Origin of the sequence: Chitinophaga solisilvae (genome assembly GCF_009928525.1) — a bacterium.
GTDB classification, from domain to species: domain Bacteria; phylum Bacteroidota; class Bacteroidia; order Chitinophagales; family Chitinophagaceae; genus Chitinophaga; species Chitinophaga solisilvae.
The window spans coordinates 634,385-749,727 of the sequence record NZ_JAABOK010000002.1 but is presented as its reverse complement, the minus strand read 5'-3'; the positions used below and the strand labels follow the sequence as shown (position 1 = coordinate 749,727).

98 protein-coding genes, 4 tRNA genes and 1 pseudogene (2 of these 103 running past the window's edge) are annotated in these 115,343 nt (G+C 47.9%); 47 read left to right on the top strand and 56 right to left on the bottom strand.

Annotation, left to right across the window (positions count from 1 at the left end):
- The 9 genes from GWG06_RS05865 to GWG06_RS05825 form a co-directional block, all read right to left on the bottom strand.
- A protein-coding gene (locus GWG06_RS05865) for a GNAT family N-acetyltransferase (RefSeq protein ID WP_127042146.1) crosses the window boundary here: on the bottom strand, positions 1 to 532 show its 5' portion. 50 nt of this gene lie to the left of the window's left edge; the window shows 532 of its 582 coding nt (coding positions 1-532); the start codon lies at positions 530 to 532; its stop codon lies off the left edge, out of view.
- 1 nt (position 533) lies between these two features.
- Positions 534 to 1,598, bottom strand: coding sequence for a M20 family metallo-hydrolase (locus GWG06_RS05860; RefSeq protein ID WP_160711930.1), 1,065 nt, complete (start codon positions 1,596 to 1,598; stop codon positions 534 to 536).
- Between the two features lie 2 nt (positions 1,599 to 1,600).
- Positions 1,601 to 2,389 (bottom strand): acetylglutamate kinase, encoded by a 789-nt coding sequence (gene argB / locus GWG06_RS05855; protein WP_127042142.1) that lies wholly within the window; start codon positions 2,387 to 2,389, stop codon positions 1,601 to 1,603.
- A 2-nt stretch (positions 2,390 to 2,391) separates the two neighbouring features.
- A complete protein-coding gene (locus tag GWG06_RS05850; RefSeq protein ID WP_160711928.1) occupies positions 2,392 to 3,342 on the bottom strand; it encodes an N-acetylornithine carbamoyltransferase in 951 nt (316 codons plus the stop codon).
- 111 nt (positions 3,343 to 3,453) lie between these two features.
- Positions 3,454 to 4,578, bottom strand: a complete 1,125-nt coding sequence (locus tag GWG06_RS05845; protein WP_160711926.1) for an aspartate aminotransferase family protein — start codon at positions 4,576 to 4,578, stop codon at positions 3,454 to 3,456.
- 33 nt (positions 4,579 to 4,611) lie between these two features.
- The gene (gene argC / locus GWG06_RS05840; RefSeq protein ID WP_160711924.1) at positions 4,612 to 5,595 is read right to left on the bottom strand and encodes an N-acetyl-gamma-glutamyl-phosphate reductase; all 984 of its coding nucleotides are present in this window, start codon (positions 5,593 to 5,595) and stop codon (positions 4,612 to 4,614) included.
- A gap of 17 nt (positions 5,596 to 5,612) precedes the next feature.
- On the bottom strand, positions 5,613 to 6,803 hold the full coding sequence (gene argG / locus GWG06_RS05835; RefSeq protein ID WP_127042134.1) for an argininosuccinate synthase: 1,191 nt from the start codon (positions 6,801 to 6,803) through the stop codon (positions 5,613 to 5,615).
- 43 nt (positions 6,804 to 6,846) lie between these two features.
- Positions 6,847 to 7,638 carry a GNAT family N-acetyltransferase gene (locus tag GWG06_RS05830; RefSeq protein ID WP_127042132.1) on the bottom strand — a complete coding sequence of 264 codons (792 nt, stop codon included), beginning with the start codon at positions 7,636 to 7,638 and terminating at the stop codon, positions 6,847 to 6,849.
- Between the two features lie 418 nt (positions 7,639 to 8,056).
- Complete coding sequence (locus tag GWG06_RS05825; protein WP_160711922.1) at positions 8,057 to 10,183, bottom strand: alpha-L-fucosidase; 2,127 nt, start codon at positions 10,181 to 10,183, stop codon at positions 8,057 to 8,059.
- A 236-nt stretch (positions 10,184 to 10,419) separates the two neighbouring features.
- Between GWG06_RS05825 and GWG06_RS05820 the strand changes: the two genes are divergently transcribed.
- Positions 10,420 to 11,814, top strand: coding sequence for a Gfo/Idh/MocA family protein (locus GWG06_RS05820; protein WP_127042128.1), 1,395 nt, complete (start codon positions 10,420 to 10,422; stop codon positions 11,812 to 11,814).
- A 152-nt stretch (positions 11,815 to 11,966) separates the two neighbouring features.
- Here GWG06_RS05820 and galK read toward each other — a convergent pair whose 3' ends face one another.
- Both galK and GWG06_RS05810 read right to left on the bottom strand, forming a co-directional pair.
- Positions 11,967 to 13,112, bottom strand: a complete 1,146-nt coding sequence (gene galK / locus GWG06_RS05815) for a galactokinase (protein WP_160711920.1) — start codon at positions 13,110 to 13,112, stop codon at positions 11,967 to 11,969.
- 180 nt (positions 13,113 to 13,292) lie between these two features.
- Positions 13,293 to 14,585: a sugar MFS transporter gene (locus GWG06_RS05810; protein WP_127044342.1), complete on the bottom strand. Its 1,293-nt coding sequence runs from the start codon at positions 14,583 to 14,585 to the stop codon at positions 13,293 to 13,295.
- A gap of 199 nt (positions 14,586 to 14,784) precedes the next feature.
- Between GWG06_RS05810 and GWG06_RS05800 the strand changes: the two genes are divergently transcribed.
- The 15 genes and pseudogenes from GWG06_RS05800 (at position 14,785) to GWG06_RS05730 (ending at position 32,269) form a co-directional block, all read left to right on the top strand.
- Positions 14,785 to 16,701 carry an MFS transporter gene (locus GWG06_RS05800; RefSeq protein WP_202182953.1) on the top strand — a complete coding sequence of 639 codons (1,917 nt, stop codon included), beginning with the start codon at positions 14,785 to 14,787 and terminating at the stop codon, positions 16,699 to 16,701.
- Complete coding sequence (locus GWG06_RS05795) at positions 16,673 to 17,638, top strand: ROK family protein (protein ID WP_127044343.1); 966 nt, start codon at positions 16,673 to 16,675, stop codon at positions 17,636 to 17,638. The genes GWG06_RS05800 and GWG06_RS05795 overlap by 29 nt, the downstream gene beginning before the upstream one ends.
- A gap of 31 nt (positions 17,639 to 17,669) precedes the next feature.
- Positions 17,670 to 18,725 carry a glycosylasparaginase gene (locus GWG06_RS05790; protein WP_127044344.1) on the top strand — a complete coding sequence of 352 codons (1,056 nt, stop codon included), beginning with the start codon at positions 17,670 to 17,672 and terminating at the stop codon, positions 18,723 to 18,725.
- A 219-nt stretch (positions 18,726 to 18,944) separates the two neighbouring features.
- Positions 18,945 to 19,712 carry a copper homeostasis protein CutC gene (locus tag GWG06_RS05785; RefSeq protein WP_160711918.1) on the top strand — a complete coding sequence of 256 codons (768 nt, stop codon included), beginning with the start codon at positions 18,945 to 18,947 and terminating at the stop codon, positions 19,710 to 19,712.
- Positions 19,713 to 19,785: 73 nt separating this feature from the next.
- Complete coding sequence (locus GWG06_RS05780; protein WP_127044570.1) at positions 19,786 to 20,670, top strand: alkaline phosphatase family protein; 885 nt, start codon at positions 19,786 to 19,788, stop codon at positions 20,668 to 20,670.
- Positions 20,671 to 20,698: 28 nt separating this feature from the next.
- Complete coding sequence (locus GWG06_RS05775; RefSeq protein ID WP_127044571.1) at positions 20,699 to 21,469, top strand: endonuclease/exonuclease/phosphatase family protein; 771 nt, start codon at positions 20,699 to 20,701, stop codon at positions 21,467 to 21,469.
- 143 nt (positions 21,470 to 21,612) lie between these two features.
- Complete coding sequence (locus GWG06_RS05770; protein ID WP_160711916.1) at positions 21,613 to 23,901, top strand: glycoside hydrolase family 20 protein; 2,289 nt, start codon at positions 21,613 to 21,615, stop codon at positions 23,899 to 23,901.
- A 342-nt stretch (positions 23,902 to 24,243) separates the two neighbouring features.
- A pseudogene (gene nagB, locus GWG06_RS05765) lies at positions 24,244 to 26,175 on the top strand (glucosamine-6-phosphate deaminase); the annotation flags it as partial.
- Positions 26,176 to 26,342: 167 nt separating this feature from the next.
- Positions 26,343 to 26,906 (top strand): hypothetical protein, encoded by a 564-nt coding sequence (locus GWG06_RS05760; RefSeq protein ID WP_160711912.1) that lies wholly within the window; start codon positions 26,343 to 26,345, stop codon positions 26,904 to 26,906.
- Between the two features lie 105 nt (positions 26,907 to 27,011).
- Complete coding sequence (locus GWG06_RS05755) at positions 27,012 to 27,389, top strand: hypothetical protein (protein WP_127042675.1); 378 nt, start codon at positions 27,012 to 27,014, stop codon at positions 27,387 to 27,389.
- Positions 27,390 to 27,482: 93 nt separating this feature from the next.
- Positions 27,483 to 28,316 carry a hypothetical protein gene (locus GWG06_RS05750; RefSeq protein WP_160711910.1) on the top strand — a complete coding sequence of 278 codons (834 nt, stop codon included), beginning with the start codon at positions 27,483 to 27,485 and terminating at the stop codon, positions 28,314 to 28,316.
- 98 nt (positions 28,317 to 28,414) lie between these two features.
- Positions 28,415 to 29,374 (top strand): YeiH family protein, encoded by a 960-nt coding sequence (locus tag GWG06_RS05745; protein ID WP_160711908.1) that lies wholly within the window; start codon positions 28,415 to 28,417, stop codon positions 29,372 to 29,374.
- A 135-nt stretch (positions 29,375 to 29,509) separates the two neighbouring features.
- Complete coding sequence (locus GWG06_RS05740; protein WP_127042681.1) at positions 29,510 to 30,403, top strand: class I SAM-dependent methyltransferase; 894 nt, start codon at positions 29,510 to 29,512, stop codon at positions 30,401 to 30,403.
- A 188-nt stretch (positions 30,404 to 30,591) separates the two neighbouring features.
- Positions 30,592 to 31,290, top strand: coding sequence for a glutamine amidotransferase-related protein (locus GWG06_RS05735; RefSeq protein ID WP_160711906.1), 699 nt, complete (start codon positions 30,592 to 30,594; stop codon positions 31,288 to 31,290).
- Between the two features lie 10 nt (positions 31,291 to 31,300).
- A complete protein-coding gene (locus GWG06_RS05730; protein ID WP_160711904.1) occupies positions 31,301 to 32,269 on the top strand; it encodes a YpdA family putative bacillithiol disulfide reductase in 969 nt (322 codons plus the stop codon).
- 149 nt (positions 32,270 to 32,418) lie between these two features.
- Here GWG06_RS05730 and murB read toward each other — a convergent pair whose 3' ends face one another.
- The gene (gene murB, locus GWG06_RS05725) at positions 32,419 to 33,432 is read right to left on the bottom strand and encodes a UDP-N-acetylmuramate dehydrogenase (RefSeq protein ID WP_235938160.1); all 1,014 of its coding nucleotides are present in this window, start codon (positions 33,430 to 33,432) and stop codon (positions 32,419 to 32,421) included.
- A gap of 65 nt (positions 33,433 to 33,497) precedes the next feature.
- On the opposite strand from murB, the gene GWG06_RS05720 reads away from it, so the two are divergent.
- Both GWG06_RS05720 and GWG06_RS05715 read left to right on the top strand, forming a co-directional pair.
- Positions 33,498 to 34,157, top strand: coding sequence for an NAD(P)H-binding protein (locus GWG06_RS05720; protein ID WP_160711902.1), 660 nt, complete (start codon positions 33,498 to 33,500; stop codon positions 34,155 to 34,157).
- Between the two features lie 14 nt (positions 34,158 to 34,171).
- Positions 34,172 to 36,136 (top strand): hypothetical protein, encoded by a 1,965-nt coding sequence (locus tag GWG06_RS05715; RefSeq protein ID WP_160711900.1) that lies wholly within the window; start codon positions 34,172 to 34,174, stop codon positions 36,134 to 36,136.
- A gap of 9 nt (positions 36,137 to 36,145) precedes the next feature.
- On the opposite strand, the gene priA is transcribed toward GWG06_RS05715, so the two are convergent.
- The 3 genes from priA to GWG06_RS05700 all read right to left on the bottom strand — a co-directional run bounded on the left by priA (position 36,146) and on the right by GWG06_RS05700 (position 39,969).
- Complete coding sequence (gene priA / locus GWG06_RS05710) at positions 36,146 to 38,587, bottom strand: replication restart helicase PriA (RefSeq protein WP_160711898.1); 2,442 nt, start codon at positions 38,585 to 38,587, stop codon at positions 36,146 to 36,148.
- Positions 38,584 to 39,351 (bottom strand): lysophospholipid acyltransferase family protein, encoded by a 768-nt coding sequence (locus GWG06_RS05705; protein ID WP_127042695.1) that lies wholly within the window; start codon positions 39,349 to 39,351, stop codon positions 38,584 to 38,586. The genes priA and GWG06_RS05705 overlap by 4 nt, the downstream gene beginning before the upstream one ends.
- A 171-nt stretch (positions 39,352 to 39,522) precedes the next feature.
- Positions 39,523 to 39,969: a DUF4258 domain-containing protein gene (locus tag GWG06_RS05700; RefSeq protein ID WP_127042697.1), complete on the bottom strand. Its 447-nt coding sequence runs from the start codon at positions 39,967 to 39,969 to the stop codon at positions 39,523 to 39,525.
- A 90-nt stretch (positions 39,970 to 40,059) separates the two neighbouring features.
- On the opposite strand from GWG06_RS05700, the gene mtaB reads away from it, so the two are divergent.
- A complete protein-coding gene (gene mtaB, locus GWG06_RS05695) occupies positions 40,060 to 41,337 on the top strand; it encodes a tRNA (N(6)-L-threonylcarbamoyladenosine(37)-C(2))-methylthiotransferase MtaB (protein WP_160711896.1) in 1,278 nt (425 codons plus the stop codon).
- Between the two features lie 127 nt (positions 41,338 to 41,464).
- Here the strand turns inward: mtaB and GWG06_RS05690 are convergent, their stop codons facing one another.
- From GWG06_RS05690 to GWG06_RS05680, 3 genes are read right to left on the bottom strand one after another with little or no spacing between them, the layout of a single operon-like run.
- Complete coding sequence (locus GWG06_RS05690) at positions 41,465 to 42,070, bottom strand: DinB family protein (protein WP_127042997.1); 606 nt, start codon at positions 42,068 to 42,070, stop codon at positions 41,465 to 41,467.
- A 47-nt stretch (positions 42,071 to 42,117) separates the two neighbouring features.
- Positions 42,118 to 42,756: a leucyl/phenylalanyl-tRNA--protein transferase gene (aat, locus tag GWG06_RS05685; protein WP_160711894.1), complete on the bottom strand. Its 639-nt coding sequence runs from the start codon at positions 42,754 to 42,756 to the stop codon at positions 42,118 to 42,120.
- Positions 42,757 to 42,774: 18 nt separating this feature from the next.
- The gene (locus GWG06_RS05680) at positions 42,775 to 43,083 is read right to left on the bottom strand and encodes an ATP-dependent Clp protease adaptor ClpS (RefSeq protein ID WP_127042993.1); all 309 of its coding nucleotides are present in this window, start codon (positions 43,081 to 43,083) and stop codon (positions 42,775 to 42,777) included.
- 242 nt (positions 43,084 to 43,325) lie between these two features.
- Between GWG06_RS05680 and GWG06_RS05675 the strand changes: the two genes are divergently transcribed.
- The 4 genes from GWG06_RS05675 (at position 43,326) to GWG06_RS05660 (ending at position 45,967) form a co-directional block, all read left to right on the top strand.
- On the top strand, positions 43,326 to 45,479 hold the full coding sequence (locus GWG06_RS05675; RefSeq protein WP_127042991.1) for a cation:proton antiporter: 2,154 nt from the start codon (positions 43,326 to 43,328) through the stop codon (positions 45,477 to 45,479).
- Between the two features lie 202 nt (positions 45,480 to 45,681).
- Positions 45,682 to 45,759, top strand: a tRNA-Val gene (locus GWG06_RS05670).
- Positions 45,760 to 45,787: 28 nt separating this feature from the next.
- Positions 45,788 to 45,862: transfer RNA gene (locus tag GWG06_RS05665), tRNA-Val, on the top strand.
- 30 nt (positions 45,863 to 45,892) lie between these two features.
- Positions 45,893 to 45,967, top strand: a tRNA-Val gene (locus GWG06_RS05660).
- A gap of 184 nt (positions 45,968 to 46,151) precedes the next feature.
- Here GWG06_RS05660 and GWG06_RS05655 read toward each other — a convergent pair.
- Complete coding sequence (locus GWG06_RS05655; protein WP_127042989.1) at positions 46,152 to 47,084, bottom strand: hypothetical protein; 933 nt, start codon at positions 47,082 to 47,084, stop codon at positions 46,152 to 46,154.
- A gap of 132 nt (positions 47,085 to 47,216) precedes the next feature.
- On the opposite strand from GWG06_RS05655, the gene GWG06_RS05650 reads away from it, so the two are divergent.
- The 3 genes from GWG06_RS05650 (at position 47,217) to GWG06_RS05640 (ending at position 50,311) form a co-directional block, all read left to right on the top strand.
- Positions 47,217 to 47,876 (top strand): metal-dependent transcriptional regulator, encoded by a 660-nt coding sequence (locus GWG06_RS05650; RefSeq protein ID WP_160711892.1) that lies wholly within the window; start codon positions 47,217 to 47,219, stop codon positions 47,874 to 47,876.
- Between the two features lie 166 nt (positions 47,877 to 48,042).
- Positions 48,043 to 49,914, top strand: coding sequence for an Nramp family divalent metal transporter (locus tag GWG06_RS05645; protein ID WP_160711890.1), 1,872 nt, complete (start codon positions 48,043 to 48,045; stop codon positions 49,912 to 49,914).
- Positions 49,915 to 49,921: 7 nt separating this feature from the next.
- Positions 49,922 to 50,311: a thioesterase family protein gene (locus GWG06_RS05640; protein ID WP_127042983.1), complete on the top strand. Its 390-nt coding sequence runs from the start codon at positions 49,922 to 49,924 to the stop codon at positions 50,309 to 50,311.
- Here GWG06_RS05640 and GWG06_RS05635 read toward each other — a convergent pair.
- The 4 genes from GWG06_RS05635 to GWG06_RS05620 all read right to left on the bottom strand — a co-directional run bounded on the left by GWG06_RS05635 (position 50,306) and on the right by GWG06_RS05620 (position 53,315).
- On the bottom strand, positions 50,306 to 51,043 hold the full coding sequence (locus GWG06_RS05635) for a LytR/AlgR family response regulator transcription factor (protein ID WP_127042981.1): 738 nt from the start codon (positions 51,041 to 51,043) through the stop codon (positions 50,306 to 50,308). The two genes, GWG06_RS05640 and GWG06_RS05635, sit on opposite strands and share 6 nt — an antisense overlap.
- Positions 51,021 to 52,085, bottom strand: a complete 1,065-nt coding sequence (locus GWG06_RS05630; RefSeq protein WP_235938159.1) for a sensor histidine kinase — start codon at positions 52,083 to 52,085, stop codon at positions 51,021 to 51,023. The genes GWG06_RS05635 and GWG06_RS05630 overlap by 23 nt, the downstream gene beginning before the upstream one ends.
- 16 nt (positions 52,086 to 52,101) lie before the next feature.
- Entirely contained in the window at positions 52,102 to 52,455 is a 354-nt protein-coding gene (locus GWG06_RS05625; protein WP_127042979.1) for a DUF4288 domain-containing protein, read from the bottom strand.
- Between the two features lie 62 nt (positions 52,456 to 52,517).
- Positions 52,518 to 53,315: a LiaF transmembrane domain-containing protein gene (locus GWG06_RS05620; protein ID WP_160711888.1), complete on the bottom strand. Its 798-nt coding sequence runs from the start codon at positions 53,313 to 53,315 to the stop codon at positions 52,518 to 52,520.
- 50 nt (positions 53,316 to 53,365) lie between these two features.
- Between GWG06_RS05620 and GWG06_RS05615 the strand changes: the two genes are divergently transcribed.
- Complete coding sequence (locus GWG06_RS05615) at positions 53,366 to 53,509, top strand: hypothetical protein (protein WP_160711886.1); 144 nt, start codon at positions 53,366 to 53,368, stop codon at positions 53,507 to 53,509.
- 4 nt (positions 53,510 to 53,513) lie between these two features.
- On the opposite strand, the gene GWG06_RS05610 is transcribed toward GWG06_RS05615, so the two are convergent.
- Positions 53,514 to 54,182: an FAD-binding oxidoreductase gene (locus tag GWG06_RS05610; protein WP_160711884.1), complete on the bottom strand. Its 669-nt coding sequence runs from the start codon at positions 54,180 to 54,182 to the stop codon at positions 53,514 to 53,516.
- Between the two features lie 42 nt (positions 54,183 to 54,224).
- The gene (locus tag GWG06_RS05605; RefSeq protein WP_235938157.1) at positions 54,225 to 54,896 is read right to left on the bottom strand and encodes an SGNH/GDSL hydrolase family protein; all 672 of its coding nucleotides are present in this window, start codon (positions 54,894 to 54,896) and stop codon (positions 54,225 to 54,227) included.
- 125 nt (positions 54,897 to 55,021) lie between these two features.
- Here GWG06_RS05605 and icd point away from each other — a divergent pair, with 125 nt between their 5' ends.
- Positions 55,022 to 56,290 (top strand): NADP-dependent isocitrate dehydrogenase, encoded by a 1,269-nt coding sequence (icd, locus tag GWG06_RS05600; protein WP_160711882.1) that lies wholly within the window; start codon positions 55,022 to 55,024, stop codon positions 56,288 to 56,290.
- Between the two features lie 304 nt (positions 56,291 to 56,594).
- Positions 56,595 to 57,821 carry an NADP-dependent isocitrate dehydrogenase gene (locus tag GWG06_RS05595; protein ID WP_160711880.1) on the top strand — a complete coding sequence of 409 codons (1,227 nt, stop codon included), beginning with the start codon at positions 56,595 to 56,597 and terminating at the stop codon, positions 57,819 to 57,821.
- Between the two features lie 118 nt (positions 57,822 to 57,939).
- On the opposite strand, the gene GWG06_RS05590 is transcribed toward GWG06_RS05595, so the two are convergent.
- From GWG06_RS05590 to GWG06_RS05560, 7 genes are all read right to left on the bottom strand, one after another.
- Positions 57,940 to 59,574: a L,D-transpeptidase family protein gene (locus GWG06_RS05590; protein WP_160711878.1), complete on the bottom strand. Its 1,635-nt coding sequence runs from the start codon at positions 59,572 to 59,574 to the stop codon at positions 57,940 to 57,942.
- Positions 59,575 to 59,939: 365 nt separating this feature from the next.
- Positions 59,940 to 60,512, bottom strand: coding sequence for an AraC family transcriptional regulator (locus GWG06_RS05585; RefSeq protein WP_235938155.1), 573 nt, complete (start codon positions 60,510 to 60,512; stop codon positions 59,940 to 59,942).
- Positions 60,513 to 60,517: 5 nt separating this feature from the next.
- Positions 60,518 to 61,390, bottom strand: coding sequence for a hypothetical protein (locus GWG06_RS05580; protein ID WP_160711876.1), 873 nt, complete (start codon positions 61,388 to 61,390; stop codon positions 60,518 to 60,520).
- A 12-nt stretch (positions 61,391 to 61,402) separates the two neighbouring features.
- A complete protein-coding gene (locus tag GWG06_RS05575; RefSeq protein WP_127044428.1) occupies positions 61,403 to 61,948 on the bottom strand; it encodes a heavy-metal-associated domain-containing protein in 546 nt (181 codons plus the stop codon).
- Positions 61,949 to 62,027: 79 nt separating this feature from the next.
- On the bottom strand, positions 62,028 to 62,417 hold the full coding sequence (locus GWG06_RS05570) for an HYC_CC_PP family protein (RefSeq protein WP_160711874.1): 390 nt from the start codon (positions 62,415 to 62,417) through the stop codon (positions 62,028 to 62,030).
- A 152-nt stretch (positions 62,418 to 62,569) separates the two neighbouring features.
- Positions 62,570 to 64,549, bottom strand: a complete 1,980-nt coding sequence (locus GWG06_RS05565; RefSeq protein WP_160711872.1) for a putative porin — start codon at positions 64,547 to 64,549, stop codon at positions 62,570 to 62,572.
- A gap of 18 nt (positions 64,550 to 64,567) precedes the next feature.
- Positions 64,568 to 65,389, bottom strand: a complete 822-nt coding sequence (locus GWG06_RS05560; RefSeq protein WP_127044460.1) for a purine-nucleoside phosphorylase — start codon at positions 65,387 to 65,389, stop codon at positions 64,568 to 64,570.
- A gap of 128 nt (positions 65,390 to 65,517) precedes the next feature.
- Here GWG06_RS05560 and sucC point away from each other — a divergent pair, with 128 nt between their 5' ends.
- Complete coding sequence (gene sucC / locus GWG06_RS05555) at positions 65,518 to 66,732, top strand: ADP-forming succinate--CoA ligase subunit beta (RefSeq protein WP_127044459.1); 1,215 nt, start codon at positions 65,518 to 65,520, stop codon at positions 66,730 to 66,732.
- Positions 66,733 to 66,844: 112 nt separating this feature from the next.
- Here sucC and GWG06_RS05550 read toward each other — a convergent pair whose 3' ends face one another.
- The 3 genes from GWG06_RS05550 to porW all read right to left on the bottom strand — a co-directional run bounded on the left by GWG06_RS05550 (position 66,845) and on the right by porW (position 73,766).
- Positions 66,845 to 68,002, bottom strand: coding sequence for a thioredoxin family protein (locus tag GWG06_RS05550; RefSeq protein WP_160711870.1), 1,158 nt, complete (start codon positions 68,000 to 68,002; stop codon positions 66,845 to 66,847).
- Between the two features lie 106 nt (positions 68,003 to 68,108).
- The gene (locus tag GWG06_RS05545; RefSeq protein WP_160711868.1) at positions 68,109 to 70,523 is read right to left on the bottom strand and encodes a transglycosylase domain-containing protein; all 2,415 of its coding nucleotides are present in this window, start codon (positions 70,521 to 70,523) and stop codon (positions 68,109 to 68,111) included.
- A gap of 237 nt (positions 70,524 to 70,760) precedes the next feature.
- The gene (gene porW / locus GWG06_RS05540; protein WP_160711866.1) at positions 70,761 to 73,766 is read right to left on the bottom strand and encodes a type IX secretion system periplasmic lipoprotein PorW/SprE; all 3,006 of its coding nucleotides are present in this window, start codon (positions 73,764 to 73,766) and stop codon (positions 70,761 to 70,763) included.
- A 220-nt stretch (positions 73,767 to 73,986) separates the two neighbouring features.
- Between porW and GWG06_RS05535 the strand changes: the two genes are divergently transcribed.
- The 5 genes from GWG06_RS05535 (at position 73,987) to GWG06_RS05515 (ending at position 76,200) form a co-directional block, all read left to right on the top strand.
- Positions 73,987 to 74,391: a hypothetical protein gene (locus tag GWG06_RS05535; RefSeq protein WP_160711864.1), complete on the top strand. Its 405-nt coding sequence runs from the start codon at positions 73,987 to 73,989 to the stop codon at positions 74,389 to 74,391.
- 229 nt (positions 74,392 to 74,620) lie between these two features.
- Positions 74,621 to 75,004 (top strand): bactofilin family protein, encoded by a 384-nt coding sequence (locus GWG06_RS05530; protein ID WP_235938153.1) that lies wholly within the window; start codon positions 74,621 to 74,623, stop codon positions 75,002 to 75,004.
- A complete protein-coding gene (locus GWG06_RS05525) occupies positions 74,970 to 75,191 on the top strand; it encodes an AtpZ/AtpI family protein (protein WP_160711860.1) in 222 nt (73 codons plus the stop codon). Before GWG06_RS05530 ends, GWG06_RS05525 begins: the two co-directional genes overlap by 35 nt.
- Positions 75,188 to 75,574: a hypothetical protein gene (locus GWG06_RS05520; protein ID WP_160711858.1), complete on the top strand. Its 387-nt coding sequence runs from the start codon at positions 75,188 to 75,190 to the stop codon at positions 75,572 to 75,574. The genes GWG06_RS05525 and GWG06_RS05520 overlap by 4 nt, the downstream gene beginning before the upstream one ends.
- 5 nt (positions 75,575 to 75,579) lie before the next feature.
- On the top strand, positions 75,580 to 76,200 hold the full coding sequence (locus tag GWG06_RS05515; protein WP_127043453.1) for a SprT-like domain-containing protein: 621 nt from the start codon (positions 75,580 to 75,582) through the stop codon (positions 76,198 to 76,200).
- A 2-nt stretch (positions 76,201 to 76,202) separates the two neighbouring features.
- On the opposite strand, the gene GWG06_RS05510 is transcribed toward GWG06_RS05515, so the two are convergent.
- The 3 genes from GWG06_RS05510 to GWG06_RS05500 form a co-directional block, all read right to left on the bottom strand.
- Complete coding sequence (locus GWG06_RS05510; protein WP_160711856.1) at positions 76,203 to 77,135, bottom strand: M20/M25/M40 family metallo-hydrolase; 933 nt, start codon at positions 77,133 to 77,135, stop codon at positions 76,203 to 76,205.
- A 70-nt stretch (positions 77,136 to 77,205) separates the two neighbouring features.
- Positions 77,206 to 79,068, bottom strand: a complete 1,863-nt coding sequence (gene yidC / locus GWG06_RS05505) for a membrane protein insertase YidC (RefSeq protein WP_127043455.1) — start codon at positions 79,066 to 79,068, stop codon at positions 77,206 to 77,208.
- Between the two features lie 127 nt (positions 79,069 to 79,195).
- Complete coding sequence (locus tag GWG06_RS05500) at positions 79,196 to 80,845, bottom strand: CTP synthase (RefSeq protein WP_127043456.1); 1,650 nt, start codon at positions 80,843 to 80,845, stop codon at positions 79,196 to 79,198.
- Between the two features lie 333 nt (positions 80,846 to 81,178).
- Here GWG06_RS05500 and GWG06_RS05495 point away from each other — a divergent pair, with 333 nt between their 5' ends.
- Positions 81,179 to 81,700, top strand: a complete 522-nt coding sequence (locus tag GWG06_RS05495; protein WP_160711854.1) for an acyl-CoA thioesterase — start codon at positions 81,179 to 81,181, stop codon at positions 81,698 to 81,700.
- Positions 81,701 to 81,822: 122 nt separating this feature from the next.
- Here the strand turns inward: GWG06_RS05495 and GWG06_RS05490 are convergent, their stop codons facing one another.
- Entirely contained in the window at positions 81,823 to 82,470 is a 648-nt protein-coding gene (locus tag GWG06_RS05490; RefSeq protein WP_160711852.1) for an HD domain-containing protein, read from the bottom strand.
- A 53-nt stretch (positions 82,471 to 82,523) separates the two neighbouring features.
- On the opposite strand from GWG06_RS05490, the gene GWG06_RS05485 reads away from it, so the two are divergent.
- The gene (locus GWG06_RS05485) at positions 82,524 to 82,865 is read left to right on the top strand and encodes a DUF488 domain-containing protein (protein ID WP_160711850.1); all 342 of its coding nucleotides are present in this window, start codon (positions 82,524 to 82,526) and stop codon (positions 82,863 to 82,865) included.
- Between the two features lies 1 nt (position 82,866).
- Here GWG06_RS05485 and GWG06_RS05480 read toward each other — a convergent pair whose 3' ends face one another.
- From GWG06_RS05480 to GWG06_RS05470, 3 genes are read right to left on the bottom strand one after another with little or no spacing between them, the layout of a single operon-like run.
- Positions 82,867 to 83,463 (bottom strand): precorrin-2 dehydrogenase/sirohydrochlorin ferrochelatase family protein, encoded by a 597-nt coding sequence (locus tag GWG06_RS05480; protein ID WP_127043459.1) that lies wholly within the window; start codon positions 83,461 to 83,463, stop codon positions 82,867 to 82,869.
- Complete coding sequence (gene cobA / locus GWG06_RS05475; protein WP_127043460.1) at positions 83,463 to 84,239, bottom strand: uroporphyrinogen-III C-methyltransferase; 777 nt, start codon at positions 84,237 to 84,239, stop codon at positions 83,463 to 83,465. The genes GWG06_RS05480 and cobA overlap by 1 nt, the downstream gene beginning before the upstream one ends.
- A 29-nt stretch (positions 84,240 to 84,268) precedes the next feature.
- A complete protein-coding gene (locus GWG06_RS05470) occupies positions 84,269 to 86,377 on the bottom strand; it encodes a nitrite reductase (protein ID WP_160711848.1) in 2,109 nt (702 codons plus the stop codon).
- Positions 86,378 to 86,885: 508 nt separating this feature from the next.
- On the opposite strand from GWG06_RS05470, the gene hxpB reads away from it, so the two are divergent.
- Positions 86,886 to 87,551, top strand: coding sequence for a hexitol phosphatase HxpB (hxpB, locus tag GWG06_RS05465; RefSeq protein WP_158631626.1), 666 nt, complete (start codon positions 86,886 to 86,888; stop codon positions 87,549 to 87,551).
- A gap of 14 nt (positions 87,552 to 87,565) precedes the next feature.
- Complete coding sequence (locus tag GWG06_RS05460; RefSeq protein WP_127043463.1) at positions 87,566 to 88,330, top strand: cyclase family protein; 765 nt, start codon at positions 87,566 to 87,568, stop codon at positions 88,328 to 88,330.
- Positions 88,331 to 88,514: 184 nt separating this feature from the next.
- Here GWG06_RS05460 and rpsA read toward each other — a convergent pair whose 3' ends face one another.
- Entirely contained in the window at positions 88,515 to 90,416 is a 1,902-nt protein-coding gene (gene rpsA, locus GWG06_RS05455) for a 30S ribosomal protein S1 (protein WP_127043408.1), read from the bottom strand.
- 396 nt (positions 90,417 to 90,812) lie between these two features.
- On the opposite strand from rpsA, the gene GWG06_RS05450 reads away from it, so the two are divergent.
- Both GWG06_RS05450 and GWG06_RS05445 read left to right on the top strand, forming a co-directional pair.
- Positions 90,813 to 91,691 carry a rhomboid family protein gene (locus tag GWG06_RS05450; RefSeq protein WP_160711846.1) on the top strand — a complete coding sequence of 293 codons (879 nt, stop codon included), beginning with the start codon at positions 90,813 to 90,815 and terminating at the stop codon, positions 91,689 to 91,691.
- A 34-nt stretch (positions 91,692 to 91,725) separates the two neighbouring features.
- The gene (locus GWG06_RS05445) at positions 91,726 to 92,949 is read left to right on the top strand and encodes a 4-hydroxy-3-methylbut-2-enyl diphosphate reductase (RefSeq protein WP_127043406.1); all 1,224 of its coding nucleotides are present in this window, start codon (positions 91,726 to 91,728) and stop codon (positions 92,947 to 92,949) included.
- Between the two features lie 239 nt (positions 92,950 to 93,188).
- Here the strand turns inward: GWG06_RS05445 and GWG06_RS05440 are convergent, their stop codons facing one another.
- From GWG06_RS05440 to GWG06_RS05410, 7 genes are all read right to left on the bottom strand, one after another.
- Positions 93,189 to 93,953: a LytR/AlgR family response regulator transcription factor gene (locus tag GWG06_RS05440; protein WP_127043405.1), complete on the bottom strand. Its 765-nt coding sequence runs from the start codon at positions 93,951 to 93,953 to the stop codon at positions 93,189 to 93,191.
- 40 nt (positions 93,954 to 93,993) lie between these two features.
- Positions 93,994 to 95,919 (bottom strand): tetratricopeptide repeat protein, encoded by a 1,926-nt coding sequence (locus tag GWG06_RS05435; RefSeq protein WP_160711844.1) that lies wholly within the window; start codon positions 95,917 to 95,919, stop codon positions 93,994 to 93,996.
- Positions 95,920 to 96,549: 630 nt separating this feature from the next.
- The gene (gene cmk, locus GWG06_RS05430) at positions 96,550 to 97,239 is read right to left on the bottom strand and encodes a (d)CMP kinase (protein WP_127043403.1); all 690 of its coding nucleotides are present in this window, start codon (positions 97,237 to 97,239) and stop codon (positions 96,550 to 96,552) included.
- Positions 97,240 to 97,322: 83 nt separating this feature from the next.
- Positions 97,323 to 98,915, bottom strand: a complete 1,593-nt coding sequence (locus tag GWG06_RS05425; protein ID WP_160711842.1) for a T9SS type A sorting domain-containing protein — start codon at positions 98,913 to 98,915, stop codon at positions 97,323 to 97,325.
- Between the two features lie 9 nt (positions 98,916 to 98,924).
- A complete protein-coding gene (locus GWG06_RS05420) occupies positions 98,925 to 100,916 on the bottom strand; it encodes a hypothetical protein (RefSeq protein ID WP_160711840.1) in 1,992 nt (663 codons plus the stop codon).
- Positions 100,917 to 100,987: 71 nt separating this feature from the next.
- Complete coding sequence (locus GWG06_RS05415; protein WP_160711838.1) at positions 100,988 to 102,703, bottom strand: hypothetical protein; 1,716 nt, start codon at positions 102,701 to 102,703, stop codon at positions 100,988 to 100,990.
- Between the two features lie 479 nt (positions 102,704 to 103,182).
- Complete coding sequence (locus tag GWG06_RS05410) at positions 103,183 to 105,720, bottom strand: ATP-dependent Clp protease ATP-binding subunit (RefSeq protein WP_127044561.1); 2,538 nt, start codon at positions 105,718 to 105,720, stop codon at positions 103,183 to 103,185.
- 302 nt (positions 105,721 to 106,022) lie between these two features.
- Here GWG06_RS05410 and GWG06_RS05405 point away from each other — a divergent pair, with 302 nt between their 5' ends.
- A complete protein-coding gene (locus GWG06_RS05405) occupies positions 106,023 to 106,397 on the top strand; it encodes an STAS domain-containing protein (protein WP_160711836.1) in 375 nt (124 codons plus the stop codon).
- Between the two features lie 57 nt (positions 106,398 to 106,454).
- Complete coding sequence (locus tag GWG06_RS05400) at positions 106,455 to 107,363, top strand: ribonuclease Z (RefSeq protein ID WP_160711834.1); 909 nt, start codon at positions 106,455 to 106,457, stop codon at positions 107,361 to 107,363.
- Between the two features lie 118 nt (positions 107,364 to 107,481).
- Here GWG06_RS05400 and dapA read toward each other — a convergent pair whose 3' ends face one another.
- Positions 107,482 to 108,357 (bottom strand): 4-hydroxy-tetrahydrodipicolinate synthase, encoded by an 876-nt coding sequence (gene dapA, locus GWG06_RS05395; protein ID WP_127042455.1) that lies wholly within the window; start codon positions 108,355 to 108,357, stop codon positions 107,482 to 107,484.
- Positions 108,358 to 108,438: 81 nt separating this feature from the next.
- A complete protein-coding gene (locus GWG06_RS05390; protein ID WP_173962804.1) occupies positions 108,439 to 109,392 on the bottom strand; it encodes an acetyl-CoA carboxylase carboxyltransferase subunit alpha in 954 nt (317 codons plus the stop codon).
- A 169-nt stretch (positions 109,393 to 109,561) separates the two neighbouring features.
- Between GWG06_RS05390 and GWG06_RS05385 the strand changes: the two genes are divergently transcribed.
- Positions 109,562 to 109,635: transfer RNA gene (locus GWG06_RS05385), tRNA-Asp, on the top strand.
- Positions 109,636 to 109,802: 167 nt separating this feature from the next.
- Here the strand turns inward: GWG06_RS05385 and GWG06_RS05380 are convergent.
- Positions 109,803 to 110,768 (bottom strand): hypothetical protein, encoded by a 966-nt coding sequence (locus tag GWG06_RS05380; RefSeq protein WP_160711832.1) that lies wholly within the window; start codon positions 110,766 to 110,768, stop codon positions 109,803 to 109,805.
- A gap of 76 nt (positions 110,769 to 110,844) precedes the next feature.
- Positions 110,845 to 111,429: a hypothetical protein gene (locus GWG06_RS05375; RefSeq protein WP_202182952.1), complete on the bottom strand. Its 585-nt coding sequence runs from the start codon at positions 111,427 to 111,429 to the stop codon at positions 110,845 to 110,847.
- Between the two features lie 557 nt (positions 111,430 to 111,986).
- Here GWG06_RS05375 and GWG06_RS05370 point away from each other — a divergent pair.
- A complete protein-coding gene (locus GWG06_RS05370; protein WP_160711830.1) occupies positions 111,987 to 112,538 on the top strand; it encodes a dihydrofolate reductase family protein in 552 nt (183 codons plus the stop codon).
- Positions 112,539 to 112,680: 142 nt separating this feature from the next.
- Here GWG06_RS05370 and GWG06_RS05365 read toward each other — a convergent pair whose 3' ends face one another.
- Positions 112,681 to 113,334, bottom strand: a complete 654-nt coding sequence (locus GWG06_RS05365) for an NADPH-dependent F420 reductase (protein ID WP_160711828.1) — start codon at positions 113,332 to 113,334, stop codon at positions 112,681 to 112,683.
- Positions 113,335 to 113,352: 18 nt separating this feature from the next.
- Positions 113,353 to 114,189: an MBL fold metallo-hydrolase gene (locus GWG06_RS05360; RefSeq protein ID WP_160711826.1), complete on the bottom strand. Its 837-nt coding sequence runs from the start codon at positions 114,187 to 114,189 to the stop codon at positions 113,353 to 113,355.
- A 187-nt stretch (positions 114,190 to 114,376) separates the two neighbouring features.
- Between GWG06_RS05360 and GWG06_RS05355 the strand changes: the two genes are divergently transcribed.
- Both GWG06_RS05355 and GWG06_RS05350 read left to right on the top strand, forming a co-directional pair.
- The gene (locus tag GWG06_RS05355) at positions 114,377 to 114,652 is read left to right on the top strand and encodes a winged helix-turn-helix transcriptional regulator (protein ID WP_235938151.1); all 276 of its coding nucleotides are present in this window, start codon (positions 114,377 to 114,379) and stop codon (positions 114,650 to 114,652) included.
- A 123-nt stretch (positions 114,653 to 114,775) separates the two neighbouring features.
- Positions 114,776 to 115,343: the 5' portion of an alpha/beta hydrolase family protein gene (locus GWG06_RS05350; RefSeq protein ID WP_160711824.1), read on the top strand. The gene runs 473 nt beyond the window's last position; the window shows 568 of its 1,041 coding nt (coding positions 1-568); it begins with the start codon at positions 114,776 to 114,778; its stop codon lies off the right edge, out of view.

Here is a 115,343-nt window from a genome sequence, read left to right as displayed (position 1 = left end):
CTTTCAGCATGCTGAAGTATACGGTATTCCGCACTCTTCCCTGGCTGGTAATCATATGACGACGCAAAATGCCTTCCTGTGTACAACCTATGCTCAGAATAGCATTGCGTGACTGCATATTGAGTTCGTCTGTCTTAAACTCCACCCGGTTCAGGTCCATGACCTCAAAGGCGTATTGCAGCATGGCATACTTCATGGCCTTATTCAGACCGGAACCTTGCAGCTCCGGGTTGATCCAGGTGTAACCTATCTCTGTTCGTTTATGCGGCAACGTTAGCCCGGCATAGCGGGTGCTGCCGGCAATCTGTTGTACCTGCCTATCATAGATCACAAAGGGGATGGCTGTTCCTGCATTACGCTCGGCGATGGCCGCACGGATATACTTTTCCAGGTCTTCCCGGCTGGCAATATGATTAGCCCCAACCGTCCACAGGGACGGCTCCAGCGCCAGCGGCAGCAGCACTTCCAGGTGGTCTTCCTGCAACGGCTCTAATCGTACACGTTTGTTTTCTATGACGGGTGAGAAGTTCATCTTACTGAATCATTTCAAGTAACCGGATATAACTGTCTATGCCATTCCTGATTTCTTCCAGGAAAATATATTCATCTGCAGTATGAGAGCGGGCAGAATCGCCGGGCCCCATCTTCACGGACGTGGCCGGAATCAGCGCCTGATCGGAGGTGGTAGGTGAACCGTAAGTGGTTTTACCTGCTGCCAGTCCGGCCTGTACAAAAGGATGCTCCATCGGGATAAATGACGGGCGCATGCGCATCGAGCGGGGCTTCACCTCGCAGCCCACATGGGTGCTGATGGTTTCCAGCAGCTCTTCCAGCGTATACTGGTCTGTAGCCCGTACATCCACCACAAAGGTGCAGTCTGCCGGTACTACGTTGTGCGCTTTGTTGGAAGTATTGATAACTGTGACACTCATCTTCACCGGACCTAATGTTTCCGATACTTTAGGGAAACGGTAGTCCCGGAACCAGGTGAGGTCAGGCAATGCCTTATACAGCGCATTTTCACCTTCTTCTCTGGCGGCATGGCCTGCTTTCCCTGTGCTGGTACAATCCAGCACCATCAGTCCTTTTTCGGCAATGGCCAGCTGCGTCTGCGTAGGCTCTCCCACAATGGCAAAATCAATCTGCGGCAGGCGGGACAGGATGCTTTCCACGCCGTTCACTCCGCTGATTTCTTCTTCTGCAGTAGCACTCAGAATGATGTTGTAAGACAGGTCCGTACGGTGATAAAAATGCAGGAAGGTAGCGATCAGGCTGACCAGACAGCCGCCGGCATCGTTGCTGCCAAGGCCGAACAGCTTTCCGTCTTCTACATCCGGACTAAACGGATCACGGGTGTATTGCGGATTAGGCTTTACGGTATCATGGTGGGAATTGAGCAGGATATTGCGTTTCGCGGGATTGTAGTGTTTGTTGAGCACCCATATATTGTTAAGGTGGCGTTCATGCGGGATGTCCATCGCAGTCAGGAAATCACCGATTACCTGCGCAGTGCCGTCTTCTTCGCGGCTGAGCGATGGCGTGGCTATCAGCTGTTTCAACAGCGCTACGGCCACATCATATAGTTTCTCGTTCCACATAGCTAGCATATTAAGGTGCCTGCTACGGTGCCGGTGGTATTACTCAATACATCGTCTGCATGGCCTATCAGCACTTCTTTCACCCCATTACCGATAGCTCCGAACGCATTCTGCAGTTTAGGCAGAATACCGTCGGACAACACTTTATTTTCCAGCAGTTGCTGGTAAATTTCTTTATTAATCAGATTAATAACGGCATTATCATCATTGGGATCGCTGAGTACGCCTTTCTTTTCGAAGCAGTAGATCAGTCGTACCTGGTAGCGGTCGGATAATGCAATAGCCAGGGAGGAGGCAATGGTATCTGCATTGGTGTTCAGCATCTGTCCGTTGCCATCGTGTGTAAGCGGCGCAAACACCGGTGTTACACCAGCTTCCAGCAATGCTTTCAGCGGGCCGGTCTGCAGCATGTCCGGCTGTACATCTCCCACAAAACCGTAATCAATTTCCTTTACCGGGCGTTTCTCTGCCGGAATAATGTTGGCATCCGCGCCGGTCAGGCCGATAGCATTACAGCTTCTGGCCTGCAGTTGCGCTACCAGCTGTTTATTTACCAGGCCGCCGTAGACCATGGTTACCAGATCAATCGTGGCCGCATCCGTAATACGGCGGCCATCTACATAATTCGATTTGATACCCAGCTGATCACCAATACGGGTAGCAATTTTACCGCCGCCGTGTATCAGTATCTTCTTACCGGGAATGGCTGCGAATTTATCTAAAAATGTCTGCAGCAATTCCGGATTATCGATAACGTTTCCGCCTACTTTGATGATAAAAAGATCTATCATAATTATCCTTTCAAGATTTCGCTCAATACTGCCTGTGCTGCCCATACACGGTTGCCTGCTTCCTGTATTACGATGGACTGCGGCCCGTCAAGTACTTCATCTGCTATCACGACATTTCTTCTTACAGGCAGACAGTGCATTATTTTGGCAGCATTGGTATGCTTCAGTTTTTCGTTGGTCACCATCCAGCTGCTGTCAGTATTAAGGATTTTTCCGTAATCGCGGTAGGAGGACCAGTTTTTTACGTATACGAAGTCAGCACCTTCCAGTGCTTTATCCTGATCGTATTCTATACGTGCGTTGCCGGAAAATTTCTCATCCAGCTCATAACCTTCCGGATGTGTAATGACAAAATCTGCTTCTCCCCAGGCATTCATCCATTGTGCGAAGGAGTTGGGAACAGCCTGCGGGAGTGCTCTTACATGCGGCGCCCAGGTCATCACCACCTTCGGCTTGCGCGGCTGCTGCCAGTTTTCCTTAATGGTGATAACATCTGTGAGGCTCTGCAAAGGATGCAGGGTAGCGCTTTCCAGGCTCACCACCGGAACTCCGGCGTACTTAATGAACTGGTTAATATATTTCTCTGTATAATCTTCTTCTTTATTTTTCAACCCCGGAAACGTACGGATGGCCAGTATATCGAAGTACTGTCCCATTACCGCGGCAGCTTCCTTCACATGTTCGCTGGTATTGCCATTCATCACTACGCCATCATTCATTTCCAGCTGCCATCCTTCCTTGTCGATGTTAAATACTACAGCCTCCATACCCAGGTTCTTCGCTGCCACCTGTGTACTCAGGCGTGTACGTAAACTGGGATTCAGAAATATCATACCCACGGTTTTGTGCTGTCCCAACGTATTATCCCTGAACGGATCTTTCTTGTAGTTTAATGCAATGTCCACCAACCGCGGGACACTAGGCACATCGTCTGTTGAAATAAATTGCTTCATTTTGATCGTTTTGAATTACGAATTACGAATTGCGAATTACGAATACTGTGCGAAGACGCTTCTTCATTCGCTCCTCATTCGTAATTCGCAATTCGTAATTCGTAATTATTTTTATTTTACTTCTTTTCCAAAAGCCTCCAAAAACCTGTCTGCATCTGCTTTTGTCAGCGCCAGGGAAGGCAGTAGGCGAATAACGTTTGGTTTTGCTTCACCGGTGAAGATGCGATGTTTTGCCAGCAGATTCTTCCTTACCTCCGCCAGTTCTTCCGGCATTTCGATACCGATCATCAGGCCACGGCCTCTTACCTCTTTCACCTGGCTGAATTTACGCAGTTCTTCCATGAGATAGGCCCCGATGGTGGCGGCGTTGCTGATAAGGTTTTCGCTTTGAATCACTTCCAGTACAGAAAGGGCTGCTACGCAGGCGAGATGGTTACCGCCGAAAGTGGTGCCCAACATACCATATACGGCCTGGAACTTTGGTGCGATGATGATACCACCGATCGGGAAACCATTACCCATACCTTTTGCCATGGTGTATATGTCAGCATTTACACCTGCAAAATCATGGGAGAAGAATTTACCGCTGCGGCCATAGCCACACTGCACGGAGTCAGCGATGAATACGGCATTATGCGCATCGCAGAGGCTCCTGATTTTCTGCAGGAAAGACTCCGGCGCCACGTTGATACCACCTACGCCCTGTATGCCTTCAATGATAACAGCAGACACTTCGTATTGTTTGAATGCAGCTTCCAGCGCGGCTTCATCGTTCCAGGGAAGAAATACTACGTTGTCTGTTTCATTTACCGGCGCTACAATTTTCGGATTGTCGGTAGCTGCTACTGCGAGAGATGTTCTGCCATGAAAAGCCTTGCGGAAAGCGATAATCTTTTTTCTTCCGTTGTAGAAAGAAGCGAGCTTCAATGCATTTTCATTGGCTTCCGCACCGGAGTTGCACAGGAACAGCTGATAGTCTTCCTTGCCGGAAACCTTGCCCAGCAAGGCAGCCAGCTCCTCCTGCAAAGGCATCTTTACGGAGTTGGAATAGAATCCGATCTTATGCAGCTGGTCAGTTAAACGCTTTACATAATGCGGATGGGTATGACCAATAGAGATCACGGCATGACCGCCGTAGAGATCCAGGTATTCCGTGCCTTTTTCGTCCCATACGGTAGAACCGGCAGCTTTATCTATAATGATGTCGTTTACGGGATAAACGTCAAAAAGTTTCATGTTGTCAGCGTAAATTAAAAATGATAAGAACAGTTAGAATACGATAGACTTCAGTCTGAGTCCGGCTGTTTCCTCCAGTCCGCACAGGAGGTTCATATTCTGTACGGCCTGTCCGGATGCGCCTTTCAGCAGGTTATCCTCAATACTGTGAATAATCAGTTTATCACCTGCTTTCTCCAGTTGAATCAGCACCTTATTGGTGTTGACCACCTGTTTGAGGTCTATCTGCCTGTCGCTCACATGTGTGAAGGGATGACCGGCGTAGTAATCTTTATACAGCTGTACAGCAGCTTCCAGCGACAAATCGCTCTGCAGATAGGAAGTTACCCATATGCCTCTGGGGAAATCTCCGCGTACCGGAACGAAGTTCACAGGCGCTGAAAAGCCCGGCTGCAGCAGCTGCAGGCTTCGTCGGATTTCCTTCAGGTGCTGGTGGTTCAGCACTTTATAGGTAGATATGTTGCTGGCTCTCCAGGTAAAATGAGAGGTAGCCTGCAGACTCTGACCGGCGCCGGTAGATCCGGTGATGCCGGTAGTATGCACTTCCTGCAGCAGGCCGGCTTTCGCCAGTGGCAGGAGCCCTAACTGAATAGCGGTAGCAAAGCAGCCGGGGTTGGCAATGTTCCTGGCTTCCCGGATCAGTTCCCGCTGCATTTCAGGCAGGCCATACACAAAAGTCCTGTCCTTAACGGTTTCGCCTAAACGAAAATCCTGACTCAGGTCTATCACCTTTACATGTGACGCTACCTCGGAGGCTTCCAGGAATTTCCTGGATTCGCCGTGTCCCAGGCAGAGGAACATGACATCTATATCGTTACTCAGTTCGCCGGTAAACAACAGGTCTGTTTCTCCCAACAGATCGGCATGTACGGCATGTAACGGGTTACCCGCGTTACTACGGCTATGCACAAACGAAATTGTTACATCGGGATGATTCAGCAGCAGCCGTATCATCTCTCCGCCGGTATAGCCGGCCCCGCCCACGATTCCTGCCTTTATCCTTTTAACATCTGCCATTGCGTATGCTGATTTGTTTAGATAGAATTTTTTACCTGGTGCCAGATCATTGTCTGGTTACCGAAAATTTTGCTGAAGCCTCTTACATCTTCTCCTGACCAGCCACTGTTCATTTCGCCGTATTTGCCGAATTTGCTGCTCATCAGGTCGTAAGGGGATTGAATACCTGTTACCTGGAAACGGTAAGGCATCAGGGTAACAAATACTTCTCCGGAAACATTTTCCTGGGTATGCTGCAGGAAGGCTTCAATGTCGCGCATAACAGGGTCCATGATCTGGCCTTCATGCATCCAGTTGCCGTAGAACTGCGCCAGCTGCTCTTTCCAGCTCAGCTGCCATTTGGTGAGCACATGTTTTTCCAATGCATGATGCGCTTTCAGAATAACCATCGGAGCGGCTGCTTCGAAGCCTACACGGCCTTTGATGCCGATGATGGTATCGCCTACGTGAATATCGCGGCCGATAGCATAAGCGCCGGCGATGGTCTGTAAATACTGGATGGCTTCTGTAGGATGACTGAATTTATTGTCATTCACCCCTATCAGTTCACCTTTTTCAAACGTCAGTTTCACCTGCTCCTCCCCCTGCCTGGTGAGCTGGGTAGGCCATGCTGCTTCAGGAAGCATGCCATTGGAAGTCAGTGTTTCCTTACCACCTACGGAAGTGCCCCACAGTCCTTTGTTGATGGAGTACATCGCTTTCTCGAAGTTTATTTCCACACCTTTTGACTGCAGGTAGGAAATTTCTTCTTCACGGCTCAGTTTCATATCACGGATCGGGGTGATGATTTCCACACCGGGGATCATAATATGGAAAACCATATCGAAACGCACCTGGTCGTTACCTGCGCCGGTGCTGCCGTGTGCTACTGCGTCAGCGCCTGTTTCCTTCACATATTCAGCGATGGCCAGCGCCTGGCTCATACGCTCTGCGCTTACGCTCAGCGGGTAGGTATTATTCTTCAGTACGTTACCGAAGATGAGATATTTGATAACGCCGTCATAATAAGAACGTATTGCATTAACTGTCTTGTGACTTTTAACGCCCAGGTTATAAGCGCGTTTCTCAATTTCCTGCAGTTCTTCTTCAGAAAAACCACCTGTGTTTACAATCACCGAATGTACTTCATAGCCTTTTTCTTCGGTCAGATATTTAACGCAGTAGGAAGTATCAAGTCCTCCGCTGAATCCCAGTACTACTTTTTTCATTTTATGACATCGTTTTTTATATTTCCAGAAACATTATGTAAGATCAGAACAGGAAGAAAAATTTCTTTTTCTGCCCGGTGGCGCCGCCTTCCTTTTTGCTGTTATTCAGCAAAACAAATCTTTTAAATCGCAGCCAGCGCTCATAGAGTTTTATATTTCCTTTAAATCTGCGGCGTTTCCTTTCGTGCTGGATGTTACCGGTAGCAGATACAGACAGCTGGTTGGCGATCTCCGCCAGTTCTTCTTCCTGTCTGGCTTTGTCTGCAGCAGCTTTGGCTTCTGCTTCCTTCAGCTTCTCTACAGGATCGTAGAGCATGGCAGTACAAAGGCAGTTTTTCCGTTGTTTGGAGGTAAGAATATCAAAGTTCACGCAGCTTCTGCAGCCCTTCCAAAATTCTTCATCGTCTGTCAGTTCAGAATAGGTCACAGGTTCATATCCCAGTTCGGAGTTAATTTTCATAACAGCGAGGCCGGTGGTCAGACCAAATATTTTTGAGTCGGGATATTTCTCCCTCGACAATTCGAATATCTTCTTCTTAATCGATTTAGCAACGCCGTGTCCTCTGAATGCCGGGTTAACGATCAGACCAGAGTTGGCAACAAATTTATCGTGGCCCCATGCCTCAATGTAGCAAAAGCCAACCCATTCGCCTTTATCCGTAACGGCAATTACCGCTTTTCCTTCCTGCATCTTCAGCTCCACATAGGCCGGGGAACGTTTGGCAATACCGGTTCCACGAGCCTTTGCAGACGATTCCATCTCATCAGTGATGGTATTTGAATAGTGTATATCGTCAGGAGTGGCTACCCTAACGATGATATGATGATTTTCCAACTTTTTAAATTGAAATCGTGAATCAATAAACTACATTGAATTTTTCCATACGGAAACTGTCACCGGAGGATTGGGGAATCACGGTGCGATAGCGGTTGTATGACAAGGCGCTATCAAATCCTGGGTCGTCGGGAAAGGAATCTAAAGACATTGAACCCAACAGAATATACCCCTTTGTATAAAGCGGGATGATATGCAGAGATGTTGGTATGAGTTGCGGTTTTTTCCAACTTCAGTTCAGCGTTAAATTGTTATAAATATTGTCTTTAGTTTAGAATATCCGCAAAGTTATAACAATATCTTTTTAATTAATCGAATTTTTTTTGGGGGATGTCATTTTTTTTCAAACCGTTAACAAAAAGGCGGCTGCGCCCAACATTTCGGGACACAGCCGCTTTATACGTTAGATAATTTCTTACTATCTGGTGATGATACCCAGCTCGGCAATTCCTGCCTTGTTATCTTTTTCGTATGCCGGCGCGGTAGCCACAAAACGGATATACCTGGCCTTCACCGGAGAGAATGTCACTTTCTGCAGTATTGGATTATTTTTAATATTTCCGAAGCTGCCGGAAGCGGCGGCCTTTCCCCAGTTCTTACCATCTGTGCTGACGTAAAGGGCATATCCGTAGATTACGCCGCCGGCGCCTGCCACAGGCAGATAGGTAAAGCCGCGTAGTGTCAGCTCTTCGCCGAGGTCTGCCACCAGCTCATGCGGATAGGCAGCGCTGCTGTTCTTATCGGTAATATAGAATGAATCCGGATTTCCGTCAATCGCTTTCTCCGCTGCATGATCCCTGGCTGCAGCCGGAGCGCTTACCACGGTCCACTTCGCCGGCGCTACATCAAAGTCTGCCACCACAGTCGGACCTGCGGTATTGGTTTTATGCAGGAATGCTTTTGCTTTCACGGTGCCACCTTTCGGCAGGTTAATGTCTCGGATAATTTTTCCGTCTTTCGCACCACGGATAACAGTCACCATATTATCTGAGGATTCCTGTGGTTGCAGATAAACCGGAGAAGCAGCAGTTGGTTCACTGCCATCAAGGGTTACGTGCACTACCTGGTCATCGGAGGCAGACCGGATGGTAACAGCTCCGTTCCTGTCTCTGCTGATTACCGGCGTAGCCAGTACGCCCGGTGCTTCAAACAGCTGCACTTCGCTGATGACCGGAGCAGCTTTTGCATCGGTTATATTAATATATACCTCGGTGGTGGTGTAGTCCGGCAAACGCAGGATACGCTTATGTCCTATGGTTGTTTCGCTGGCAATCTCCTTCTTCCTTCCGTTTTCGAGTATCTCTACGGTAAATGCCTTCACGCGTTGTCCCAGCGCGATGTATTCCTGCAGTACGAGGCGGTTGAAGGTCACCGGCTTTTTAAAGGACAGCGTGATGGCAGCTTTCGTTGCCTTATCGGTAGTTGCCCAGTAAGTAGCATTGGCGCCGTCGTTGAGATGCTTCACTTTCACAGCAGCGTTACCGGTACGTGTATCCGTTGCCGTTATTACGGCGTTTTTAGCAAGATTATTTTTGAAAGAAGCATCCAGCACTTTACGCAGTTCCATCAGGCGGGTGGAATCATTGGGATGGATAACGCCGTCGCGGTCGATGGGCACATTGAGAATGAGGTTCCCGTTGCGGCCCACGGAGCCGTAGTAGATGTCCAGCAGCTGGTTCACTGTTTTCACCTTATCATCGGTATCCGGACTGTAGAACCATCCTGGCCGGATAGAGACGTCGCACTCTGCCGGAATCCATTTCTCGCCGTCTTCATTTCCTTCGTTGAGGGATTTGGCAGGCGGGCCTGCTTCACCCGGCGCGAAGCCTGTAACGTTCAGTGTGCTCCAGTTGGTGGTGCCGGCAATACCGTTTTCATTGCCCACCCAGCGGCAGCCGGGGCCAACGTCACTGAAGATCACGGCGTTGGGCTGATTTTTATACACGACACTATGAAACAGGTTCCAGTCGTACGGCTGCTTTACATTGCCGCCGTTGGCGCCATCGAACCACTGTTCAAATACAGGGCCGTAGTTGGATAATACTTCATTCAGCGTATTGGCAAACACCTGGTTATAGGTAGGCGTGCCATACTCAGGATGGTTGCGGTCCCAGGGCGAGAGGTACACGCCGAATTTCAGGCCGTATTCCTTACAGGCGGAAGAGAGTTCGGCCAGCACATCGCCTTTACCGTTCTTCCATGCACTCTCCCGTACCGTGTGGGTGCTGTATTTGCTCGGCCACAGGCAAAAACCATCGTGATGCTTGGCAGTGATCACAATACCTTTCATACCGGCCAGCTTCGCGGTGCGCGCCCATTGCCGTGCGTCGAGGCGGGTTGGATTAAATACTTTCGGATCTTCGTCGCCATGGCCCCATTCCTTGTTGGTAAAAGTGTTCGGGCCGAAGTGAATGAACATGTAATACTCCATGTCATTCCAGGCCACCTGGGCTTTTGACGGCAATGCGCCGTAAGGCTTTATTGATTGTGCGAACGCCATATTGCCGCAGAGCAAACCGGCGAGGAGCAGATGTGTTCTTTTCATTTCACTGGAATAATAAGTCTTCCGGCGAAGATAACCATCTCCGGCTATCAGGGGTAATCGGGGATTATCATTTCATAATTGAATCTTCACTTTCCGTCAACATATTGTCTTCCAATTCTTTGCCGTTTATCATAAAAATGTAAGAAAACAGGCGTATATATTGGTTTTCACCCGTCATTTTTTATAAATTTAAACCCTTCATAACGTATCTTAATACGCGATTAAACAACTGAACAATGAATAAACAACCACTACATCGCAGAAGTTTTCTCAAAAACACGGCAGCCGCGGGGATCGGTCTTTCTATGCTGGGTTCCTCTGCCAAACTGTTTGCCAATGAAAAAAAGCCTAAGGTAAGAGTAGGCCTGATCGGCGTGGGAGCACGCGGCCTGGGCCACCTGAGCCTCTGCCTGCATCGGGAAGATGTGGACGTCATCGCTTTTGCAGATCCTGATACAGCTTACACGGTGCCAAAGGCAAGAGACATGATAACCAAGGTATACGGCGGCAAAAGAAAAGTAGCTGAATATACCAATGGTCCGGAAGATTTCCGCAATATGCTGAAGCGTGATGATATTGATGCGGTGATTATCGCTACACCATGGGAATGGCATTCCATCATGGCCGTTGCTGCCATGAAAGCCGGAAAAACCCCTGCTGTAGAGGTTTGTGGCGCATCCGACATCCAGGAGTGCTGGGAACTGGTGAACACCAGCGAAGCTACCGGCGTACCTGTATTTGGTATGGAAAACGTGTGCTACCGCAGAGATGTAATGGCAGTACTGAATATGGCCCGCCAGGGATTGTTCGGTGAAATCATTCACCTGCAGGGCGGCTACCAGCACGATCTGCGCGGCGTTAAATTCAACAACGGCAAGCAATATTACGGCGGTGGTGTAGAATTCGGCGAAAACGCCTTATCCGAAGCCAAATGGAGAACCAACCACTCCGTTCACCGCAATGGCGACCTGTATCCTTCACACGGCCTGGGACCTATCGGCAACGTTATCAACATGAACCGCGGAAACCGCCTGCTGTCCATCACTTCCGTGGCTACCAAATCCCGTGGTCTGCATAAATATATTGTGGATAACAGCAGCGAAAGCCATCCTAATGCGAAAGTAGAATTCAAACTGGGTGACATCGTTTCTTCCCTGATCAAAACCAACAACGGAGAAACTATCATGTTATCGCATGATACCAACTCCCCCCGTCCCTACTCCCTGAACTTCCGCGTACAGGGTACAAACGGCCTCTGGATGGATGATCAGGATTCCATATATGTAGAAAAGAAAAGTCCGCATGACCAGTGGGAATCTACCGGTAAGTTCGAAGATCCGAACACCTACTTCGGTAAATACGACCACCCGCTCTGGAAACGCTACGCCAACGACGCCAAAGGCGCAGGTCACGGTGGTATGGACTGGTACGTATTAAACTCCTTCATCGAAAGCATCAAGCGCGGCGCTCCATACGCCCTCGACGTTTACGATATGGCTACCTGGTACGCGATCACTCCTCTCAGCGAACAATCCGTTGCTGAAGGCGGCAGCGTACAATATATCCCTGATTTCACCCGCGGCCGCTGGATGAACAGGAAGCCGATATTTGCACTCGACGACCAATATTAACGGGAATTTCAAATTACGAATTGCGAATTACGAATGTAGTTCGAAGATAAAAGCGAAGACCGAAGCGATCATACTGTAAAGTATCCGCTTCGGTCTTCGCTTTTATCTTCGAACTACATTCGTAATTCGCAATTCGTAATTTGTAATTAACATTAATCTATCACACTAACTCCATCCTGAATCGTCGTCACATACACTTCCGGTTCCTTACCATACTGTTCCTGGTAGCGGGAACGGATAAACGAAATAAAATCATCTACCTGGTCCTGTTTTACGAGGTTGATGGTGCAGCCGCCGAAGCCACCGCCCATGACGCGTGCGCCGGCTACTTCAGGGCGTTCCTTTGCCAGGGAAACCAGGAAGTCCAGTTCAGGGCAGCTGACCTCGTAGAGGCGACTTAACCCTTCGTGGGTGGCGTACATCAGCTGACCAAACTGCTGCAGGTCGCCTTTCTTCAACAGGTGTGTGGCATCCTGTACGCGCTGAATTTCTTCAATGACGTATTTGCAGCGGTTGTAGACAATCTGCGATAACTGCGCGCGGACTTCCTCCAGCATAGCCGGAGTGGCGTCGCGGAGAGAGGCTACTTCCGGGTGCAGCGCGCTGATTGCGGCTACGCCCTCCTCGCATTGCTGACGGCGTACATTATATTCGGAGGATGCCAGCGAGTGATGTACCATGGAATTGCACAGCACGATCTTATATGCAGGGAAATTAAACGGAAAATATTCGTATTCCAGGCTGCGGCAGTCCAGCCGGATAACCTGGTCCTTTTTGCCGTGCAGGTTGGCAAACTGATCCATGATACCGCATTTAACACCGGGGAAGGTATGCTCAGCACGTTGTCCCAGCAGCGCCATATCCATGCGGGAAAGGTTATATCCGAAGATGCTGTCCAGCGCAGCTACCAACCCGCCTTCCACTGCCGCGGAAGAAGACAGTCCGGCGCCCACAGGAATATCGCCGGCTACCACACAGTCAAAACCCGTTACCGGGTGCCCGCCCTGCTGCAACTGATACACTACCCCCATGAGATAGTTGATCCATCCCGGCGTAGGCTGCACCTGACCGAGATCAAAAGACACGGTTTCGTTGGTGAAAACCGCATGCGCATTACATTGCTGCGTATTGTTTAATGCCACGGCATAAACAATTTTCTTATCGATGGCGGCAGGCAATACAAATCCGTTGTTGTAGTCCGTATGCTCGCCGATGAGATTGATTCTTCCCGGAGAGATGACCATCAAGGGCTCTTTTCCAAAAAGGGTGATGAATTTCTCCCTGGTTTGCTGTATCATTAAACGTAAAATTTACACCTAAAAATAGAGAAAAAAATTTACCGATACAGTTTTTTTGCGGGAATTACGAATTACAAATTGCGAATTACGAATGAAGCGAGAAGACCTGAGCGAAGAAGTAAAATCTTCTTCGCTCAGGTCTTCTCGCTTCATTCGTAATTCGCAATTTGTAATTCGTAATTATTCAGGCAGCCCTTTCTTATATCCCGCCGCAGCATAATAAAGGATATACAGATAACAGGGCACCATAATAACATAAGGTGTCTGGCGGCTGCCCCACAGATCGCAGAGTTTACCATATACCAGTGGCAGGATGGCGCCACCGGCGATGGCCATAATCAGGAAGGCAGAGCCGAGTTTGGTGTATTTGCCTAACTTGTTGATAGCAAGCGGCCAGATGCCGGGCCACATCAGGGAGTGGGCAAAGCTCAGCAGCACGATAAATGCCACAGATACTTTACCGCTGGTCGTGAGTGCGCCTACGGTGAATACAGCGCCCATTACTGCGCAGGTGATAAGTGCCTGACGCTGACCTATATATTTAGGTACCAGTACGATGCCCAGCAGGTAGCCTACAGTTAATGCGATGAGGCTGTAGATGCTCAGGTGCAGGGCAGCATTGGTATCAAAGCCGCTGGCAACGCCATAGAGCGCCAGGGAGTCGATGGCCAGTACTTCTACGCCTACATAAAGGAACAGGCAGAGGATACCGAGCATGAGGTAAGGAATGCCGAAGATGGAACGCTGGCCGCCAGCAGCAGTGTCGTCCTGTTTCTCTTCTTCAGGTTTTACTTCCGGCAGGTGCGCTTTACGTACCATAAGCGCCAGTCCGCCCAGTACTACCGCCATTACGATATAGGGGACAATTACACGGCCAGCCAGCAAGGTCAGCTCCGCTTCTTTTTCAGCGCCTGTCAGCCCTTCAATTTTCTTCGATAATTCAGCCGTATCGCTAAACAGCAGGGTGCTCAGCACAAAGATGCCGATCATAGCCGCCACTTTGTTACAGATGCCCATGATGCTCATACGCTGTGCTGCGCTTTCAATGGGCCCGATAATAGTAATATACGGGTTGGAGGCCGCCTGCAGCAGTGTCATGCCAGCGCCCTGCACAAACAGTCCCACCAGAAACAGCGGAAAAGAACGCGCCTGCGCCGCAGGAACAAATATCAGGGAGCCGATGGCCATCGTCAGCAATCCTACAGACATACCATTGGTAAATCCCACTTTACGCAGGATGGCGGAAGAAGGGATCGCCATCACGAAATAGGAAATATAAAACGCAAAGGTGACAAAGTATACCTGAAAATCAGATAACTCACAGGCCTGTTTCAAAAAAGGAATCAACACACTGTTTAACCAGGTGATAAATCCAAAAAGGAAAAAGAGCGTACCGATAACGGTCATAGCCCGTGCGTTGCTTTGCTGAGCAGGAGCAGCGGGAGCTTTCATTGTTGCTGTTTGGCTGGACATAAGCTGATGAATAAATTGATTTTAGATAAATGCGAACATAATGAATTGCTGTTATATTTTCTGTAATATTTCACAATCATATAAGCTAAAACGTTTTACTAACTAAAAAAAATGCAACACTTTATTGTCTTTTTTAGAAAATCCTAAAAAAATAATTATACATTTATCCGGCAAAATTTCATTGTAACTTAACACGTTTATGGCTCAGCAAACAAAGCAAGGCGCTCAAAGTACACATCCCTCGTTCTTTGTGCTTATTCTGGTGTTCTTTTTCTGGGGGTTTCTGGCTGCATCAAACAGTATATTTATCCCGTTCTGTAAATCGCATTTTAACCTTACCCAACTTGAATCTCAGCTGATTGACTTCTCCTTCTACAGCGCCTATTTCATAGGTTCCCTGATTCTGTATCTGGCTTCTGCTGCAAGAAAAGTAGATATCCTCAATAAGATAGGATATAAGAAGGGTATTATTTACGGTTTATTAATTTCCGTACTGGGATCTGCTATCATGATACCTTGCGTAAACAAGGAAAAAATTGTTCCCGTAAAGGAAACCCTGAGCGACATCAGTAGTTTCCAGGTAGAACAGCAGCTGCAGACTTCCGACAGACAGGTGAAAATACGCCGTGAAAAAGAAAAAGATGCTTATGTGCTGCTGATCTCTGACAACGAGGCTGCGCAGAAATATATCACACATCCGCAGCTGCTGGCAGAAATACCGCAGGGCTTTACCAAAGATGAAGAGCATCACCAGTATGCCGGCGCCTTTACCAAAGCCAGCGCTGAAAAGATCCTGAACGTACTGGACACAGACTTCAAACAAACGGTGACCTTCGGCTATTTCGCCCTGATACTGATGGCGTTATTCATTGTTGCACTGGGCTTCTCCCTGCAGCAGACTGCCGCCAATCCGTTCGCCATTCTCCTCGGTGACCCTGCCAAAGGCACGCACCGTCTCAATCTGGCCGGCGGTATCAACTCCTTCGGTACTACTATCGGTCCCATTATCGTGAGCATGCTGCTGTTCGGTAATATCAAAGGCGGCGATGTAAGTACAGACATCAGCAAAATCAACACTTTATACATCCTGCTGATTGTACTGTTCCTCATCGCAGCGGCCATCTTCGCTTTTGTAAAAATGCCTGAAAGCCAGGACAGCGAAGCATTTGAAACATCTCCCAAAGCTACAAAATCCATCCTGGGCATCTCGCTCATGTTTATACTGATACTGCTCGGACTGATCCTGAAGATAGAACTGCCTTTCTTCATCGCCGGCATTATTGGAATCATCGGTATTCTCTTCTTCACCAAAGTTGCTTCTGCCGGCAATCCTGACGGATGGGGCGCCATGAAATACCCGCAGCTCACACTTGGCATGCTGGCCATTTTCATCTATGTGGGTGTGGAAGTAACCATCGCCAGCAACCTCGGCGCACTGCTGAAAACACCGGGATTTCTGACACCCAGGGGACTGGCGGAATCTGAACTGGATCCGTATGTATCCCTGTTCTGGGGCAGTATGATGATTGGCCGCTGGACAGGCGCCATCAGCGTATTCAATGTGTCGAAAACCATGCGGAAAATACTGTGCGTGGTGGTTCCGTTTATCGCATACGGCGTTATCCTCGGCGCCAATGTTATCAAAGGCAACAACGTTACTGAATTATATCCTTACACTATCTGCATCGCCATTCAGATCATCGGTTTCTTCGCGGGCCAGGACAAACCTGCCAAAACCCTGATGGTATTTGGTTTGCTGGGTGTAGGTACTGTATTGATCGGATTATTTACTTCCGGTGCGCTGGCAACATTTGCCTTCATCAGCGGCGGCTTGTTCTGCTCTGTTATGTGGCCAAGCATCTTCGCATTATCTATCGCCGGTCTGGGTAAATATACCGGTCAGGGTTCTGCCTTCCTGGTAATGATGATCCTCGGAGGATCCCTGGTACCTCCTGTACAGGGTGGTCTGGCAGATATCCCCAGCATTGGTATCCACGCCTCCTATATTATCCCGGCGTTGTGCTTTGCATATCTGGCATTTTTTGCTTTTAGAGTTAAAAACATATTAAAATCTCAAGGAATCGATTATGAGTCAGCAATTAGCGGTGGGCATTGATATTGGGGGGACTAATACCAAATTCGGAATCGTAGATCGCAGAGGAAATATTTTGTGTGATGGTCGTATGTTAACGAATAAACATGAAGATGTAAACTGCTTTCTGGACGAACTTCACCAGCATATGTCTGTATTGATTGAGCAGGTGGGAGGATCCGAAAATATAAAAGGAATAGGCGTTGGCGCACCCAACGGGAATTTTTACAACGGTAATATCGAATATGCGCCAAATCTGCGCTGGAAAGGGGTTGTACCTTTAGCCAGCCTGCTGGAGAAAAAATTCAGTTTGCCGACTGTATTAACGAATGATGCCAATGCAGCGGCGTTGGGCGAACTGATCTATGGCGCAGCCAGGGGCATGAAAGACTTTATCGTGATTACACTGGGAACCGGTGTAGGCAGCGGTATTGTTGCCAACGGCCAGCTGATTTACGGTCATGATGGTTTTGCCGGCGAGCTGGGTCATATCATTGTGATCCCCGGTGGCAGACTGCATCCCGGAACCGGCGCCCATGGCTCTCTGGAAGCCTATGCTTCCGCTACCGGCGTAACTAATACCGCGATAGAATTTCTGTCTACCCGCCCTGAAGTGCCTTCCCTCATGCGGGAGCACAGCAAGGAGGAAATCAATTCCAAGCTGATTTATGAAGCAGCCATGAAAGGCGATCCGCTGGCGATGGAAGTATATGAATATACCGGCCAGATCCTCGGCGCAGCACTGGCTAACTTCGTGATGTTCTCCAGTCCGGAAGCCATCGTACTTTTCGGAGGCCTCACCCAGGCGGGGGATGTAATCATGAAACCGGTACGCGAGCATATGGAAAAAAATCTGCTGCCTATCTTCCGGAATAAAGTTAAATTGCTGTTCTCAGAACTGAAGGAAAGCGATGCTGCGATTCTGGGCGCCAGTGCACTGGCGTGGGAGATGAAAGACTGAAATATGTCAACGGTTAAAGTTAATGAATCGTATGAAAAATAGAAGAAATTTTCTGAAAACAGCGGCCCTCGGCGCCGCTGTTTTCTCTTTAGACGGTGTAACGGGAACGGCTGCACGTTCACAGAGTAAAAGCGGTATTGTCAAAGGCAAACCGATTGTAATTTCCACCTGGGACTTTGGCCGCGCCGCCAACGAGGCTGCCTGGGAAATCCTGAAGAAGGGCGGCCGCGCCCTCGACGCAGTGGAAGCCGGCGTACGTGTACCGGAAGCAGATCCCAACAACCACACAGTCGGCTATTCCGGCTTCCCGGACCGCGATGGCCGCGTTACCCTTGATGCCTGTATCATGGATGAAGCCGGCAACTGCGGATCAGTAGCCTCCCTTGAACATGTAACGCACGCCATCTCTGTTGCCCGCCTGGTCATGGAGAAAACACCGCACGTAATGCTCGTTGGCGACGGTGCGCTGCAATTCGCGCTGGCCAATGGTTTTCAGAAAGAAAACCTCCTCACGCCGGAAGCCGAAAAAGCCTGGAAAGAGTGGCTGAAAACATCTGAATACAAACCGGTTATCAACATAGAAAATAAATCCTACGCTCCTGCCAACGGCGCTACCGCATTCAATCCGCTGATGCTGCCAGGTAATGTGTACAATCACGATACCATCGGCATGGTAGCCATGGATGCTGCCGGCAATCTCTCCGGCGCCTGCACTACCAGCGGCATGGCCTTTAAACTCCATGGCCGCGTAGGCGACTCTCCTATCATCGGCGCAGGCCTCTACGTTGACAACGAAGTAGGCGCTGCCACCAGCACCGGCGTTGGTGAAGAAGTGATTAAAATAGTCGGCAGCCACCTCGTCGTAGAACTTATGCGCCAGGGATACCCACCGGAAAAAGCCTGCAAGGAAGCCGTAGACCGCATCGTGAAAAGAAGCCCTTCCAAAGCAAAAGAAATCCAGGTAGGTTTCCTCGCCCTCAACAAAAAAGGCCAGTACGGCGCATACTGCCTCCAGAAAGGCTTTAATTACGCCGTATACAGCAACGACGTAAAAAACGTGCTGATAGATGGCAAACACCACTTTTAACTGAAGAATTACGAATGAATAATTACGAATTACGAATGATGAATGGCGAGTTATTTTTTTATTTAGTTATTTGAGATTTTGTACCTGATCATTATTTTTTCTGGAACCTGTAAGCCCAGGGAGCATCACGATCAGGCACAAAATCTCAAATAACTAAATAAAAAAATAACTCGCCATTCGTAATTCGTAATTATTCATTCGTAATTAAAAACTAATTATATGGGTAACTTCAAACTCGAAATATGCGCTGGTTCCGTTGCTTCCTGCATTGCTGCCGAAGAAGGCGGAGCCGACAGGATTGAGCTTTGCGACAACCTGCTGGAAGGCGGTACCACACCCAGTTATGCTACTATTGCAGTGGCACGCGAAAAAGTAAAAATAGAACTCTACCCTATCATCAGGCCGCGTGGTGGCGATTTTCTCTATTCCGACCTCGAATTTGAGGTGATGAAAAAAGATATTGAACTGTGCAAACAGCTGGGCTGCAACGGTGTAGTGATAGGTATCCTCACTGCCGACGGCCGCGTAGACAAACAACGCTGTAAAGAACTGGTGGACCTCGCCTGGCCTATGGGCGTGACTTTTCACCGTGCCTTCGATATGACTGATAACCCTTTTGAAGCACTGGAAGATATTATAGCCATCGGATGCGAAAGAATTCTTACCTCCGGCGCCCGTAATACTGCCGTAGAAGGCGCTTCACTGCTGAAAGACCTCGTTATCCGCGCAGACAACCGCATCATCCTGATGGCTGGCTCCGGCGTGCGCGCCAGTAATATTGCAGCGCTCATCAAAGATACCGGCGTGACCGAATTCCACACCAGCGCCAAAGCCTATGAAGACAGCCACATGGTATACCGCAATCCGAACGTGAGCATGGGCGGCATTCCCGGCGTTCCCGAATATGGCATCTCCCAGACACAAAAATCAGAAGTATTACGAATACGTGAATTAGCTGCCCAGGCCTTGGAAGAAAACGGGCAGTAGCTTATTTTAGCTTCATCAACAACCACCAATACTAACCGTGGACGCCCTTGCGTCTTAAAAAGTGAACAACGGAATGAAAAAACTGATTATTGCAGCAGGACTCCTGCTGGGTGGCCTTTCCACGCAGGCGCAGGTCAAAGGCGTTAAACATGTAATCCTCATCGGAATGGATGGCTTCGGCGCCTATTGCTTCCCCAAAGTGGAAAACCCCAACATGAAACAGATGATGCAGGATGGTGCCTGGACACTGCAGGCACGCAGCGTGCTGCCCTCCTCCAGCGCCGTTAACTGGGCCTCTATGGTCATGGGCGCAGGCCCTGAAGTGCACGGCTATACGGAGTGGGACAGCAAAACACCGGAACTGCCTTCCCGCGAACTCGACCGCTACGGCATGTTCCCGTCCATCTACACCCTGCTGCGTGAACAGAAACCATCTTCCGAAATTGGCGTCATCTATAGCTGGCAAGGTATTGGATACCTCTTCCCGAAGGCAGCAGTAAACAAACAGGTGCCCACACATGATAATGACAGCCTGGCTACAGAGGAATCTATCGCCTACATCAAATCAAAAAAACCGGACTTCCTCTTCATCCACTTCGATGAACCAGATGGCGTCGGACATAATATCGGTCATAATATCCAGCCGTATTTTGACCAGGTGAAAAAGAATGATGTGCTGCTGGGGAAAATTTTACAGGCCGTGAAAGATGCAGGTATGTGGGATAATACCATCATCTTGCTCACCGCAGATCATGGCGGTATCAAAAAAGGACATGGCGGTAAAACCATGGAGGAAATGCAGATTCCGTGGATCATCCGCGGCCCTGGCGTTCAGGCAAACAAAGAGATCAGATCCAGCGTTGTTACGTACGATACAGCCGCTACCATTGCATGGATCTTCGGACTGAAAACACCGCAGGTGTGGACAGGAAGACCTGTAAAAGAAGCGTTTAAATAATATTTTGCATCATCAATAAAAAGCTGCTATGAAAAAAATGCTGCTCCTCGCCCTGGCGACATGTACCGGCCTTTCCCTCTTCGCACAAACGCAGAAAGTGAAAGTGCTCACGTATAATATCCACCATGGCGAAAATATGAAAGGAATACTGGACCTGCAGGGAATTGCCAACGTTATACTCGCCACCAACCCGGATCTGGTGGCACTGCAGGAGGTAGACAGCGTTACGCAACGCACTGGTAAAACCGATCAGTTAAAAGAGCTGGCAGCTATCACCGGCATGTATACCTATTTTGCCAAAGCCATGGACTATGGCGGCGGCGGCTATGGTACCGGCATACTCTCCCGCTACCCTATTGCCGGTGGTATCACCTTTTCATTGCCCACCATTACCAAAGGCAATGAACCCCGCGTTGCCGGTATTATTACCGTGAAACTGCCGGGCGACAGCCTCCTGCAATTTGCTTCCGCCCACCTGGACGCAGAAGATAAACCTGCCGACCGCATCGCACAGGCCAACGCACTGGTGGAATATTTCCGTATGACGCAGACGCCCGCCATCCTCGCCGGCGATTTCAACGCCATACCAACCGCTAAGGAAATCACCACCCTCAAACAACTGTTCACCGATGCTACCACCCAGATGGGCCCTACCTTCCCTGCAGACTCCCCGCGGGTAAAGCTGGATTACATCATGGTACATCCTAAACAACGCTGGAACGTTACCGGTGCCCGCATCATAGAAGAAGCCGTGGCCTCCGATCACAGACCGGTGCTGAGTGAACTGGAGCATAAATAATCGTTATTTGATTATTTGATTATTTGAGATTTGGTTATTTAAAATGCAGCGGAGATATACACGTATACATTCGCTGCATTTTAAATAACCAAATCTCAAATAATCAAATAATCAAATCTCAATAAAACCAAAAATAATAGTAAATGAAGCTTAGCGTTTTATCCTGCTTGCTCCTTTCCGTTGCACTCTGGGGCTGTTCAGGCCTGCAGTCGAAGGTAACGAAGGGAAAAGTGAGCATTGTTCCTATGCCGGCGAATATTACAGAGAAACCAGATTCCTTTCTGCTGAATAAACGCACTGTCATTGTTGCCGCTACTGAAGCGGATAAGAAAACAGCGGAGCTGTTCAACGAATGGTTGAAGATGCTCACAGACTACCAGCTGGATATTCAATCCACCGGCGATCATAATGCCATCATTCTGCACTCAGGCAGCGACACCACTAACGCTGAAGGCTACACGCTGGATGTAGCGCAGGATAAGATCACCATCAATGGTAACAGCGGCAGGGGCACCTTCTATGCTGTACAGACACTGATGCAGCTGCTGCCCTTCACCACTCATGCCAGGGAAATGTACGTGCCGGGCGTAAACATTACCGACGCGCCCCGATTTGCTTACCGTGGCATGCACCTGGATGTAGGCCGCCATATTTTTGATGCGGACTTCATCAAAAAATATATTGACCTGATGGCCATGTATAAGATGAACACCTTCCACTGGCACCTCACCGAAGACCAGGGATGGCGCATTGAAATCAAAAAATATCCGCGCCTGCAGGAGATCGCCTCCAAACGCAAAGAGACGATGGCCGGCGCCTACAACGATAATAAATACGATGGCACCCCTTACGGCGGCTACTATTCCCAGGCGATGATCAAAGAAATTGTGAAGTATGCGGCAGACCGCTTCATCACCATCGTGCCTGAAATAGAAATGCCCGGCCATGCCCTCGCAGCGCTGGCAGCGTACCCTAACCTGGGTTGCACCGGCGGCCCATACGAAGTAGGCACCCGCTGGGGCGTTTATGACGACGTTTTCTGCGCAGGTAACGACAGCGTATACACGTTCCTGGAAAATGTACTGGATGAAGTAACAGCACTGTTCCCCGGTAAATATATACATATCGGCGGAGACGAATGCCCCAAGGTACGCTGGGAGAAGTGTCCCAAATGCCAGGCCCGCATGAAACAGGAAGGACTGAAAGACGAACACGCACTGCAGAGCTATTTCATACAACGTATGGAGAAATACCTCAACAGCAGAGGCAAGCGTATCATCGGATGGGATGAAATTCTGGAAGGCGGCCTCGCCGCAGATGCTACCGTCATGAGCTGGAGAGGCATGGAAGGCGGCATTGCGGCAGCTAAACAAAAACATGATGTTATCATGACGCCCGGCGACTTCTGCTATTTTGATCACTACCAGTCTTTAAGTCCTGGTGAACCGCTGGCTATCGGTGGTTTCCTGCCTGTCAGCAAGGTATATTCCTTTGAACCGGTGCCTGCGGAACTGAATAAGGAGGAAGCCCGCTATATCAAAGGAGCGCAGGCCAATCTCTGGACAGAATACATTCCTAATTCCAGCTACCTCGAATATATGGCCTATCCGCGCGCCATCGCGCTGTCTGAAGTGTTATGGTCGCCTGCTGAAAAAAGGAACTATAACAACTTTGTGGACAGGCTCCGTAACAACCTTCCCATGCTGATCCTGAAAGGGGTAAATTATGCAAAACATGTATTTGAAGTAACCGGCGCCCTGCAGGAAAATAAAAAAGGCGGCCTGGAAGTAGCGCTGGATGCGAAACTGAATGCAGGCGTTATTACCTATACCCTGGACAGCTCCGCGCCTACCCCCTCTTCCGCCGTATACGCCGGCCCTATCCCGGTAGCAAAAACCGGTACTATCCGCGCGCAGCTCTTTCTCAATGACAGACGTTACGGCAACGAATATTTCCAGTATTTCATCTACCACAAAGGCCTGGGCAAAAAGGTAACCATGGCCGGAGAACCGGGTAAATCCTACAATCCCGGTAACACCGCCGCGCTGGTGAACGGTATCGAAGGCAATGCCTCCTATAATGACGGCCAGTGGTTCGGCTACAACGGTAAAGATGTGGAAGCCACCGTGGAGCTGGACAGCATCCAGGATATCCATCTCCTGGGCGCCAATACCATAAATGCTACCGATAACTGGATCTATCCGCCTAAACAGGTTACCTTCTCCGTATCAGATGACGGCAAATCCTACAGGGAAGTATATAAACAAACTTCCTTCACCGGTAAAGGCGTCAATAAAATACGCGGAAGTGTTAACAATGTGCGGGGCCGCTTTATCAGGCTTCAGATGAAAAACTACGGCACCATCCCGGCGGGCGCTCCCGGCGCGGGTAGCCCGGCCTGGCTTTTTGTAGACGAGTTTATAATAAATTAATGCATTTTCTTATTTGAGATTTGGTTATTTAAAATGCATCGGATACCTGCGCGTAAATCTCCGCCGCATTCCAAATAACCAAATCTCAAATAATCAAATAAAAAAATAAAACCGCCTTTGCTTTGCAGCAGGGCGGTTTCTCTTTTTATGACTCCTACACCAAAAAATATATTTCGCGGTAGCTGAAGTTGCTTTCTTTACGTATTAACGATAGCCAATATAAAAAGGTTCTTTTTAAGTTAAAATAAATTTAAATTAAATAAGAGCTAAATTTTAGCACAGATTAGCAGTATTTTTTTTAATTTTCCGGCTCGTTTTTAAACCGCATCTAATCAAAAACGTTTACAAATGACGATTAATCATCAGGAAATCGAACTGATTGACAGCTTTGAACAGATTGCTGTGGAAATACATCCTTCTGCCAAAGAGGGTTCCAAAGCAGTTGCCAAAGAAATTGCCGCGCTGATACGCGAAAAGCAGGCTGCCAATCAAAAATGTGTATTAGGAATGGCCACGGGCTCTACTCCTAAATATCTCTATGCCGAACTGGTTCGCCTCCACAAAGAGGAAGGGCTGAGCTTTAAAAATGTAATTACATTCAACCTCGATGAATATTACCCCATAGAGCCGGATGCTTTACAGAGCTACAACCGCTTTATGAAAGAACACCTGTTCAATCATATCGACATTCCGGAAGCACAGGTACATATTCCGGATGGCACTATTCCCAAAGATAAGATCAAACAATACTGCGCTGACTACGACAAACGCATTGACGAAGCCGGTGGTATTGACATCCAGATCCTGGGAATCGGTAATAACGGACATATCGGCTTTAACGAGCCTGGCGCCAACATCAACTCACATACCCGCCTGGTAACGCTGGATAACAGTACCCGTCTGGCTAACGCCTACGAGTTCCCGAATATGAGCCAGGTGCCTCGTCTGGCTATCACCATGGGCCTGAGCACCATCTTCAAAGCCAAACGCGTACTGCTGATGGCCTGGGGTTCTCATAAAGCGAAAATTGTATGCCGCTCTGTAGAAGGCCACAGCACCGAGCAGGTACCTGCTTCCCTGCTGCAGCAACATCCTAACTGCCAGTTCATCATCGACGAACAGGCTTCTGCTGAACTCACCCGCTTTAAAGAGCCATGGCTCACCGGTGATTGCGAATGGACTCCGGGTCTGATCCGTAAAGCCGTTACCAGCCTGGCCCTGAAGCTGAAGAAGCCCATCCTGATGCTGACAGACAAGGACTATAACGAAAACGGTCTGAATGACCTGATCGTTCAGTACGGTTCTGCCTATGAACTGAACATCAAGGAATTTAACGCTATCCGCGACACCATCACCGGCTGGCCCGGCGGTAAGCCTGGTCCGCAGCTGCCCAAGCATCCGGAGCGCTCTGAACCTGCCAAAAAACGCGCGCTCATCTTCTCTCCTCATCCGGATGATGATATCATCTCTATGGGCGGTACCTTTATCCGCCTGCATGAGCAGGGACACGACGTTCACGTGGCTTACCAGACTTCCGGCAACATCGCGGTGACAGACGAATTCGTGCTGCGCTTCATCGATTTCGCCGTAGGTTTTGAAGGTATGTTCGATATCGATAAAAGCAAAAGCTCCCAGATCCTGGATGAAGCAAAAGCCTTTATCAGAACTAAAAAACCAAGCCAGAAAGATACTCCCGAGATCCGCGCCATCAAAGGCCTGATCCGCCGCTGCGAAGCCAAGGCTACCTGCCGTTACGTAGGTATCCCGGAAGAAAACGCGCACTTCATGAACCTGCCTTTCTACGAAACCGGCCTGGTAGAGAAGAAACCAATGGGTGAAGAAGATGTACAGCTGACCGTTGACCTGCTGCGTAAACTGAAACCACAACAGATCTATTGCGCCGGCGACCTCGCCGATCCGCATGGTACGCACAAGGTATGCCTGGATATTATCTTCGCGGCACTGGACAGACTGAAGCACGAAGACTGGGCTAAAGACTGCTGGGTATGGCTGTACAAAGGCGCATGGCAGGAGTGGGAGATCCATGAAATTGAAATGGCTGTTCCGATGAGCCCTGACCAGGTATTACAGAAACGCCTGGGTATCTTTATCCACCAGAGCCAGAAAGACGTAGTGCCTTTCCAGGGTACTGACCTCCGCGAGTTCTGGCAGCGCGCTGAAGACCGTAACGCCAATACCGCAGGCCTGTACGATCAGCTGGGCCTCCAGCAATACGCTGCAATGGAAGCATTTGTACGCTACCATTTTATTTAATTTAAGATTTAGTCATTTGAGATTTAATTATTTTGTATAAATCAAGATGCCTTCCGGAATTCCTGGAAGGCATCTTGATTTATACAAAATAATTAAATCTCAAATGACTAAATCTTAAATGATTCCAGAATTATATTAAATTACGGCAGAAAACAGCATAGCCATCAATGGAAAACGATATCCTCATTGATTTCAGATTTGTAGCAAAAGATAAGCCCAGGTTCGGAGAATTATTTCTCATAACCGGTGAAGAGCACCCGAAGTTCCCTCCCAGGAACGACGCCTTTAAACACCTGGCCCCGTTGGGGTTTGAGCAACTTGACGACTTTTTCGGGATCCTCAATAGTGAAGAAACCGGCGACGATGTACTGATATGGCTTTTCCCCATGTTCAATGGTGAAGAGGTATTTCATAACAGCGGCCCGTTTGATGCCATCCGGCTCTCCTATAGCGCCCTGCGCAATGCTCCCGTCAATATTTCCCTGTTGCAGGAGTGTTTTGACGCTATCCGCGGCCTGCCTGAGGTAGAAGTATATTTCGAAGAAAATAAGATCAGTGATTTCACCACCGTACAGCAGAAAGCAGATGAAATCGTTGCCCACTGGCGCGGGAATAATATAGAACCCGGCTCAGAACAAAGCCTGCTGGTGGAAGAAGATGATGAGGACTGGGACGAAGATGAGGACTGGGACGAATCCGCTGAGTGGGAAGAAGATAACGGCAACAAGTAACACGAAATAATGATTTTATATAGAAGCAGGCTGGTGGCCTGCTTTTTTATTTGATTAATTTGTAATTTAGGTCGAAACCTACACCACCAATCTTGCCAACGGATCATGAACAAAAAAACCAGCTTTAAAGGCATCGCCGCATTAACGCTTGTCGCCTGTCTCATTATGGTATTGCTTATTTCCGGAATAGCCTCCGCACGCCGCATTACGCGTACTACCTGCAAGCCGGCCTCCGGCCAGGTACAGGATGTAAAGCAGGGCGCTCCCGGAATTGTGGTACATCTTAAAAATGATCCCAGAATTTACTTTATCAGATCCACAACTATCCCGGGCTCCAATGCAGCCACCCTCGAACGGGAACTCGCCGGAAAAGAAGTACAGCTTTATATTTCCGCCGACTGGGACCCGCTGGATCCGTTTTCCAGCATGAAAGAAATACGTCGTTTACAAACAGGCGATCACGTTATATTCTCCTCCTTCTGATCAATTTTTCCTTTTTCAGATAGCCGGTAACGTTATCTTCCTGTGTTTCAGTCGATAATTTTCCATAACTTACGATTTGTGTACCAAGTAATTATGAGAAAAATATTTTATCTGGCATTGGCGGTAACGCTGGTAGCCTGCGACCAGAAAGGCAGGAAAAGCCGCTTCGGCAACGAAGATGGTACCGCTACAGCCGACGCCCCTAAAAAAAACACTGACCATAAAACGGGAAAAACCACTGCCGGCGCTCCTGTTATTGGAGAAAGAGTAGCTGCCAACACCCAGGTACGCATAGCTCCCGACGGCGATATAGCCGCCACCCTGCTGGATTATATTCCGGTACATGCCGCGCCCCAGAAAAAGGGCTGGTATCCGGTGAGCATCGATATAGACATTACTCCGGAAGAATATACCAAACCTGTGTTCCGCAAAGGCCGCAAGCTGAAAGTGAACGGCCTCGCCGCCGGCGTGCTGGAACGCGATATGCGCCTGCCCGTAGCTACGAACGGCGAAAAGATGTGGGCTACCCTGAACGGCTACACGGAAAAGAAAAATATCCGCAACGGCACCATCATAGAAACCGCTCTCGTCAACTTCCTGAAACAACACAAAGGACGCAGTCTGGCTGACATACAACCTTTTATCCGCAATTTCCAGCTGGAGGAAGAAAAAAGCCTGAAGCCCTACACCCTCTTCTTTAACTACGAAAGCGGTATCGACGATCCCAGCCCGATGTACCGTGTTGCGCTGGTCTGCCAGGGCGATGAGCTGATCGGCGTAGTTCATTCCAGACCTATGCAGATAGAAGGCAGCACGCCTAAAAAGATGCAGCGCGATTTTACCGTGCATTTTATGAAAGATATTGACAAATCACTCCGGGAAGATTTCTGCAAAAAATTCAATCAGTTTATCCTGGCCGCCGACTAAAGGTCATAACTTAAAGTTATAGGTCATATAATTTATTCATTTGACTTCCGCCGCAACGGAACGGAACTTTGCATCTGTAGATCAAACAAGAACAACATATGCATCAGGAAAGAACAGCGGCGGCAGGAATCAGCGCAAACCTCCCTAAAATAATATTCATCGCGGCAGCAGCCTCCACACTGCTGCCGGCTATACAACCGCCCATAGCCTTGCTGCTGGGCCTCGCACTGGCACAAACCACCGGCAACCCTTTTGCTGCCGTTACTCCCAGAATAACGCACTGGCTGCTACAGCTTGCTGTCATAGGACTCGGCTTTGGCATGAACATGCATACTGCCATCAAAGCGGGCAGCGACGGCTTCCTGCTTACCATCGCCTCTATTGCCGGCACCCTGGTGCTCGGAACCCTGCTGGGTAAAATACTGGGCATTGAAAAAAATACTGCCCACCTCATTTCCTGCGGAACGGCCATCTGCGGCGGCAGCGCCATCGCAGCCATATCGCCCGTGATCCAGGCTACAGACAAGCAAATTTCCGTCGCACTGGGCATCATCTTCCTCCTCAACTCACTGGCATTATTCATTTTCCCGGTCATCGGCCACTGGCTTAACTTATCCCAGCAGCAATTCGGTATCTGGAGCGCCATCGCCATACACGACACCAGCTCTGTAGTGGGCGCAGCCAACAAATACGGAGAAGAAGCATTGCAGATAGCCACTACCGTTAAGCTCTCCCGCGCATTGTGGATTTTACCCGTAGCCTTTTTGTCTGCCTTCCTATTCAAAAACGGGCAGCATAAAATAAAAATCCCCTGGTTCATCGGTATATTCCTGCTGGTAGTAGTGCTGAACACCTGGATCCCCGCACTGGTCACAGCAGGCCCTTACCTGGTTTTCAGCGCTAAAACTGCTTTATCCCTCACCCTGTTCCTGATAGGTACCGGCCTTACGCGTCAGACATTCAGCAGCCTGGGCTGGCAGCCTTTACTGCAGGGCATCCTGCTATGGGTAGCCATCAGCGCCGGGGCATTGATGGCAGTCATCTCTCTGATAAAATAATTCAGCGGGTGATTTTCCCGGCACCAAAAATGATCGGTTATAAGTATATTTGACAACAGGAGTCATATCTGATACGACAGACAGACAGATTGTCGGGAAGTGAATTAAAATAACCATCATAACCATATTGTCCTCATGAACAGGGGAGCTGCAACCAAAACAGGAAGGCACATGGCTGTATTCCGTGCCCTTGAGAGTACCAAACCGGCCAATGAAAGACTTTTCTTCGATCCGTTTGCCGGCGCTTTCGCTTCGCGGTTCTACAGAACAATACTAGCTGCATGCTCGGTACCTTTTGTACGCAAAACTTTCGAAGCCTACATCCAGCTGCGCTGGCCGGGCACGTATACCGCCGCCGTAGCCAGAACCAGGCTGATAGATGACATGATTACAAAGGCCGTCCGGGAAGATGGTATCAACCAGATATTTATTCTCAACGCCACCCTGGACACACGTGCTCACCGGCTGGATATAGGCATGCCTGTTAGTTTCGTGGAGGTGAATCATCCGGATACCCAGAACTTCAAACAAAAGCAGATCTGGGGTATGCTCGGCAATGCCGAAATGCCCGCTGTTCACGTCGATTACGTCAAACTCGACATGAGCCGCCAGCAACTGGCCGACACCATCTCTCCCATTCTCCTCCAGAAAAGCCGCTACAAAACCCTGTTTCTCTGGGAAGCCCTCACCACCAGCATGGAAGCCGCGCAAGCCGAATCGCTCTTTGAATTCATCAAAAGCTATCCGCCCGGCACACAGGTCATCATCACCTACGCCGACAAGGACGTATTCGAAAATCCACGCGCCTACCCCGGCTTCTCCCGCATCTACAAAGCCCTCCGCCACGCCGGCGAAAACTGGGACTACGGCATGAATGCCGGCGATGTCACCGCGTTTATGCGTGAACGTAATATGCAACTCCTCTACGATGGCGGCGCCGACAAATACCGCGAACAGTACTTCGGCGAAAAAAGCAAATGCATGAAGGGATATGAGTATTTCAGGGTGATGAGAAGCGAGTTGAAATAAATAATTACGAATTACGAATTGCGAATTACGAATGTAGAAGCGAAGAGCTAATCGTAGATTAAAGGTGATATTTAATACTTATTCCTAATAATCTACGATTAGCTCTTCGCTTCTACATTCGTAATTCGCAATTCGTAATTCGTAATTACCTATTTATATTATCTTCGGCTAACCATTTCACCATCACCATGCACATTCACTATTTCCAACACGTCCCTTTTGAAGGACTGGCCGCTATTGCCGACTGGATAAACGACAAAGGACATACACTCAGCCAGACGATATGGTATGATGCCGCTCCGGAAATATCCGGACTGGCGGCGGCCGACTGGCTCATTATTATGGGAGGTACTATGGGCGTTTATGAACAGGACCGGTATCCCTGGATGCAGCAGGAAATTGAACTGATAAAAGCGGCAGTCAGCCAGGGTAAAAAGGTGCTGGGTATCTGCCTGGGTTCACAGCTGCTGGCCTATTCGCTGGGCGCGCAGGTGTATCCGCACACGCAGGTGGAGATAGGCTGGTACCCGATAGATATCACCTTCCAGGATCAGGCTGCACCACTGGAGCATGTATTGCCGCACCGGTTGCATGCCTTCCACTTTCACGGCGATACCTTTGACGTACCTCCCGGCGCTACCCGCTTCGCCGCTTCAGCCGCTACCAGCAACCAGGCTTTTATTTACGGCGACCGTGTCATCGGACTGCAATTCCATGCGGAACTGACACCCTCCGCCCTGCAGGGCATGCTCAACTTCGGCAAACCCTACATCGAAGCCGGCGGACCATTCATCCAAAGTATGGAAAAAATACATCAGCATACTAATTTACTCACCGAAAATAACCAGGCTATGTTCCGTCTGCTGGACTATATAGCCGCCTTATAAACTTACGCTTATGGCTGCTGCTTTTGATGTTCTGATAATAGGTGGAGGTCCGATAGGTATTGCCTGCGGACTGGCTGCGAAAAAAGCAGGACTGCAATATACAATTGTGGAGAAAGGATGTCTTGTAAACTCCCTGTATAATTACCCGCTGTATATGACCTTCTTTTCCACTTCAGAGAGGCTGGAAGTCGGCGGTATCCCTTTCGTATCCATCAACCCCAAGCCGGGAAGGCCGGAAGCACTGGAATACTACCGCCGGGTAGCTACCTCGGAAGACCTGCGGCTGCAGCTTTTTGAAGAAGTGCTGGAAATAACACCCAATGCCGGTCAGTATATCGTACAGACCAGCAGGAACACCTATCATACCCGCAACGTTATTATCGCCACCGGGTTCTATGATATTCCCAACCTGCTCGATGTTCCCGGTGAACATCTTCCCAAAGTGACCCACTACTACAAGGATCCCCATTACTATGCCACCCGTAAGGTGATAGTGATAGGCGCTCATAATTCCGCCGTAGACGCCGCCCTGGAAACCTACCGCCGCGGCGCACAGGTCACCATGGTCATCCGTGACAAAGAGATCGGTAACCGCGTCAAATACTGGGTAAAACCTGATATCGAAAACAGGATCAGAGAAGGCAGCATTACCGCCCATTTCAATTCAACGGTAACGGCTATACGGGAAAATGAAGCAGATATTGCCACCCCGGAAGGCAATATAACCATCGCCAACGATTTCGTTATCGCCATGACTGGCTACCAGCCCAACTTCCGGCTGCTGGAGAAAGCAGGCATTCTGCTTTCTGACGATGGCAAAAAAGTTCCTGCCTATCATCCCCTGACCATGGAAACCAATATGCCACACATCTACCTGGCCGGCGTTGTATGCGGCGGTATGAATACACATTTGTGGTTTATTGAAAACTCCAGGGAACACGCGGATAGGATAATAGGGGATATTATGCAGAACAGATAGGTTTTAAATTACGAATTGCGAATTACGAATTACGAATGTAGCAGCGAAGATTAAAACGAAGATTAAAGGAGATGTTTAATTGTTACCTCCTTTAATCTTCGTTTTAATCTTCGCTGCTACATTCGTAATTCGCAATTCGTAATTCGCAATTAAACAATATTTACTTCCCGTTCCAGCGCAACTCCAAACTTCTCCTGCACGCTGTCCAGTACATCCTGGGAGAGCTGATAGATTTCATGGCCGGTAGCGTTGCCGTAGTTGACCAGTACGAGTGCCTGGGAGGCATGTACGCCGGCATCGCCGTTACGGAATCCTTTCCAGCCACACTCTTCAATCAGCCAGCCGGCTGCCAGCTTATAACGGCCGTTCTCTAACGGATACGCCACTACGCCGGGGAAGGAGGCTCTCAGCGATTCATATTTTGCCAGGTCAACGGTAGGATTTTTAAAGAAACTGCCTGCATTGCCGATCTTCGCGGGGTCCGGCAGCTTGGACTGGCGGATATTAATCACCGCCTGACTGATAGCCTGGATAGACAGCTCTGTTACATGCATCCGCTCCAGCTCCTGATTGATGGCGCCGTAGCTGGTATTGAAGCTGGGCTGTTTGCAGAGCTTATAGGTGACGTTTAATATGGCAAACTGATCTTTATACTCTTTTTTGAAAACACTCTCTCGGTAACCGAATTTACAATCCGGGTTATTGAAGGTTACTACGCTGTGATCCTTCAGGTGTAAGGCTTCCAGCTGATGAAAGGTATCTTTTATTTCCATACCGTAGGCGCCTATATTCTGCATCGGACTCGCGCCGACATTACCTGGGATGAGAGAGAGATTTTCCAGTCCGGCCAGGTTCAGAGAGATACAATGCCGTACAAACCCGTGCCAGTTCTCGCCTGCGCCGGCTTTGACATATATAAATTCTTCATCTTCCCCTGTTATTTCAATTCCTTTGATATTATTTTTAAGTATCAGACCATTGTAATCCTGCGTGAACAGGATGTTACTGCCACCACCCAGGATCATCAGCGGTAATGTACTGCTACGGGTATCATGCAACAAAGCCTTCAACGCTTCCGTTCCGCTGAAGTCAGCAAAATAACGGGCTGTGGCAGCAATACCAAAAGTGTTATAGGGCTGAAGCAGTACATTTTCTGATATCATAATAGCTTAACTTTATAATCGGCAAATATAGCCATGTAATAGCTATTTTCTGTAACTGAATTTTTATGAATAAGACAGCTGTTGTAATAGGAGCTACGGGACTTACCGGCACTCACCTGGTGGCGGCATTGCTGCATGATGACTACTTCAGTAAGGTGAAAGTACTGGTACGCAACCCCTGGGTACATCCGAGGCCCGGCCTGGAAAGTATTATCGTTGATTTTGAAGATGAAGAAAGCCTGGCGGCCGCCATACAGGGCGATGTATTATTCTGCTGTATCGGTACCACCATCAGGAAAGCCGGCACACAGGAACGCTTCCGCGAGGTAGATTATGATATTCCGGTGAGATGCGCCCGTATTGCACACCGCCATCATATCCCGCAGTTCCTGATGATTTCTTCCATCGGCGCTAATCCTTCTTCCCGCAATTTTTACCTCCGCACAAAAGGACAGGTTGAAGAAACCGTACTGAAAACAGGGTTCGACGGCGTATATATTTTTCGTCCCTCCATCATTGTGGATCAACGCAATGAGTCACGCTGGAAAGAAGCAGCCGGCAAATATCTTATCCAGTTGTTTTACTTTTTACTACAGGGAAGATGGAAAAAATACAGGGGCATCAAAGCCGCCACTATAGCCAATGCTATGGTGAGAGTAGCCAAACAGTTTGACCCCGGCGTACATATTTTTGAATCCGATGCCATACAAAACTTAGGAATTTGATACTTTTAACCTGTATGAAACGATTTATATGCTCAATAATAGCCGCAGCCCTCACGCCCTTGTTTGCTGCTGCACAGATCAATACTTACTTTCCCGACACCTGGAAAGATAAGCCGCAACCCGAAACGGTCGGCCCGCAGCAGGCTCCTTACTTTATCACCGACTACAAAATAGTACGCGATTTCAACACCTCCGCCCGTGATAAGGCAGATGCTGTTTCTCACTACAGAAGCGTCTATAAAAAGGTACATATCAATACGCAGGCCGGCGCCGACAGCCTTACGCAGCTGGTGCTAACCCTGGAGACGGACGAAGCCCTGCGCGGATTCCGTATCCGTGTAATTGCACCGGACGGTTCCTCCGCCAACCTCACCGATCAGACACGTACCCTGAAACTCAACGACGGCCGCCAGGCTATTGTTGTCAACGGTTTCAGAACACAGGCCGGATTTGACCTGGAATATGAACTGAGTCTGAAAGTACAGTACAACTACGCCGGCTCTGAAATTACCCAGTCTGCCATTGCCACCGCCGCAGCGGATTTCATGCTGGTAGCGCCTAAAGACCTGCGCTTCCGTTTCAGCAGCGTGAACGGCGCTCCGGCAGTACATGACAGCATATCCGGCAACAGCCGTATACACCGCCTGCACAGTACGCAGATACCAGCCCTGCTGCCCAATGACCTGTTTTATTATCTGCCGCAGCTGCAGCGGGTGGATTTCTCCATGGAGTCAGCCATCAGCGGCAGAGATACCACCAGGCTCACCTGGCAGCGGTTTGCAGAAGAAAATTATATTCCCTTTGTGGCTGTCAGCAAAGCAGAATTCAAACAACTGGAAAAAGAACTGGACAGATGGCCCTTCCTGAAACAACGCAGGCAGGAATCCCAGCTGATCTATCTGATAGAACAATATATCAAGAGTAATTACAAACTGGTATCTCCGGCAGAATTTTTTGAGCAGCCGGATCTCACTACCATCATACGCAGAAAACAAACAGATAACGTGGGTATGGTACGCCTCATGAATGCGGTGTATTACATGCTGGGCATTCCGGTGAACATACTCTTCACCTCCACCCGTGATACCGTGCCGCTGAACGAAAACCTGGTGAATCAGGCAGCCGCCAAAAATGTACTGCTGTATTTCCCTACACAACAACAGGCGCTGGCGCCAACGGAGATGACTACACGCTATCCGTGTTACCCGGCACTGTGGACCAGTATTCCCGCACTCCGCTGCCGCGATACGCTGATCGGCACGGAGAACAAGGTACTGACTTCTTTTATCACCACGCCTGTACCGCCTTATACGCTCAGCAGCAGTACGCTGGAAGCTACGCTCGCTGATGTTACCAACCCTGTATGGCAGGTAACACAGTCCTACGGCGGTTATGCGGCTACCAATATCAAAAGTGCCTTTGGCAAAGCTACTACGGAAGAGCTGCGCTCCGGCATATTCAACGCGCTGCTGCCATTTGCGCCGGGTATGCGGAAACCGGTATCCGTACAGGCTCAGAATGAAACGTTCACCCCTGCACCACTGGATAAGCCGGTGGTTATCACCAGCACGCTGCAAACGCCTTCCGCCGTGGTGCAGGATGGCAATACCATCACCATAGAGACAGGGCCGCTGCTCACCGGTAAACAGGACTATCAGCTGGAAATGCCTGACAATCCCTATCCCGTAGAAATTGCTTTCCCTTACTACCAGGAAAGACGCCTCCATATCGATCTTCCGGCAGGTTATACATTAGCCAACAAAGCGGATTTTACGGTAGACATCAGCCGTACGGAAGGCGCCAAACCGGTAATGGGCCTGAAAATGAGAAGTGAGCAGGAAAATAACCGGTTGCATATCTATACCATTGAATGGTACAGCCAGCCGGTGTTTACTGGAGCCGCCAAAGAAACATTCGGGCAGATGCTGGAACAGCTGAAACGCTCGAAACAGTTGCGGCTGGTACTGAAGAAGCAATAACGGGAAAGACTATACGCAATCTACATCCGGCACAATCACCACTGAGCGGAATCTTTTTTCTGCCAGCAGGTGTACAAAAAACTCGCGGAGCACCTGTTTGATATGTGCTATCACACGTGCTTCGCGGGGTAATTTAATCAGCATCTCCTGCAGATAGTTGTTACGCACCCTGGCGACCAGCGGAGCGGCAGGCCCCACCAATTGTGCGCCCAGATGCGGCTGCAGCCATCCTGCCAGGATATGCGCCGCCTGCTCCACCACCTGCTGATTCTTATGTCGCAATGTTAATTTCAGTACTCTGAAGAAGGGAGGATACCCAAACTGCTGCCGTTCGGCTATCTCTGATTCGTACATGCTTTTGTAATCGTGGTCTGTCACATACTGTAATACCGGATGCCGGGTATTGCCTGCCTGTATCAGCACTTTCCCCATGCCGTGTTTACGGCCGGCACGGCCGCTTACCTGTTCCATCAGCTGGAAGGCGCGTTCATTCACGCGGAAATCCGGATAGCTGAGCAGGCTGTCGGCACTGAGGATGCCTACCAGATTTACATTCTCGAAGTCCAGCCCTTTCACCACCATTTGTGTACCTACCAGTATATCTATTGCCTGTTCTTCCAGCAGCCGTATCATTTTGTTGTGGCTGTCCTTATTCCTGATAGAGTCTACATCCATGCGGGCGATGCGTGCTTCCGGAAAGAGTAGCTGCAGGTCGTCTTCAATTTTTTCGGTACCGAAGCTGCGGGGCACCAGGGATTGCGAGCCGCAGGCTTCGCAGGTATATACGTATGGGTAGCGTGTACCGCAGTAGTGGCAGTGCAGTTTATCCTGGTTGCGGTGATAGGTCAGCGATACATCGCACTGCTTGCAATGCGGTATCCAGCCACAGGTAGTACAAAGCAGGAAGGGAGCGTATCCGCGCCTGTTCTGAAAAAGTATGACCTGTTTTTTTTCCTCCAGGCTTTGCGCGATAGCGGTTTTCAGCGCCTGTGTGAAGTTGCCGTCCATCGTTTTTTCCGCTGTCTCTTTCTTCACATCCACAATATCGATGGCGGGCATTTCAATACCGCCGTAGCGCTCTTTCAGCTCTACCAAACCGTATTTGCCCTGCTGTGCATTGTAATAGGATTCGAGCGACGGCGTGGCGGAGCCCAGCAGCACCTTTGCTTTAAAGAGACTGGCATAATAGATGGCCGCATCTCTGGCATGGTAGCGGGGAGCCGGGTCCTGTTGTTTATAGGAGGGATCGTGTTCTTCGTCGAGGATGATAAGCCCCAGGTCACGGAAAGGGAGCAGCAGGCTGGAACGCGCGCCCAGCACTATCTGTACTTCGCCGTTCTTTACCTTGTTCCAGATTTCCACACGTTCATTATTGCTGAAGCGGGAGTGGTATATGCTGATACTGCTGCCAAAATGTTTCTGCAGCCTGGTGATGATCTGTGCCGTGAGCGCTATCTCCGGCAGCAGGTAAAGGACCTGCCGGCCGCTGGCCAGGCATTCTTCCATCATCTTCACATACACCTGTGTTTTACCGCTGGAGGTGACACCATGCAGCAGGGTTACCTGCTTTTCTTCAAAGTGCCGGCGCACCGCCTGCAGGGCCACTTCCTGGGCCGGGCTGAGGTCAAAATCTATCTGTGTATCTACCTTACCGGTGCGGATACGGTCTACCACCCGCTTTTCCACCCAGAGGATATTTTTATCCACCAGCCCTTTCAGTTGTGCGGTGGTGGCGCCTGACTTTTTCAGCAGTTCATTCTGTAATACGCTGCCGGTAGTTTTCTGCAGGTGCAGGTAAGCCAGCAGTAGTTCCATCTGTTTGGGCGCGCGGCCCATATCGTTGAAAAGTGCCGCCAGCCGTTCTTCCTCGTGGTAGTCGGCATGCAGCTGCACATAATTTTCTGTCTTCTCTTTATAAACTTCTTTTAGTTCTTCATAAATCAGGCATACTTTTTTTTCTATCAGTTTTTTGATGACAGAATATACTTCTGATTTATCCAGAATCAGTTGTACTTCCTCAATACGCAACTCTTTACGGATCAGCAGGGCTTCTGCGATCATGTATTCATCATCGTCGAGGGAGGAGAAATCTTCTCCGTAAGCATCATTATATAACAGCAGCGTTTCGCTGGAAAGCTTGAGGTGTGCGGGCAGCGCCGCATTGAGTACTTCGCCTTCGCTGCACATGTAATAAGCGGCCACCCATGTCCAGAAGTCTAACTGTGTAGGATATACGACGGGATCCTTATCCAGCATATCCAGCAGGGGCTTGGTTTTATACAGGGGCGCCTGTTCATGGACAGCCTTTACGATGCCGGCATATTTTTTCTGTTTCCCCAGCTGTACAGCCACGCGGCACCCTGCCTGCAAAGCATGCTCCATGCTTTCAGGCACTGCATAAGTGTAATTTTTGGGTAACGCCAGCGGCAATATTACATCTGCGTATTTCATCCTACGTGTTGCAAGGTGGGATAATGGCGATGTTTCCGCAGTTCCTTATCCATGACTTCAAATACCTGTTGTTTCAGGGTGTTGATATCATCAAGGGTTAAGCCTTTTACCGGAATGTTCGGCAGGAACACCACACGGCATTTGCCGGGCGAGAGGTTCATGGGGCCGGTATGAGGCAGCCTGTCACCTGCATCGAGGTACAGTACCGGTTTGATAGGTATCTGCATTTCTATGGCCATACGGAATGCGCCGTTATGGAATGGGCGCAGCGGCTGATCGCTTTCGTTGGTAGTGCCTTCAGGAAACATGAGAATAGATATACCTGCTTTCAGGGCTGTCATCATCTCACGTACGCTTCTGGCGCGGGCGGGCGCATTGGAGCGGTCTACCGCCACTACAGAGTTTTTATAGATAAATCCGAAGAAGGGAATTTTAGACATTTCAATCTTACCGAGCGGGCGGAACGGCAGCCGCATCACTTTTACGGCAATAGCGGCATCCAGGTAAGAACGGTGATTCACTACATAAATACAGGGTTCATTATCTTTTTCACACTCATACCTGCGGGTAACACGCATCCCCACCATCGGAAACCAGACATGTGCCCAGAAACGCAGAAAATAAAAAATGATATTTCCGCCCTTCTCCTTACCCAGCAGGGAAGCCAGAAAGATAGGCGGCAATATCAGGAACATAATGCCCAGGAAAACGATAGCGGCGTACACTACATAGATTACACGCAACGGTTTCAATAAAAAATTCATAAACGCCAATGGGAGGTTTAAATTAAGGCGGAAAACTACGATTTTTAATTATGAATTGCGAATTACGAATTACGAATTACGAATGAGGAGCGAAGATTTAAGCGATAAAGAATTTACTTCTTCGCTTAAATCTTCGCTCCTCATTCGTAATTCGCAATTCGTAATTCGTAATTATTCACATGCGCAGCTCCAGTCTTTCTCCAGATCTATACACGTAATTACCTTCGCGTGTGCTGCATCGCAGGGGGCGAAGACTATACGCAGATGCTGTCCTTCGTGGGAATAGCCTTCCAGCGCGTAGGTTGGGCAGGGCCGGTCGTTCAGGTTGGATTTTCCGGCATTTATTTCTCCTTTGGCAAGAATTTCAGCTACTTCTTCTTTGGTCACGTGCCGGCAATCCATGCGGCAGAGGGCATGGCGGGTATATTCCAGAGAGGCGCTGCGGTTCAGTCCGGCCTCCGGAACGGCAACGGCGGTTCCGGGCTGCGGAACAACAACGGGCTTGGCAACAGGCGTTCCACGCCCGCTTTGTTTCCACCAGTTCTGTTTCCATCCGGCGATCAGTAATAAGGCTAAAAGCGCAACTGGCAGATATTTTTGCAGCGATCTCATATTCATGTAACGGCCTGTCTTTTGAAAAGCGCCGTAAATTACTTAAAATTCCTTACCAAACTATGACACAAAAAGTTGCTACCTTTGCCCTCCTTTATGGAACAGGTAAAAACAGTAGCATTTCATACACTCGGCTGTAAGCTGAATTTTTCAGAGACCTCCTCTTTGAGCAGGTTGCTGGAACAGGATGGGTTTGTAAAGACGGATTTCGATAATACAGCAGATGTATATGTTATCAACACCTGCTCTGTAACAGATAATGCCGACAAGGAATGCCGGCAGCTGGTACGCCGCATTCAGCGCCGCGCACCGGAAAGCATGGTAGTCATCACCGGCTGCTATGCGCAGCTGAAACCACAGGAAATTGCCTCCATCGAGGGCGTGGATCTCGTACTGGGCGCTGCCGAGAAGTTCAATATCGCGGAACACCTTAAAACGCTCACCAAGGGAGACAGTGCCAAAATCTGCTCCTGCGATATTGAAGAGGTCAATACCTTCCACTCTTCCTATTCCGTAAACGACCGCACCCGCACCTTCCTGAAAGTACAGGATGGCTGCGACTACGGCTGCACCTTCTGCACCATACCCATGGCCAGAGGTAAAAGCCGCAGCGACAGTGTTGAAAGCGTTGCAGCACATGCGCGCTCCCTGGCTGCCAACGGCGTAAAGGAAATAGTACTCACCGGCGTCAACCTGGGCGATTTCGGTAAAGGACTCCATGGCGGCAAAAAAAGAGAAGAATCATTCTATGAGCTGATACAGGTGCTGGATGAGGTAGACGGTATCGAACGTTACCGCATATCCTCCATAGAACCCAACCTGCTCAGCAACGAAATCATCACCTTTGTGGCCGGCAGCCGCAAGTTTATGCCCCACTTCCATATTCCGCTGCAAAGCGGCAATAATGAAATACTGGGCCTCATGCGCCGCCGCTACCGCCGGGAACTATACGCAGAGAAAGTAGCGCTCATCAAGGAAATTATGCCGCACTGCTCCATCGGCGTAGATGTGATCGTTGGCTTCCCCTCCGAAAGCGACGCACACTTCCAGGATACCTACGATTTCCTGCATCAGCTGGACGTTTCCTACCTGCACGTATTCACCTACTCAGAGCGCGCCAATACACCCGCACTGGAGATACAGCCGGTAGTACCCATAAATATCCGCCACGAACGCAACAAAATGCTGCGTAACCTCAGCCATAAAAAACAACAGTTCTTCCAGGAACAACACCTGAACCAGACCCGCAAAGTACTCTTCGAAGGGCAAAACAAGGAAGGCATGATGGAAGGCTACACAGATAACTACATCAGAATAGTAACTCCCCACCGCCAGGAATGGGTTAACCAGCTGGTAGATTGGGAGCTCCGCTAATCATTTTATTATTTTATTATTTGAGATTTAAATAAAGCGAAGACCTGAGCGGAATAATATCTGCTCAGGTCTTCGCTTTATTTAAATCTCAAATAATAAAATAACCAAATAATAAAATGAACCGGGTTTATTTCGGGAATCCCGCATCCCCTTTTACCTCATCAATTTGTTTGGTGTGGCGTACGGTGTGGGCGGCATCGAGCAGCAGGAGCTGATAAGCGTCCATGGGGCCGAAAGCGGGGTTGTCCATAACGTGGCCGCGCATGTCGTCTTTGGTATTGGATACATAGCCGATCAGCTGGTCACGTTGTTCTGTAAAGGCTTTGATGAGGTCTGCGGTGGAGGTGTAGGCATGTTTCGGTTGTCCGAATTCAGGCGCCTTAGCTTTATGGCTGCGGTCTTCCACACCTTTCAGCAGTTGATCATCGGTGATTTTGATCTCTTTTCTTTTTTCCGGGTTAGCGGGTTGTTCCATCATTTTCTTTTCTGCATCCATCATGAATTTTTCAACCATCATGATGTGTTCTATGCATTCAGCGATGGACCAGCGGTCTGCTGCCGGCTTGTATGCCAGCTGGGCATCGGACAGGCCGCTGATATGCGCCAGCAGGCTGTCTTTCGATTGTTGCAGCTGTTGTGCCAGGAAGGCGTTATCTTTTTCCTGCAGGGATTGCTGCGGTAATGTAAAGGCAGAGAAAACAGCCACTGCCAGCAATAGGATTATTTTTTTCATGGTGGTAAATTTTAGTGCGAAATTTTTTATCAGGAAAGCAATGAAAGTTATGAAAAATCGAGGAGCTGCAGAAATTCTTCCCGGCTGATAAATGTGGCTCCCAGGGAGGCCAGGTGCTCTGTTTCCACCTGGCAGTCGATCACCTTCAGTTCATGGGCATATGCCTGTACGAAGGTGATAAACGCGGCTTTGGAAGCATTGCTGACTTCAGCAAACATCGATTCACCGAAAAAGCAGTGGCCTATTTTTATTCCGTAGAGGCCCCCGACAAGGCGGTCGTCCTGCCAGCATTCTACAGACATGGCGTGGCCTGCCTGATGCAGACGTATATAGGCTGCTTTCATTTCTGCAGTGATCCAGGTACCGGTTTGTCCGGGTCGTGCAATACGGCTGCAGCGCGCAATTACCGCAGGAAAGTCTGCATTGTAGGTAATCCTGAATCTGCCGCTCTTCAATACCTGTTTCATACTGGAAGATACCCGCAGGTTTTGGGGAAACAGCACAAAGCGGGGGTCGGGGCTCCACCATAGAATAGGCGGCTCATCAAACCAGGGGAAGATACCGGAACGGTAGGCCAGCAACAGCCGGTCGGCCGACAGATCTCCACCCACCGCCAGCAGGCCGTCGGATTCTGACAGCTGAACAGGGGGAAACACCAGTTGTTTACTCAGACGGAAAACGGTCATCAATAATAAAACTAAGGCCTATTTGTCGGCCATTTCTTCGATAGTGGCAGTGATACCTCTTTCTACCAGGGCTTCCCACATAGGGCGCAGACGGGTATATTCCCCTTCCTTTACGGCGTATTTGCCGTTATGATGAATAATCAGGGCGCATTGCTCCGCCTGCTGGTGCGTGTGGCCACACACCTCTATCAGGGAGGATATCACCCAGTCAAATGTATTTACGTCATCATTCCACACCACCAGGCTGAAGGGAAACTGCTCATCTTCCGCTATCAGCACATCTACCAGCTCCTCAGTAAATACTTCCGTGTTTGTTCTTTCGCTCATTTTTTAAAAAAGCTTTACGCGAAATTACAAGGATTATTCGTTAATTTATCCATATTTGGCAAGCGATTTTTTATTTGAGATTTGGTTATTTGAGATTTGATGGGAGATTTACGGATTTTGGAATTTTGGAATTTTGAGATTTTATAATGCAGCGAAGATCTTTGCTGATTTACAAAATCTCAAAATTCCAAAATCCGTAAATCTCCCATCAAATCTCAAATAACCAAATAAAAAAATGTTTTATGAGTAATAGCCTGGTTTTATTGATGGATGTACGGTTACCGCTGAAGGATCCCATTCCTATTTTCTCCCTCGTATTGTTTATTATTCTGCTGGCCCCTATTCTGTTGCGCAAGCTGCGCATTCCCAGTATTATAGGGTTGATTATTGCCGGGATGCTGATCGGGGAAAACGGGTTCGGGCTGATAGAAAAGAACAGTATTGATCTGTTCGGGAAGGCCGGTTTACTGTATATTATGTTCCTGGCCGGGCTGGAACTGGACATGGCAGAGTTTTTCAAAAACCGCTACCGCAGCATGGTTTTCGGTGCACTCACATTTTTCATTCCCCTGTTGCTGGGGTATGTAATATGCACCTATGTGCTGCATTTCAATTTCAAGGCTACCATCCTGATCGCCAGCATGTTCGCTACCCACACGCTGGTGGCTTATCCGCTGGCCAGCCGTCTGGGCATTACCAAAAATGAGGCTGTGACGGTAGCCGTTGGCGGTACTATCATCACCGACACTGCGGTATTGCTGATACTGGCTATCATTACCGGCGCGCAGGCAGGCAATCTCAACACCTATTTCTGGATACGCCTGGGTATTTCCCTGGCCATTTTTGCCGCTATCATCCTCTGGCTGATGCCGATATTAGGCAGATGGTTTTTTAAGAAGATTAAAGACGATAAAACATCGCATTTCATATTTGTGCTGGCATTGGTATTTGCCTCCGCCTTCCTGGCCGAACTGGCAGGCGTGGAAGGCATAATCGGCGCCTTCCTGGCGGGGCTGGCCCTCAATCAGCTGATTCCGCATACTTCGCCGCTGATGAACAGGATTGAATTTGTCGGCAATGCCATCTTCATTCCCTTCTTCCTCATCAGCGTGGGCATGCTGGTAGATCTCCGCGTACTGCTGCAGGGCACGGAAGCCCTGATTATCGCAGGTACGCTTACCGCAATGGCGCTCAGCAGCAAGTGGCTGGCCGCCTTCTTCACCCAGCTGATTTTTAAATACAGCCCTACACAACGCAACATCATCTTCGGATTGAGCAGCGCCCACGCCGCAGCTACCATTGCCGTGATACTCATCGGCTTCAACCTGCACCTGGTAAACGAGGCGGTACTCAACGGCACTGTTATCCTCATTCTGATCACCTGCATGGTAGGCTCTTTTGTAACAGAAAGCGCCGGCCGTAAACTGGCAGTACAGGACGGAGATCATAAACCGGAACTGCCCGATCAGCCGGAACGCATACTGGTACCGGTTTCCAACCCGGATAAAATAGAATCGCTGCTCGACTTCGCCGTTATGATCAAGGATGCCCACGCCCCTACGCCCATCTATCCCCTCGCCGTTGTACAGGACAATGAAGAGGCCCGTGATAAAATACACCTGACGAACAAGATGATGGAAAAAGCGATTATCCACGCAGCCGCAACAGAAAGCGACCTGCAGGTAGTCACCCGCATTGACCTCAACGTGTCGGATGGTATTGCCCGCGCCGCCAAAGAACTCATGATCAGCGATGTGATCCTGGGATGGACCGACAAAACCAGTACTACCGACCGCTGGTTCGGCACTATCTTCGGCACCACCATGGACAACGTGCTGCAGAGCGTCTGGGAAACAGTATACGTCTGCAATTTCCTGCACCCGCTCAACACCACCAAGAAGATGGTGCTGGTGCTCCCACCCAATACCGAATACGAACTGGGCTTCCTCCACTACCTGCAGAAAATGCTGCTGCTGGCCAAACAGGCCGGCGCAAAACTGCTGGTCTTTTCAACAGAAAAAACCAGACAATTCACCGAAGCATATATTGTACAGACTAAAGTCAGCGCCGATATAACCTACAAACAGTTTGATACCATGGAAGATTTCCTCATCCTCTCCCGTGATATCACACGCGATGACCTGGTGGTGATCGTGACCGCACGCAAGGGTACACTCTCCTATCATGCATACATGGAAGGTATACCGGCTAAGGTAGGCCGTCACTTCAAGGATAACAACGTGATTCTCCTCTATCCGGAACAAACAGCAACCGACTATGTGGAAGCTGGTCTGCAACCGGACGATCTAACGCTGGCGCCTATACAGGAACAACTGGCTAACCTGAATAAACTGGGTAAAGCCGTTAAACGCATCTTCAAGGGACCTAAAAAATAAAGCCCATTGATTGCTCAATTTGTGTACACTTTTGCCTTGTCAATCACTGGTTGAAAAAATTTTCATCTACCTGAAACCCTTTATACTTAACAGTTTCAGGCAGATGCGATTATAATATTTGAAAAAATATTTGGTAGAATAAAAATAGTTTATACCTTTGCAATCCCATCGAACGAAAGGCTCGGTGGTCACGAAGAAAAATGGGAGCTTAGCTCAGCTGGTTCAGAGCATCTGCCTTACAAGCAGAGGGTCACTGGTTCGAATCCAGTAGCTCCCACCACTTCAAATTTATTTAAGGATCTTTTTTAGGGAGCTTAGCTCAGCTGGTTCAGAGCATCTGCCTTACAAGCAGAGGGTCACTGGTTCGAATCCAGTAGCTCCCACACTTCATCGTCTTTAAAGGATCCTTATCAGGGAGCTTAGCTCAGCTGGTTCAGAGCATCTGCCTTACAAGCAGAGGGTCACTGGTTCGAATCCAGTAGCTCCCACTTCGTACAATAAAAAAGCCTCGCAGTTTCACTGCGGGGCTTTTTTATTGTAATTGCGAATTACGAATTGCGAATTACGAATTGCGAATTACGAATGAGGAGCGAAGATTTAAGCGAAGAAGTAAATTCTTTATCCGCTTAAATCTTCGCTCCTCATTCGTAATTCGCAATTCGTAATTCGCAATTATTTTTTCTTCCTGCCAAAGCCTCCTTCAAAGAAACACTTAATTCCTCTGTATGCGCCGCAGCCACCTATTTCGCGGATGCTTACGCGGCCGGAAGAAAATTGGAAGGAGATGCCGCAGGAGGATTCCTTGTCTTTGAATTCACCCCGGTTGCCCGCAATGTAATGGCCTTTTCCGCTCAGTTCCCCTTTGCAGTTGCCGTTATCCTTGGAGAAGGTGATGAAGAACAGGAATGTTTTGGGATCGTCGCCATCGCGGATGGAAACGATGTTCATTTCACCGGAGGTATAGTCGCCGGAGAATTTATGCTTGCGGGGTAAGGTATCAATCGGATTGAAGATCTGGCCCGGATTCGTAGGGCCGTTGGAGTTAGTCATGATCAGCTGGGTGTTGCCATCCTTGCCAACTGCATAAAACTCCTCTTTCAGTGCAGTATTGCTGCCGCTCAGTTTCTTCTCCGTACTGATTTTGATCACATTCTTACTGTCGATATTGACCCCCATCACGGATCCATCGGCACTACCGGTGTTGGCTACACGAATACGGTTCAGGTATTTGCCTTTTTTGTCCAGGAAGCAGAGATAGCCGGTGGTCTGGCTTTTTCCTACCGCTTTCAGTACCATAAAATCCACTTCATTGCCAGGGATCAGCTGCAGCGGAAACAGTTTCACGCGTTCATTTTTCCCGTAATCTCCTTTGGTAAGTGTGTCAGTCAGGAAACGGTGCACATCGGCGGTATCCACAGAAAGGGAATCGGCAAGCGGCATCCGTAATGTGTCGGCAGTCAGTTTGTAGGGAAGTACTCCGGGCGTAAACAACGCCTTGAAGTCCTCGAATGTCATGGGCTCATCGGCGCCGCCTCCAGGCTTCTTCTTGGTTTTGCAGGCCGCTAAAACTCCAATTGTCAATAATAATAACAGGTAACGCTTCATTACAAAAATTGATTCTGGGCGAAAAGTTAGATATAATTTTTATATGTGCGCTGCTAAAATCAAAAAACATACCGGATACAGAAAAAGTTCAGATTAATTATTTAGATTTGTCTAAATAATAATTTAGACGAAATGAACTTATCAGTAGCAGAAGAGAATTATGTGAAGGCCATCTATAAACTCCAGGAAGGCGATAACGTTGTCAGTACCAACGCACTGGCCTATGAACTGGACACCAAACCGGCCTCTGTAACCGATATGGCCAAAAAACTGAAAGAGAAACAGGTCATCGACTATGAAAAATATAAAGGCATCACCCTCACCGCAGAAGGCAGGAAAACGGCCCTGCAGATCGTACGGCGCCATCGCCTGTGGGAGTGCTTCCTGGTAGAGAAATTATCCTTCAGCTGGGAAGAAGTCCATGAACTTGCCGAAGAACTGGAACACGTTCGCAGCGAAAAACTCACTAACCGCCTCAGCGAATACCTGGGCAACCCTCTCATAGATCCGCACGGAGACCCGATACCCGACGCCAACGGAAAAATAACCAAACCACGCCCGCAGACTTCCCTGGACCAGGCCAACGCCAAACGCCTCGTGGTTACCGCCGTCACGGACCAATCCGTTTCCCTGCTGGCATTCCTCAATGCCAAAAGCATCAAATTAGGCACCCAGCTGGAAATTATCGCCCACTACGAATACGATAATTCCATCGAAATCAAAATCAAAAATCAGCCCACCCTGACCATCAGTGAACAGGTGGCGAAACATATAATGGTAAGACCAGTTTAACATGAATTACGAATGACGAATTGCGAATTACGAATGCGGAAGCGAAGATCAAAACGTAGATTATTAGGGATATCTGTTAAATATCACCTTTAATCTACGTTTTGATCTTCGCTTCCGCATTCGTAATTCGCAATTCGTCATTCGTAATTATTATTCAGAGAATAATATGAATCATCATCCTCACACATCGCTCAGCGATGTACACCAGAGTATAGATACCAGCAAAAAATCAAGGTGGCGTAAGCTATTTGCCTTCTTTGGCCCCGCCTACCTTGTAAGCGTAGGATATATGGATCCCGGCAACTGGGCAACGGATCTTGCCGGCGGCAGCCAGTACGGGTACAAACTGTTATGGGTACTGCTGATGAGTAACATGATGGCGCTGCTGCTGCAGAGCCTCAGCGCCAGACTGGGAATCGTGCGCGGGCGCGATCTGGCACAGGCGAACCGTGAAACCTATCCCCGCGGAGTTAATTTCCTTCTGTATGTACTCGCGGAAATAGCCATCGCCGCCACAGACCTGGCCGAAGTACTCGGTATGGCCATCGGTATACAGCTGCTTACCGGCCTGCCGCTGATATGGGGGGTAAGTCTGACCATCCTCGATACCTTCCTGCTGCTCATATTGCAGCGTTACGGTATCCGCAAGATGGAAGCCTTCATCGTTTCGCTGGTGGCTATTGTGGGGATATCCTTCCTGATACAGCTTATAATGGCCAAACCGGAAATGCACGAAGTAGTGAAAGGCTTTGTGCCTTCTATCCCCGATAACAACGCCCTGTATATTGCCATTGGCATTATCGGCGCCACTGTAATGCCGCATAACCTGTACCTCCACTCCGCACTGGTACAAACGCGCAAAATCAAACGCACAGATGCCGGCATCCGGCAGGCACTGAAGCTCAACTTCATCGATAGCACCATCGCCCTCAACCTGGCCTTCCTCGTGAATGCCGCCATCCTCATACTCGCAGCTGCGGTATTCTATAAAACAGGCAGAACAGACGTGGCCGAAATACAGGACGCATACGAACTGCTGTCACAGCTGCTGAGCAGCAAACTGGCCCCTATACTCTTTGCAGTAGCGCTTATCGCAGCCGGACAAAGCAGCACCGTTACCGGTACGCTGGCCGGCCAGATCGTCATGGAAGGATACCTGCACCTGCGTATCAACCCCTGGCTGCGCCGCCTGCTTACCCGCCTGATCGCTATCATCCCCGCCTTGCTCGTTATCCTGATTGCCGGCGAAAAAAAGGTGGGCGAACTGCTGGTATTCAGCCAGGTACTGCTGAGTATGCAGCTGGGATTCGCCATCATCCCGCTGATACATTTTGTGAGCGACAAAAAAACAATGGGTAACTATGCTATCAAACCGGCGGTGAAAGTTGCCAGCTGGGCCATCACCGCATTGTTGGTATATTTGAATATGCGCATGGTATACACCGAAGCCATCGGTTATATCACCGGCTCCGGTAATATACTGGTAGACGGGGTGATTATTGCGGCAGGTATCGGCTTTGTCATCCTGCTGGTAACCACTATCATCTATCCTGTTACCAGCCGCTACCGGCAGGAAGCCTCCGGCGGCATTCATACGCCGCAGATTTCGCTGGGAGAGCTGGATAAGCCGGAATACAAACGTATTGCCATGGCGCTGGAATTCAGTAAAAAAGATGAACAGATTATCGCCAATGCCATCGGTCACGGTAACGAACATACGGAGTATGTCTTGATTCATATTGTGGAAAGCGCCTCTGCGAAATACTTCGGGAAAGAGTCGGACGACTTCGAAACGCGTAAGGACCAGGAACAGCTGGATACTTACCTGGCGCTGCTGAGAAGCCGCGGCATCAAAGCGCACGGTGTACTGGGTTTCCGACATCGTGCCAAGGAAATTGCCCGTATTGCCATAGATGAAAAAGCAGACTTCCTGGTACTGGGCGGCCACGGCCACAGAGGTATCAAAGACTGGATCTATGGCGAAACCGCCAACCAGGTAAGACATTTTGTAAAAATACCCGTACTGGTAGTTCAATAAACTTTCTATGCGATCCATATTTCAGCCGGGAGATGTAAAGACATTCGGGCGTATCGTCAGAACCGAAGACTGTGCTGCATTTGACAGCGGACAGGTACATCCGGTATACGCCACTTTTGCGCTGGCCCGCGATGCGGAATGGTGCTGCCGCCTGTTTGTACTCGAAATGAAAGAAGAAGGAGAAGAAGGAATAGGTACACAACTTTCGGTGGATCATGTATCACCGGCCCTGCAGGGCAGCGAGGTAGTATTTACCGCTACTATCACTGCCCTGCAGGGAAATGAAATTATCTGCCGCTATGAAGCCCGCTGTAATAACCGGCTGATAGCTACCGGCACACAATCGCAGAAAATTCTGAAGAAGGAAAAACTGGAACGGCTGTTCTCTTCATTATAAGCCCAATGCGGCTTTCAGCCGGGGGTAACCTGTTTTGCTCACCAGTACCTTTGCGCCGCTGCGCAGGATAGCCAGGTGATTTTCCTTTTCATAAGGATCAATACGCGTTACCTGGTTTACGTTCAGCATATACGAACGATGTACCCTCGTAAACTGCTGCGGATCGAGCGTCTGCTCAAAGAAGGCCATGGTTTTGTTTTTCAGGAAACTGCCTTCATGCGTAATAATTTTTACATAATCATCAGCCGCTTCCAGGTAATGAATATCCTGTACAGGGATGATCTTTATTTTTCCGTTGATTTTAATCACTACCCTGTTGCTTTGCAGCGGCGTAGCAGCAGCAGTTTCCAGCAGGGCTGCCGTAGCGCTCACGCTGCTGTTATGCTGGTCCAGCCATTTCTGCAGCGCTTTGTCAAACCGGTCCCTGGAAAAAGGTTTTAGCAGATAATCCACCGCATGCACCTCAAAAGCGCGCAGGGCATGTTCTTCAAAAGCAGTCGTGAAAATCACGGCCGGCATACTTTCTACCAGTTCCAGCATTTCAAAGCCGGTGATTTTGGGCATCTGGATATCAAGGAAAATAATATCCGGCTGGTGCTGCTGTATGGCTTTAAGCCCTTCAAAGCCATCGTTACACTCCTGTAACAGCTGTATCTGAGGGAAGTTAGCCAGATATTCCTTTACCACCTCCCGGGCCAGAGGCTCATCATCAATTATTACTGCTTTTATCATTGGTTTGTGGTACTTTAATCAAGGTTGTAAAAATGTTTTCCTGCGCTTTGGCTTCCAGCAGATCCTGCCGCGCAAACAACAGGTACAGGCGGCGTTCTATGGAGCTGAGTCCGAAACCGGTGCCCTTGTTGGGTTGTTGCCCTTCGTTATCAAACGGATTTGTTACTTCAATATACAACATCCCTTCTTCTGACCATGCCCGGATGCTGATGGTAATCTCTCCGATGGTATCATACAGCCCGAACTTAATGGCATTCTCCACTACCGGCTGCAGCAGCATAGGCGGCATGAGCAACTGTTCTGCAGCTTCATCGTGAATGATCCGGGTACTGAGGCGGTGCCCGAAGCGCACCTTTTCTATATCCAGGTATAACTGAAGATACTGCAGTTCTTCTTTCAGAGAAATCCAGTGATCATCTTCCCTTTTCAGCGATCCGCGCAGGAAGTCCGATAACTTCAGCACCATTTCCCTGGCTTCCTGCGGCCGCAGCATAATCAGCGCGTTGATGGAGTTCAGGCTGTTAAACAGAAAGTGTGGTTGTAATTGCTGACGCAGTTTAAATAATTCTGCTTCACGTACTATTTTTTCGGTGGCTTCCTTTCTGGCTCTTTCATCCTGCTGTTCTGCATCATCATACCATAACTGGCTCCTGTACCCGATTCCCGCTATCATCATACAGCCAACTATATAATGAATGGGAATCGCATTGTTCAGCCAGTGGATGTATTCATAATCTTCATCAAAGGCGCGTACCAGTATCCAGTGACAGAAGAAGACCCATAAGCAGGTCATCACAATACTCACGACGGTTACATATACAAACTTGTTGATACCCGCTCCGGGCCTGTAGTAGGCCAGGTTCCGGCTGATGAGTATACCGGCCACTCCCAGCAATACCACACGTACGGAGCTGTCTGTAACTGCTTTCCAGAAAGAAAAATCAAACCAGTAATATAACAGCGCACCGTATAATATCAGCCAGATCAGAAAAGAAGTAAAGAAACTCCACCAGGAGTTTCCTTTATATATTTGTTTTGCCAATAGAGCGGATTTAACGTTATACGTTTACTTCAAAGTATTGTTGTCCCTGCAGCTGCGCTGATTTCATCTGCAACCAGGCCAGGTAGGAATTGGGATCTCCCGGCTCTTCAATACGGGAATAGAGTTCCATACCGTCGGTCAGCTGATCCAGCGTATATACTTCCGGCACGTTGATGAACTTCCATTGTACCAGTTCCTGCTGCTGGTTTTTGAAAGCGTATTGCTCCTGTATACCTATCTCTCTTGCTTTATCACACGCATCTTTCTTGGTTACAGCGCTGATCAATCTTAACTGTTCGTCGAATTGCGGAGTATGACTTCCATTTCCGCAGATAATCTGGTAAACTACTTTAGCAACAAACCAATGCATACAATAAGATTTAAAAAGTTGGATGGATTCTTTTACAGATATGGTTTCCGTTTTTGTTATTTTCAGGCGTAGCTTTTAATTTCTACCCCACCGAAGATGCAGGAGCCTTTCACCAGCAGCACCTTGTCCTTGTTGCCGGACGACATCAGGGACATCGGTCTTTTATCTTCCACACCACCCATGATAGGCGTAATATCTACTTTCACGGTCCAGTTGGAGGGTACGATGATTTCACAGCCGCCAAAGATGGTCGTAACATCCAGTACTACTGTTCCGTTGATGTCTGCCTGCATGAAGTTCAGGTCCGATCCGCCGAAAATGGCTGACACATGGCCTCCCTGGAAGTTCTTGGAGGTAATGGTTTTATCTACTCCGCTGAACAGGGCGGTTAAATTGATGGTATCATCACCGGTAAAGCTGTGTTTTTCGCTCTGGTAGTGTGATTCCGCGCCGCCTGCATATTGCTCTGCATACATCTCCTTATATTTTTCCTTATATGTTTCTTTATATTTATCTATGTTATGACGGTCAAACTGCCGGTGGGTAATCACCCCGATACCCACTACAATCAGCACTACGGGCCAGATGAAGCGGGCGGTATTATAAGGCCAGTTCAGCACTTCTCCGGCGAGGAAAATACCACCAATGGAGATCATGATTAACCAGGCGCCACCTTTAAATTCATGCTTGAATCCCATCAGTACGCCTATAGCAATCAGAATCATCTGCCAGGAGAACAGCCAGTCAGGAAGGTCCAGGTCCAGGCGTTTCAGCAACAGCACCACACCTACTACGATCAGGATGATACCTCCTGTGGCGCGGCTCCTTTTTTTTGATTCGATAATATCTTCGTTTCTCATTGTTTTGATATTTACGATACAAAAATAGAATGCCGTGGTCTGCTACAAAAGTGAGTTTAGGCCAAGAAAACGCTTTTACCGGTAAAACGCAGGAAAATGCCGGCGAAAAAGTCAGGGAGAAATTCTACCGTTGCTTCCGGGAGGGTAAAATGGCGGCAGGCGCACAGGTAACATCTGCCGGCCATCTGGTATAAGTTATTATATCTCAATAGTAATCAGGTCTGCTTTACCGGTCAGTCCGCTCAGTATTTCTTTCAGTTGCTGTACCATAGGATCGGGGCCGCAGATATAGAAATGCTGGTTAAAATCGCTGATCTTTTCCCGGAGATAGGCGGCATCTATTTTCCGGTGATCGTATCCGGGTGCTTCCTCTTCCGTCAGGGTATTAATAAAGCGTTTGCCCAGCATCTGCTGAAATTCATCCTGTAAGATGATATCAGCAGAGGTTTTGTTGGAGAAGATGAGCGTGTTGTTTCCCAGCTGCCCTTTCTGCTGCAGGTCCCGGAAGATGGCAATAAACGGCGTTACGCCCGCCCCGCCGGCAATAAACACTCCTTCGCCCTTATAATGGATGGCGCCCCATACATCATGTAATGTCAGGGAGTCGCCCGGGGCCAGCTGATTCAGTTCAGCGGTTACGCTGTGATGATCTTCATAGATTTTGATGGTGAATTCCAGGTGGTCCCATTCATTCAGTCCTGTAAAGGTAAATGGCCGTCTTTCTTCTGCCCATCCTGGTTTATTAATGGATACCTCGGTGGCCTGGCCGGGAATGAAATGGTAGCCTGCCGGCTTTTCCACTTTAAATCTTCTGACATTGTGGGTTACCGGCGTGACAGACAATACTTTTACGATATGGCTTTCCATAGAGAAGGTTTTCTTAGATATGAAATTAGCGTATTTTTTACGTCAATGCAACGCCTGTTGCAACACTGACGACAGATCATTTGCCCAGCGGGCATAATCCTTTCCGGAAGGATGCAGGCCGTCGCCAGCTACCAGGGAGGCATCCTGTACAGCTTCCCGGGTATAATGTGTAATATCCAGCCAGGCGACATGCATACTGGCAGCAATAGCCTTTCCGGCGGCATTATAGGCATCTATTTCCTGCGCAATAGCGGCACGGTCGCGGCCTTCAGCGAAAGGAGTGACTCCCCAGTCGGGAATAGACAACACCACTACCCTTGTAGGGCGGTTGCCCGCAAAGGCCAGCGCCTGTTGCAGCAGTCCGGTAAATTCAGGGATGTAATTTTCCACAGAGCGGCCCCGGTACTGATTATTCACCCCTATCAGCAGGGTAACCAGGTCGTAAGTACCACGGATACCTGCAGCTTCAATACCTGCCTTCAGCTCGTCGGTAGTCCAGCCGGTGGTGGCTACAATCACAGGATCTTCCACCGGTATTCCCTTGCTGCGGAGCAGCCGGGTTGTCTGCACCGGAAAGCGTTCGGGCTCCGGCACACATTCTCCAATGGTATAACTATCGCCCAGGGCGAGATAAGAAACAGACTGCATGGTGGTATCGTTGATTTTGTTGTTGCTGCAAAAAAATGTGCAGCAAAATAACATTAATCCTAACATAAGCAAAAAGTTATATACCGGCTAAAATCAGGGAATAAAAGAAAGAAGTTAACCTCCCTTTAACCATAATTGCGTTACCTTTGCACCCGATTACACAATTACGTAACGCATAAAGAAACCGTTTTATGCCGGCAGAAAAAATATCGATGAACAATGGCCTGTTACAGGTCCCCGCACACCCAATCATACCATTTATTATAGGCGACGGAATTGGTCCGGATATCTGGAAAGCCAGTGTCCGCGTATTCGACGCAGCTATAGAAAAAGCCTATGGTGGTGAAAGGAAAATTGAATGGAAAGAAGTACTGGCTGGTGAGAAAGCCTTCCAGGAAACCAAAGAATGGCTGCCAGCAAGCACTCTGGACGCATTGAAAGAATACCTGGTGTCTATCAAGGGCCCATTGTCCACCCCGGTTGGTGGCGGTATCCGTTCCCTGAACGTGGCTATGCGCCAGGAACTGGATCTCTACGCCTGCGTAAGACCAGTACGCTGGTTCAACAAAGTACCTTCTCCCGTTAAACATCCGGAGAAAGTAGACATGGTCATCTTCCGCGAAAACACAGAAGATATCTATGCCGGCATCGAATATATGACAGGAACTCCGGAAGCAGACAAACTGCTCAACTTCCTGCAGAACGAAATGGGCGTTAAGAAAATCCGCTTCCCGTACACCTCTTCCCTGGGTATCAAACCGGTATCCATTGAAGGCACGGAAAGACTGGTACGTGCTGCCATCATCTACGCACTGGAGCACAAACGTACTTCCGTTACCATCGTTCACAAAGGCAACATCATGAAATTCACCGAAGGCGGCTTCAAAAACTGGGGCTACGCACTGGCGGAAAAAGAATTTGCTGATAAAGTATATACCTGGGAACGCTGGGAAAATACCAAGAAAGAACAAGGCGAAGATGCTGCCAATAAAGAACTGAAAGTAGCACAGGCAGAAGGTAAACTCATCATCAAGGATGTGATTGCGGATAACTTCCTGCAACAGATCCTGCTGGCGCCACAGGACTACTCCGTAGTGGCTACCCTCAACCTGAACGGCGACTACATCTCCGATGCACTCGCTGCCGCCGTAGGTGGTATCGGTATCGCTCCAGGCGCCAATATCAACTATATGACCGGCCACGCCGTATTCGAAGCTACCCACGGTACCGCTCCCCGCTTCGCCAACACCAACACCATGAACCCTTCCTCCGTTATCCTCAGCGGCGTAATGATGCTGGAATACATGGGCTGGAAAGAAGCTGCGGAAATTATCGTTCACGGCCTCAGCACCGCGATCGCCCGCAAACGCGTCACCATCGACTTCTACAACCTCATGGATGACGCCACACTGGTTAAAACCAGCGAGTTCGCGGATGAAGTAATTAAACAAATGCATTAGTCAGGAATTACGAATTGCGAATTGCGAATTACGAATTACGAATGTAGTTCGAAGATAAAAGCGAAGACCGAAGCGGATACTTAATAGTATTATCGCTTCGGTCTTCGCTTTTATCTTCGAACTACATTCGTAATTCGTAATTCGTAATTCATAATTCTTCCTTTTTGTGTCTTTGGTACATAAAATGTTTTGTTATTATCACAGCTATTCGTATTTTTCCGTGATGATCTCCTGAGAAGGGGACTTGCTTGAATAGTTGTTCGTTTTTTTATTGCATTTAATCTAATTTTTAAAAAAACCCGTAATGTCAAAAATTAAAGTAGCTAATCCAGTGGTAGAACTGGATGGAGACGAGATGACACGGATCATCTGGAAATTCATTAAGGATAAACTGATACTTCCATATCTGGATGTAGAAATCAAATATTTTGACCTGGGCATGGAACATCGCGATGCTACCAACGACCAGGTAACAATTGATGCGGCCAATGCCATCCGCGAAGTAGGCGTTGGTATCAAATGCGCTACTATTACGCCGGATGAAGAACGCGTAAAAGAGTTCAAACTGAAGCAAATGTGGAAATCACCGAACGGCACTATCCGTAATATCCTGGATGGTACTGTGTTCCGTGAGCCTATCGTGATGAAAAATGTGCCGCGCCTGGTGCCTAACTGGACTGCTCCTATCTGCATCGGCCGTCATGCTTTCGGCGATCAGTACCGCGCTACCGACTTCGTTACCAAAGGTAAAGGTAAACTGACCATCAAATTTGAAGGCGAAAACGGCGAAGTGATCGAACACGAAGTATATAACTTCAAAGGCGATGGCGTTGCCCTGGCGATGTACAATACGGACGAGTCTATCAAAGGCTTTGCCCGTGCATGTTTCAACCAGGCCCTGATGAAAAAATGGCCACTCTACCTGAGCACCAAAAATACCATCCTGAAAAAATATGATGGCCGCTTCAAAGATATCTTCGAAGAAATCTATCAGCAGGAATTCAAAGCTAAATTCCAGGAACTGGGCCTCACCTATGAGCACCGCCTCATCGATGACATGGTAGCCAGCGCACTGAAATGGAACGGTAACTTCGTATGGGCATGTAAAAACTATGACGGCGACGTACAGTCTGATACCGTTGCTCAAGGTTTCGGCTCACTCGGCCTCATGACCTCTACCCTGATCACTCCGGATGGTAAAACAATGGAAGCAGAAGCCGCTCATGGTACTGTAACCCGCCACTACCGCGATCATCAGGCAGGTAAACCTACCTCCACCAACCCTATCGCCTCCATCTTCGCATGGACACGCGGTCTGGAATTCCGTGGTAAACTGGATAACAACCAGGAACTGATCAACTTCTGCCACGCACTCGAACAGGTTTGTATCGAAGTAGTGGAAAGCGGTAAAATGACCAAAGACCTGGCCGTTTGTATCCACGGTAATAAAGTAGAACACGGTAAAGACTACCTGTATACAGAAGAATTCCTCCAGGAACTGGATACAGCCCTCAAAGCCAAACTTAAATAATTTGGTTATTTGATTATTTGATTATTTGAGATTTATATTCAAAAAGAGAAGCCTTCAGGACGGTCCTGAAGGCTTCTCTTTTTGAATATAAATCTCAAATAATCAAATAATCAAATAACTAAATTTTCATAAGGCGGCGGAGTACCTTGTCTTCTCCGTAGATATCGTCGTAGAAAATCAGGGTGCCGTTTTTTCCTTCTGCGGTGAAATACCTGAAGTAAATGGGGATACGCCGGGTGAGGTCTACCTGCCGCTTTTCTTCCCTGTCAATCCAAGCTCGGATACTGTCTATACGGTGATTGCTGGTATCCGGCGAACTTACCAGGTATTGCGCCAGGCTATCCCACTGCTGTACGCGCACGCAACCATGGCTCATAGCTCTCATGGAATTCTTGAACAGACCGCGGTTGTTGGTATCATGCAGGTATACGCTGTATTTGTTGCGGAAATTAAACTTCATGATACCGAGTGAGTTGTCCAGACCGTCCATCTGCCGGAGCACATAAGGGAAATGTCCTTTCGATAATTTGCTCCAGTCTATCGTTAACGGATCTACGGCATTGCCGGAGGCATCTATCACTTCCAGGTTTTTGGAGGCCAGGTAGTTCACATCTTTCTTGATAGCGGGCAGCATTTCTTTGAAGACAATGCTGTAAGGTACGCGCCAGTAAGGATATAACATGAAGTTGGTCATGTAGGAATTCAGCAGTGGCGTACGGGTACGCGGCGTACCTACAATTACGCGGGAAGCCACCTTTACCACGCCGCTGTCTACCACCTCCAGGTTATAGCCCGGCAGGTTTACCAGGATATACTGATTGGGGAAGGTATCCGGCATCTTGCGCCAGCGGTCCAGGTTAACGGCCGCCTGCATAACCCAGTCATGTACGGTTCTGTTGAGCGCCATCACTGTTCTTCTGCCGGCAACGCCATCCGGGTAAATGTTGAATTCCTTCTGGAATGCCCTGACCCCATCTTTTAATATAGCCGTATCCGTATCATGTCCGCCACTGGTATCCAGGTGGCCGCTTTGCGCCAGCCTGTTGATGAGCTGTAGCCTGAAAGCCATTGTATCCGTATAGCTGAGCGGCAGGGTATCCCAGTGGTAGGCGGCATATTTTTCCTTAAATCCGCGGATACCTTCTTTCAGCGCGAGATAACCGGCATGCGTGGGCTCCAGCTCCTGCAGCACCGGCGTTACATCCTTCTGATCCAGGCTGGTCCGCAGTTTGGTCAGCAGATCAGTGTCGGCGAAGAGGGAATCAGCTTTCAGGGTGATACTATCCCGCGGCGCTACGCCAAAGCGCAGATCCGACGCCATTCTCATAAAGGCGTCTGTCAGCAATACATCCATTCTGGCCCAGAGTGCAGCGTCCTTTTTGGCGGACGGGTCAACGGCCAGTTGCCTCCAGGCAGCGCTCAGCGCGGCTTCGTGGTAATGCGCCGGCAGCAATCCTTCGTCTTCCGCGCTGAAAATCAGTTTCAGCATGCTTTCTACAGCAGGACTGGCTTCTCCGTTGCGCGACCACTGGCCGGCATGGCTGTTCTGTTCATAAAATTCCTGGATGGCCTGGGGTCTGAAGGCGGGAAGACTGTCTTCCATCAATCCTTCATTGTCTTTCATTGCGGTCAGGCGTTCAACGATGGCTTCTTTCATCACATCGTCCAACTGCCTGATGTTGGCTACTATCTGTTTCTGTTTGGGGGCTGTGTACTTTTTTTTACTATGTCCACAAGCTAACAATAAACACATTCCGGATCCGCATAACAAACTAATAATAAAACACTTGTACTTCATCTGCAGTAAATCGAGAAAAAGTAAAGATAAAGATTATTTGAGATTTGGTTATTTGGTTATTTGAGATTTTGTTGCCTTGCATGGTGTTCTCAAAATTTCAGAAGACACCAGACATGGAAACAAATCTCAAATAACCAAATAACCAAATAACCAAATTTCAAATAATCCTTATCTGCAGCAATCCTTCTTCACAAAAAGGGATTGTATAAATTTCAGGATACCTATTGCTATTTTTTTCATGGCTGCTGAATTAAAAGAAGAGGCTGCGATCTGCAGCAGCCTCTCTTCAAACTAAAACTAAAACAACTAACTTCTGACAACTATAGTTTATCCAGCGGTATACGGCCGGGTGTTTTCAATTGTTTGTACTGGCTGGGCGTGAGTCCGGTCACCTTTTTGAATTGCCCGGAAAGATGCGCTACGCTGCTGTATCCCAGTTTGTAACTGATTTCACTCAGGCTTAATTCATTGTAATCCAGCAATTCCTTTACTCTTTCAATTTTTTGCTGAATAATATATTGCTCAATGGTGATGCCTTCCATTTCGGAAAACAGGCTGCTGAGATAATGATAATCCTTTTGCAGTTTACCGGCCAGCAGTGTAGAGAAATTTTCCTTCATCTCGTCCAGCTCAGAATAATGAACGGTTTCCACTACGATATTTTTAATGGCTGCCACCAGCTGTTGCTTTTTATCGTCGATCAGCAGGAAGCCTTCGGACTGCAAAGCAAGGCGAATTGCCTGCAACTGCTGCTCAGTGAGCTGCCCCTCTACAGTAGCCTTTCCCAGCTGAATATCCTTTACTTTAAGCGAAGCGCCTTCCAGTACCGCCGTAACCACTTTTATGCAGCGGGGACAAACCATATTTTTTATAAACAGATCTGTTTTTTGCACGCCGGTTATTTTTTAATGTTGAAAATATTATGCTCTATCCTCACCAGAAATGAGTTATAGGAGTTCCGCGGCATATCCCCTGCCACCTGCGCTCTGTACGACAGATCCAGCCGCGTGGTACTGTTGAAAATAAACTGTACTGCCGGTGCTATATCCAGGTAAGATCCTCTGCCTGCCGCATCTGTATTGGTTTTACCCAATAGTTCCACATACAGGTTCAGGTTAGTCTGGTTATAGTTTTTATAGGTTACCGGCAACAGCAGATAGCCGGCAGACAAGCTGTAATTCACTGAATTCCTGGAAAATTCATCCGGTATCTGATGCCTGATGTTGTTCATATAACGGTTATACCCCAACGTAGTAGACAGTGCCAGTTTATGCAGCAGCTGTGTAGCTATCACCCCGCCGGAAACACCGGAGGTAGCACCTTCCAGATCCAGTTCCCTGTTGGCATACGGCCGTTTGAAATCCGGCATGCCATGCCCGCCGGTAATAACGGGATAGTAGGGATTGTCTATCACCGAACCTTTTATATAGGCCGCCATGCGGAAATGTGCATGTTGCTGGTCCAGCGACAGGAAGCGGTATTTCGCATAGATGCTGCCGCCCTCTGCGCGGATCGAGTTCTGCATCATATTGGAGGCATATCCGATGGCATGTACCATCAGTTTTTTACTGATGCCCCACATAATTTCCGGTTCAAAGCGCATGCCTGCGTCGCCGGTATGTTCCATGGAAAAGAACCTGTTGCTAAGCCGTATTCCCAGCGAGTTAGCCGCCATATTGCTGGCCGGCTCGCTGTTCACATATAACTCCTGCGCTGAGGTTGTCAGCCCGGCAGCCAGTATCCCTGCTGCTAAAACTAAAACTTTCTTCATATGCCTCTCCGCTTAAATAGTCACGTGATAAATTCTTTTGGAAGCCGGCGCTGTAGCCGGTTTGCAGCAATCATTCATCACACCTGTCTTATAGCAGGGCATCGTTGTTTCACCGGAATATTTTTTGAACTGCTTCGCAGAAACGAAGTTTTTATCGATGACAGTAATATCTTTCTCTCCGTTTAACACCTGGTTTTTAACATCCATGAAATGGAGGGTGTTGCCGGCAAAATTGATGTGTGCGTCGTTCTCTACTTTGACATCGCTGAAATTAGCGGTAACCACCAGCTTTCCTACAGAAAAACCGGCATCTTCCACTTTCTGTTTGATATGATCTATACTCACTTCAGCTCCTGGTTTAAAGAACAGTATAAAGGTGGTATTGTTAAGATCAGTATCTATTTTATCTACAAATGATAATGTCTGCAGTGATTCCAGCGTTGCGCGGGAACACATGGCACAGGTAAGGCCGGTAGCCTGAAGACTTGCTTTCCTGTATTGCGCCTGTGCGCCGAAAGTTACTCCCAATACGAGTAACAGGGTAGTGATAATTCTCATGATCTGAATTTTTTGAAGATGAATATGACGGGTATACCATAGCTGTTCCCGTAACGGAACAGGACTTAGCGGCCCGTTATCAGATCAGGAAAGTACAATTGCGGAGAAAAATGGGGGTATTGAGAGGTTCCGGCGGATCGTGCGGATAGCCGCCCACCAGTATCTTTTGCGCAGAGAGCGCAGGTGTGGATAAAGTTATTACCGGCAGCTGCATGTCTGCAACAACTGTAAAGCTCTGCTGTATTGCTTTGGCTGCCTGATGTGTTTCAGTAACCTTGCAGAATTTGATTTCGTTCTTGCAACATTCTTTGCCTTTCACCGGTTTGCCACACTTGCCACACATATCTTCCGGCGCGGAATGCAACTTCACAGACGCCAGCTTGCCCATGCAATAATGCACATTCACCGTAAACCCGCTTGTCAGCAGGGTATACATTACAGCAAATAATATGGCAAAAAAACGTTTCATGACGAATCACAAAAATACGCAAAAATTTTTTTATTTGAGATTTGATTATTTGAGATTTCAATGCAGCGGTTTATAAAAGCGAAGAGCTGAGCATAAACATTTGCTCAGCTCTTCGCTTTTATAAAATCTCAAATAATAAAATAACCAAATAACTAATTGATAAACCACCATCTCAGGCCCAGCCTGAAGTCGAAGTCGTTTAGCGGATATAATGGCGCCACCATGTTATTGGTTGCAAAGAAGGTGTTCAGGTTTTCAGCCCTGACGAAGGCGGAGAAGGATTTAATGCGGAAATGCGCGAAGGCTGCGATGTCGGGCGCATTATACCTTACCTTATAGGCATTCTGATAAGTAAATTGCCCCAGCAGCGGAGAATAATCATCCGCAAAGTAGCTGGTATTATACTTCAGTTCTATACCTGTCATCAGATTCAGGTTGGTATACAGGCGCTTTTCAAAGGCAAAGCGGTGGCGCGTCCACAGGGCGGGCACATTCACGGGGCCGTTTCCGTGTACCTGCTGAAAAGCAAAATCCATGTACCAGGCAAAGGAAGCGACATTGATTTTTTTGCTGAGAATGACCTGCAGGAGATTGAATAAACCGGAAGCCTGTTTACTGTGATAGGCATCCTCGAAATAGGTGTAATTGGTATACAGCCAGTAATTCACTGCCAGGTTATACTTCAGTTTTTTATTTTCTGCCGCAAACTGCAGCTGGGTAATATTTTCCTTCTTCAGGTCGTAATTATACCAGGTGGTTTTATTACTGTTGAAGTACTTGTAAACATAGGATGGCTCCCTGTTTACGTTGTTTACCGTCAGCTTGATATCCCCGAGCAGGTCGTTCAGGTGACGGCGCAGCATACCTGAAATGCTGTAGTCACCGTTGTTCTGACCGGCCAGATAGAGTTCGCCGCGGGCCGAGAAATCCCATTGCTTGTTGCGGGTTTTATTCCGGTACTCTCCGTGCAGGGCCAGGTTGCTGAAATTAATATCCGCATCCAGGAAGGTGCCGCTGATGGTTTCGTAGCGGGCGCCCACATTAATAAAATGTCCCAGGTTACCTATTACCGGGAACTGTACTAATGATATGTCGTTGGAGAGCAGCTTCCATTTATGCTGCGCAGTTACGTTCTCTGCATTGGTAGCATCAAGTCCGTAACGGGTAATATAGAAGTCCTTTTCCGGACGGGTATCTATAAACTGGTAGTCGTTACTCTGGTAATTCAGCGTGTACTGTACGCGGAATACCGGATCGTACTTGTAGTAGTCCGTGGTATCATTGATATGGATGGAATCGCCCCTTCCCCAGTCGTACTGCTGCTGGAAGAGCAGGCCGGTTTCCTTGTACTGGGACTTAACGGGAATAGAAGTTCCGAAGAAGCCATATGTAGACACTTCCTTGTTACCCAGGTTTACCTCAATCGTTCTTTTCTGTTTAAAGGTAGGATTATTCAGGAAGGTGTCGCTTTTGATACCACCGTTTTCTCCGCCGTTGATTTTGTTATAATAAAAGCTCAGGTAGGAGTTGGCGCGTTTGTTTTTACTCTGGTAGCGCGCGGTGAAGCGATAGGTGTCGTGGTTGGTATTTTGCGTACGGTAGTAACCGGGAGCATTCACCTTTCTGTAGTCGAAGGCGAAGTTGAAGCGCTCCGTGCGGTTCTGCGTATGTGTGATCCCGATTACCTGTTCCTGTTTGCTGCCTACAAGGTAATTCATTTCTGAATAGGGCCTGTTGGTGTTATAGAAGCGTGCGGTGCTGTGGCTGTTGCCATACACATCATAGGCATGAAAACCGGCATCGAATCCGGGTTTCATGAGTGGTGTGAATATCAGGTTGCGCGCTGCGCTGCCGCTGTTGCCCAGCGTCATGTAGTTGGCAGGTACTTTCAGGAAGTCCAGGTTGAAATCTGCCACAGAAGAGTCTATGGTGAAATCGGTAGGCTCGCCGAGGTAACGGTAGGTCAGCGTGAGCGTATCCGGCTCATGATCGTGCTTGGAGGTATCACGCTGCATTTTGCTGGTACCACCTCCGCCGCCGCCCATGCTGCCGAAGCGTCCGGTGTTGAACTGAGCCAGTAATTGATTCCCGCCTAAAAACAGCAGGGCTGTGAGAATAAGAAGTTGCTTCATCCGAAAATGACAAAACGTTTATAGTTGCCGGATTAATTCACTGAAAATAAGCGTGAGCTTGGGTTCTGCAGCATTGGCCGCTTCCAGCACCTCTTCGTGCGTAATCACATTTTCTTCTTCCCTGATGCCGATGTCGGTAATAACGCTCATGGCGAACACTTTCAGCCCTGCATGCGCTGCTACTATCACTTCAGGAACAGTGCTCATGCCTACGGCATCGCCACCGATGATGTGCATGTATTTGTACTCTGCCCTGGTTTCGAAGGTGGGGCCCTGTACGCCTACATATACGCCGGTATGTAAAGATATATTGTTAGCTGCCGCAATATTGCCGGCTGCCGCTATCAGTGCTTTGGAATAGGGTTCGCTCATATCCGGGAAACGTGGTCCCAGGGTGTCCTCATTACGGCCGCGCAGCGGATGTTCCGGCTGCAGATTAATATGATCCCTGATAATCATCAGATCGCCTACCTTAAAGGCAGCGTTCATACCGCCGGCAGCATTGGAAATGAAGAGGGTGGCTATTCCCAGCTCCTTCATTACCCGCACCGGAAAGGTTACCTGGCGCATGCTGAAGCCTTCATAATAATGGAAACGGCCTGCCATGGCTACCACCGGCTTGCCTTTCATATATCCGAGAATCAGTTTGCCGGAATGCCCTTCTACAGTGGATTCCGGGAAATGAGGGATATCACGATAAGAAATTTCTACACTATTCTCTATTTCCTTCGCCAGGTTACCCAGTCCGCTCCCCAATATAATACCCGCTACCGGGATCTCCTGCCAGTATTTTCTGATGTAGTCCCCGGCTGCTTTAATCTGGTCCGTTAATTCACTCATTTGTTTATACTATTATTTAAAAGTCGGATTTAAAAATCAAACCGCGCAAAGTTATTTTTTAATTCACAAATGACTGCAGTTTTATATTTAAATCATAATAACCTATTTTAGCGCCAAATTTTATTGCGATGAACTTACACGAGTACCAGGCTAAAGAACTGTTGAAAAAATATAATGTACCGGTTCAGGAAGGCATTCCCGTAGATACGCCAGAAGCGGCGGCCGAAGCTTACAAACAACTGAAGGTGCAGTATGGTAACGAGTTTGCGGTTGTAAAAGCGCAAATTCATGCCGGTGGACGCGGTAAGGGTAAAATCCGTGGTACAGAGCAGAGAGGCGTGGCAGTAGGTAAAAATGCGGAAGATGTGAAAAACATCGCCGGTAATATCCTCGGAGGCACCCTGGTTACCATTCAGACCGGCGAAGCTGGTAAACTGGTTAACAAAGTACTGGTAGCACAGGATGTTTACTATCCCGGCGCCAACCCTGTAAAGGAATTTTACCTCTCCATCCTGCTGGACCGCGCTAAAAGTGAGAACGTAATCATGTACTCCACTGAAGGCGGTATGGATATCGAAGAAGTAGCACACAATACGCCAGAAAAAATATTCAAAGAGTGGGTAAAGCCAAACATGGCCCTGCAACCCTTCCAGGCCCGCAACATCGCCTTTAACCTGGGCCTGAGCGGCGAAGCGTTTAAAAACATGGTTAAATTTGTTACCAACCTGTACAACGCTTACGTAGGACTGGACTGCAGCATGCTGGAAATCAACCCGTTGTTCAAAACCAGCGACGATAAAATCATCGCTGTAGACGCTAAGGTTAACCTGGACGATAACGCACTGATGCGTCATCCTGACCTGGAAGCCCTCCGTGATATCACCGAAGAAGATCCTACTGAAGTAGAAGCAGGTAAATACAACCTCAACTTCGTAAAACTCGACGGTAACGTAGGCTGTATGGTAAATGGCGCCGGTCTGGCCATGGCTACCATGGATATGATCAAACTCAGCGGCGGTGAACCGGCCAACTTCCTGGACGTAGGCGGTACTGCCAACGCTCAGACCGTAGAAGCAGGCTTCCGTATCATCCTCAAAGATCCTAAAGTACAGGCCATCCTGATCAATATCTTCGGCGGTATCGTTCGTTGCGACAGGGTAGCACAAGGTGTTATCGATGCCTACAAATCCATCGGCAATATCAAAGTGCCTATCATCGTACGTTTACAAGGTACCAACGCTAAAGAAGCGAAAGATCTCATCGAAGCCAGCGGCCTGCAGGTACAATCAGCTACCCTGCTCAGCGAAGCGGCAGACCTCGTAAACAAAGCCATCAAAGCCTAGTTTATTTGATTATTTGATTATTTGAGATTTTATATAAAGCAAGAAGTCCTCTGAACAGTTCAGAGGACTTCTTGCTTTATATAAAATCTCAAATAATCAAATAACTAAATAATCAAATGGATAACTCCTGAAGGGACTTCTTTAAATTATCCGTATTCTGGCCAAAAGCGGTGGCTTTTTCCAGGGCCCAGGTGAAATATTTCTTTGCCTGTTCCTTATTGGCATCCTTACACATATAGGCCAGTGTCTGCAGCACTTCCAGGCTGGATTTCTTCGTCAGTACCGGCGCTGCCCACCTGATATACAGCTCCTTTAACGACGGGTCCCTGCTCAGATCCGGCCCCAGATAGAAGCTCATATAACGCACCCGGTTATCGTTGGTGTCCGGATGGGCAACGGCAAATTCCAGGAAAGTCTTTGCCTGCTTACATTTTCTGTACAGATAGTTTTCTGCATAATACATCCTGACGTAAGTCCAATCAGCAGTACTGTAGACCTGTTGCTGCTGCTGAAGAAAGTTATCAAAGACAGTTTTGTCATAAGTAGCAGACAACACCGTCAGATCCTTTGCCAGCAGCCTGTCCAGGATAGTATTACTCAGGTCTTCCCCGAAACGGTTCACATATTCCGCCCTGTTCCTGATGAAATACTCCCGGTATGCTGCAGGTAACTCCTTCGCTATCAGCATCACCTTGAATGTGGTTTCAGCTGTCATATCCTTTGTTTCCCCCAGGTAAGCAGCCACCGCAGCCTGATCGGTACCCTGACTGCCCTTGTCGAACAAGGCTTTATAGAAAGCCGGATCCTGCGACACCACGTCCGTACTGAAGCCTGACAGGTACTTACCGGCCTTGTTTCTGGCCACATTCTCCTGCAGGAATTCCAGGAATCTGTCAGGCTCCTGGTAACCTATTCCCCGGTTAATCAGCTCACCGTTTTCTGCAATAACCAGGTAAGTAGGGAATCCGCGCATATAATATTTCACACAGAGATCCATACCGAATTTCTCTTTGAACACATCAAAGCCGGTATTGACATAGTTTTCCTCCATGTACTGCTTTACTTCCGGACGCGGAAATACTTTTACTTCCATGTCTTTGCAGGCATGGCATCCTTCGAAATAAGTGTCAATGAAGATGGGCTTGTGTTCCTTCCGGGCCCTGGCGGTAATTTCTTCCCAGGAACCTTTGATGAACTGGGTTTTCTCCTGCGCCATAACGGCAACAGGCAATAACGCCGCTAACAGCAGCGCTTTGGCAACGTGTTTCATACTTGGTTTTTTAATGGTTTGGTTTCTGGGGCTGAAGCTATAAAATCCTGCTGAGATATTAATAAAAAAAGAAGACCGGAGCGTTGCTCCGGTCTTCTCCTTATGTTTAATTATCTTTTTTCGGTGATGGATATACTGCTTTGGGTGCAGCCGGATTGGTTGTAGCCGGTGTTTTACTGTCTTTCTCCGGTTTGGGCGCCGCAGGTTTTTCTTCCTTTGGCTTAGCTGCCGGTTCCGGTGTTTTATCTTCTCCCGGTGTATACATATTCTCGTCTGTTCCGGTATTATAATCAGACTCAGAGCCATTGCCGATGTCTTCAGCTTCAGCGCCGGGTTTTACATTGGTGTCGAAGTTGGAATATGTTTCATCCGTCATATTGGCCGGTACAATGAATTTATCGCTGCTGTTGATTTTCAGGGTATTATCTGCATACACTTTCTGCATGAACAATGCCCATATAGGCAGACCGGTGTTGGCGCCCTGCCCTACACGGGTGGTGGCGAAGTGGATAAAGTTGTTTTCGCAGCCTACCCAGGCGCCGGCCAGCAGTTTAGGGGTATATCCCATAAACCAGCCGTCGGTGTTGTCGTTGGTAGTACCTGTTTTACCGGCCATTTCACCCTGCATTTTATAGGCGCCGCGCATACGGGCGCCGGTGCCACCCGGCTGCAGTACGCCTTCCATCATCTTCACCATGGTGTAGGCTTCTTTCTCACTGATAACCTCCCGCTTAACAGGAGCAAATGTTTCCAGGATATTACCGTAACGGTCTTCTATACGGGTGATGTAAATCGGTTTGGTATTGATACCTCTGGCGGGGAACATGGTATATGCCTGCAACATTTCGTACAGCGATATTTCTGATACCCCCAGTGCGATGGAAGGATAAGGTTCAATTTTACTGGTAAAGCCGATCTTATTCTGGGCGAAGTCTGCAAACGCTTTCGCGCCGATCTGTTTGATCAGGTAAGCAGATACCAGGTTCAGGGAACGCGCCAGTGCGCCGGCCATGGAAATACTGCCGCCAACACTGCCTTCCGAGTTGCGCGATAAGGTCCAGTTCCCGATGGTCACCGGTTCATTCGGCAACATTGTATACGGAGACATGCCATTCATGATGGCAAAGCAGTACAGGAAAGGCTTAAAGGTAGAACCAACCTGACGGCGGGTTTTGGCTACGTGGTCATTTTTGAAATAGCGGAAATCAGGACCGCCTACCCAGGCTTTCACTTCCCCGCTTTCAGGATCCATTGCCATGAAGCCGGCCTGCAGTACCGCGCGCATGTATTTGATAGAATCCAATGGTGTCATTACCGTATCTATCTCATTTAAATCGGGCTCTGTGGAGCTTTTCCAGCTAAACACCTTCATACGGGTAGGCGTGTTAAAGGCTCTGGCAATAGCTGAATCCGATGCCTCATCTTCTTTCATTACCTTATAACGGTCAGATTCCTGCGTATATTTATCCAGGTATTTCGGCCATTTTTTCCATACACTGCCGGTTTTCACATCATTCTGTGCATAGAGGAACTTCTGAAGGGAAGACAGGTGTTTGGCTACCGCTTCTTCCGCATACAACTGCATACGCGGATTGATGGTAGTATAAATTTTCAGCCCGTCGCGGTAGATATTGTAGGGAGTGCCATCCGCCTTGTTATGTTCTTTACACCAGGCCTTCAGCTCATCCCGCAGCACTTCCCTGAAGTAAGGGGCCAGTCCTTTATTATGGTCTATTTTATTATAATGTAAGACGATAGGTTTGCTTTTCGCAGCGGCTGCTTCTGCCGGTGTGATAAAACCGGATTCCACCATGTTGTCTATCACCGTATTACGGCGGCTCAGCGCCAGCTGCGGATTACGACGGGGGTTATACATGGTGTTTCCTTTCAGCATGCCTACCAGGATGGCGGCTTCTTCTATGGATAAATGTCCGGCGTCTTTACTGAAAAAGGTGCGGGCGCCGTTTTCGATACCATAAACGTTATCACCGAAAGCAACGGTGTTCAGGTATAATGTCAGAATTTCCTGTTTGGTGAAGTTACGCTCAAGTTTCACGGCGATGATCCACTCCTGCAATTTCTGGAAGGCTCTGCTGACAGGGTTGCTGGCACGCTGCTTCCCCAGGTTGTCGGCTTGCAGGTTCAGCGCCAGCTGCTGTGTGATGGTACTGGAACCGCGTTTCTTACCTATCAGCAGGTAGAACGGAATGGCCAGCGTTCCTTTGGCATCAATACCGGAGTTATCGTAAAAACGGGTTTCTTCCGTAGCGATGAGTGCGTTGATCACATTTTTGGAGATTTCGTTATAGTCGCTGCTGGAACGGTCTACCTGGTAATATTTACCCAGAATAGTTCCATCATCGGCGATCACTTCGGAAGCCAGCGCTGCGCGCGGGTTCTCCAGCTCTTCCATAGAAGGCATATTGCCTATCACGCGGAAATTGATCAGAAGGACGAAGAGAACAAAAAATGCTAATACACCAAATGCCACTCGCCACAATATTTTCACCGATTTTTTCATGCGCTATATGATTTGTTTTTGGCCAAACCGTCTGTGATTATTTTTTTGGACAGTTGTAATGCTATCGTTGGCTGTAATAAATTATTCAATAAAGTGCCCAAACAGCAATAAACACGCCTGTTTACTAACAGTTTGACCCACAAATCTATTAAATATTTAGGTATTTGATTATTTAGTTATGTGGATATTTATCTGCTCCGGAAATTTTAACACTTTTCTGTTGCCTGTAAATGCTGACTATTGTGTTACGTAATTGTCTGTGAAGAACTTACGGTAGCCGGTCAGGTCTTTGGTACTGTTCAGCAGGATGAAATTATCTCTCGAAATGACGAACAGGGAATAATCCGCAGGGCGGATACGCGGAATGATGCTGAGGGCGGCTTCCTCCCTGATTTCATCGAAATAGGTCAGCGCTTTGTCTTCGTTGGCGAAAATGCGGAAAATGAGCATTGTTTCGGAAGGCGTCAGCACAAAACTGCCTACTTCTATTTTATCGGCCGCATGTTTGGTAGCATTGTAGCGGGTAAACTGGTTAATTCCCTCATCCATCAGTTCCTTGGACACACGCTGGAAGCACAATACCACAAAGTAAGGATTATCCGCTTTGAGAGCGTATGGCGTCATAGGCTTGACCGGTGCGATAGTGGCAATCTGCTTGTTAGGTAATGATCCGGCGATATTGGCAGCTACCTGCACTGAATCTTTCGGCGCTTTGGCTACATTCAGTTTATCGGTAAACACCGGCTGCGGATTCTGCCAGGGATAGTTCATGGAAATATTCTCATCTACCAGCGGGCCATCTCCATTGGATTTGCGTACTTCCAGTTTTGCCAGGTAATCTGTCAGCTCACCGCGGCGGTTGAGCGCATCCAGCAGGGCCTGTGCCTGCGCCTGAACGCCTTCGTCAGCAGGATATTTCTGCATCACAGCGGTTACGGCTTTCCGGGAAAGCTGCAGGGTATCGGTAGCAAAGAGGGTATCGTTTTTTATGGCGATCATGGCTTCCAGCAGGTCGAACTTAGGCTGCAGGTAGTTGACGCCAAAGGTAGAATCAGCCAGGTGCTTCATTGCCAGCGCGGCGTTATTATCACCGTTACGGAAAGCAGTGTAAGCCGAATCGTAGGCCGCGCCGATTGCTTTTTTCTTTCCCGCATCAATATCTCTCAGACCGCCGGCGCGGATGATGTCCGCAAAATTGGTATTACCGTACTGGTTCAGTACCAGTGCCTTGTAACGGGCGGCTTCGGCATTGTTGTTCAGTTTGCCATGCCACACGTACAGGGAATACAAAATTTCCGGTTTACGCGGGTGATCCGGATATTTCAGCAGCAGGGAATCATATGTTTCGATGGCGAGCTTAAAGCTCTCCAGTTTATCATGGTAAAGTTTACCCAGGTCAAACCAGGCATCCTGTTCCAGGGTGCGGGAAGCGGCCAGTTTCTCCGGTGTGAGGGGCAGCCCCTGCGACAGTTTTTCAGCGGTGATGCTGTCCGGTGACAGTGCTTCTGTGGCTGTCTCCGCCGGCCCGCCGGCTACATCTGCCGGAGCATTGTTATTATTATTGTTGACGATGACACCATTCTGGCTGCGGCGCCAGTTATCGGCCACCTGCCTGTTTCCCCATCTGCGTTTGAATTCCGAGAAACCGGAGGCTTTGCTGGAGGCGTTATAGAAATACCAGTCACCTTTCTCTTCCTTTGGCGTGTAGCCGTTATTGTTATTACCGAAAGCAGGATTGTCATATGGATTGGCGGCCTGCATGGCATCATTCTTTTTCTTTTCGGCGGCGGCATTCCTGATGCCGGCGGCCATTTTGGAGAGCAGCACATTCCGGTCGCTTTCCGGCATGAGGGCCAGCCGCTGCAGGCTGTCTTCCCGGTGCATAATGGCTACCTTGGCGGCCACTTCTGCCAGTACTTCCTTCCTGATGGTCACTATTTTCGCATCTACAAAGTCCGGTGTCATGACGCCGGCCGTACTGTCATAGTATTTTTTAGCTTCCAGGTACTGGCGCTGATCGTAATATATATCGGCGATGCCCTTGTAGGTGAGCATCCGCTGAACGGTGTTGGCGCTGGGCTGTTTCAGGGATTTCTGCATATATCCGAGGGCCGCTTCGGGATCTTTCGGATATTCCAGGGTACCCATGGTATAGAAGATAGCATCGCGGAAGTGGCTGAAGCGCTCTTTGCGGAGCATATGTTTCAGGCTTTCCATGCTTTTGGCAAGCCCTCCGTCCTGTTTGGCGTTGATTTTAGCTATCTGTATCCTGGACTGGAAATCCATCATGGGATCAGGCTTGAAGCTGATTACTTCCCGGAACTGCTCCATAGCGGAATCGGGATGGTTCAGCTGCAGGTATAACTGTCCGAGGATGAAAGACATACGTGTTTTAGACACGCGGTCCCGGCTCTTATCGATAGCTACTTTCAGGGGTTGTACCGTTTCCGGGTATCTGCCCTGGATATAGTTGCTGTAGGCCAGCACTTCCGCAAGTCCGCCATTGAGGCGGCGCGGGAAGTTGGGATCAGTATTGAGGATGTTCAGCAAGGCCTGTACTTCATCATATTCCTTTTGTTCCAGCAATGTTTTGGCACGCCAGAGGAACGCATCATTACGGGCGTAGGTATGCTTGAAGCGGCCGAAGAAGCCTTTTCTCTTTTCGCGGGAGGCGATGGAGATCTGGTCATTTTCGGTAGCGCCGACAACGGTTTTATATTCTGATTTCTTCTTGGGAGCAAATTTCAGGTTGATGTACTGGAATGTTTTATTGGCGTTTTCCAGGTCGCCTTCATAGAAGTAGGCGCGGCCCATGAGTAGGAAGCAGTCATCGATCCATTTACCGCGGGGGTCATGGAGCTGGATAGCCATATTGGTTTTTTCAATCACGGAGTCCAGTTCACTTTTGCTGTATCCCTGGCTTTGCAGGGTGGTAGGATAGAAAGGCAGTAATACGTTGTAATTGTCCTGGCCGTCGCGGTTAGCGGTTCTGAGTACTTTTTCCAGCTTCACGCGGGCATGAAAATAGTAGTTGAACCGGGTGGCCATGTTCTGGAAGAACTTACGCTTGAAGTTCCATCCCTTTTTTTCGAGCATGACTTCGGAAGGGGGACGACGATCCTGCACCCTGGATTCTCTGGGCTTGAATAACGGTTTATTGAGCAATGGTTTGGTCTGGGGTCGCTCCTGCTGTTGTGGTTGAGACAACGGCTGGGAGTTGTTCCGGGGTGCGTTCTGTGCCATAACCGCCGGTAATCCCATGCAAAACAATAATAAAATTAAAACCGGATAAGTTCGTAGCGATTTATAGCAATTCATGTATGCCAGGGTGTATAGGCTCCTATATATAACTGAAAGTTTGAAAAAATATTTTAAAGATAGGATAAAATAGTGGATTGATTTACCGGATTGATTAACTTTAGCCGCCTGAAAACGAATAAATTTCTAAGTATTACCAATAAACATGGCCAGGAAGGGGAAAAAAAACAACAGAAGAAACCTTGAAAAACTCAGTCATAAGTACCGTCTGGTGATTATGAATGATGATACGTATGAAGAAGTTACGTCCTTTAAGTTGTCGAGAATGAGCGTATATATCGCATTAAGTACCCTTTTTGTATTGCTGGTAGCCATTACAGTAGCTACCGTTGTATTTACACCATTACGTTATTACATTCCGGGTTACGGAGATCTGAAGCAGCGCAAGGAATTTATTCACCTGAAAATGCGTGCGGACTCCCTCGAAACAGCCATTAATGCCCGCGATCAGTACCTGAAAAATATAAAACAGGTAATTAACGGGGAATTTACCGGAAAACTTGACACCACGATGTTAAAAGTACCTAAAGTGGACAACAGTACTTATTGAGATGTGATTATTTAATTATTTGATTATTTAAAATGCTGCGGAGATGTAAGCGTTATCTCTGCTGCATTTATATAAATCCGTACATCAAAAAATTCCAAAAACCGGCAATCAAATAAATAAATCTCAAATAATCAAATCATAAAATATTATTATCTTACATCATTAAACCTGAAAAACCTGAAAACCTATGTTTAATAACAGTTCAAAATCAAAGGGGGACAGCAAAAGTGTGTTACCCAGCTCGACTATTAACATTATAGGCAGCGGCACATCTATCCAGGGCGATATTGTATGTGAAGGCGATATCCGGATCGACGGACAAGTAAATGGTCTGGTATCTACAAAAGCGAAGATTGTAGTAGGACCAGACGGGGATATTACGGGTGATTTAGTATGCCAGAGTGCAGACATTCTGGGAAAAGTGACCGGTATTATCAAAGTGGAAGAATTATTGTTCCTGAAAGCGAATGCGCTGGTAAAGGGCGATGTGTATACCGCTCATTTTGAAATGGAGCCTACTGCCAAATTCAATGGCCGTTGCTACATGGAAGATCAGCCGGCTCCGGAAAATGTAAAACATGGAAAATCCGTCCTCCAGGAAGAAAAAGCCTGATAACAGGCTGTTGCTGCGTTACGCGGGTCTGGCCTTTCAGATGATGGTCACGCTGGGAATCGGTGTGTTCGCTGGTTATAAACTTGACCAGTGGATAGGCTGGCGCTTCCCTGTATTGCTGATCATTTTTTCTTTACTGGCATTAGCCATACTTTTGTGGCAAATTATTAAAGACACCCGTAAATGAGTGACAGATTTTTTATCAGATTATTTGCCGTTTTTGGCATCCTGAACGGATTAATTATAGTGTTCAAACCCAGGTTACTGGAAATCGGCGCGCATCAATACGTGCTGATGGCCGGCAACCTGGCAATGGCATTAATTACCCTGGCATCCTACCTGATGAGTCGTAAAGGACTCGCTTCCTCCAATCACAACGCCTTTATCCGTGCCGTTTATGGCTCCACGCTCAGCAAACTGCTGCTCTGCGTAGCCGGCATTGCCATCTATGTACTGGCCTACCGGCCGGATGTGAGTAAACTCACTATCTTCATACTGTTAGCTTTATACCTGATTTATACAGTATTTGAAACGATAAGCCTTTTCCGGCTTACCAGGCTTAAAAAATAAACCGCGTGAAAAAAGAGGCGCCATTAATCACTTTAGCGTCCTATCTGCCCGAAGGTACCTATGACCAGGTAATGGATTTCATCTCCTACTTTAAAGTACACCTGACCATTACCCGCGAAAGGCAAAGCATCCTTGGCGATTACCGGCATCCTGACGGTAACGGCAAGGGACACCGGATCAGTATCAACGGATCACTGAATAAATACTCCTTTCTGCTGACTTTATTACATGAGATTGCTCACCTGGTTACATTCAACAAATACGGTAACCGGGTAGCATCGCACGGGAAAGAGTGGAAACAGGAGTTTTCGCTGATATTACGGGACTTTGTGGGTAAAAACCTGCTGCCCCCTGATATTGAACTGGCGGTGCGGCAAAGTATGCAGAACCCTGCTGCCAGCTCCTGCGCTGATGAAGACCTGATGCGGGTACTAAAAAGATACGATGCTAAAAAGGAAGCACACTACTTTATTGAGCAGCTGCCGCCCAACCAGCTGTTTAAAACCAAAGACGGACGCATTTTCCGGAAAGGAGAGAAAATAAGAAAACGCTACCGCTGTGAAGAGGTAGCGTCTCAGCGCATTTACCTGTTCAGCCCTGTGTATGAGGTAGAGCTGGCAGACTGATATTATTTTTCTGATGGCTGCACATACTGCAGCATCGGAAACTGCATCGCCCGGTTGATCAGCTGAATGCCCAGCTGCAGAATACCTGCCTCGGAAGCCGCCTGTAACTTCGGCGCATCATCCGTTGGTTTATGGTAATCATCGTGCCCTCCGGTATGGAAGAACATAACCGGCACGCCATTAACGTAGAAGTTATGGTGATCTGAAGCACCTTTGCCGGCTGCATCTGTAAAGTATTTAATTCCCGGCTGCTGTACCTCTCTGAATACTTCCGGCCATTCTGCCGCACTGCCGAATCCACCGATGCCCACTCCCCTTTCAGGGTTATATCTTCCTATCATATCCATGTTTAACATGAAATGCATTTTATCCAGGGGCATTACCGGGTTGGCAGTATAGTACCTTGAACCCTGCAGCCCCAGCTCTTCCCCGCCGAAGGCAATAAACAGGAAGTTGAAAGGCTCCTGGCGGCCGTTTTTCACGTAATACCGCGCCAGTTCGAGCAACCCCGCTACGCCGGAAGCGTTATCATCGGCGCCGTTATGTATTTCCCCGATGGGATATTTGCCATCAAATAATCCGGCGGTCCCCAGGTGATCGTAGTGGGCGCCGATGATGATTGTACGGGCGGCCCCGTTATCCAGAAAGCCGAGCACGTTACGGCTGGGAATATTTTTATGTGCGTTTCTGTCGAAGGTAAAATCCTGGAAATAGCTGCTGCCGTTGGCTGGCTTCAGCCCCAGCTTCTTAAATGCTTTTGCCACATAGTTGCTGGCGGTAATACTTCCCTTCTCTGCCGTACCGCGGCCTTTCAACTTATCGGAGGCGAGGTAATTAACTATCTGCTGAATCCTGCCGGCATCGGGCAGTGTGTCCTGTGCATGGGCGGAGTACATCCCTCCTGCCAGCACCAGTAATAACAGGCTTTTCTTCATACTACTATCGGTTATTTACGCAAAAGCCCCCGGCAATGCGGGGGCTTTCACTATGAAAAACATCAATGTTTTATTTCTTCTTATTCTGCTGTTGCTGCTGCATCGTCTGCTGGCGTTTCTGCACTTCTTCCAGCTTCTCCTGCCATTTTGATTTGGAGACAGGTTTCTTTTTATTCTCCTGTATCTGTGCAAGAATCTTATCATGGTTGATGATAAATTTCTGGATCACAAACTGCAGAAGTATACTGATCACGTTGGACAGGAAGTAGTAGAAGGTGAGGGCTGCCGCCATACGGTTGAAGATACCCAGGAACATGATAGGCATGAAATAAGGCATGTACTTCATGACCGGGTTGCTCTGATCGGTCATTCCACGGTTGTAGAATGCCAGCACCAGGCTCGTAATGGTCATCAGGATGGTGAACAGGCTCACGTGATTACCATAGAACGGAATGTTAAACGGCAGGTTCAGGATAGAATCGTAGGTAGACAGATCCTTTGCCCACAGGAAACTTTCCTGGCGCAGTTCGATGGAAGACGGGAAGAAGCTGTACATCGCCACCAGGATAGGCAGCTGGAGCAGGGCCGGTAAACAGCCACCCAGCGGGTTAACGCCGGCGCTCTTAAACAGTTTCATCTGCTCTACACCGAAAGTCTGCTGATCATCGCCGTGTTTGGCTCTCAGTTCATCAATTTCCGGTTTCAGCACTTTCATCTTAGCCTGAGACACATAGCTCTGGTAGGTGAAAGGTGCTATCAGCAAGCGGATGAAGATGGTCAGCAGGATGATGATGACACCATAGTTGCTGATAAATCCGCTCAGGAAGTTAAACACAGGGATGATGATCCATTTGTTCACATATTTCACGAAAGCGAAAATGCCGGATCCCAGCGGGATAATTTTTTCCAGTCCGAGGTCGAAAGACTTCAGCGTTTTATAATGGCTGGGGCCATAATAAATTTCTATCGGGAAGGAGAAATCGTTGGAGCGGTTATATGGCAGCTGGATGCTGGTGAATGTTTGTCCTACGATGTTTCCGCTCTGCGGCACCTTGGTATTTACATCCGCGCTGTTGAAGTCGCCGTTTTTAGCGATCAGCGTGGTGTTGAAGAACTGTTGTTTCACACTGATCCATTTCAGCTTGTTTTCCAGTTTTTCGTGGCTGGTGCGGGACAAGGTGAAATAATCGTGTTTATCGTTGCTGTACATGTAGTGCACCTGGTTGTTGAGGCGCTCGTTCTCCATGTCATGTTCCTGCTTGTCGTCCTGGGCATTCCACTGCAGGTTCAGGTAGTTCTGATTGCCCGGGAGGATGTTCTGGAAGCCAACTGCATGCACGTTGTAATCAACGAGGTAAGTACCGGGTTTAATGGTATAGCTGAACTCCAGGTAAGCGGCGGGATTGCTGGTATTAAGGCGGTAGCTGATGGATTGTGCGCCGTCGGCCAGTTTCTGAACCGTGCCGGCGGTGAAGAACAGATCAGCACTGTTGAGTACTTTATTAGGTCCGGCAGGCACTTCTACAGACAGGCGGTTGAAAGAACCCTGTACCAGCATGAGTGGCGCTCCGTCGGAGGTTTTGAATTTTTTCAGCTGTACGCCGGCGGGCTGGCCACCTTTATTGGTGAAGGTGATTTTCAGCTCATCATTCTCCAGTACAGTCGTCTGCAGGGGAGCTACAGCTGCGTTGGCGAAAATGCCGAATTCTCCGGCCAGCTGGGCCTGATGTGCCGAATCCAGCGGCGTTCCATTGGCGGCAGCGGCGAAAGCAGCGGTATCGTTAACAGGTGCTTTAGGCTTATTAAGATTAGCGATGGAATCTTGCCGGGCTTTCTCCTTACTGGCTTTTACCTGTTGCTTCTGGTTGAAGAAAATATATCCTACCAGCAGCACTCCGAGCAGTAAAAACCCAATGACCGAATTTCTATCCATGAAATGCAATTAAAATTTAGGACGCAAAGGTATGAAAAATAGCTTTCCCGTTCCAGCCTTTAGCTTTTATATAACAAATAAACGCTAAAGGCACGGAACTGAAAGCTAATATGATGATTAACAGAGATTACTGAGAGATTTTCTCTTCTGCCATTTTAGATTTGCCATTCTTGCTTTCCGCATATTGCTTGGCAGCTTTAATGAATGACACAAACAGCGGTGCAGGGCTTTCCACGGTACTTTTCAGCTCCGGATGGAATTGAGAACCTACGAAGAACGGATGTCCGGGGATTTCGATCATTTCTACCAGGCCGCTTTCCGGGTTTTTACCGGAAGGGATCATACCGGCCTTTTCGATGGCTTCCAGGTACTCGTTGTTGAACTCGTAACGGTGGCGGTGTCTTTCGCTGATAGCGGTTGCTCCGTAGATTTCAGCAGCTCTGGAACCCGCACGCAGTTCGCAGGCGTAAGCACCCAGACGCATGGTACCACCTTTGGCAGTCACCTTCTTCTGCTCTTCCATCAGGTTAATAACCGGATGTGCGGTATCAGGGTTCATTTCTACAGAGTGTGCATCTTTCCAGCCCAGTACGTTACGTGCAAATTCCACTACGCTCATCTGCATACCTAAACAGATACCAAAGAACGGCAGGTTGTTTTCACGGGCGTACTGAATAGCGGTGATTTTACCTTCAATACCGCGGTGACCGAAGCCCGGCGCTACCAGGAGGCCGTCGAGGTTCTTCAGTTTTTCGCAGACATTCTCCGGGGTGATATGTTCAGAATGGATATTCTGTACAATCACCTTGCACTCATTCAGGGAACCGGCATGTATAAATGATTCAAGAATAGATTTATAAGCATCCTGTAATTCCACATATTTACCAATCAGACCGATGGTCACCTTGGATTTCGGATATTTCAGCTTATCCAGGAATTCACGCCATTTTACCAGCTCCGGTTCTTTTTCAACGGGCAGGTTGAGTCTTTTCAGCACGGAAACATCCAGTTTCTCCCGCATCATTTCCAGCGGCACTTCATAGATGGTAGGTACGTCGTTGGCCTCAATCACGGCATCTACCTGTACATTACAGAACAGGGCGATTTTCTTTTTGAGGTCGCGGTACATCGGCTCTTCCGTACGGCACACGATGATGTCAGGATGAACGCCGTACTCGCTCAGCAGGCGTACAGAGTGTTGTGTGGGCTTGGTTTTCAGCTCTTTCGCCGCACGCAGGTACGGGATAAGTGTCAGGTGTACAACCAGGCAGTCTTCTTCACCCAGCTCCCACTGCAGCTGACGAACCGCCTCAATATAAGGGAGGGATTCAATATCACCCACAGTTCCACCCAGCTCTGTAATAACGATATCATATCTGCCATCTTTACCCAGCAGGAGAATACGACGCTTGATTTCGTCGGTAATGTGCGGGATTACCTGCACGGTTTTACCCAGGTAGGCGCCTTCTCTCTCCTTGTTGATAACGGTCTGATAGATACGTCCGGTAGTAACGTTGTTCGCCTGAGACGTAGGCGTATTCAGGAAACGCTCATAGTGTCCCAGATCGAGATCGGTTTCGGCGCCATCTTCTGTTACGTAACATTCCCCGTGCTCATAAGGGTTTAACGTTCCCGGATCCACATTGATATATGGATCAAACTTCTGAATAGTCACTCTAAAGCCGCGCGCCTGCAAAAGTTTTGCCAGCGAGGCAGCTATAATTCCTTTACCCAAAGAGGAAGTAACACCTCCCGTAACGAAGATATATTTTGCCATAAAAACTAAAATTCTGCTAAGAATACTTGACCTATATCGGGGGAAGTGCCGGATTGCATTTGGTGTATTACCTGTCAAGTAACTACTTCCGAAGGTCATGCAAAGTTACACAAATTTGCTTCGCTCCCAAGTTTTTTAGTCTGCCGCTTTATTTGTTCGTTAATTTTTACGGGTTTCTGTTCAGCTCTTATCATTGATCCACAGCGCGTTTTAAAGAATTTCAAAGTGAGGGAAATTATTTATTAAAAACCTTTATCCGGCCCATGGCCATTTTAAATGATAATAGCGCAATAGATATATAAGCTGTAAATTTGCGTCCGAAATACATAAAAGATGACTTTAACGCCTAAGAGAGCGCAGGACTCGCTCATACAGATGACTGAACTGGTTTTACCCAACGATACCAACACTTTCGGCAACCTCATGGGAGGTCGTCTTATGTATTGGATGGATATTGCAGCAGCCCTGGCCTGTATGAAACATTGCAGCGCGCCGGTAGTAACCGCCTCCGTAGATAATATCTCCTTCGAAAATCCCATCAAACTGGGAAATGTTGTTCATATCGAAGCCAAGGTGAGCCGCGCCTTCAACACCTCCATGGAAGTACATATGCGTGTATGGGGAGAAGATCCGGTACAGCAGTACCGCTACAAATCCAATGAAGCATTCATGACCTTCGTGGCACTCGACCCCAACGGCAACTCCCGCCCCGTTCCGGCCATTACCACCGACACAGAAGAAGAAAAAAGATTATATGACGGCGCGCTCCGCCGCAGACAACTCCGCCTTATACTCGGAGGGAAGATGAAACCGGAAGACGCGGATGAGCTGAAAGCACTGTTTTATAATCAATAATAATAATTGCGAATTACGAATTGCGAATTACGAATGAAGAGCGAAGATATAAGCGGATAAAGAATTTACTTCCCGCTTATATCTTCGCTCTTCATTCGTAATTCGTAATTCGTAATTAAAAGCTAAATATTTATTTCCTTATAGAATTGCCCCAGAAATCCTTCCATATACGTATGTCTTTCTTCCGCCATTTCCTTTCCGGTGGCAGTGTTCATGCGGTCTTTCAGGAGGAGGAGTTTTTCGTAGAAGTGATTGATGGTGGGAGCGGTGTTCTTTTTATATTCTTCCCGCGTCATTTGCAGATTGGGTTGTATGGCGGGGTCATAGATGGCCCTGTTTTTAAACCCGCCGTAGTTGAAGGCCCGCGCAATGCCAATAGCTCCGATGGCATCCAGGCGGTCTGCATCCTGTACAACGGCGAGTTCGGGAGAATGAAACACTTTTTCATTGTTACCTCCCTTGAAAGAAATATGCCTGATGATATTGACGATATGCGCGATCACTTCATCCGGCAGGCGGATCGACTGCATGAAGGCAGTAGCTTTTGCGGGGCCGATGTTTTCATCGCCGTCATGAAATTTGGAGTCAGCGATGTCATGTAAAAGAGCGCCCAGCTCTACAATGAGCATATCTGCTTTTTCCTTTGTCGCAATACTCCGGGCAGTATGCCATACTCTTTCTATATGCCACCAGTCGTGGCCTCCTTCTGCGTTCTGCAGCTCCTGCTTTACAAATGCTACAGTTGTATCAATGATTTCCTGATGGTTCATAGCCATAAAGATAATGTCTAAAACATTTTCAGCGCAGGAATCGTTATTGAATTATGATACAGATAAAACGTGTGTATGAAGATTATGCCACCGCCGATGGATACCGTATTCTGGTAGACCGGCTGTGGCCAAGGGGTATTTCAAGGGAGAAAGGCCGCATTGATGAGTGGATAAAAGAAATCGCACCCAGCAATGAACTGCGGAAGTGGTTTAATCATGATCCGGAAAAGTATCCGGCATTCGTAAAAAAATATAAAGCAGAGCTGGCAGATAAAGATGACATACTGGAGGCGTTGCGGAAGAAAGCAAAAAAAGAAAAGATTACGCTGCTGTATGGTTCCAGAGACCTTGTGCACAATCAGGCCAAAGTGCTGATGGACATGCTCAGGAGCTGAATCAGGCGCTCTTCTCATTCTCCCCTCTCACCAGCACGTCCGTAATGGTATTGAGTTGTTTTACCTTTGCGGTAAAATCACCTTTCAGTTTATCCCGGATAATATACAGTTTATTCAGCACCTCATCCAGCGTATCCGGAATGGCTTCCTGCAGTACCTGTTTCAGGCGTTTGGCCACCGTTGGGGATTTGCCGTTGGTGGAGATAGCTATTTTCAGATTTCCCTTCTGTACTACCGAGCCCAGGTAGAAATCGCACAGTTCCGGCGTATCGGCCACATTTATCAGCACCTTGCTGCCTTTCGCCTTTTCCCAGATGCAGTAATTCAGCGCACGGTCATTGGTGGCCGCTATGACCAGATCCTTTCCCAGCAAGTCTCCGCAGGAAAAAGGTTTCTGTACCAGCGTTACGTTGGGAAATTTCCGGGCAATGTCTTCCAGCTCCGGCAGAAAATGCAGCGCTACTACTGTAATATTGCCATCAGGGCAGTTCTGCAGCATGGCATTGGCTTTTTCCAGACCGATATTTCCACCGCCAACAACCAGTACGTGCAGGCGATGTAATTTGAAGAATACCGGGAATAACTGATTTTCCTGCATTATACAGCGATTTTAAGTTCTTCGGATATTTTCTGTTGTACAGCTGCGAAGGCTTCGTGAAAACGCACTACCTCTCCAATCACAATGATAGCGGGATTGCACAGCTGATGCCTGGCTGCAATGGCTGCCAGATCCGCCACATTTCCCAGTCCCATCTGCTGTGTAGGCAGCGTACCATTCTGTATGATGGCAGCAGGTGTATTTCCTTTGCCCTGTGCATTGAAGATGTCGGCTATCTCTCCCAGCTTACTCATCCCCATCAGGATCACCACAGTGGTATTGGCCTGTATGGCGAAGTGCAGATCCCTGGACAGGTTGCCGTTCTTCGTATTGCCGGTAATGACCCAGAATCCTTCGCTGACATTACGCGCGGTTACCGGAATTTTATTGATGCCGGGAACGGAGATGGCACTGGAAATACCGGGCACTACTTCCGCGGTAATACCGAACTGCTGCGCGAAGGCTATTTCCTCCTGCCCGCGGCCGAATACAAAGGAGTCGCCGCCTTTCAGGCGGACTACACTGCCGTAAGTCAGGGCATACTTTACAATCATGCGGTTGATTTCGTCCTGGGAGTAAACGTGCATGCCTGCACGCTTACCCACAAAACGACGAAGGCAATTGGCCGGTGCATATTCCAGCAGTTCGTTGTTGGAAAGGGCATCGTAGAGGATAACCCTTGCCTGCTGAATAGCTTTCAGTCCTTTGACGGTGATCAGTTCAGGGTCTCCGGGGCCAGCGCCTACCAGTGTAAGTTTCGGTTGTATATGCTGCATGAGTTGTAATGTTTAGGTAGATGAAAAAATTACGCCTGTACCAGTGCCGACTGCTGACGGAAGGCCTGCGCCTTTCCGTAAAAATCTGCCGCCTGCTCAAAATACTGACGGGCAAAGGTTTCAGAAGGCTCGTGCTCGTTGATCTGCAACACCAGTGTTTTGAAATCCTTTTCAAAGCTGAATTTGCCGGTAGCTACAAAATGTTTGTCAAAATCATTGATAACACCGGTCTGTGTATTACAGCTCACGCTTTCACCGAGCAGCAGCGCCTTGGCGCCCTGTACAAAAGAGGAGTACACATTGTAGATACCATCTGCAAAAGCGCCTTTGTCAAACGCTTCTGTAGCCAGTTGCAGCTTTTCTTCTGCTTCGAGCAGCAGGGTAGCTACGAGATCTATGACTACGCCCGCGCACTCACCCACACCGATGGCTGTTGCATACTGTGCAGCCTGTCCCCAGTCCACAAAATCTTCATCCTTCAGTGAAGCCAGGTCTGTCAATGGTTTCAGCAGTTCGTAAAAATATTTTTCACCCTGACGGTCGTAATAATCATTGAACAGTTCGTGCTGCTGACTATTTGTTTCATAGTTGTGCAGCAGGGTGCGCAATACATCCGGGCCGCGGCGGCTGGGAACTTTAATCACCTTGTCGGCTACACGGCCTTCGCCGTTTCCGATAATACCTCCGCCCAGTAATACCTGCAGGGCAGGCAGTACTTTACCGGCGCTTTTCAGGGAGGAGCCATGGAAGCCGATGCTGGCAATACCATGCTGGCCGCAGGAATTCATACATCCGCTGATTTTTATTTTGATATCGCGGTTGTAGATGAGATCCGGGAATTCGTCTCTGATCACGTTTTCCAGCGCGGCAGAAATACCGGTACTGCTGGAAATGGCGAGGTTACAGGTGTCTGTACCAGGGCAGGCAGTGATATCGCCTACACTGTCGAAACCCGGTTCGCCGTATCCGGCAGCTTCCAGTGCGCTGAACACATAAGGAAGATTTTCGGGAAGAATGTATTTGAGCAGCAGTCCCTGGTTGGCTGTAACCCTGATATCATCCGCGACGGCGGGGCGCAGCGCTTCAATGAGCTGGCGGCTGGTTACAGAACTGATGTTACCCAAAGGTACTTTCACGTAGGCGGCTATATATCCGGATTGTTTCTGTTCAAAGGTGTTGGTCTTTTTCCAGGCCTGGTATTTCTGCTGATCCTGAATAGTGTATTTCGGTAAAACGCCGGCTACCGGCGGTTCTTCAGAGGGCCATGCGGCAGCGTCCACATGTACCTGTTTTACTTTTACCGCTTTGTATTCTTCTTTCACGAGGCGCTCAAATTCTTCCATTCCTATTTTCTGGATGAGGAATTTCATGCGGGCCTTATGTCTGCTGGCTCTTTCACCGTGGCGGTCAAAAACGCGCAGTACATTCTCTATATATGGAATGAGCAGATCTTCTTCCAGGAATTCAAAAGCTGTTTTCGCCAGGAAGGGTTGTGCGCCCAGGCCGCCGCCTACCAGTACTTTGAAGCCACGGACAGTTTTACCGTTTACTTCTTTCACTTTGGGAATCATGCCGAAGTCGTGCATGAACGCCCAGGCAGTATCTTTATCGCTGGAGGAGAAAGCTATTTTAATTTTACGTCCCATATCCTGGCACACGGGGTTACGCAGGAAATAGCGGAAGGCTGCATCAGCATAGGGTGTAATATCGAATGGCTCTTCCGGATCGATACCGGCGCGGTCTGATGCGGTTATGTTACGTACGGTGTTGCCGCAGGCTTCGCGGATGGTGATATCGTCGAGTTCCAGTTTGGACCAGAGTTCGGGTGTTTTGTCGAGGCTGACGAAGTGAATCTGTACATCCTGGCGGGTGGTGAGATGCAGGTTGCCGGTGGAGTATTCGTCAGAGATGTCAGCGATGCGTTTCCACTGCTGCAGGGTCATTTTGCCGTAAGGCAGTTTTATGCGTACCATCTGCACACCAGGCTGGCGCTGGCCGTACACGCCTCTCGCCAGGCGGAGACTGCGGAATTTTTCATCCGGAATCTGACCTTCGCGGAACAGGCGGATCTTCTTCTCCAGTTCTATGATATCGCGTTCTACGATGGGATTTTCAAGTTCTGTTCTGAAGCTTTGCATAAAAAATATTTTCGGTGGTGGTAAAAATCTGCGTTAAATCCTGGTTGGCTCCTGCTTTGTTCACTAAAATCAAAAAGCCCCCGTTTGTCTGCGGAGGCTTCGTATAAAGGTGATTACATCAATCAGCTGAATTCATACTACACACTCCGCCGCTGTTTTACAACAGCAGCCATCATTACAGCGGTTATTCATCATCATCACGCTTGCCTCATTACCCATATTCCCTATAATTTTAGTAGAGTAATACAAAGATAGAAATGCCCTTCATCTTTCCAAAAAATATTTACGTGGGAGCAGAAAACCAGAAAAAATTAATTCCGGCGCGTATTTTATCAGAAAAAATTTTCAACCAACTGATAGATAACAACTTACAGAACACCCACTATAAAAAACCGGCATCAGGGTCATAACCTGTGATTATGCCATATAACATTTTATTATGGGAAAATGCGACCGGCCGGCAGCGGGGCGGCTGTGTTTATTATCTTTGCGGCGCAAACGGCGTATTATGATTAACACGGTAATATTTGATATGGATGGCCTGCTGGTAGATTCTGAACCTTTATGGGGCATAGCCATGCGGGAAGTATTTTCAACGGTAGGCGTTACTTTATCTCCTGAACTCACGCACCTCACTACGGGGCTGCGGACAAAAGAAGTAGTCAGCTACTGGCATAACTACTTTAAATGGGACAGCAAAAGTGCGGACCAGGTAACAGCAGAAATCATTGACAGTGTTACTGCCAAAATCATTGCTTCCGGTACGGCTATGGAAGGGCTGCATTATATCCTGGATTTCTTCGGGCAGCGCTCCTTTAAAACAGGGCTGGCATCTTCTTCCCCCCTGCGGCTGATTGAAGCGGTACTGCAGCACCTGCAGATCAGGGATAAATTCCAGGCCGTATATTCCGCTGAATTTGAAGATTACGGCAAACCGCATCCTGCCGTGTATCTTGCCTGTGCCACAGCGCTTAACAGCGATCCGCTGGACTGCCTCGCTTTTGAAGACTCTGTTACCGGCATGACGGCGGCCAAAGCTGCCCGCATGAAAACCATTGTGGTACCGGAACCGCATAACCGGCAGGACCCCCGTTATGCGCTGGCAGATATGAAGCTGGACTCGCTGCTGCAGTTCGGCGATCGGCAGCTGGAACTGCTGACAACCAAAAGATAAATCCGTCTTTTCATATGAAAATTGTTGATCTCTCCAAAACGATTGAGTACAACAGACAGGATCCCTGGTTTATGCGCGTTAAAATAAAACATAAGGCGCACCGGAAAAGCAAAATGCTGATCCGTTTTTTCCTGGGGCTTCCTGCCCGCCTGTTTCCCAAAGGCTTTGAAGGCTGGGCCGATGATAAAATCGTCAGCATGGGCGTTCATGCCACCACCCATATGGATGCCCCCTGGCATTACGCCCCTGTTGTTAACGGGCAACCTGCCAAAACCATCGATGAAATCCCGCTGGAATGGTGCTATGGCGACGGCGTAGTGATTGATATGACGCATAAAGCCGATTTCGAAGAGATCACGCTCACTGATATACAGGAAAACCTAGCCGCCACCGGCGCCATGATCCGTCCGGGTACCATTGTACTTATCCGTACCGGCCGCGATCAGTTTATCGGCACCAGCGAATATCCCATGCGCGGTACCGGCATGAGCGCAGCCGCCACCCACTGGCTGATAGATCAGGGCGTGAAAGTAATGGGTATCGATCAATGGGGCTGGGATCTGCCCCTGAAATACATGGTACAGCAGGCCAGAACCAGCGCACAGCAGGACTACTTCTGGCAGGCCCACCTCGTAGGCAGGGAAAAGGAATACTGCCACATGGAACAACTTGTAAACCTCGGCGCACTACCCCCCTACGGCTTTAAAGTAGCCGTATTCCCCCTGAAAATAAAAGGCGCCAGCGCGGCCCCGGCACGCGTGGTAGCCCTCTTTGAATAATTTTGTTATTTTATTATTTGGGATTTGGTTATTTAAAATGCAGCGAAGACCTAGACTTAGATCTTCGCTGCATTTTAAATAACCAAATCTCAAATAATAAAATAATAAAATGCACCAGTTCAAGTAACAAAAAAAGGCCGTTCCGAAGGAACAGCCTTTTTTGTTATTTGAACTGGTGCAGGTCTTACTGAGCGGATTTTTCTTCGCCGCCTTCAGACTGTTTCAGTTTTTCTCTCAGTTCAGCTAAAGCACCCAGGTCACCTAAAGTAGCTTTTTCTACTTTACCCTGAATGTTTTTCACTGCTTTACGGGTTTTGTCAGCTTCAGCTCTCTTCTCTTTAACAACAGCTTCTTTTTCTTCAGCCTGTGCTTTTTCCCATACTCTTGTGTGAGAAACCAGGATACGTTTTTCGCTGCGATCGAATTCGATGATCATGAATTCTTTCACGTCTTCAACGTTAATTGGTTTTTCGTCTTCCGTTCTCAGGTGACGTGCAGGAGCGTAAGCTTCCAGACCATACTGCAGTTGAACAGTAGCGCCTTTTTCATCTTTCTTCACAACGGTACCTTCGTGTACGGAGTTGATCGGGAAGATAGTTTCGAAAGTGTTCCATGGATCTTCTTCGATCTGTTTGTGACCCAGGCTCAGCTTACGGTTTTCTTTATCAATACCCAGGATAACTACATCTATTTCGTTACCTACTTTAGTGTATTCAGACGGGTGGTTGAAACGTTTGATCCAGCTCAGATCAGAGATGTGGATCATACCGCCGATACCGGTTTCCAGTTCTACGAACACGCCATAAGGAGTGATGTTTTTCACGATACCTTTGTGACGGCTTTCAACCGGGAATTTAGTTTCGATAGTAGACCATGGATCTTCTGTCAGTTGTTTGATAGACAGAGACATTTTACGCTCTTCTTTGCTCAGGGTAACTACCACTGCTTCGTATTCTTCGCCTAATTTGAAGAATTCCTTCGCGTTGATAGGAGTTGAAGCCCAGGAGATTTCAGAAACGTGTACCAGACCTTCTACGCCAGGCATGATTTCCAGGAAAGCACCGTAATCTTCGATGTTCACTACTTTACCTTTTACTTTAGCACCTTCGGTGATTGTAGCTGGTAAAGTATCCCACGGATGAGGAGTCAGTTGTTTGTAGCCCAGGCTTATGCGACGTTTTTCGTCATCGAAGTCAAGCACAACAACGTTGATTTTCTGATCCATCTGCAGTACTTCGCTTGGGTGGGAGATACGGCCCCAGCTGATATCGGTGATATACAGCAGACCGTCCAGACCGCCCAGGTCGATGAACGCACCGAAGTCGGTGATATTTTTGATAGTACCTTCCAGTACCTGGCCTTTTTCCAGTTTGGAGATAATATCCACTCTTTGTTGTTCGATATCGCTTTCGATCAGCGCTTTGTGAGAAACGACAGCGTTGCGGATGGTTTCGTTTACTTTCACCACCTTGAACTCCATAGTTTTGCCAACGAACTGGTCGTAATCGGTAACAGGTTTCACGTCGATCTGAGAACCTGGCAGGAATGTTTCCATACCGTAAACGTCTACGATCAAGCCGCCTTTGGTTTTGCTGGTAACGGTACCGGTAACCACTTCGCCTGTTTTGTAAACTTCCACGATTTTTTCCCATGCACGTTTCTGGCGAGCCTGTTTACGGCTCAGGTGCAGGTTACCATCGCGGTCTTCTTTTTCTACTACCAGCACTTCCACTTCGTCGCCGATTTTCAGACCGGGAACATCGCGGAATTCGTTCAGGGAAATCAAACCATCAGATTTGAAACCGATGTTGATTACCACGTCTGTGTTGGTGATACCTACTACAGTACCAGTCAGCAGACTGTTTTCTTCAAACACTTTGAAGGTGCTGTCGTAAGTCTGGTCGTACTTTTCTTTTTCAGCTTTGCTGTAAGAAGAAACGTTACGTTTGTCTACGCTCCAGTCGAAATCGTCGTGAGCGGTAGCTGCTACAGGAGCCTTTTGTGTCGCTGTTTCTGCCACAGGAGCTGTTGCCTGCGGAGCCTGTTGTTCAGCGTTTTGTTCGTTAGGAATGTTGTTTTCACTCATAAAAAAAATTGGTATTTTAATCCGGAATACCCGGACTCCCTGTTTTATGGGACGGCAAAAATACGACATTTTACCCGTTTTTCCCTATTTTTTGCGAAGAAAACCAGGCTCCCGCTGATATTTTAACGTGATTTTCAGATATTTTTAAAACATATAGCTGAAAAATATCTTGTGAGAATATTTTCTATTGTTAGTATTCCCTCCTGTTTTTGCTGCTGACACAACCGGAACACGAAAAAATTGTTAATAGAGGAAGATGTTCAAAACAGCATATCAACCAATGAAAAAACCTGGCGTAAAAAGCTCCGGCGCACCCTGACAGTTGCAGTTATCATGCAGCGGAAAGCTTTAAATTTCGTGTACTTAAATCCCGGATTTTTACTTTAATTTGTGTATATGAACGGGACTTCATTTCAATCGGATATTCGCTACTGGCTCAGACAAGGCAATACAGTTAATCATTTGCTGCTGTGGAATATTATTATTTTCCTCGGGATCAAAACACTGGAAGTAATACAAACATTTTCACCCGGTAATACTGCCTTTGCCTGGACCTTTGAGCAGCTGGCGCTTCACTCACATCCCGGCACTTTCCTGATTAAGCCCTGGGGGCTTATCACCTACATGTTTACCCATGTGGGCATCTTCCATATTTTCTTTAACATGCTTAACCTGTACTGGTTCGGTAATCTATTCCGGGGCTTCCTGGGCAACCGGCGGATATTGCCGCTATACCTGCTGGGCGGTATCGCCGGCGGCGTACTGTACCTGTTATGCTATAACCTTTTCCTGGGCAGCACCGATGCCGTGATGATCGGCGCTTCCGCCTCCGTGATGTGCATTCTGGTAGCCTGTGCCACCCTGATGCCAAACTACGAGATAGGCCTCCTGTTTCTGGGCTCCATCCGCCTGAAATGGCTGGCACTGGCCCTGATAGTACTGGGGCTGGTTTCCATCCCGCAGGGCAACCTGGGCGGCATCATTTCCCATATGGGAGGCGCGCTGCTGGGCTTCTTCTACATACGTATCCTGCAGAACGGCACTGACCTCTGCAAACCGCTCATATGGCTCTTCGACGCCGAAACCCGCGCGGAAAGCAAAAAAAGACAGGCCCGCTTCAAACCTAAAAAATCTCCGCTGAAAGTGGTGAAAAAGCCGGATGACAACAACCAGCTTAAACTGGATCAGCTGCTCGACAAAATCAATGAGAAAGGATATCACAGCCTCAGCGCAGAAGAAAAAGCATGGTTGGATAAAGTCAGCAAGGAAAACTGATTAACTTTGCCGCTCACTCTTTCGTTTTTTACACATGAAAACATTCAATGTTCCGGTGATATATCGCAGTCCGCTGATCAGCGCTATCAAAAACCAGCGCAAACAGCAGGACCGCATGAAGAAGGACTTTTCGCCCACCCTGCTTGACTTTGGCCCATTGAAAATACTGCTGGCGCGCCATTTCGGCTTTTGTTACGGTGTAGAAAATGCCATTGAAATAGCTTTCAGAACCGTAGAGGAAAACCCCGGTAAACGGATTTTCCTGCTCAGTGAAATGATCCATAACGCGCATGTAAACAATGACCTGCTGGACCGCGGCGTTCAGTTTATCATGGATACGGCGGGCAAACAGCTGATTCCCTGGGAAGACCTGCAGGAAGACGACATTGTAATTATACCGGCGTTTGGCACCACCCTGGAAATAGAAACACGACTGCACTCCCTCGGTATCGAACCGCTGAAATATAATACCACCTGCCCTTTCGTGGAACGGGTATGGAACAAGGCAGAACAGATAGGCAAGAAGAGCTATACGGTTATTGTGCACGGAAAGCCCGGACACGAAGAAACCAGGGCCACCTTCTCTCACAGCCGCTCCAATACACCTACCGTGGTGGTAAAGGACATGGCCGAAGCAGAGAAACTCGCCGCCTATATTAACGGCACTACGCCCGCAGAGAGCTTCTACACGGTTTTTAAAGATCAGTACTCCCCTGGTTTTGATGTGACCACAGACCTGCAACGTGTCGGCGTAGTTAACCAGACGACCATGCTGGCCACAGAAACGCAGGCAATAGCGGATTATATCCGCCAGGTTATAACAGCTCATTATCAGCTTACAGAGGCTACGGTAGGCGAAAGGTTTGCCGACACCCGCGATACGCTGTGCTACGCCACCAACGACAACCAGAGCGCTGTTACCGGCATGCTCCTGGAACCCGCCGACCTGGCCATTGTAGTGGGTGGTTATAACAGTTCCAATACTTCCCACCTGGTAGAACTCTGCGAAGAAAAGCTGCCGACCTATTTCATCAGCGCCCCTGAGCATATCCATTCTGCCGGCGAAATAGACCACTACGATTTCCATCATAAACAGGTAATCCACAGTGATACTTTTTTACCAGAAAAGGAGCGGGTGACAGTACTGTTAACCAGCGGCGCTTCCTGCCCGGATGCCCTGGTCGAAGGAGTGATCCGCCGGCTGCTGTCTTTTTACGGCCTGGAACATAAAGCCGATGAAATGGCTACAGCTGATTGATTTCCGCTATTTATAATCATCTTACATATAATTATTGCACAACAAAAAAGACACCTTCCGGTGTCTTTTTTCTTTGGGGCTAATCGCGCTAGTAATGCAGAGAATAAAATCTTTATATAGTATTTAAATTGAAATCGTAATTCAAATGTAGTTCTTCTCAAAAAGTGACACAACAACCATTTATTATCCGGTAGTTTATTGACAATAACTGGCATAAAATAGAATAAAATCGGAAACCGTTAAAACTGCATAGCTTTCTTGAGAAAGTCGGCTTTCCGTCTTCTGGAAACTTCCACCTGCGCGCCATCGCTCATGAGGGCAAACCCGCCTTCTCCCTGGATATAGGACTGCATTTGCTGCAGGTTAATCAGGTGAGAATTATGTACCCGGAAGAAATCCACATCTGTCAGTAACTCTTCAAACTCTTTGAGCGGCCGGGATACCATCAGGTTTTTCTTATCCGTGAAAAAGATGCGGGTGTAATTGCCTGTAGACTCGCACCGGACAATGTTCTGCACGGGCATAAACACCAGTCCGTTGATGGTAGGCAGCGCAATTTTTTTATGCGATTGCTGCAGTGTTTTCATATTCTGCAGAAAAACATCCATGGGAGAAACAGCCGTATCTTTCAGCCGTTGCTGTTTCTTCTCCCGGCATTTCTCCAGGGCGTCCTGCAATTCCTTTACACTGAAGGGTTTCAAAAGGTAATCGAGTGCATTGAATTTAATGGCCTTTAATGCATACTGTTCATAGGCTGTAGTAAAAATGACGTCAAAGGATACCTTATCAAAGAGTTTTAACAGCTCAAACCCGTTCTGGTGTGGCATTTCCACGTCCAGAAATACCAGGTCGGGATGTAACTCATCGAGTAGTTCCTTTGCTTCCCTTACTCCTTTCGCTGATCCAACCACTTCCACTCCGGGACACTTCTTTAACAACATAGTTTGCAGGGCATCGATACAATGTTGCTCATCATCAACGATGATAGCCTTAATGTCGCTCATGCTGCGTGATTTTTAGATATAGTTTTTAGCTGTCTGCTGATTAAAAAATAAATTCAGCCGGTAATATAATGGTTACTTTGGTGCCAGCCGGTTGTCCGGCAGTATCTTCCAGGTCGGTTACTATTACTCCTGCATCTTTGTTATTGATTTTACGGATGAGATCAATGCGGCCTTCCGTTACCTTCATGCCAACCGAATTGTGCATTTTCCCTTTCTTTTCCTTTATTTCCATGGCTTTTTTCCTGCCGATGCCGTTATCGGTAATAGTACATACGAGGCTGCGGGCTTTCAGGACGATTTCGATATGGAGCATGCCCTTATCCGCCTGTTTATGTACCAGTCCATGCCAGATAGCGTTTTCCACATATGGTTGCAGAATCATGGGCGGGATAAGGACTTCTTCATCATTTATGGCCGGATCAATATGGATATAATATTCAAAGATACCATTACATCTCAAGGATTCCAGATCGAGATACAGTTTTAATGATTCAATTTCCTTATTCAGCGCTACAAAGGTATGCTGGGTATTATCCAGTATCAGGCGCATGAGCCGGGAGAATTTGGTCAGGTAGTCCGACGCTTCCTCCTGGTTATTGCTCCAGATATAGCGGTGAATGGAGCTGAGGGAGTTGAAGATAAAATGCGGATTCATCTGGGAACGCAGGGAGTTCAGCTCCAGCAGGAGGGTTTGCTTGTTGGCCTCCAGGTTACGGTGGCGGATATAAAAGAAGCCGCCTACAATGGCCATGAGCAGGAAGCCAGCCAGCGCAAATGTAAAAACCACGTTGCGTTTGGTGCGTAGCTCATTAACCATTTTATCATGTTCCAGCGTTTTGATCTGATTATCTTTTCTGTCTACCTCATAAATGGTCTGCATCTGCGTCAGCGCCATGGTCGATTTATCATTCAGGATACTGTCCTTGTACAGCAATGATTTATCTGCCGCATCCATAGAGCGTTTAAAATCCCCGCTGCTCCTGTAATCTGCTGCCAGTGCCTTATAGGCCTCCATGAGCATGGACTTGAAGCCCCAGAACGTACTCACGTCAACCGACTGCTGTATATACTTCCTGGCTTCGTCATGTTTTCCCTGTGCGCTGAGCAGCTTGCCGATGTTGAGGTAGCTTTCCGCGACATGAATTTTATCTGCTACCTTATCATTGACGGCCAGGGCTTTCTTCAGGTAATCCATGGCGGTGGCATAATCTTTCTTCTCTTTGTAGGCAGCACCGAGGGCATTATAACATATAGCCATGCCCGTAGGATTATCTATTTTCAGGTTAACAGCCAGGGAGCGGCGGTAATACTGCACTGCCAGGTCCAGTTTGCTTTGTCCCTGGTAGGCATACCCCAGATTTCCCAGGTTGATGGCCACGCCCAGGTCATTATTGCTGCTTTCTTCCAGTTGCAGGGCGCGGTCGAAATGCTTGATCGCGTCGTCATAATTTTCGGCGGTCAGCTGGATATTCCCGATGCTGTTGGTGGCTACACAGATATTGCGGACATCATTGACAGCTTCGGCTATTTTCAGGGCGTGCAGGTGGTAGTCGAACGCCTGCTGGAGTTTATCCTGCCGGCGGCAGTCTACCCCTGCATTATTGAAAGCATAGCTTATCAGCAGCGAGTCTCCGGCTTCTTCTGCATATTTAATGGCTTTTTCGTGCAGATCTTCCGCCACGATGTATTGCGACTTGTTCCTTTTGGAGGTGCCCAGTTCATTATATGCCAGGGCGAGGCCACGGGAATAGCGTAAACGCTGGGAGAGCTGCAGGGCTTCCTGCCAGAAGAGGTTATCTGGTTTAGCCGCATCGAAATACCGGGAAAACTGGCGTCCTGTTTTAATCAACAGGGAAACTTTGGTGGTATCGTTGGGTAATAGTCTGATGGAATCCAACGCCTTGTATATCCGCAGGGAATCCTGCGCCTGCGCGACCAAACCTGCTCCCAGGAGGAGCAGACACAAGAAACATACACCTTTTACAGACATGGGCGGGACAGTGTGACCACACAATTTAAACAAGAATTGTCAAATTAAGAATTATGAATTCAGGCCTTTGCCTGCATAAAAAGCGAAAGGGCGAAAGAATTCGCCCCTTCTTCCTATTAACCGAATACACCTACTGAAAACATGGAATGAACATGACATAGCATGCCACTCCACATTTCTCTTTATGCCGGGTTACAGCATAGCAGCTGTTTTCACGGCAAATGTTATTATTGTATGATTACGTTTCTATAGTCGGTTAATAGCAAAGGGTCATTGTGGATATAGTCAGGATAAGACTTTCATAAGGCAGCACATATATTGTACGCGACTTGCGCTCACAGGTTCTGTTTGTTGTCTTATTATTATATGTCAGGCGGCAGCAACACGGATTCATGCGCATAACAATATTCCACACAATACCTAAGCAGTGCTTTTCAGGAAGGATAAGGCTAATGATGTAAACCAGTCTGAACAGACATAGTAAACACACAAACAATTAATGCAGGAAATTCTTCAGGATGTGGAAAATTATTGAGATGGTATTCCTGATGGTTAACAGGAACCAAGCAAATGTATAAAAGACTTTTAACAAAAGAAAATAATATTTCAGGAAGAATGCTCCATGATGGCATCTTCCACCCATTGCATCACCAGTTCCAGCTGATTTTCGAGTGTTAACTGGCTGTTATCCAGAATAATAGCATCGTCGGCTTTGCGAAGGGGGCTTATTTCCCGGTTGGCATCAATATAGTCTCTGAGTTCCAGGTTTTGCTTTACTTCTTCTATGGTAATATTCTTGTTTTTGGCGTAGAGTTCTCTGAAGCGGCGTTCTACCCTGATAGCAATATCGGCAGTCATGAATATTTTCAGTTCCGCATGTGGAAATACGACTGTACCGATATCGCGGCCGTCCATTACGATGCCTTTGCGGGCGCCCATTTTTTTCTGCTGGGCTACGGCAAATTCGCGTACTTCTTTTACGGCAGCTACCTCGCTTACTTTTTCTGCGATGATCATTTCGCGGATGAGATGTTCTACATTTTCATCGTTGAGGAACATTTCGCTGGCGCCGGAGAGCGGGTTGCACATAAATTCCAGGTGAATGTCTGCCAGAGCGGCGTTCACGGCGGCGCTGGAGGTCCAGTCAACACGGTTCTGTAAAAAATACAGGGTAATTGCACGATACATGGCGCCGCTATCGATATACACATAGTCCAGCTTTTTAGCCAGCTGTTTTGCAAGCGTGCTTTTGCCACATGAAGAGTAGCCATCTATCGTGATGATTATTTTTTTCAAAACCTTAATTGTTGTTTATTGGATCTCCCGGAAGAAATGACCCTACAAAATTGAGGGAATTATATGAAAAAAGCAAACATTCTCTACTGCGTTACAATTACCTTGGTGGTGTATACCACTTTCTGCGTGTCTTTGTTGTAGATCACGAGGAAGTAGGCGCCGGAAGGCAGATCGCTGATATTGACATCCTTATCCCGTGCAATTTTCTCCTGGCGCATAATCTGGCTCCAGGTATCGAGAATTTGCAGGGTCAGGTCACCCCTTACGCCGCGGACGCGCACAGTAAACCTGCCGGCATTCGGGTTCGGGAATACGTCGATCTGTACAAAAGGCGGTACGGCTCTGATTTCAGAGTATACCACGCGGCCGCTGCGGGAAACGGCCTTAATGCGGTAGTAGGTCCAGTCATCGTAGTCATTCAGATCCTGGTACATATAGCTCAGCGGCACATTGCTGTTGCCGTTAAGTGCTTTGGTAGGTACGGAAGCTATAGTGGTGAAAGTTTCCTCTCTTTCGTATCTGCGTTCCACCTCGAAGCGCAGGTTATTTACTTCGCGGCTGGTGGTCCAGTCCAGCTGCACCATTACCGGCGCAATGCGGTAAGCCTCGAAGCTGAGGAAAATGGCTGGTTTCACCTTACTGATGAGTGTTGTTTTAGCGAAGTATTCGCTGCCGCCCAGGGCGGTGAATTCGCGCAGGTGCATGGTAGCCGGCGCGCCCATAGGGGTGGTCGTTAAAGTGCCTGCCTGTGGCTGGCGGATGATATAGGGCACATTATCCCATACCCCGCCGGTGAAGCGGGTAATGAAGCTGCTGTCGCGGGAGCCGGCATATGCCGGCAGCTCATCCGCATCCATATGCTGGAGGATAATGCCTGTTTCACCACCGGTATCATCGAGGCGGCGTACGTGCCAGGTTTTATTGACGAAGCTGTCCTTATAGGCGGTACCGCCTGCAGCAAAGGTATATACGCTGTCGTATGCACGGATACCAAAATAATCTGTCATGCCGGAGTGCTGAACAGCTACCGGGGAATAACTGTCGGGAGTGGAACCAACGGGGAACACCACTCTTCCGGCCGCATCGTTTATACCTGCCCGGTAGAGTGCGCCACCAGCAAAGCCGTTGCCATTCACGATAAAGCGGGTATTGCTGTAACCTGTGATGGAGCCGGCACTCTTCTCTCCTATCAGCAGATTCCATCCGTTGAGAAAAATATGTCCTTTCAGGAAGTGCAGGTTATTCCGGATTTTCAGGTCGCTGAGATCATCTAACAGCAGCCCTGCGCTGTTATCCACTGTGAGGTTGGGGAAGCTGGTTCCCTGGCGGGAAGCCAGGCTGTAGCTGCCGTATATGGTCTGCTGCCCTATGTTGCCATACAGCGGATTGGTCGCAGAAAACAGGAAGCGGCCGCCGGTACCGGAGATACCATCAGCGCTTTCATCCGGCAACGTAGCACCGTTGCCGTTAGTCCATTTTTTACTGAGGAAATATAGGGTAGCATTGGGATTGGAGCCCAGGATACCGTTGTTGGTCAGATCAGAGAATACGCCTACGCCGCCATCGCCGGGAATCCACACTGCGGATCCGGCAGGGATGTAAACGCCCTGCTGTGCGGATACGTAGAGATTCCGGCAGATGAGAAGGATAAATAGGAGGAGTAAACGTCTGATCAAAATATAAGTTTATTGGATGACTACGATGTTAAAAACGGTACCATTGGCCAGACTGGGACTACCAGTACCCTGGTTTACGATGGCTACTCTGATAGTACTATCGTCCAACACACGTGCCCAGGCTATCGTAGGTATTATAGTTGTTGAATTATCTGAAGAATTCATATCATTCAGCGGACTTACCATTACAGTAGCTGTGGCTGCATCCAGAGAAGTGGTGACGCTGCTCACATCAATATCAAAGAATATCATTCTTCTGCTGGTAAGTGTCTTACTACCGGAAGTAACTGCCCTGATCTTAATCATATTGTTGATCACGGTTCCACTCACCCCCAGTTTGAAATTCCCGCTCACATCCAGTCTTGCTACCGGGTTGTTGGTATTAACACCGATGTTTCCTCCCTGTTTCAAAAATAACCGGTAATCTCCCTGATCTGTTTCAACAAAGTTCAGTCCGTTACTTAACAGGTTCCAGTGCCATTTGGTGTTGCCGTCCTTATCCTGGAAGGCCATTACATCATTGCCGTTTGCGCGTACAATGAACGGATGCCCGTTGAAAGGAGATGCGCCGTTGAACAGAGATATGGCGTAGTTGGTGAAGCCGGCATTGACACCTTTTGTACCCCTGAACAGTTCTTTATTATTGTATTTAAGAATCATATCGTTGTCGGTAGTAGTACCGAGAAAACTGCCGGTTGCGGGATTGGCATTACCAGCGATCAGCCAGTTGGAGCCTGACGGGTTAACTGCCAGCACCACATCCCCGTTGTTATCAACAGTAAGCACCCTGGAGGGAACCGGGGCCAGATCAGCAATGGCAGTAACGGCAGCGAGGTTGCTGAGTCTTAATCCGGATAAATATTTAGGAGAAGTTGTCAGCGCAGATTTTATTTCCAGGCGGTTGCCCACTGCTCCTGTAGTAGCGCCAAAACCCAGTCCCAGACCGGATTTGGTATTATCCCAGAAGAAGTCGCCTATACTGGTACTTTGCGCCACATTCTTTGATGCATTGAGAAACAGCACACCATTGGGATTCAGCGCGCTTAAAGTAGCAGTACCGCCTACAGTAAGGTTGGTACCTACTCCCCAGGTAGATGTCACACTTCCGGAGGAGCCTTTGACAGCGCCGCCGGCAGTAACGTTACCGCCTACACGCGCATCCATACCGATATCGCCGTAGCCGCTGATATTGAAATCGGCTGACTGGAGCGTGGTACCATTTTTAATATAGCCGTTACCGGTAGCACCGGAAGCTGCTTTGGCCTCCCATTTGGTACCATTGTATGTCAGTACATCATTGAGTGCCGGCGTAAGATTGGACACATCAACGTTGAATAATTTATTGGCGTTCCATTGCGCAACACCGTTATCAGCAACGAGTTTGTTGCCGGTATTTATTTTGATGGTAGTATTATCAGGGGTGATGCCGGTAACATCACCGGAAGCAGCATTTTTACCGAGGATGCGGTCTGCAACAGTGGCGGCAGCATCATTGGTGAGGTTAAAAGTATTGGCTTTCAGCTGAGCATTGAAGGCTTTGTTGCCATCGAAGGATTGTGCAGCCGTATTTATAAAACCACGTGTGGTCAGACTGGCGTCGGGAATAGCGAGGGTGTGTACGCCGCCGCCGGGGTGAGAGAAGCCGAATGGCTTGCTGGTATTGTCAACGGTGAATGACTGGGCAGGTGTCTTATCATTATTGATAGTGGTAACCGCGTTATCGGGCACCAGTCTGGTCCAGTAGTTATTGGCGCGCACGCGGAATGTTTTATCTGATTCCAGGAAGATAATCATCCCGTCTACCGGGGAGGCAATCTGGTTGGTATCGATAATACGTGGCAGCAGCAGCGCCTGTTTTTTACTGTCCAGTTCCAGCAGCGCGGAAGGTCTGAGTGAAGTAGGATTGGCTCCCAGCTTCATTTGTTGGGCATTAACCAGGAGGGAACTGCATAAACAAAGGGAGCATACCAGTCCGTAACGCACTGTATCAATAAACTTCATAAGAAAATGATTGCATCAGAAAGGAAAGCTGACAGGAACGCCTGTCCGGCGTTCCTGTCAGTTCAATAAGATTACTTACGGATGATGTACCATGCGGAACCGCTGCTCTGCAGGGTTACAAAGGTCCAGTCATTATAGATCACGTAATCAGCAGCGGAACCTTCGATGTTGCTGCCGCCACCTTTGATGGTTACGGGCAGATCGATATCGCCGCTTATTTTCTTGATGGTATAGATACGTCCGAGGTTGGCAGCTGCTGCTTTAGGCAGGATGATAACTGCGTTACCTTCAGCAAGGATGGTATTGTCTTTATCGCCCAGTGTTTCAGTACCGGTTACTGTGCGGATGCTCATGGCAACGGAACCGGCTACATCGAGGGTAGAGGTAGTAGCGGTGAGTTTACCAACGGCCACGTTATCACGGAAATTTTTGGCGCCGGCGAAGGATTGTGCGCCGGTGCTTACCACCCCGCGTTTTTCAGCGCTGGCAGTAGCGTCTGCATCCGGGAGGTTGAAGGTAACGGAGTTGTTGCCGGTAGCGGCATCCAGGGCAATTTTAAAGTCGTTGCCTTTGTTATCGGTCAGGAATTTAATTTTTGATTCCTTTACGCTGGCGGTACCATCGGTGATTTCCTGGATAGCGCCGTCAAATGCAGCAGAGTTCAGTGTTTTCTTCTGTACGGTACCTGCGTTGGTGAGGAGTACATCATAAGAAGGCAGTACTGGTGCATCTGCAGGAGCGGTAGTGAATTTCAGCAGACCGCCCAGGGTTACATCGCCGGTGAGGTCGGAAGTACCGGATGCTTTCAGTGTTTCCAGGGAAGTTAAACCTTTAACAGTGGCTCCGTCAGCAGTGATGTTGATACCTTTTTCGAAGGTAGTCAGTGCTTTGAAAGTTTTAGCGCCGGCGAAGGATTGCGCATCTGTGGTTACGATACCTGCGTTGGTAGCGTCAGCGGCAATCATTTTCAGGCTATAGGTATTATTAACGTTATCGTACTCGAGTTTTGCACCTCTTTTAGCGTCGGCAGCAGCCACGCCGGTGATGAAGTCTTCTATTTTCAGTCCGTTCAGCGCCTGGATTTTTTTCCAGTCAGCCAGGGTCAGGAAACCGTATAACTGGCTGGCGCCGCCGTTCATGATAGGCAGGTTCAGGGTCTGGGTAGTACCGGCGGTAGTGATGTTGGCATCATTCTGACCGGTGCTTGCAGCGGTATTGAATACTACGTCGCCTGTCAGTCCGTTAAAGCTTTTCACCAGGTCGCCGAAGGCAGCGTTGTTAAGTTTTCTCTGACGGAGGGTACCATCTGTTCCCAGGATCACTACATCCAGTTCAGTAGCAGAGGCAGGGAATGAAGTTGTGCTAACCTTAAACTGGCCGCTGGCAGTCATTTCCAGGCGTTGTGCCCCATTGGTTTTGAAGATGAGGGGAGCGGGATTGGTGCTTCCTATAAAATCCGTCATAGGATCCACTTCGTTACCTTTCAGTCCCCAGCCGTTGGAGATGTTGGACCAGCCGCCGTCTTTACGTACGTACATGCCTCTGCCGGTAGGTGTGTTCAGGAAGATGATCATACCATCCGGAGGCGTAAGGCCGTTGATCGCTGAGGTGTCTGTCAGACGTGGCAGCAGGAGACCCTGGCGGGTGCTTTCCAGTTCCAGAACAGCGGATTTGTTCATTACAGTCGGGTTGTTACCAACCTTCAACTGAGCACTAGCCTGAGAGGCTACCAAAGTAACGCCGGCCATAACAGCAATGCGGGCAGCGGTTTGTAAAGCTTTATTCATAGTATAAGGATAAATAGTCAGCGCTATTCTTTTGCGCAAAGGGAACCCCACTTTTTGCTACGCAAAAAATAACAGGCTAAGTATAAGGATGATAAATAAGATTTTTCTGGTTATTCTTTTCTAAATGCCGAGGTGTACGTTCTCAACAAAATCGTTTTCGTACACAGAAAATAATAGAGGTTAAAATTTTATATATGCAAAAATAACATATAAAAATTCTTTAAAAAATGACATTATTATACCATATTTAATATTGAAAAATTATTCAGGGAGTAAATGTGCGGGGGGTACTTCTACCCTGTTGCTATCGATAGCAGGAGCTGCCATAACACGGAAAGTTCAGGCGGAACCGGTATTCGCGGGGAGTTGGTCTGTCAGGATGACTACTAACATGTTCATGTCAGGAAACCTGCCTTATTTAAGCAAAAAGCCCGTCAGGCTGTTACGCCTAACGGGCTTTGCAATATAATCAGCGTTGGTTACGCTTCTGATGATTTTTCTGATTTACTCTTGGAAGAGTTGTTTTTCAGGGTGAACACCAGTTTCTGGTTTTCTTTATCCAGATCAGCCACGAGGATATCTCCATCATGAATGTTCATGTTGAGGATTTCTTCTGCCAGCGGGTCTTCCAGATATTTCTGGATAGCTCTGTGCAGTGGTCTGGCGCCGAATTGCTGGTCGTAGCCTTTATCTGCCAGGAAGCCTTTGGCGTCGTCTGTCAGTTCCAGGCTGAAGCCCAGGGTATTCAGGCGTTTCAGCACGCTCTTCATGGTAATATCGATGATGGTGTAGATGTGTTCTTTATTCAGAGAATTAAAGATGATCACATCATCGATTCTGTTCAGGAACTCAGGAGAGAAGGTACGTTTCAGTGCTTTTTCGATCACTGATTTGGTATTCTCTTCTTCGTTTACCGCTCTGGCGCTGGTAGTGAACCCTACGCCGGCGCCGAAATCCTTCAGCTGGCGTGCTCCGATGTTGGAGGTCATGATGATGAGGGTATTTTTGAAGTCCACCTTACGGCCGAGACCGTCGGTAAGGATACCATCATCGAGTACCTGCAGCAGGAGGTTATAGATATCCGGATGTGCTTTTTCGATTTCATCCAGGAGGATAACAGAGTACGGTTTGCGGCGTACTTTTTCTGTCAGCTGACCACCTTCTTCATATCCTACATATCCCGGAGGCGCACCGATGAGTCTGCTTACAGAGAATTTCTCCATGTATTCGCTCATATCGATACGGATGAGGGCTTCATCGGAGTCGAACATGTAGCGGGCCAGTGATTTGGCCAGTTCTGTTTTACCAACCCCTGTAGGTCCGAGGAAGATGAAGGAGCCGATTGGTTTCTTCGGATCTTTCAGACCTACGCGGTTACGCTGGATGGCTTTGGTGACTTTGCTGATGGCATCGTCCTGGCCTACCACGGCGCCTTTGAGGTCTTCGCCCATGCGGCGCAGTTTCTCAGTTTCTGCCTGTACCATCCTTTTAACGGGGATACCGGTCATCATGCTGACAACTTCCGCGATGGCTTCTTCATCGATCGGGTAGCGTTTATGCTTCACTTCTTCTTCCCACATGGCTTTGGCGCGTTCCAGGTCTTCACCCAGTTTCTTTTCCGTATCGCGCAGCGCAGCGGCTTCTTCGAAGCGTTGGCTTTTTACTACTTTATTTTTTTCCTGTTTGATGTCTTCGATCTGTTTTTCCAGGTCGAGGATATTCTGCGGCACATTGATATTTTTCAGGTGTACTCTGGCCCCTACTTCGTCCAGCACGTCTATTGCCTTGTCGGGCAGCAGGCGGTCTGTCATGTAGCGGTCGCTGAGTTTCACGCAGGCGTCAATGGCAGCGTCTGTATAGCTCACGTTATGGTATTCTTCATAACGTGGTTTGATATTATTGAGGATCTGGATGGTTTCATCCACGCTGGGTGGTTCCACCATTACTTTCTGGAAGCGGCGGTCCAGGGCGCCGTCTTTCTCGATGTACATACGGTATTCATCGAGGGTGGAAGCGCCGATGCATTGGAGTTCGCCTCTGGCCAGGGCTGGTTTAAAGATATTGGAAGCGTCCAGGGAACCGGAAGCTCCGCCGGCGCCAACGATGGTATGTATTTCATCAATGAAGAGGATTACATCTCTGTTTTTCTCCAGTTCATTCATGATGGCTTTCATTCTTTCCTCGAACTGGCCGCGGTATTTGGTACCGGCCACCAGGGCTGCGAGGTCGAGGCTTACCACGCGTTTATCGAATAATACGCGGGACACCTTCCGCTGAACGATGCGCAGGGCGAGGCCTTCCACGATAGCTGTTTTACCCACGCCTGGCTCCCCTATGAGGATAGGGTTATTTTTCTTACGGCGGGACAGTATCTGGGAAACGCGTTCGATTTCCTGTTCACGGCCAACAATAGGGTCCAGGCTGCCGCTTTCGGCCAGCTTGGTAATGTCTCTACCAAAGTTATCCAGTACGGGTGTTTTGGATTTGGTATTGGTCTGTTTGGCTTTGGATGCGTAACTCTTCCTTTCGTCTTCAAACTCTTCTTCACCCGGATCGTCGAATTCGGATTTAGGGTCAGCGGATTTTACAAAGCCCAGTTCGTTTTTAAAAGTATCGTAGTCCACGTCGAATTGTTGTAGGATTTGTGTACAAACGTTTTCCTTGTTCTTCAGTATTGAGAGCATGAGGTGTTCAGTTTCCACGGTAGCACTTTTGAGTGCCTTTGCTTCGAGGACTGTTACACGGATTACCTTCTCTGCCTGTCTGGTAAGCGGAAGACTGTTGATATTAGCAATATTCTTCCCGGTCTTATCTTTAACAGCCAGTTCTACTTCTTTGCGTAATTCGTATAGGTCTACGTTCAAAGCCTGCAGAATCTTTACGGCCGTGCCTTCGCCTTCCCGGATAATACCCAGCAGCAGGTGTTCAGTACCGATGAAATCATTTCCCAGTCGTAAAGCTTCCTCTCTGCTGAAAGAAATGATCTCCTTAACTTGCGGTGAAAAATTCTGGTCCATTGTGAGAATATTAGATGATCAAAAACCCTTACGGGGGCTTGCTTATACAATAATAACGAATAATTCTGATTTAGATTATTGCGGTATTTCTTCAGAATGAAGTTATTCCTTTTTTACACTCAAACAACCTACACTTTAATAGTATAACAATTATTTTTGTGGAGAATAGGATCCGAACTTCTTTTAAAATACTTACGAGGAAAAAGCAGCTTTTGTTTAAACTCCTTCGTTTTAATTTTTTCAGGTGGGTTTTCCTCTTCGAAAGTGATTTTTTACTAAATGTATAAAACAACGTCCAACGCATGAAATTCAAAATTGATACCAAAGAAAAAATAGTGGTTTTTTGTCCAGAAGAAGTTGCTTTGGATGCTAATTTGTCAGACCAGTTTGTAAACACCATCATTGCGCTACCGGAACTGGACACCCGCAATCTCATACTGGATATAGGTTCCGTGGATACAATGGACCAACCGGGCATTCAAGCCATTTTAACAGTATACCAGTACCTGTATGACAACGGGCGCTCCTGTGCGATTACCGGCGTTAACAACACTTTAACGAGAGATCTGAAAGCAGCGGGCGGCGATATGCTGAATATTGCGCCTACCATGGCAGAGGCTATCGACCTTATTATGATGGAAGAGCTTGAAAGAGAGCTGCTGAACGGGGAATTATAAATAGCTATGGGCAGTTAGCCGCCTCCGGCTAACGTTTAATGGCTAAACGATATACATATGTTTGCAGTAACAATATTAGGCAATAATTCGGCTATTCCTACACTGGACAGGCACCCTACGGCACAGATAGTGACCTGTAATGATCAGTTACTGTTAGTAGACTGCGGAGAAGGAACCCAGATCCAGATTGCGAAATACCGCATCCGGCGAAGTAAAATCAGGTATATTTTTATCAGCCACCTGCATGGCGACCATTATTTCGGGCTGATCGGACTGCTGAATACCTTCAGTCTTATGGGGCGGACGGAGCCGCTGAGCGTATATGCGCCACCGGAACTGCAGGCTATCCTGCAGTTACAGCTGGATGCCGGCGGTACCCAGCTGAAGTATGAGCTGGCATTTATTCCGCTGACGGCGGGGTATAGCGGGGTAATACTGGAAGACAAGGACCTGGTAGTAAGTTGTTTTCCTACCCAGCACAGGATTTCCTGCTTTGGTTTTTCCATTGAGATGCAGAAGCGGAAACGGAAGCTGATACCGGAACAGGCGAAGGCATATGAGATTCCGGCAGCCTATTACAGCAAGTTGCAGGAAGGAGCAGATTATCTGCGGAAAGACGGAACGCTGGTGAAGAATGACTGGGTAACGCTGCCTCCGTGTAAGGGCAAGCGCTATGTGTACTGCGCGGATACGTTGTATGATGTGAGCCTGCTGCCCTGGCTGAGCGGCGCTGATATGATCTATCATGAAACCACCTACCTGCATGAGCTGGAAGCCCGCGCTGCGGAACGCTTTCACAGCACCACCGTTCAGGCTGCCTCCCTGGCGGCTTCTGCCAAAGCGCAACGGCTGCTTATAGGTCATTTTTCTTCCAAGTATACCGACCTGCAGCCATTCCTGGAGGAGACCAGGCCGATATTCCCTGAAACGTATATTGCAGAGGAAGGCACGACCTACATTATTTAAGATTTGATTATTTAATTATTTGAGATTTGTTTTTATGCAGGATGTATTGCTGAAAAATCAGCGGTGCATCTTGCATAAAAACAAATCTCAAATAATTAAATAATCAAATCCCAAATAATCAATATTTATTCAGGTAGACCTTAATCTGTTCCATCAGGCCGTCAGTAACGGGGAGTACCGGTAAGCGGAAATTGTTGCCGATAATACCTTTATGGGTCAGGAAAGCCTTGATACCGGCAGGATTGTTTTCTGAGAACATCAGATCGTAGCCTTGCAGCATTTTGGTATTCAGGGCGCGGGCAGCCGGATAATCGTTGATCAGTGCGGCGTGTACCATGGAGGAGAAATCGGCTGCGAAATAATTGGCAGCAACGGAGATAACACCATCCATACCACAGGCCAGCTGTGCGAGCGCGAGTGCGTCGTCGCCACTGACAACGAGGAAATCCTTTGGTTTATCGCGGATGATCTGCATACACTGCAGCATATCGCCGGAAGCCTCCTTCATGCCGATGATGTTTTCCACTTCGTGCGCCAGGCGCAGGGTGGTTTCAGCGGTCATATTGCGGCCGGTACGACCGGGCACATTGTAGAGGATGATTGGTTTGGGAGAAGCAGCGGCAATCGTTTTATAATGCTGATAAATGCCTTCCTGGGTAGGTTTACTGTAGTAAGGCGCCACACTGAGTACGGCCGCAGCTTCATCCAGCGGGCATTTTTCAAGTCTTTTTACTACATCTCCGGTATTATAATCGCCGATGCCAATAACCACCGGCACCCGCTTCGACACCTTTTCGAAAGTGAATTTCATCAAATCCAGCTTCTCATCTGCAGAAAGAGTGGGCGTTTCGCCGGTTGTGCCGAGAGACACAACATAATTCACGCCGCCATCAATCACATAATTGATCAGCTTTTCCAAAGCATTCCAGTCTATGCTTTCATCTGCTTTAAAGGGAGTAACCAGTGCAACCCCGGTGCCTTTTAGTTGTTCCATATTGTTTTTACGGGAGAAAAAAGAAAATTCGAATTCCGAAGGCCGAAATTCGAATTTTTTATTGTGATCTCTAAATTTTTTTTAGTGTTCTTCGTAAAAACCCATGCGGGAAAATTTCTCGATACGTTGTTCTATACGGGAATCTGGATCGATTTTCCTTAATTCTGCCAGTGTTTCCTTGATACGTTTTTTCAGTATATCCGCCATTTCATCCGGATTTACATGTGCGCCGCCAAGAGGTTCCTTCACCAGGCCGTCTACCAGTCCGAACTGGCTCATGTAATCTGATGTCAGTTTCAGTTCTTCTGCAGCCTTTTCCTTGAAGTTCCAGCTGCGCCAGAGGATGGTGGAACAGTTTTCCGGGGAGATAACCGTGTACCAGCTGTTTTCCAGCATCAGTACCCTGTCGCCGATGCCGATACCGAGGGCGCCGCCGGAAGCACCTTCCCCGATGATGATACAGATAACGGGAACACGCAGTTTCACCATTTCGAAGAGGTTACGGGCGATAGCTTCCGCCTGGCCTCTTTCTTCCGCTTCCAGGCCAGGATATGCACCGGGCGTATCAATCAGGGTAACAATAGGCTTGTTGAATCTTTCCGCCAGTTTCATGAGGCGGAGGGCTTTGCGGTAGCCTTCAGGATTGGCCATCCCGAAGTTTCTGAGCTGACGCATTTTTGTGTTGATACCTTTCTGCTGACCGATAAACATGACGGTTTCCCCGTCGAGGTCAGCAAAACCACCCACCATGGCTTTATCGTCTTTCACATTCCGATCACCGTGCAGTTCAACAAAGTTGGTGCACATTTTTTCGATATACGCCAGGGTATATGGCCTATCGGGGTGGCGGCTGAGTTGCACGCGTTGCCAGGCAGTCAGGTGGTCATAGATATTTTTGCGGGTGTCAACGATTTTCTGTTCGTATTCATTGACTGTAGCAGAAACATCCACGCCTGATTTAGCCCCATTCTCCTTCAGCTTTTCCAGCTGCTCATATAAGTCCGCGATAGGTTTCTCGAAATCCAGGAATTGCATAATTTGATTAAATTGGTTAAAGATCGGGTGTAAAGATAGTGCTGAAAATTTTTTTTAAAAAAGATTTGCTTAATTGGAAACTTTGTTGCTATCTTTGCAATCCCAAAACGGAGGTACACAACGAATTGGGAAACAAAAAGATAGCTATTTTTTAGTAATATTTTTGGAAGGATCAGTAGTTCAGTTGGTTAGAATGCCGCCCTGTCACGGCGGAGGTCGCGGGTTCGAGTCCCGTCTGGTCCGCAAAATCTCGAAGAAACCCGCGCTAGTCGCGGGTTTTTCTTTTATGGTCGATTAGTTAGTCGATTTTAGTTTAATTTTCCCTGGTCAGTTTATATTACTTTACTCAGGTTAACGTTCATTTACTAAGTTACGATTTAATCAAACGCTATAACTTAGTGAATATTCATTCAAGACTGCTCAAAACTAATATTAAGAACCTCATTACTCTGCGGATCAATTGGCAATTGAAATTTATTAACATCTATGGATTGATCAATCTTCTGTAAATAGTTATTCTTGAAGATATTAATACAATACTTAATCTTCATTGCTATACTGACATAAATATCCATAGTAACATCTATATCCGGTGGAAATACAAACCGTAGATAATTGTCTTCATCATGTAGGTCGCCAATACAACTCATTACAGCAGGGGTCCATCCCGGCATTAAATTTCCATGTGTCGTATTAAATGTATTTCTTTGGGAGGCCGCATGTAAATTAAAATTATCAAAAACGGCCAGATACGGATGAAACTCACCCGCCTTATCTTTTTCCACTTGCTCTTCTGAAAAAACATTTCCAAAAGGTCTGATTGGAATCGTAAGGCCATGTTTATATTGAATGTAAAAAAATTCATACTCTCGATAAAAGTCAAGTATCTCCCCAATAATTTCCTTCAACTTCATTTTACCTGCTTCGTATGCCTTCCTATCCTTGTCATTTGGGAATAATAGAACATGCGGATAATGAAATGCTTCTCCTAAGCTCTTATCATCGACTTTGAACCCTTTTATCAAATTAGTAATCTGTCCGGCTTGATAGGTAACAATATTCTTGATAAAATAGTCGGGATCTCTGGACGCCCGGATTAAAGCAAAAAGATCTTCTATGTATTGAATGCATTGTGCAATTGTATCATAATACAGTCCATGGGTTATCTCTTGAGCTATAGTAGCTTCGTGAGGTTCTTTATACAATTCTTCTGTGACACTCTGGTAAAAATCATATTTTGTCCTAAGTAATTTTTGAAGCGTAAGAACTTTTACATAGCGCCATTCGCTCCAGTAACTGTTCATATAATACCTAGTCATATCGGCGGAGGCTTGGCGCCTTAATGCAGGAGATAATCTTGAGGTTTTCTTTTTCATATCTTCGTTTTATATACCCAATTGTAATTGTAGATTTTTGAGGTCAATACTGCTTTTATTTAGACAGACGCCTCTCTCACCTCCGTCTTTTAGCCCTATCTGAAAAAATTGTCTTTTCAAATATTTCAAATATTATATCAACCGTTCCAAGAGCACTAAAAGAAAACTCTAAATTTTCTTTAGCGCTAAAATATTTTAGATAAAGAGTGGGCGTTCCTTTATAAAAGTCTAAAAAAAGATATTCAGTGTAATCATAAATACCTAAGTAGGCAAATTCATTTACAATAGCGAGATTGTGAAGCGTACACTGTCCTGGAAAACTTTCATAGCCGGACATTTCAAATCTGCGATGCTCCTTCTTCATCACTTCACTATCAATGTGCCTCAATTGCCCCAAAATAGCCCCTTCAAATGAAAGCTGTTTTCTTATAAAATCTAAAACATCTTCTTTGGATTTTTTTCTAAGCATTTCCACAGTCTCATTTCTGTTGAGAGTAGTTTCATATACAACAATCGCCAACTTTAACCAACGTGGAATTTCGTTATTGGGCTGTGTTGATGACTTTATACTATCAGCGGTATTACCTGTTATCTCCGCAATATCTGCATTGGTATAACCCAATCCTGCTTTCATTTCTTTAAATCTCTCGTGCCAGTTCATAAAAATGATTTTAAATAAATTCTTGACAAAAGTAACAATATAATTACCTTTATATCACAAAGGTAAATATATTATTACCTTTAAAAAGCATATTTAACAAAACATTAACCACAAAAAATAGAAAATTCATTTAATTTATTGGTATTAAAGCAATTATTATAAGAAGTTTGAAATTAAGGCAGTTGAAATCCTTTGCTACATTCGATTTACCTGTCAACTACCCGTATCTTTATTCCACTTTCCGAAATTCCCATGAATTATACCGAAGTTTGCAGGCCGCATAGCCAGCTACTGCTACGCACCGAAAATTGATTGGCAATTACTGGAGTAATGCGGCACTCCACTATTTATCAATTTCAATTTCTAGCATTCTTCTAGCAACCTTAATCTCCCCTATTCATGCTCTGAGCGTTATTTATTCTAGCACTTCGATGAGGTCTGACGTCACATTGTAAGCTCATGTTTACCTTCAACGCCATGACACAAGTATCAGAAAATCATTTAAATTTCATAAATTAATCAATCTGCATTTTTCTGACCTTCAACACCAGACAAGCATGAGACCTGTAACATTCGGATTGAATATTAGCCTGGATGGCTATTGTGATCATATGACCTTAAATCCCGGTGAGGAGCTTTATGACTATTTCACAAGTATGATGGATGACGTTGACCTGTACTTTTTCGGCCGCGTGATGTATCAGCTTATGTTTCCCTATTGGTCGGATATCGCGAAAGATCAATCCGGCACAGCAGGTGAAAACAGATTTGCCGAAAGATTTACCGCTATCGATAAAGTTGTTGTTTCCCGGACATTGGAAAGTGTGCAGGGGAATACCCGGATCGTTCGTGGCAATCCCGCAGCAGAGCTGCTGAAGCTAAAACAGCAACCCGGGAAAAAAATTGCGGTAGATAGTGTAAGCATGCTTCCGGAACTGATAACAGCGGGCCTGATTGATGAATTTAACCTGGTTGTCCACCCGGTGATGACAGGGCAAGGCCGGCGGTTACTGGATGCCGGCAGCCTTCATGAACAACTTAATTTACAACTGGCTGATACTATTGTTCTTAAATCCGGCGCCGTAGCACTCCATTACCGGAAACGGTAATGATTGGCTAATGTCCGGTGCAACGGGTACTTCCGGCTATGAGATGATATAAACAGGAGAGATGCAGTGCTCATCCGTATGTATTCCACTATTTAAAATACATACAGATGAGCACTGCATCTCCCCTCTTTACTTATCATATTTACCTCACAATCTTGAATCCGATGTGGCCGTTCCGGGTTGCGGTATATACACTCAGCCAGATGGGCAGCATCATTTCAGTAGAACGGGCATGTTCAATATTTCCGAGGTCGATAATATCTTTCCAGCCGAACTGCTGCAATATTTCAACAACGCTTGCTTTGGCGGCAGCATTATTTCCCGCCAGGAACATGGTTGCTTCTCCTCCGCTTCGGGCAGCGTTCACCATCACTTCACAGTTGACAATATTCAGTGATTTTACCACATGGGTATCGGGTAAAAAATGCTGAATAGCTTCTCCCAGCGAATGGGTATTACTCAGTTCCGGGATAAGCGCCGGCAGCTTACCAGGGACAAACAGCAGCGGATTGCTGACATCTATCAGTATTTTATTTTTGAGGTTCCCGGCGCCCGCCTGTTTCATTACTTCCAGTGAAATATCTCCCTGCGTACAGTTGAAAATGATTTCACCGAAAGCGGCAGCGGATGCAAATGTTCCTGCCGAAGCATGGCTGCCCTGTGCTTTTACCCATGCAAGGGCCTTTTCATTATCAGGAGTTCTTGACCCCATCATTACCTTATAACCCAGCTGAACAAGTTTCGTAGCAATGGTATTACCTACCATACCTGTTCCCAGTATACCTATCTGTTTCATATAAAAAAACGAAAAAAATTAATGTTGATGAATACCTGCCAGTTCCTTCCCTACGTTATCGGCTGAAAGTGCCACCATAAATTGGCAACCATAATCAGGGAATGCTGACAACATGATCTCTTCAAAATGTTTTCTGCTGTTATCATTAAAAATACCTGTTCCGCCGGTAGCTTTCAATACTTCTGAACAATAGCGGAGGAAGTATGCCCTTTGTTTTTCAAAATCCTTTATATCACATACAGGGCCATGTCCTACGTAGAAAGCAGCGTAATCTTTCATCGTTGGCGCCAGTACTTCCAGGTTGGATAACCAGCGGAGGATACCGCCGTCATTCATATAGGTATGATTGTTTTTGTACAACAGATCACCAATGAAAGCAGCGCGGTTGTCATCTTCCAGCAGCCAGACAGAATTGGCATCACAATCACCACCGGCGCCGATGTCAAGTACAGAAAAAGTCATATTTCCGATACGCACCTGGTCACCATGATTGACTAATTCTGTTGGATATGCCCATTGCGGAATCCACTCTTCGCCAAACATACCGGACCATTGCGCATGTTTTGCCTGTTCTGTGTCAAGCATTAATTGCTTTACGGCAGGTGTTGCAAACACCGGTATGTCCTGTTGCTGTTTAACATGATATGTACCCGCTACGTGATCCGGGTGACCATGGGTAAGAATGATGCCGGCAACGGGTTTGCCCAGTGCGTCGGCCTGTTGTTTCAGGGCAAGACTATCACTTTTTGTAAGGGTAGTATCTACTATTACCAGTTCATTGTCGCCTTCTGCAATAAAAGCATTTACTTTAAGCATCGGCTCCTGTGATGTATAAGTATGAATTTTTGTTTTCATTTTCTACTTTTGAATTATTATTGTGTATGTCAAAAGTAAATTCAATCTACCTCCTGCGCAATAACTGTCAATTCTGACAGGTACAAAAAAACGTTATGATTATTAAAGGAAAGAAAGTTGGTTTTAAACTTTACGGGAAAACCTACCATTGTGCCATGGATATTACGATGGATTATATCGGTGGAAAATGGAAAAGTTCTGGTACCTGCGGAATAATACGATGCGCTTTACTGAGCTGCGGCAGCGTATTCCGGATATCACAGAGAAGATGCTGAGCCTGCAACTGAAAGCGCTGGAAGCAGACGGACTGATTCAGCGGGCCTCATTTGGCGCCAAACCGCCGCTCCGGGTGGAGTATTCCTTAACCCCATTCGGGAAAACCCTTATCGATCCGCTGGAGAGCATCGCCCGGTGGGGCCGTCATCTGGGAGAAAGCGAAGGTACTATTGAAGAAATGGAATAATAATTATTTAATCTGCCGGAGCGCTCCGGATTTCCCGGCTGCCGTGGTGGAATATATGAGATATATTGGGTAACTTCAGATGAACTGTTGCGGTACTTACTCCCACACCTTTAAACAACGCTCATGCAACCCCGGCGAAAAAAAAGTTTTCTGCGCTCCCTGTTAAAAACAGTCATTATAATAGCCATTATCTCCTGTTATGCCAATTTCCTGCATCCTGTTCTTTTCTTCCGTAAACCTCCCCTGACGAATGTTGATAGCAGTGTGCTGCAACGGGGAATACCCGTAGCTTTCACTAGCAATGGATACCAGCTGAAAGGCAGACTTCTGGCTCCTCCCCGCCCCTCGTTCAAAATCCCTGCGATTATCTTCCGTCCGGGATCCGGCGCTACCTCTTCCTACGCTTCTTCCGGTTATCCCGGATTACTGAAGGCTATGCTGGAAGAACAGCTACCAATGGACAGTATGGCTGTTCTGTACATTGATAAAAGAGGCGTGGGCGCTTCTGAAGGACAATGGTACAACACCACCTTTGAAGAAAGCGCAGCAGATATGAAGGCCGCGGCCGATTACCTGTCCTCACTGCCCTATATAGATCCGCATAAAATAATTATCGCCGGGCACAGTGAGGGAGGATGGATTGTGGAAGTATGTCTGTCCAGATACCCGGAGACTTTTGCGGGCGGCCTCT

Bases quoted from the DNA above. Each gene is read 5' to 3' on its own strand.
- GWG06_RS05860 (WP_160711930.1), bottom strand. From the start codon at position 1,598: ATGTGGAACGAGAAACTATATGATGTGGCCGTAGCGCTGTTGAAACAG.
- argB (WP_127042142.1), bottom strand. From the start codon at position 2,389: ATGATAGATCTTTTTATCATCAAAGTAGGCGGAAACGTTATCGATAAT.
- GWG06_RS05850 (WP_160711928.1), bottom strand. From the start codon at position 3,342: ATGAAGCAATTTATTTCAACAGACGATGTGCCTAGTGTCCCGCGGTTG.
- GWG06_RS05845 (WP_160711926.1), bottom strand. From the start codon at position 4,578: ATGAAACTTTTTGACGTTTATCCCGTAAACGACATCATTATAGATAAA.
- argC (WP_160711924.1), bottom strand. From the start codon at position 5,595: ATGGCAGATGTTAAAAGGATAAAGGCAGGAATCGTGGGCGGGGCCGGC.
- argG (WP_127042134.1), bottom strand. From the start codon at position 6,803: ATGAAAAAAGTAGTACTGGGATTCAGCGGAGGACTTGATACTTCCTAC.
- GWG06_RS05825 (WP_160711922.1), bottom strand. From the start codon at position 10,183: ATGAAAAGAACACATCTGCTCCTCGCCGGTTTGCTCTGCGGCAATATG.
- GWG06_RS05820 (WP_127042128.1), top strand. From the start codon at position 10,420: ATGAATAAACAACCACTACATCGCAGAAGTTTTCTCAAAAACACGGCA.
- galK (WP_160711920.1), bottom strand. From the start codon at position 13,112: ATGATACAGCAAACCAGGGAGAAATTCATCACCCTTTTTGGAAAAGAG.
- GWG06_RS05810 (WP_127044342.1), bottom strand. From the start codon at position 14,585: ATGTCCAGCCAAACAGCAACAATGAAAGCTCCCGCTGCTCCTGCTCAG.
- GWG06_RS05800 (WP_202182953.1), top strand. From the start codon at position 14,785: ATGGCTCAGCAAACAAAGCAAGGCGCTCAAAGTACACATCCCTCGTTC.
- GWG06_RS05795 (WP_127044343.1), top strand. From the start codon at position 16,673: ATGAGTCAGCAATTAGCGGTGGGCATTGATATTGGGGGGACTAATACC.
- GWG06_RS05790 (WP_127044344.1), top strand. From the start codon at position 17,670: ATGAAAAATAGAAGAAATTTTCTGAAAACAGCGGCCCTCGGCGCCGCT.
- GWG06_RS05785 (WP_160711918.1), top strand. From the start codon at position 18,945: ATGGGTAACTTCAAACTCGAAATATGCGCTGGTTCCGTTGCTTCCTGC.
- GWG06_RS05780 (WP_127044570.1), top strand. From the start codon at position 19,786: ATGAAAAAACTGATTATTGCAGCAGGACTCCTGCTGGGTGGCCTTTCC.
- GWG06_RS05775 (WP_127044571.1), top strand. From the start codon at position 20,699: ATGAAAAAAATGCTGCTCCTCGCCCTGGCGACATGTACCGGCCTTTCC.
- GWG06_RS05770 (WP_160711916.1), top strand. From the start codon at position 21,613: ATGAAGCTTAGCGTTTTATCCTGCTTGCTCCTTTCCGTTGCACTCTGG.
- GWG06_RS05760 (WP_160711912.1), top strand. From the start codon at position 26,343: ATGGAAAACGATATCCTCATTGATTTCAGATTTGTAGCAAAAGATAAG.
- GWG06_RS05755 (WP_127042675.1), top strand. From the start codon at position 27,012: ATGAACAAAAAAACCAGCTTTAAAGGCATCGCCGCATTAACGCTTGTC.
- GWG06_RS05750 (WP_160711910.1), top strand. From the start codon at position 27,483: ATGAGAAAAATATTTTATCTGGCATTGGCGGTAACGCTGGTAGCCTGC.
- GWG06_RS05745 (WP_160711908.1), top strand. From the start codon at position 28,415: ATGCATCAGGAAAGAACAGCGGCGGCAGGAATCAGCGCAAACCTCCCT.
- GWG06_RS05740 (WP_127042681.1), top strand. From the start codon at position 29,510: ATGAACAGGGGAGCTGCAACCAAAACAGGAAGGCACATGGCTGTATTC.
- GWG06_RS05735 (WP_160711906.1), top strand. From the start codon at position 30,592: ATGCACATTCACTATTTCCAACACGTCCCTTTTGAAGGACTGGCCGCT.
- GWG06_RS05730 (WP_160711904.1), top strand. From the start codon at position 31,301: ATGGCTGCTGCTTTTGATGTTCTGATAATAGGTGGAGGTCCGATAGGT.
- murB (WP_235938160.1), bottom strand. From the start codon at position 33,432: ATGATATCAGAAAATGTACTGCTTCAGCCCTATAACACTTTTGGTATT.
- GWG06_RS05720 (WP_160711902.1), top strand. From the start codon at position 33,498: ATGAATAAGACAGCTGTTGTAATAGGAGCTACGGGACTTACCGGCACT.
- GWG06_RS05715 (WP_160711900.1), top strand. From the start codon at position 34,172: ATGAAACGATTTATATGCTCAATAATAGCCGCAGCCCTCACGCCCTTG.
- priA (WP_160711898.1), bottom strand. From the start codon at position 38,587: ATGAAATACGCAGATGTAATATTGCCGCTGGCGTTACCCAAAAATTAC.
- GWG06_RS05705 (WP_127042695.1), bottom strand. From the start codon at position 39,351: ATGAATTTTTTATTGAAACCGTTGCGTGTAATCTATGTAGTGTACGCC.
- GWG06_RS05700 (WP_127042697.1), bottom strand. From the start codon at position 39,969: ATGAATATGAGATCGCTGCAAAAATATCTGCCAGTTGCGCTTTTAGCC.
- mtaB (WP_160711896.1), top strand. From the start codon at position 40,060: ATGGAACAGGTAAAAACAGTAGCATTTCATACACTCGGCTGTAAGCTG.
- GWG06_RS05690 (WP_127042997.1), bottom strand. From the start codon at position 42,070: ATGAAAAAAATAATCCTATTGCTGGCAGTGGCTGTTTTCTCTGCCTTT.
- aat (WP_160711894.1), bottom strand. From the start codon at position 42,756: ATGACCGTTTTCCGTCTGAGTAAACAACTGGTGTTTCCCCCTGTTCAG.
- GWG06_RS05680 (WP_127042993.1), bottom strand. From the start codon at position 43,083: ATGAGCGAAAGAACAAACACGGAAGTATTTACTGAGGAGCTGGTAGAT.
- GWG06_RS05675 (WP_127042991.1), top strand. From the start codon at position 43,326: ATGAGTAATAGCCTGGTTTTATTGATGGATGTACGGTTACCGCTGAAG.
- GWG06_RS05655 (WP_127042989.1), bottom strand. From the start codon at position 47,084: ATGAAGCGTTACCTGTTATTATTATTGACAATTGGAGTTTTAGCGGCC.
- GWG06_RS05650 (WP_160711892.1), top strand. From the start codon at position 47,217: ATGAACTTATCAGTAGCAGAAGAGAATTATGTGAAGGCCATCTATAAA.
- GWG06_RS05645 (WP_160711890.1), top strand. From the start codon at position 48,043: ATGAATCATCATCCTCACACATCGCTCAGCGATGTACACCAGAGTATA.
- GWG06_RS05640 (WP_127042983.1), top strand. From the start codon at position 49,922: ATGCGATCCATATTTCAGCCGGGAGATGTAAAGACATTCGGGCGTATC.
- GWG06_RS05635 (WP_127042981.1), bottom strand. From the start codon at position 51,043: ATGATAAAAGCAGTAATAATTGATGATGAGCCTCTGGCCCGGGAGGTG.
- GWG06_RS05625 (WP_127042979.1), bottom strand. From the start codon at position 52,455: ATGCATTGGTTTGTTGCTAAAGTAGTTTACCAGATTATCTGCGGAAAT.
- GWG06_RS05620 (WP_160711888.1), bottom strand. From the start codon at position 53,315: ATGAGAAACGAAGATATTATCGAATCAAAAAAAAGGAGCCGCGCCACA.
- GWG06_RS05610 (WP_160711884.1), bottom strand. From the start codon at position 54,182: ATGGAAAGCCATATCGTAAAAGTATTGTCTGTCACGCCGGTAACCCAC.
- GWG06_RS05605 (WP_235938157.1), bottom strand. From the start codon at position 54,896: ATGTTAGGATTAATGTTATTTTGCTGCACATTTTTTTGCAGCAACAAC.
- icd (WP_160711882.1), top strand. From the start codon at position 55,022: ATGCCGGCAGAAAAAATATCGATGAACAATGGCCTGTTACAGGTCCCC.
- GWG06_RS05595 (WP_160711880.1), top strand. From the start codon at position 56,595: ATGTCAAAAATTAAAGTAGCTAATCCAGTGGTAGAACTGGATGGAGAC.
- GWG06_RS05590 (WP_160711878.1), bottom strand. From the start codon at position 59,574: ATGTGTTTATTGTTAGCTTGTGGACATAGTAAAAAAAAGTACACAGCC.
- GWG06_RS05580 (WP_160711876.1), bottom strand. From the start codon at position 61,390: ATGAAGAAAGTTTTAGTTTTAGCAGCAGGGATACTGGCTGCCGGGCTG.
- GWG06_RS05575 (WP_127044428.1), bottom strand. From the start codon at position 61,948: ATGAGAATTATCACTACCCTGTTACTCGTATTGGGAGTAACTTTCGGC.
- GWG06_RS05570 (WP_160711874.1), bottom strand. From the start codon at position 62,417: ATGAAACGTTTTTTTGCCATATTATTTGCTGTAATGTATACCCTGCTG.
- GWG06_RS05565 (WP_160711872.1), bottom strand. From the start codon at position 64,549: ATGAAGCAACTTCTTATTCTCACAGCCCTGCTGTTTTTAGGCGGGAAT.
- GWG06_RS05560 (WP_127044460.1), bottom strand. From the start codon at position 65,389: ATGAGTGAATTAACGGACCAGATTAAAGCAGCCGGGGACTACATCAGA.
- sucC (WP_127044459.1), top strand. From the start codon at position 65,518: ATGAACTTACACGAGTACCAGGCTAAAGAACTGTTGAAAAAATATAAT.
- GWG06_RS05550 (WP_160711870.1), bottom strand. From the start codon at position 68,002: ATGAAACACGTTGCCAAAGCGCTGCTGTTAGCGGCGTTATTGCCTGTT.
- GWG06_RS05545 (WP_160711868.1), bottom strand. From the start codon at position 70,523: ATGAAAAAATCGGTGAAAATATTGTGGCGAGTGGCATTTGGTGTATTA.
- porW (WP_160711866.1), bottom strand. From the start codon at position 73,766: ATGGCACAGAACGCACCCCGGAACAACTCCCAGCCGTTGTCTCAACCA.
- GWG06_RS05535 (WP_160711864.1), top strand. From the start codon at position 73,987: ATGGCCAGGAAGGGGAAAAAAAACAACAGAAGAAACCTTGAAAAACTC.
- GWG06_RS05525 (WP_160711860.1), top strand. From the start codon at position 74,970: ATGGAAAATCCGTCCTCCAGGAAGAAAAAGCCTGATAACAGGCTGTTG.
- GWG06_RS05520 (WP_160711858.1), top strand. From the start codon at position 75,188: ATGAGTGACAGATTTTTTATCAGATTATTTGCCGTTTTTGGCATCCTG.
- GWG06_RS05510 (WP_160711856.1), bottom strand. From the start codon at position 77,135: ATGAAGAAAAGCCTGTTATTACTGGTGCTGGCAGGAGGGATGTACTCC.
- yidC (WP_127043455.1), bottom strand. From the start codon at position 79,068: ATGGATAGAAATTCGGTCATTGGGTTTTTACTGCTCGGAGTGCTGCTG.
- GWG06_RS05500 (WP_127043456.1), bottom strand. From the start codon at position 80,845: ATGGCAAAATATATCTTCGTTACGGGAGGTGTTACTTCCTCTTTGGGT.
- GWG06_RS05495 (WP_160711854.1), top strand. From the start codon at position 81,179: ATGACTTTAACGCCTAAGAGAGCGCAGGACTCGCTCATACAGATGACT.
- GWG06_RS05490 (WP_160711852.1), bottom strand. From the start codon at position 82,470: ATGAACCATCAGGAAATCATTGATACAACTGTAGCATTTGTAAAGCAG.
- GWG06_RS05485 (WP_160711850.1), top strand. From the start codon at position 82,524: ATGATACAGATAAAACGTGTGTATGAAGATTATGCCACCGCCGATGGA.
- GWG06_RS05480 (WP_127043459.1), bottom strand. From the start codon at position 83,463: ATGCAGGAAAATCAGTTATTCCCGGTATTCTTCAAATTACATCGCCTG.
- cobA (WP_127043460.1), bottom strand. From the start codon at position 84,239: ATGCAGCATATACAACCGAAACTTACACTGGTAGGCGCTGGCCCCGGA.
- GWG06_RS05470 (WP_160711848.1), bottom strand. From the start codon at position 86,377: ATGCAAAGCTTCAGAACAGAACTTGAAAATCCCATCGTAGAACGCGAT.
- hxpB (WP_158631626.1), top strand. From the start codon at position 86,886: ATGATTAACACGGTAATATTTGATATGGATGGCCTGCTGGTAGATTCT.
- GWG06_RS05460 (WP_127043463.1), top strand. From the start codon at position 87,566: ATGAAAATTGTTGATCTCTCCAAAACGATTGAGTACAACAGACAGGAT.
- rpsA (WP_127043408.1), bottom strand. From the start codon at position 90,416: ATGAGTGAAAACAACATTCCTAACGAACAAAACGCTGAACAACAGGCT.
- GWG06_RS05450 (WP_160711846.1), top strand. From the start codon at position 90,813: ATGAACGGGACTTCATTTCAATCGGATATTCGCTACTGGCTCAGACAA.
- GWG06_RS05445 (WP_127043406.1), top strand. From the start codon at position 91,726: ATGAAAACATTCAATGTTCCGGTGATATATCGCAGTCCGCTGATCAGC.
- GWG06_RS05440 (WP_127043405.1), bottom strand. From the start codon at position 93,953: ATGAGCGACATTAAGGCTATCATCGTTGATGATGAGCAACATTGTATC.
- GWG06_RS05420 (WP_160711840.1), bottom strand. From the start codon at position 100,916: ATGAAGTTTATTGATACAGTGCGTTACGGACTGGTATGCTCCCTTTGT.
- GWG06_RS05415 (WP_160711838.1), bottom strand. From the start codon at position 102,703: ATGAATAAAGCTTTACAAACCGCTGCCCGCATTGCTGTTATGGCCGGC.
- GWG06_RS05410 (WP_127044561.1), bottom strand. From the start codon at position 105,720: ATGGACCAGAATTTTTCACCGCAAGTTAAGGAGATCATTTCTTTCAGC.
- GWG06_RS05405 (WP_160711836.1), top strand. From the start codon at position 106,023: ATGAAATTCAAAATTGATACCAAAGAAAAAATAGTGGTTTTTTGTCCA.
- GWG06_RS05400 (WP_160711834.1), top strand. From the start codon at position 106,455: ATGTTTGCAGTAACAATATTAGGCAATAATTCGGCTATTCCTACACTG.
- dapA (WP_127042455.1), bottom strand. From the start codon at position 108,357: ATGGAACAACTAAAAGGCACCGGGGTTGCACTGGTTACTCCCTTTAAA.
- GWG06_RS05390 (WP_173962804.1), bottom strand. From the start codon at position 109,392: ATGCAATTCCTGGATTTCGAGAAACCTATCGCGGACTTATATGAGCAG.
- GWG06_RS05380 (WP_160711832.1), bottom strand. From the start codon at position 110,768: ATGAAAAAGAAAACCTCAAGATTATCTCCTGCATTAAGGCGCCAAGCC.
- GWG06_RS05375 (WP_202182952.1), bottom strand. From the start codon at position 111,429: ATGAACTGGCACGAGAGATTTAAAGAAATGAAAGCAGGATTGGGTTAT.
- GWG06_RS05370 (WP_160711830.1), top strand. From the start codon at position 111,987: ATGAGACCTGTAACATTCGGATTGAATATTAGCCTGGATGGCTATTGT.
- GWG06_RS05365 (WP_160711828.1), bottom strand. From the start codon at position 113,334: ATGAAACAGATAGGTATACTGGGAACAGGTATGGTAGGTAATACCATT.
- GWG06_RS05360 (WP_160711826.1), bottom strand. From the start codon at position 114,189: ATGAAAACAAAAATTCATACTTATACATCACAGGAGCCGATGCTTAAA.
- GWG06_RS05355 (WP_235938151.1), top strand. From the start codon at position 114,377: ATGGAAAAGTTCTGGTACCTGCGGAATAATACGATGCGCTTTACTGAG.